This window comes from Paenibacillus contaminans, from assembly GCF_003285015.1.
GTDB classification, from domain to species: domain Bacteria; phylum Bacillota; class Bacilli; order Paenibacillales; family NBRC-103111; genus Paenibacillus_V; species Paenibacillus_V contaminans.
This window is the reverse complement of sequence record NZ_QMFB01000017.1, coordinates 1-115,343: the sequence shown is the minus strand read 5'-3', so window position 1 is coordinate 115,343 and position 115,343 is coordinate 1. Positions and strand designations below refer to the sequence as shown.

Annotated in this window: 70 protein-coding genes and 1 tRNA gene (1 of these 71 running past the window's edge); 10 read left to right on the top strand and 61 right to left on the bottom strand. The window is 47.5% G+C overall.

Annotated elements, in window-relative coordinates:
• Nucleotides 1–885, bottom strand: the 5' portion of a protein-coding gene (locus DQG23_RS43605; RefSeq protein ID WP_337589412.1) for a glucoamylase family protein. Its footprint begins 3,210 nt before the window's first position; the window shows 885 of its 4,095 coding nt (coding positions 1–885); the start codon lies at nucleotides 883–885; its stop codon lies off the left edge, out of view.
• A gap of 730 nt (nucleotides 886–1,615) precedes the next feature.
• Complete coding sequence (locus DQG23_RS25910; protein ID WP_113033941.1) at nucleotides 1,616–2,224, bottom strand: DUF5052 family protein; 609 nt, start codon at nucleotides 2,222–2,224, stop codon at nucleotides 1,616–1,618.
• Between the two features lie 301 nt (nucleotides 2,225–2,525).
• On the opposite strand from DQG23_RS25910, the gene htpG reads away from it, so the two are divergent.
• Nucleotides 2,526–4,406, top strand: coding sequence for a molecular chaperone HtpG (gene htpG, locus DQG23_RS25905; RefSeq protein WP_113033940.1), 1,881 nt, complete (start codon nucleotides 2,526–2,528; stop codon nucleotides 4,404–4,406).
• 198 nt (nucleotides 4,407–4,604) lie between these two features.
• The gene (locus DQG23_RS25900; RefSeq protein ID WP_113033939.1) at nucleotides 4,605–5,654 is read left to right on the top strand and encodes a DUF7309 domain-containing protein; all 1,050 of its coding nucleotides are present in this window, start codon (nucleotides 4,605–4,607) and stop codon (nucleotides 5,652–5,654) included.
• A gap of 883 nt (nucleotides 5,655–6,537) precedes the next feature.
• Here DQG23_RS25900 and DQG23_RS25890 read toward each other — a convergent pair.
• From DQG23_RS25890 to DQG23_RS25850, 8 genes are all read right to left on the bottom strand, one after another.
• Complete coding sequence (locus DQG23_RS25890) at nucleotides 6,538–6,855, bottom strand: hypothetical protein (protein WP_113033937.1); 318 nt, start codon at nucleotides 6,853–6,855, stop codon at nucleotides 6,538–6,540.
• Nucleotides 6,856–7,087: 232 nt separating this feature from the next.
• A complete protein-coding gene (locus DQG23_RS25885) occupies nucleotides 7,088–12,046 on the bottom strand; it encodes a sugar-binding protein (protein ID WP_158560688.1) in 4,959 nt (1,652 codons plus the stop codon).
• 759 nt (nucleotides 12,047–12,805) lie between these two features.
• Entirely contained in the window at nucleotides 12,806–13,984 is a 1,179-nt protein-coding gene (locus DQG23_RS25880) for a TolB family protein (protein WP_113033935.1), read from the bottom strand.
• Nucleotides 13,985–14,414: 430 nt separating this feature from the next.
• Entirely contained in the window at nucleotides 14,415–15,848 is a 1,434-nt protein-coding gene (locus tag DQG23_RS25870) for an ABC transporter substrate-binding protein (protein WP_238178029.1), read from the bottom strand.
• 111 nt (nucleotides 15,849–15,959) lie between these two features.
• Nucleotides 15,960–16,832 (bottom strand): carbohydrate ABC transporter permease, encoded by an 873-nt coding sequence (locus tag DQG23_RS25865; RefSeq protein ID WP_113033933.1) that lies wholly within the window; start codon nucleotides 16,830–16,832, stop codon nucleotides 15,960–15,962.
• Nucleotides 16,829–17,695: a carbohydrate ABC transporter permease gene (locus DQG23_RS25860; protein WP_113033999.1), complete on the bottom strand. Its 867-nt coding sequence runs from the start codon at nucleotides 17,693–17,695 to the stop codon at nucleotides 16,829–16,831. The genes DQG23_RS25865 and DQG23_RS25860 overlap by 4 nt, the downstream gene beginning before the upstream one ends.
• Before the next feature lie 328 nt (nucleotides 17,696–18,023).
• Nucleotides 18,024–19,799 carry a cache domain-containing sensor histidine kinase gene (locus DQG23_RS25855; RefSeq protein WP_113033932.1) on the bottom strand — a complete coding sequence of 592 codons (1,776 nt, stop codon included), beginning with the start codon at nucleotides 19,797–19,799 and terminating at the stop codon, nucleotides 18,024–18,026.
• A 48-nt stretch (nucleotides 19,800–19,847) separates the two neighbouring features.
• Nucleotides 19,848–21,479, bottom strand: a complete 1,632-nt coding sequence (locus DQG23_RS25850) for a response regulator (protein ID WP_113033931.1) — start codon at nucleotides 21,477–21,479, stop codon at nucleotides 19,848–19,850.
• A gap of 281 nt (nucleotides 21,480–21,760) precedes the next feature.
• Here DQG23_RS25850 and DQG23_RS25845 point away from each other — a divergent pair, with 281 nt between their 5' ends.
• Nucleotides 21,761–22,357 carry a TetR/AcrR family transcriptional regulator gene (locus tag DQG23_RS25845; RefSeq protein WP_113033930.1) on the top strand — a complete coding sequence of 199 codons (597 nt, stop codon included), beginning with the start codon at nucleotides 21,761–21,763 and terminating at the stop codon, nucleotides 22,355–22,357.
• 121 nt (nucleotides 22,358–22,478) lie between these two features.
• Here DQG23_RS25845 and DQG23_RS25840 read toward each other — a convergent pair whose 3' ends face one another.
• Together DQG23_RS25840 and DQG23_RS25835 are read right to left on the bottom strand one after the other, a co-directional pair.
• Nucleotides 22,479–22,889, bottom strand: a complete 411-nt coding sequence (locus DQG23_RS25840) for a response regulator (RefSeq protein WP_113033929.1) — start codon at nucleotides 22,887–22,889, stop codon at nucleotides 22,479–22,481.
• 1 nt (nucleotide 22,890) lies between these two features.
• Complete coding sequence (locus DQG23_RS25835; RefSeq protein ID WP_113033928.1) at nucleotides 22,891–26,604, bottom strand: MHYT domain-containing protein; 3,714 nt, start codon at nucleotides 26,602–26,604, stop codon at nucleotides 22,891–22,893.
• Between the two features lie 520 nt (nucleotides 26,605–27,124).
• Here DQG23_RS25835 and DQG23_RS41885 point away from each other — a divergent pair.
• The gene (locus DQG23_RS41885; protein ID WP_146762379.1) at nucleotides 27,125–27,481 is read left to right on the top strand and encodes a hypothetical protein; all 357 of its coding nucleotides are present in this window, start codon (nucleotides 27,125–27,127) and stop codon (nucleotides 27,479–27,481) included.
• A gap of 681 nt (nucleotides 27,482–28,162) precedes the next feature.
• On the opposite strand, the gene DQG23_RS25825 is transcribed toward DQG23_RS41885, so the two are convergent.
• From DQG23_RS25825 to DQG23_RS42265, 14 genes are all read right to left on the bottom strand, one after another.
• A complete protein-coding gene (locus tag DQG23_RS25825) occupies nucleotides 28,163–29,179 on the bottom strand; it encodes a type II TA system antitoxin MqsA family protein (RefSeq protein WP_113033926.1) in 1,017 nt (338 codons plus the stop codon).
• A 76-nt stretch (nucleotides 29,180–29,255) separates the two neighbouring features.
• Complete coding sequence (locus DQG23_RS25820) at nucleotides 29,256–29,579, bottom strand: type II toxin-antitoxin system MqsR family toxin (protein ID WP_113033925.1); 324 nt, start codon at nucleotides 29,577–29,579, stop codon at nucleotides 29,256–29,258.
• Nucleotides 29,580–29,708: 129 nt separating this feature from the next.
• A complete protein-coding gene (locus DQG23_RS25815; RefSeq protein WP_113033924.1) occupies nucleotides 29,709–31,796 on the bottom strand; it encodes a TerD family protein in 2,088 nt (695 codons plus the stop codon).
• Between the two features lie 435 nt (nucleotides 31,797–32,231).
• The gene (locus DQG23_RS25810; RefSeq protein ID WP_113033923.1) at nucleotides 32,232–32,456 is read right to left on the bottom strand and encodes a bacteriocin immunity protein; all 225 of its coding nucleotides are present in this window, start codon (nucleotides 32,454–32,456) and stop codon (nucleotides 32,232–32,234) included.
• Between the two features lie 624 nt (nucleotides 32,457–33,080).
• A complete protein-coding gene (locus DQG23_RS25805; protein WP_113033922.1) occupies nucleotides 33,081–35,402 on the bottom strand; it encodes a helix-turn-helix domain-containing protein in 2,322 nt (773 codons plus the stop codon).
• A 203-nt stretch (nucleotides 35,403–35,605) separates the two neighbouring features.
• Nucleotides 35,606–37,441 carry a hypothetical protein gene (locus DQG23_RS25800; RefSeq protein WP_113033921.1) on the bottom strand — a complete coding sequence of 612 codons (1,836 nt, stop codon included), beginning with the start codon at nucleotides 37,439–37,441 and terminating at the stop codon, nucleotides 35,606–35,608.
• A 112-nt stretch (nucleotides 37,442–37,553) separates the two neighbouring features.
• Entirely contained in the window at nucleotides 37,554–40,868 is a 3,315-nt protein-coding gene (locus DQG23_RS25795) for a carbohydrate binding domain-containing protein (protein WP_158560687.1), read from the bottom strand.
• A 153-nt stretch (nucleotides 40,869–41,021) separates the two neighbouring features.
• Nucleotides 41,022–43,223 (bottom strand): right-handed parallel beta-helix repeat-containing protein, encoded by a 2,202-nt coding sequence (locus DQG23_RS25790; protein ID WP_113033919.1) that lies wholly within the window; start codon nucleotides 43,221–43,223, stop codon nucleotides 41,022–41,024.
• 52 nt (nucleotides 43,224–43,275) lie between these two features.
• The gene (locus tag DQG23_RS25785) at nucleotides 43,276–44,886 is read right to left on the bottom strand and encodes an extracellular solute-binding protein (RefSeq protein WP_113033918.1); all 1,611 of its coding nucleotides are present in this window, start codon (nucleotides 44,884–44,886) and stop codon (nucleotides 43,276–43,278) included.
• 86 nt (nucleotides 44,887–44,972) lie between these two features.
• Nucleotides 44,973–45,851, bottom strand: coding sequence for a carbohydrate ABC transporter permease (locus tag DQG23_RS25780; protein WP_113033917.1), 879 nt, complete (start codon nucleotides 45,849–45,851; stop codon nucleotides 44,973–44,975).
• A 28-nt stretch (nucleotides 45,852–45,879) separates the two neighbouring features.
• Nucleotides 45,880–46,842, bottom strand: a complete 963-nt coding sequence (locus DQG23_RS25775) for an ABC transporter permease (RefSeq protein ID WP_113033916.1) — start codon at nucleotides 46,840–46,842, stop codon at nucleotides 45,880–45,882.
• A gap of 402 nt (nucleotides 46,843–47,244) precedes the next feature.
• On the bottom strand, nucleotides 47,245–47,502 hold the full coding sequence (locus DQG23_RS25770; protein ID WP_113033915.1) for a hypothetical protein: 258 nt from the start codon (nucleotides 47,500–47,502) through the stop codon (nucleotides 47,245–47,247).
• A 15-nt stretch (nucleotides 47,503–47,517) separates the two neighbouring features.
• Nucleotides 47,518–48,903, bottom strand: coding sequence for a polysaccharide deacetylase family protein (locus DQG23_RS25765; protein ID WP_113033914.1), 1,386 nt, complete (start codon nucleotides 48,901–48,903; stop codon nucleotides 47,518–47,520).
• Nucleotides 48,904–48,948: 45 nt separating this feature from the next.
• Nucleotides 48,949–49,113 carry a hypothetical protein gene (locus DQG23_RS42265; protein ID WP_158560686.1) on the bottom strand — a complete coding sequence of 55 codons (165 nt, stop codon included), beginning with the start codon at nucleotides 49,111–49,113 and terminating at the stop codon, nucleotides 48,949–48,951.
• 221 nt (nucleotides 49,114–49,334) lie between these two features.
• Between DQG23_RS42265 and DQG23_RS25755 the strand changes: the two genes are divergently transcribed.
• Complete coding sequence (locus tag DQG23_RS25755; RefSeq protein ID WP_113033912.1) at nucleotides 49,335–50,060, top strand: hypothetical protein; 726 nt, start codon at nucleotides 49,335–49,337, stop codon at nucleotides 50,058–50,060.
• A gap of 59 nt (nucleotides 50,061–50,119) precedes the next feature.
• Here DQG23_RS25755 and DQG23_RS25750 read toward each other — a convergent pair whose 3' ends face one another.
• A complete protein-coding gene (locus DQG23_RS25750) occupies nucleotides 50,120–50,386 on the bottom strand; it encodes a hypothetical protein (protein ID WP_113033911.1) in 267 nt (88 codons plus the stop codon).
• 293 nt (nucleotides 50,387–50,679) lie between these two features.
• On the opposite strand from DQG23_RS25750, the gene DQG23_RS25745 reads away from it, so the two are divergent.
• On the top strand, nucleotides 50,680–51,639 hold the full coding sequence (locus tag DQG23_RS25745) for a hypothetical protein (protein ID WP_113033910.1): 960 nt from the start codon (nucleotides 50,680–50,682) through the stop codon (nucleotides 51,637–51,639).
• A 108-nt stretch (nucleotides 51,640–51,747) separates the two neighbouring features.
• Here DQG23_RS25745 and DQG23_RS25740 read toward each other — a convergent pair whose 3' ends face one another.
• Complete coding sequence (locus DQG23_RS25740) at nucleotides 51,748–54,168, bottom strand: restriction endonuclease-like protein (RefSeq protein ID WP_337589411.1); 2,421 nt, start codon at nucleotides 54,166–54,168, stop codon at nucleotides 51,748–51,750.
• Nucleotides 54,137–54,421, bottom strand: a complete 285-nt coding sequence (locus tag DQG23_RS25735; RefSeq protein ID WP_113033909.1) for a hypothetical protein — start codon at nucleotides 54,419–54,421, stop codon at nucleotides 54,137–54,139. The genes DQG23_RS25740 and DQG23_RS25735 overlap by 32 nt, the downstream gene beginning before the upstream one ends.
• A gap of 449 nt (nucleotides 54,422–54,870) precedes the next feature.
• On the opposite strand from DQG23_RS25735, the gene DQG23_RS25725 reads away from it, so the two are divergent.
• Nucleotides 54,871–55,227, top strand: coding sequence for a helix-turn-helix domain-containing protein (locus tag DQG23_RS25725; RefSeq protein ID WP_158560685.1), 357 nt, complete (start codon nucleotides 54,871–54,873; stop codon nucleotides 55,225–55,227).
• A 306-nt stretch (nucleotides 55,228–55,533) separates the two neighbouring features.
• On the opposite strand, the gene DQG23_RS25720 is transcribed toward DQG23_RS25725, so the two are convergent.
• On the bottom strand, nucleotides 55,534–57,942 hold the full coding sequence (locus tag DQG23_RS25720) for an HD domain-containing protein (RefSeq protein ID WP_158560684.1): 2,409 nt from the start codon (nucleotides 57,940–57,942) through the stop codon (nucleotides 55,534–55,536).
• A gap of 108 nt (nucleotides 57,943–58,050) precedes the next feature.
• Here DQG23_RS25720 and DQG23_RS25715 point away from each other — a divergent pair, with 108 nt between their 5' ends.
• Entirely contained in the window at nucleotides 58,051–60,081 is a 2,031-nt protein-coding gene (locus tag DQG23_RS25715; protein WP_113033905.1) for a Z1 domain-containing protein, read from the top strand.
• Nucleotides 60,082–60,296: 215 nt separating this feature from the next.
• Here DQG23_RS25715 and DQG23_RS25710 read toward each other — a convergent pair whose 3' ends face one another.
• The 12 genes from DQG23_RS25710 to DQG23_RS25655 form a co-directional block, all read right to left on the bottom strand.
• Nucleotides 60,297–60,959 (bottom strand): HhH-GPD family protein, encoded by a 663-nt coding sequence (locus tag DQG23_RS25710; protein ID WP_158560683.1) that lies wholly within the window; start codon nucleotides 60,957–60,959, stop codon nucleotides 60,297–60,299.
• 164 nt (nucleotides 60,960–61,123) lie between these two features.
• A complete protein-coding gene (locus tag DQG23_RS25705) occupies nucleotides 61,124–62,965 on the bottom strand; it encodes an AIPR family protein (protein ID WP_113033903.1) in 1,842 nt (613 codons plus the stop codon).
• A 14-nt stretch (nucleotides 62,966–62,979) separates the two neighbouring features.
• The gene (locus DQG23_RS25700) at nucleotides 62,980–63,990 is read right to left on the bottom strand and encodes a PD-(D/E)XK motif protein (protein WP_113033902.1); all 1,011 of its coding nucleotides are present in this window, start codon (nucleotides 63,988–63,990) and stop codon (nucleotides 62,980–62,982) included.
• Nucleotides 63,991–64,014: 24 nt separating this feature from the next.
• Entirely contained in the window at nucleotides 64,015–66,660 is a 2,646-nt protein-coding gene (locus DQG23_RS25695; protein ID WP_113033901.1) for a Z1 domain-containing protein, read from the bottom strand.
• Entirely contained in the window at nucleotides 66,653–68,128 is a 1,476-nt protein-coding gene (locus DQG23_RS25690) for an ATP-binding protein (protein WP_113033900.1), read from the bottom strand. The genes DQG23_RS25695 and DQG23_RS25690 overlap by 8 nt, the downstream gene beginning before the upstream one ends.
• A 237-nt stretch (nucleotides 68,129–68,365) precedes the next feature.
• On the bottom strand, nucleotides 68,366–70,075 hold the full coding sequence (locus tag DQG23_RS25685; protein ID WP_113033899.1) for a DNA cytosine methyltransferase: 1,710 nt from the start codon (nucleotides 70,073–70,075) through the stop codon (nucleotides 68,366–68,368).
• 168 nt (nucleotides 70,076–70,243) lie between these two features.
• Complete coding sequence (locus DQG23_RS25680; RefSeq protein WP_113033898.1) at nucleotides 70,244–70,981, bottom strand: DUF6339 family protein; 738 nt, start codon at nucleotides 70,979–70,981, stop codon at nucleotides 70,244–70,246.
• Nucleotides 70,982–70,992: 11 nt separating this feature from the next.
• Nucleotides 70,993–71,856 (bottom strand): hypothetical protein, encoded by an 864-nt coding sequence (locus DQG23_RS25675; protein WP_113033897.1) that lies wholly within the window; start codon nucleotides 71,854–71,856, stop codon nucleotides 70,993–70,995.
• Nucleotides 71,846–73,786 (bottom strand): hypothetical protein, encoded by a 1,941-nt coding sequence (locus DQG23_RS25670; protein WP_113033896.1) that lies wholly within the window; start codon nucleotides 73,784–73,786, stop codon nucleotides 71,846–71,848. Before DQG23_RS25670 ends, DQG23_RS25675 begins: the two co-directional genes overlap by 11 nt.
• A gap of 10 nt (nucleotides 73,787–73,796) precedes the next feature.
• Nucleotides 73,797–74,849 (bottom strand): DNA cytosine methyltransferase, encoded by a 1,053-nt coding sequence (locus tag DQG23_RS25665; protein ID WP_158560682.1) that lies wholly within the window; start codon nucleotides 74,847–74,849, stop codon nucleotides 73,797–73,799.
• Between the two features lie 230 nt (nucleotides 74,850–75,079).
• Nucleotides 75,080–76,864: a P-loop NTPase fold protein gene (locus DQG23_RS25660; RefSeq protein ID WP_158560681.1), complete on the bottom strand. Its 1,785-nt coding sequence runs from the start codon at nucleotides 76,862–76,864 to the stop codon at nucleotides 75,080–75,082.
• A 37-nt stretch (nucleotides 76,865–76,901) separates the two neighbouring features.
• Nucleotides 76,902–77,228, bottom strand: coding sequence for a nucleoside triphosphate pyrophosphohydrolase (locus tag DQG23_RS25655; RefSeq protein WP_113033893.1), 327 nt, complete (start codon nucleotides 77,226–77,228; stop codon nucleotides 76,902–76,904).
• A gap of 279 nt (nucleotides 77,229–77,507) precedes the next feature.
• On the opposite strand from DQG23_RS25655, the gene DQG23_RS25650 reads away from it, so the two are divergent.
• Entirely contained in the window at nucleotides 77,508–77,795 is a 288-nt protein-coding gene (locus DQG23_RS25650; RefSeq protein ID WP_113033892.1) for a hypothetical protein, read from the top strand.
• Nucleotides 77,796–77,847: 52 nt separating this feature from the next.
• On the opposite strand, the gene DQG23_RS25645 is transcribed toward DQG23_RS25650, so the two are convergent.
• The 13 genes from DQG23_RS25645 to DQG23_RS25590 all read right to left on the bottom strand — a co-directional run bounded on the left by DQG23_RS25645 (nucleotide 77,848) and on the right by DQG23_RS25590 (nucleotide 98,924).
• Nucleotides 77,848–80,433 carry a metallophosphoesterase gene (locus tag DQG23_RS25645; protein WP_113033891.1) on the bottom strand — a complete coding sequence of 862 codons (2,586 nt, stop codon included), beginning with the start codon at nucleotides 80,431–80,433 and terminating at the stop codon, nucleotides 77,848–77,850.
• A 3-nt stretch (nucleotides 80,434–80,436) separates the two neighbouring features.
• Nucleotides 80,437–81,702 carry a class I SAM-dependent methyltransferase gene (locus tag DQG23_RS25640; protein WP_113033890.1) on the bottom strand — a complete coding sequence of 422 codons (1,266 nt, stop codon included), beginning with the start codon at nucleotides 81,700–81,702 and terminating at the stop codon, nucleotides 80,437–80,439.
• Between the two features lie 141 nt (nucleotides 81,703–81,843).
• A tRNA-Ser gene (locus tag DQG23_RS42260) sits at nucleotides 81,844–81,907 on the bottom strand.
• 299 nt (nucleotides 81,908–82,206) lie between these two features.
• Entirely contained in the window at nucleotides 82,207–82,584 is a 378-nt protein-coding gene (locus DQG23_RS25635; RefSeq protein ID WP_113033889.1) for a hypothetical protein, read from the bottom strand.
• Nucleotides 82,585–82,601: 17 nt separating this feature from the next.
• Nucleotides 82,602–82,922 carry a nucleoside triphosphate pyrophosphohydrolase gene (locus DQG23_RS25630; protein WP_113033888.1) on the bottom strand — a complete coding sequence of 107 codons (321 nt, stop codon included), beginning with the start codon at nucleotides 82,920–82,922 and terminating at the stop codon, nucleotides 82,602–82,604.
• Nucleotides 82,923–83,039: 117 nt separating this feature from the next.
• A complete protein-coding gene (locus DQG23_RS25625; RefSeq protein WP_113033887.1) occupies nucleotides 83,040–83,699 on the bottom strand; it encodes a hypothetical protein in 660 nt (219 codons plus the stop codon).
• A gap of 244 nt (nucleotides 83,700–83,943) precedes the next feature.
• Nucleotides 83,944–84,543: a carbohydrate ABC transporter permease gene (locus DQG23_RS25620; protein ID WP_158560680.1), complete on the bottom strand. Its 600-nt coding sequence runs from the start codon at nucleotides 84,541–84,543 to the stop codon at nucleotides 83,944–83,946.
• A gap of 290 nt (nucleotides 84,544–84,833) precedes the next feature.
• On the bottom strand, nucleotides 84,834–86,786 hold the full coding sequence (locus DQG23_RS25615) for an ABC transporter permease subunit (protein WP_113033885.1): 1,953 nt from the start codon (nucleotides 86,784–86,786) through the stop codon (nucleotides 84,834–84,836).
• Nucleotides 86,787–86,883: 97 nt separating this feature from the next.
• Nucleotides 86,884–88,503: an ABC transporter substrate-binding protein gene (locus tag DQG23_RS25610; RefSeq protein WP_113033884.1), complete on the bottom strand. Its 1,620-nt coding sequence runs from the start codon at nucleotides 88,501–88,503 to the stop codon at nucleotides 86,884–86,886.
• A gap of 29 nt (nucleotides 88,504–88,532) precedes the next feature.
• Complete coding sequence (locus DQG23_RS25605; protein ID WP_113033883.1) at nucleotides 88,533–89,954, bottom strand: N,N-dimethylformamidase beta subunit family domain-containing protein; 1,422 nt, start codon at nucleotides 89,952–89,954, stop codon at nucleotides 88,533–88,535.
• A gap of 38 nt (nucleotides 89,955–89,992) precedes the next feature.
• Nucleotides 89,993–91,216 carry a Gfo/Idh/MocA family protein gene (locus DQG23_RS25600; protein WP_113033882.1) on the bottom strand — a complete coding sequence of 408 codons (1,224 nt, stop codon included), beginning with the start codon at nucleotides 91,214–91,216 and terminating at the stop codon, nucleotides 89,993–89,995.
• Nucleotides 91,217–91,246: 30 nt separating this feature from the next.
• Nucleotides 91,247–93,205 (bottom strand): alpha-amylase family protein, encoded by a 1,959-nt coding sequence (locus DQG23_RS25595; protein ID WP_113033881.1) that lies wholly within the window; start codon nucleotides 93,203–93,205, stop codon nucleotides 91,247–91,249.
• Nucleotides 93,198–98,924 carry a DUF4838 domain-containing protein gene (locus tag DQG23_RS25590; protein WP_146762376.1) on the bottom strand — a complete coding sequence of 1,909 codons (5,727 nt, stop codon included), beginning with the start codon at nucleotides 98,922–98,924 and terminating at the stop codon, nucleotides 93,198–93,200. Before DQG23_RS25590 ends, DQG23_RS25595 begins: the two co-directional genes overlap by 8 nt.
• A 383-nt stretch (nucleotides 98,925–99,307) precedes the next feature.
• On the opposite strand from DQG23_RS25590, the gene DQG23_RS25585 reads away from it, so the two are divergent.
• Complete coding sequence (locus tag DQG23_RS25585; protein ID WP_113033879.1) at nucleotides 99,308–100,195, top strand: AraC family transcriptional regulator; 888 nt, start codon at nucleotides 99,308–99,310, stop codon at nucleotides 100,193–100,195.
• A 285-nt stretch (nucleotides 100,196–100,480) separates the two neighbouring features.
• Here DQG23_RS25585 and DQG23_RS25580 read toward each other — a convergent pair whose 3' ends face one another.
• The 6 genes from DQG23_RS25580 to DQG23_RS25550 all read right to left on the bottom strand — a co-directional run bounded on the left by DQG23_RS25580 (nucleotide 100,481) and on the right by DQG23_RS25550 (nucleotide 114,687).
• Nucleotides 100,481–101,005 carry a stalk domain-containing protein gene (locus DQG23_RS25580; RefSeq protein ID WP_158560678.1) on the bottom strand — a complete coding sequence of 175 codons (525 nt, stop codon included), beginning with the start codon at nucleotides 101,003–101,005 and terminating at the stop codon, nucleotides 100,481–100,483.
• A gap of 7 nt (nucleotides 101,006–101,012) precedes the next feature.
• On the bottom strand, nucleotides 101,013–101,924 hold the full coding sequence (locus DQG23_RS25575; RefSeq protein ID WP_113033877.1) for an ATP-grasp domain-containing protein: 912 nt from the start codon (nucleotides 101,922–101,924) through the stop codon (nucleotides 101,013–101,015).
• 725 nt (nucleotides 101,925–102,649) lie between these two features.
• Nucleotides 102,650–103,723 carry a Kelch repeat-containing protein gene (locus tag DQG23_RS25565; RefSeq protein ID WP_113033875.1) on the bottom strand — a complete coding sequence of 358 codons (1,074 nt, stop codon included), beginning with the start codon at nucleotides 103,721–103,723 and terminating at the stop codon, nucleotides 102,650–102,652.
• 294 nt (nucleotides 103,724–104,017) lie between these two features.
• The gene (locus DQG23_RS25560) at nucleotides 104,018–110,203 is read right to left on the bottom strand and encodes an Ig-like domain-containing protein (protein WP_146762374.1); all 6,186 of its coding nucleotides are present in this window, start codon (nucleotides 110,201–110,203) and stop codon (nucleotides 104,018–104,020) included.
• A 285-nt stretch (nucleotides 110,204–110,488) separates the two neighbouring features.
• Nucleotides 110,489–113,542: a sensor histidine kinase gene (locus tag DQG23_RS25555; protein WP_113033873.1), complete on the bottom strand. Its 3,054-nt coding sequence runs from the start codon at nucleotides 113,540–113,542 to the stop codon at nucleotides 110,489–110,491.
• Nucleotides 113,539–114,687 (bottom strand): response regulator, encoded by a 1,149-nt coding sequence (locus DQG23_RS25550; RefSeq protein ID WP_113033872.1) that lies wholly within the window; start codon nucleotides 114,685–114,687, stop codon nucleotides 113,539–113,541. The genes DQG23_RS25555 and DQG23_RS25550 overlap by 4 nt, the downstream gene beginning before the upstream one ends.
• Nucleotides 114,688–115,343: the final 656 nt, after the last annotated feature.

Below are 115,343 nucleotides of genomic sequence, written 5' to 3'. Positions count from 1 at the left end.
CAGCGGATAAAGCCCTTTGACTTCCTGACGGAGCGTGCGGTCCAGCAAGCTGATCCGCTCGAACAGCCCGTCCCAGTCCCACCGCTCGTTTGCGCGCAGGCTCGTTATCGCATTTCCGGCTTTCACTTGATAGGCAGCCTGAAGCTGATGCTCGTAGGCTACGATGCGATCGAGATCCTCCGTGCCGTTGGCGAACTTGCACGCCAGCCATTCCCGCACCGATGCCGAATCGTCGGCCCATTCCCGCAGCTGGCGGATCAAATGCACGATCCACGGCCCGGATAACGGAGCCGTCTGCCCCGCCGCCTCCAATTCCGCATCGATCGCTTCTTGGGTTAATCCCGACGGCTCCAGCCGTGAAAGCAGACGCTCCACTTCCAGGCAAACATCGCGGCGCTCTCGAACGAGAGCCATAGTTTCCGAGAAATGTCCGACCAGCACAACCCTCAGAACAAGCGGGAGAAACCAGGTCTCCGCAAGCGTTAAAGCCGACACTTCCTGATAAGCGTTCATATAGGAAACGAACGATTCCTCCTGCAGCACGCCGTCGGTCTGCACCAAGTAATCCTCGCATAACGCTTGAACGCGCAAAATACCGTTCTCCCGAAGCCGCGGCAAATGAGCAAACGAGCGGTCCGCCAGCTGCTCCCTCACCTCTAGCGCTTGCTCCTCAATAAATTCGGCATTATCCAGCAGCCATTCCTCGGCAGGCTGCAAGCACCCCGCCGAACGGTCCTGAAGCGAGCCGACAAACGCCCTTATGCTTTCCACATCTGCGCCGAATCGTTCATGTATGTATGCGGGCCGCTTCCGCGCCTTGGCGAGGGTATGCTGCAAGGCGAGCTCACGCGCTTTTTGACAAAGGTTTTCCGTATGATATGCCATTGGTCCCTCCGAAGAATCAGTTGTCGTATGCTCCAGCAATACTGTTCGTCCGGCCTAACCAAACAATTCCGGGACAATCAAATTATCACCACTTCTGTGCATTTTCATCCTTGTTTAGGGGAAATGAGGGAATTCGCGTGCGTTTTTCGGGATGGCAATCATCATGGCGACTCGCTTGTCGCTTGTCGAGCTGCAGTCCGATTTAGCCCAATTAAAATCGAGTTTCGTTCCTTTTTATTGCCTCCAGTCCGAAAATAACCGCTTGCAGCGGCTTTGGGGCGCGGCACACCGGTGAATCCCTTCTCCAAACGGGTAAATTCGGACTACAACGTAAGGGAAACCCGAATTCCTTGTTCCAAGCGGGCAAATTCGGACTGCAGCGTACACAGGGGTCTCTATCGCAGCCGGTTTCCGAATTTCCTCTACTGTCAGCTGAAATCCCTCATTTTCAGAAACACAAACAAGCCCTCACCGTTGACTTTAGGCTAATCCGTTTGCCGCAGAAAAAAAGAAGCTTTCAGCTCCACTTTGGCGGTGGATTTGAAAACTTCTTTTTGGATATTCGCAGACCGGTGCGCGCACCGATCTGAATTTCAGGATATTATGAGAATGCCGTATGTGGTTCAACCTGCACCAATTCTGGGCTACAGCGAAATCATCACGCCATCTTCTCCTTTTCTCGGCCAAAGTCCCTTGACCGCAGAGACGGCCCATCCCATCCCGCAATGCCTTATTTATCGAGCAGCGCCAAATCGTAAACCGTATAATCGCAGCGGTAGACGAACAAATATTTGCCGTCGATAATAAAACCCGTGCTTTTATCGATGTCGGTGGTGAAATACGAAACGTCCTTGCCGGCGAAAGTAGCGAGCGGTTTGCCGGTTTGAGAGCGGATGAGGATGAGCAGCTTCTGGCCGGTCGTCAGGTTTTTCACGCCGTTAACCATTCGGTTGACGAAAGGAACGGAGCGGTCATGACTCGTAATGTCGTTCGTTTTGGCGTATTCCTCGAACACGTTCGTAAGTCCTTTTTCCGCGAGAATGAGCGAGCTGCCTACGTGCATCATCGTTTTGCCGCCGACCGTCAGGCTCATGACACCCGATTTGGATACCGTTTCGCCCGAGCTGTCCTTGATCTCGAAGCTCTTATTGGCGCCGATATCGATCGATTTCCCCTCGATCCGGTCGATAATATTGCTGTCCTCGTCATAGGTCTGGATAATGGCCTCTCTGCCTTTCAGCGCGCTCTTGAATTTTCCGGCTTCGTTGGAAAACCAGTTGCAGCCCGAAAGCGTAAGAGCGACCGTAACGCATACAATCGCAATCATGATTTTCTTCATAAGAGCATTCCCCCTACTCTTCTTACGTGCGCTGCCAGATTCAAGTTGCAAATTTCGACAGTACACGTTCATTATACATCACGCCGCAGCCGGCAGACTGTGCATACGACCCCTTTTTGCATGGAAAAAGCTTACTCCCGTCCATCATATGAACGCCCCGCCCGGACGAATTCTCTCCCTACTATTGACATTAAAAATTAGGAATGGTATATAAAAAGTAAATTAGCACTCTAGCGTTTTGAGTGCCAACAGCATGAGCAAAGCCGCCCTCATCATTTTTTGAAATCGAAAGGAGCCCCACATGTCCAAGAAACAGTTCCAGGCCGAATCGAAACGACTGCTCGAAATGATGATCAACTCGATTTATACGCAGAGAGAAATATTTCTGAGAGAGCTCATATCGAATGCCAGCGATGCCATCGACAAAATCTACTACAGAGCGCTGTCCGACGACCAGCTGGTGTTTGACAAAGATAATTACTACGTGAAATTGACGGCCGACAAGGAAAGCCGCACGTTGACCATCTCCGATACGGGGATCGGGATGACCGAGGAGGATTTGGAAAATAACCTCGGCATCATTGCCAAAAGCGGCTCCCTCGCCTTCAAGAAAGAGAATGAAGCTCAAGACGGCCACAACATCATCGGCCAATTCGGAGTCGGGTTCTACTCCGCTTTCATGGTCGCGGATACCGTTACGGTTATAAGCAAGCCGCTAGGCAGCGATCAAGCTTTCAAATGGGTGTCCGAAGGCGCCGACGGCTACACGATCGTGCCATGCGAGAAGGCTGAAGTGGGTACCGATATTATTTTGCAAATTAAAGAGAACACCGAGGACGACCGCTACGACGAGTATTTGGAAGAGTATCGCTTGAAGGCGATCATCAAGAAATATTCCGATTTCATCCGCTACCCGATCAAGATGGATGTCAAAAGCCAACGGCCGAAGGAAGACAGCGAAGGCGAGTTCGAGGAATTCGTCGAAGAACAAACGATCAACAGCATGGTTCCGATCTGGCGCAAAAACAAGAACGAGCTTACGCAAGAAGACTACGAGAACTTCTATGCCGAGAAACGCTACGGCTTCGACAAGCCGCTGAAGCATATTCATATCAACGCAGAGGGCTCGATCGTTTACCGCGCTATTTTGTATATTCCGGAAAATACGCCGTTCGACTACTATACGAAGGAATACGAAAAAGGCCTGGAGCTTTACTCCAACGGCGTGCTGATCATGGACAAGTGCGCGGACTTGCTTCCGGACTATTTCAGCTTCGTCAAAGGGATGGTCGACTCGGAGGATTTGTCGCTCAACATTTCCAGAGAGCTGCTGCAGCATGACCGCCAGCTGAAGCTGATCGCCAAAAACATCAAAAACTCGATCAAAAACAATTTGCAAACCTTGCTCAAAAACGAAAGAGAGAAGTACGAAACGTTCTTCAAAGCGTTCGGCAGACAGCTGAAGTTCGGCGTATACAGCGACTACGGAACGAATAAAGAAACGCTGCAGGACCTCTTGCTGTTCACTTCCTCCAAAGAGAAGAAGCTTGTCACGCTGGAGGAATACGTTTCGAGAATGCCGGAAGACCAGAAGTACATCTACTACGCTTCCGGAGAATCGATCGAACGGATCGAGAAGCTTCCGCAGACGGAGATCGTAGCCGATAAAGGGTATGAAATCCTCTACTTCACCGACGATATCGACGAATTCGCGATCAAAATGATCATGGCGTACAAGGAGAAGGAATTCAAATCCGTCTCGAGCGGCGATCTCGGTATCGAACCGGATGCAGACGACAAGCAAGACTCCGCGGAAGAGAACGACAACAAGGATCTGTTCGAGTCGATGAAAGGCCTTTTGTCCGATAAAGTAACGGCGGTCAAAGCGTCCAAGCGGCTGAAATCCCATCCGGTCTGCTTGTCCACCGAAGGAGAAGTCACCATCGAGATGGAAAAAATCCTGAAAGCCATGCCGGGCAACCAAGACGTCAAAGCTTCCAAGGTGCTGGAAATCAACGTCAATCATGCGGTTTTCCAGTCCTTGAAGGATGCTCATGCCAACGACAAAGAGAAGCTCGCGCTTTACACGAGCCTGCTGTACAGCCAAGCTCTTCTGATCGAAGGCCTGCCGCTCCAGGATCCTGTCGAATTCACCAATGATTTGTGCAAAATCATGGTTTAACATTTAGGGGTGGTCACCCGACCACCCCTTTTGGTGAAGCACCGCGCCAGCATAATTGCGAGCGGTGCCAAGTCTCGCTTGCAGCAGCCCGACCCGGTATGTGCCAGGTCGGGTTTGTTTGCTGTCGGCGGCCTTGTTTTTTCGACATTTTTCCACCATAATTTCTATAAACCATTAGATCTGGAGGGCTGACATCAGATGGGCAATTTAGAAGGTGCATTGGAAGAATGGCGAAGGCTGTATGAAGCTGCAATTGCGTTTAAGCGGCTTAAAAGCTGGGAGTGGATGTCGAACGACGATTATTTTGCCATTACGAATCCCGAAACCGGTGAGATCGGCTATTGTGTGATAATGGGCTCGGGCGGAATCGAATTTGGTCTTAATGTTTATCTCGGACCGAAGGCAGCCTCTTATCTTAAGGAGATCGTAGACTTTCCGGCCGGTCAGTTGGGCGATGACAATGAAGAGCTTCTGTTTAGCGCGAAAGTCGTCTCGCTAACCTTCGAAGATCGTCAGGCGCTGGATAAAAAAGACCTAAGCATAATCCGCGAGCTTGGCTATAAATTTCGCGGTGCCGGCGAATGGCCGATGTTCCGCAGCTACGAACCGGGGCTTTCGACCTGGACCTTGAACGGTCCGCAGGTAAGGTTCCTGACCGTAGCGCTGGAGCAAACGATCCAGGTTGCGGAGCGTTTTCGCCAAAATCATAACCTTTATTTCGAGCACGACGAAGCCGATGATGAGACCGGAGCGAAACGTTTGCACCGCGTCCATCAAGTTGGGGAGAACGGGACAGGTTGGCATGATGAGTGGCTCCCCTGGCATGTGGAAGGAAACTTTATTGAGCCGTATACATACCCGGACGAGCTCCGGCTTAAGCAATTGAAGAAACGGTTGAAGCCGCTGCAAGACATTTGGGAATCCGACTTCGATTATGCCCCTTTGCCGATCGGCGAAAGAGGAGAACGCGCCGTTTTTCCGCGTCTTTGTCTGTGGGTAAGCGAGGAGACGTCCATGATTATGGATGTCAAGCTAACGGAAGAATCGGACTGCAGGGAACAATATGTAGCGCAATTGCTCGAATTTCTCGAGCAGACCGGCCGTAAGCCTGCACGGATTGCGGTGGGTTCGAAGAAGGCATACCTCGCCCTTAAAAATAGCGCCGATAAAATCGGTATTCCGGTTAGCGTCAATCCGCATCTGCCGGCTTTACTGGAGGCCAAAGAAGCCATTACAAGCAGTTTATAGGTCTTTCTTACATGCTGGTACCTTGACCGCGTTTGGTCTAAGGTTTGCTGCCCGCACTTTTCATGAGAGAATCCGCAGTGGAAAGGGACGGTTCGTATAAGGCCACGAGCACCCAAACCTTGCATTTGATGCGGTCAAGGTACTCGTACGGGTCAAGTTTAATCTAAGGGATTGATGTGTTACGCGGACGTGCGATTAGTGGAGAAAACCTTATTGTTCATGAGGCTGTCCTCACTATTTCGCAGGTAAAATGCTCGTTCTTGCCCACTAGTGAGGCAAACGCAACTATCAATTTCGTTTGCCTCACTAATAGTTACGTTTGCCTCACTAACTCGTCCGAACACGGGTTTTCGGTTAGAAATAGTGAGGCTAGCCCCACTAATAGTAACCTTTTCCTCATTATGCCTCCAGAACATGGGTTTTCGGCGAGCGTATAGCGAGGCTTGCCCCGTCAATAGTAACCTCTGCCTCATTATCCCCCAGTCCATGGGTGTTCTGTGGGAGATATCGCGGCTGGCCTTACTAGCAGCAGCCTTTTCCATACTAGTTTTCAAGGACGCAAGTCATCGGCGACATGAAGAAGCATCTATAGCTCTGAAGGATGAAGGACGAAGACTAACTCTTACACTATCATATGTATTATACAGCTGTTTAATTTTCTGCAAACATGATCAGCCCCTCTTAAAGACATCCAACTGCTGCAGAGGAACTACCGGATATAACCGCCGCTCTCTATGCCGCTGCTCTACTCTGTTCAACACCCTTTTCTCACCTTGTACCTGAAAATAGCCGCATGTTTTCCAGTTCGTTCGCTTCTCCACGTCCTCGTTCTTCCGCAGGGGAACGTCGGGAGATAACACGAACTTTGCTAGACTCCCATTTTTCATCTTCTCCCTGTGTTTACTTTCCTTCCGTCTCTCTTCAGATAGCTGTCGAACAACGTTTCCAGCAGCTCGTACTCCGGCGAGCTCTTATACTTGCCTACTAGCAATCCTTTCAAGCCCTCGTCGAGCAGATGCACCTGAAACTCAAGCTGCCCTCTGTCCCGCACTTGATTGGCGTTATGATTGTTAATCGTATTAACGAGGCTTTTTCTCCTCTCGGTCAATTCGAAAGTCAAACTGGCGATATCCTCTTGCGACCAGCTTGGAAATCTGGCAAAAATCTGTTTGATTTTCCGCTTGGTGACGATGGTAGTCATCCCCCTACTCTCTATTAAAATTCCCTTCCAAACATCTTGGAAGTAGGAATCGGCAATGTTCTAGGCCACTTTAAACACCCGTATTATACTATTGTTTAATGCAATATGCAAAATAAGCCCCCATCCCCGCTTACATAGCGGTTTTGGAGGCTTTTGCTCATCGTTTCGGAATTCTATCATCCTATTCGTTCAATCTCTATAGCCATTACATTCTGCTATTGCTAGAAGTCCATTACCTCTTCGTTACAACCACAACGATTTTCCCGCTGACCGTTGCTCCGGCATAATTGACGAGCTCACATTGATACTCATACGTACCTATCGGTTTGTTGGCGATAGCCGTTACTGCCGACTGCGCGCCCGGCGTTCGATCGCTAAGCGTTTGCGTATCGATCAGCATGCCGTTCTCGTACAAACGGTACGTCGTACCGTTCGTGCCCCACCACATATTCATGGAGACCTTGTAGTTTCCGTCGCCGTCCCAATTATCCTGGGAAAGAACGGGAACGGCCGGCGCCGCTTGCGTGACCGTTACCGTATGAACGTCGCTTCTCGTCGTGCCCGATGGGTTGACGAGCTCCGCATAGTAGCGGTACGTACCGTTCTTCCGATACGTTACGGACGTGACGGTTGATTGGGCATTCGGCGAATGAGCGGTAAGCGTTTGGGTATCGATCAGGACGTCATTTTCGTACAGCTTATAGGTGCTGCCGTTGTTCCCCCACCACATATTCATCTTCACCGAATAGCTCCCATCCATAATCCCCGTATCATGCCCGTTGTCATCCGACAAGTACGGTTTGCCGGGAGCTTCCGCCGGATTCGGCGGAGGCGTACGCTTGACCGTCAATTCTCCGCTAACCTCGCTGCCAAGCAAATACGCGTCATCGTTTCGGCCGAACGATGCTTGCAACGGGTAAACCGTATCCTGATCGGCGTTCGCCGCCAGTTGGATGGTATAGTCCAGCGTCGCCGCCCCGTTCGCGTCGGTTACCGCATTTCCGACGGCATTCCCGTTTACGGCAAAGGACACGCTTTCTCCCGCAATCGCTTGGCCGTTCTTATCCTGCAGCGACGCTCGCAGCGTTACCGTGTCATTAAGCTTCCCCTCTGCGTTCGACGCTGCCAACATCGTGCTGTGATAAAGCTTGAACGAAACCGTTTGCTCGGTTTTGTTTCCTGCCTGATCGGAAGCTTGCACGGACAAAATATGACTCCCCTTCCCGGTTACAGGCGTACCGGACGTCCAGCTTTCGCCGTTCAGCAAGATCCGGACGGTTTGCAGATCGCCGTCTTCATCTTCAGCCTTCACGACCGGAACAACCGCATCCGTGTAGCTCTCCCCGTTCAAAACCCCTTCGACGGTTATGACAGGGGCGGACAGGTTTTTGATCCACTGAATAGTTCTGTACTTTTTGGGATCCTTCGCCTCCCCGATTCCGGAACCCCATTCGATCCAGCCTTTCCTGCCGTTACCGTCGTTGTCGTTGACAAGCAGCGAGAAGCCGATGACTCCATCCTTGCCGGGTTTTATCGGCGCAAGCTCCGACCAGGGGAGCGCCAGCTCGTAAACCGTCACTTTCCGTTCTTCGTCCCGCGCGATTTGCAAGGATCCGTTCGCAACAAGTCCCTTGTTGGTAGAATCGGGCGTCATCCATCGATAAATTTGCGGCCCTTGCGGCGTTTGGGATATTCCGTATTCGTACCACCCTAGGTTCTCTCCGGGGATACCGGCTATCGCGGCAAATTGGATGCTGTCGTTTTTCCAAATTTCTTCTCCGCCGGCGGGAGCGAAATGGATATCGTCTTTGATGGCCGCTGTCAAATACAATTGATCCTGGTCCCAGTTCAACCAGACGCTGCCGTCCAAGTCTGAAGAACCCGTATAATTTTGCAGCTTTTTGGTTCCCTTGGATAGCTCGATGAGCGGCGGCGACGCTATGGTGACAGGATCAGCCGTTCCATCAACCTGCACGGTTCCTGGAAGAACCGGGTTGAAATCGAACTTCCCTTCATAAACGAAAGGCTCTTTTCCGTCAAAATGAACCGTCACATTGGTCTGGTAAGTGACGCCGTAATCAAAGCCCGCAAGCGGTATATCGAATGTCCGCTCTGCGCCCGGCGGAATGACCGCCGCCGTCAGCTCCTGGCTGCCGGTTATGGTCCCGAGCTGCCAATCGGCTTTCCTGACGGTTAACTCTTGTACGTTCGAATGGTTGCGTATCTGCACCTTCAGCGCTTCGCTCTTCGTATTTACATCGTTTATAACCGGAATGATGCGGACTCCGTATGATGGAAGCGTCTGGACAGCCTGCTTCAGCCTTCCGACTTTCCCCCCGTTTACAGTCAAATCTCCGGTTACATACCGGACACCTTCCCGATCCAAGCCCGGCAGGGCGAACGGCTGCAATGCCGTCTGACCGGCTTCCGCGTACAAGGAGAAGGACGCCCCTTCCACGTCGAACGAAACGGCGAGAGGCGCAGCTTCGGCATTGTTCATCTCCACCTTCAGCGCGACGGGTTCCCCCGTTACCGCCTCGTCCCCGGTAAGAGCAAACGTCGAATCGGCCGAAATGCCGTCAATGTCGCTTTTGATGTAGACCGGCTCTCCGGTAAGCGTTACATACACTTTGCCGTCTAGCGGCGTAAACGTTTCGGTATTCCCCATCATATCCGCTACTTGAATCGCCGAATCCGTATGAATCGCTGCCTGGACGGGGGCATTGGCCCAGACGATCCTTATGCTCCGGCCGTCTTTAGCGAATTTGTAGCTGGAAATACCGGCAGCGATGTTTTCCGTTTCTACGAATTGAGCGCCGATCAATTCTCTCGTCATCGCCGCATATGCCGCATAAGAAGGCTTCGGCGTAAACTGTCCTTGCGGGTCGTTCGCATTCCGAAGGAGACCGAAGTTTTCTTCGTGATAGTCGGCTTTCATGCCGTCGTTCATCAAGTCGTACCAGAATACTTTTTCGACGCCCTCTCCCAGCGCCTGGACATGCGTGCGTACCACATAATCGGCTTGCGTATTTTCGGTAATGCCTATGCCTCCGTTATACGTCGGCCAACCGATCTCCGTAAACCACAGCGGCTTGAGCTGCCCTTGATTGTATTGACGGATCAAGCTTTGCACATTACGCGCGGCGTCTACGATACCGTCCGGCGGTCTTTGGCTCTGGTAAGGATGGATCGATACGGCGTCCATATATTGAAGCCCGCCGAGCTTGAACACTTCCTCCATCCAGCCTAGCGGCGTTCCGGCCGTTGCCATCCCGACAACCGTAACATCCGGTCTGGCGGCTTTTATCGTCTCATAGGTTTTCTTCAGCAGCTTGTAATAATAATCGGGACGGGAGTCCGCGGGACCGTTGCCTCTGTCTCCGAAGCCGCCGTTGAATTCATTGTAAACTTCCACCCATTCGATCCGATTTCCGTACAGATCCAGCAAGGCCTTCCCGTAATCGGCGTATCCCTGACGTCCCGCATCCGTATAAGGCGTACTGTTCTGATCGTAGAACGGATTCGTATAGTCCAAAATGATGAACGGCTTCAAGCCGTCCTGCTGCGTCCGCTGCATATAGGCGTCGCGGTTCGCGGGCTTCCGGTATTGCCCTTTTTCGTACTCGACCGCTTCCCATGGAATTTCATCGCGAAAGTTTTTAGCCCCAGCCCTGCGCAGCAGCTCGCTTAACTCAGGAGTCCATCCTTGAGGGTTTTCCCATGCGAGATGCGTCGATATACCGAACGGGGAGCTCGCTGCCGCGGTCGGATCTGTATCGGTTAAACGGGCAAACGAAACGTCCGCGGTTTTGATCGTCCGGCCGTCTTTCTCCGCAGCAAGCGTTAGTTTAAAATAACCGAGCCGCTGCAGCGGAATCGTCAAATTCAGAAGCCCGCCTTGGACGCCGTCCCTTCCTTCCGCTACCTTATGATTCAAATGATCATATACGCTCCAGCTAACCGTATCCCCCTTGGTTGCGAGTTGGAAGGCCACGGGCTCGTTTTCCAAGAAAATATTGCCCATACGAACCTGCTGGACGGATAAATCAGGCAGGGAAGCCGTCATGACAACGTTATCCAGCCGGATTTCTCCGCTAGATTTGCCGCCGGTCAAACCGGACTTCTCTAGCAAAAATTCGATTTGCTGGGCGGGACCATGCCATTTGCCATCGTTTGCCCCGCTGAAATATAGATAGCCGGTGCCGCCGTCAAACTTATAGATCTCTATCTTCTGCCAGTTTGAAGTAGCCGCTAAAGATATTTTCTGCTGATGCACCTGTCCGGTCGCATCCTTCACGCGCAGTGAGATCGAGGCGGCATCCGCTGTCTGGAGCCAAAATTCAAGCTTCTGCATATCGATAGGCGCAAAGCTTCTGCCCAGCGTGATATATTTGCCGCCGCCGCTGAAATCGCCCCGCAGCTTGCCGGAATAGGCTCCCGCCTTGAACGTGGACGCATCCCGCACATATTCGCCTTTGGCTCCCGGGAAGTCGGTGCCGAGGCCTAGCTTCCATATATCAAAAGCATTCTCGAAGCTCCCGATCGGGGCTTCCCATAAGGGCGCCTGCTGCGGAACCGCCGCCGTTATATCGTCGAACTGCACATCGCCGCTTGATTTACCGCCGTTCAAGCCGGACTTTTCCAGCAAAAACTCCAGCTCCTGAGCGGGCCCGTGCCATTTGCCGTCATTCGCGCCGCTGAAATAGAGATAGCCTAACCCGCCGTTAAATTTGGTTATCTCGACCTTCTGCCAATTCGCGGTTGATGCCAAGGTAATCCTCTGCTGGTGCACCTGCCCGCTCGAATCCTTGATCCGCAGCGTGATCCAAGCGGCGTCCGCCGTTTTCACCCAAAACGTCAGCTTCTGCATGTCCAGGGGCAGAAATTTTTTACGGATCGTCACATATTTGCCGCCTGCGCTGAAATCGCCGTGAAGCTTCCCGGAAAACGTCCCGGAGCTCGAAACGGACGCATCCCGCACATACTCGCCTTTCGCTCCAGGTGCCTCAGTGCCCAGGCCTAAGCTCCAAACCTCGTCATCCGTCTCGAAGCCGCCGACGATTACGTTTTGCAGCGCTTCATCCGCCGCATAAACCGTCTCATTCCCTCTCGCCAGGAATCCGTTCACAGGCAAAATCGTCACAAGGAAAACAAGTACGCAGCTTACCATCCACTTTTTCAATATCAACATGTTCACTCCCTTATCTATCGTCTTCCAGCCTGTCGCTATTCGAAACGCACCGCGCGTTGCTCCCATTACTGCGATAAGGCGCTGCATGACGGCGATCGACCGTTTGTTCCGGCCTGCCGGAGAGCGGCGGCCATTCCTGCACATCAAAGTAAGCGCTTGCACGAAATCGTCTAGGATAAACGTTCCTGCCCCTTCATGTTCCCCCTTGCTGCTCCTGCGGCGCCATGATGAACCGGTACATCCTTTTCATCTCCCCGCCTTCGAATGAGCGAATCCCGCAAATCGATTTTGCCCCCTTGGAGCAGGGGCATCGCCCTTGTCTGCCTCTCCAGTCCGATAACACCCGCTTACAGAGCGGTTTTTACCATCTCGCTGCGAAAACCCTCTCTGCAATTGGGCAAAATCGGGCTCCAGCACGCCAATCCGCTTTTTCTCTCACGCCAATTGTGCAAAATCGGACTCCAACGCAATACCTCGCTTTCTCTTTCACGCCAATTGGGTAAAATCGGACTCCAGCACACCAATCCGCTTTCTCTCTCACCCCAATTGACAAAATCGGACTCCAGCACACTATTTCGCTTTCTCTCTCACGCCAATTGTGCAAAATCGGACTCCAGCGCAACACCTCGCTTTCTCCTTCTCTCCAAGTGGGTAAATGCCTACTCCAGCAGCTCCCCCGACTATTGGCACGTGGTTTCGAACGCTCAGTGGTGAGCCAAACGGAGGGGACTGCAGTTGCCTAACCTGACAACATTGAGCCTATCCCCCCTTTCCGCCAAGCTCTTTCCAATCGCCGATGTCCATCATACCGACCCAAAGCGTATCTTGCTCATCCGAGAAGGTAAAAGTGACCTTGCGGCTGTCGGGACTAAACGACGGATGCGGGTGACCGGGATGAACGCCGCGGCACGGCAGCTCGCAAAGCAGCTTAGACTGTTTCGTCGCCGTATCGATCAGCACGATTCGGGATCTTCCCGGCTCCTGCGTATCCGCAGCCGCGTAACGGCCGTCCGGGCTGACGCCGACATGCCAGTACCTGTAATCGCCGTTCAGGAATGCATGCCGCTCGCCCCGCTTATCCGTGAAATAAACGCCAGTCGGTTTATCCGGACTATGCGCATATTTCACGAAATAGAGCCCGCTTCCGTCGATCGCCCATATTTCGTGCCCTACATACTCCAAAAGCCGCCCGCTTTCATCCCTTTTCTGCGGAAAAACGCTGCTAGATTCGCCTGTTCGAATATCGGCCACCCATAGCCGATCCGCTACATGCTCCGTCGCGCCTTCATGGCAATAAAACACAAGCTCCGGGTCAACCGGATTGACCATCGCATGATTCGCCACCGGATAAGGCTCGTCGAACTTAGGGCGGGCCGCTTCGCGTACCTCACCGCTCACCGTATCGACGGTACCGATCACCCACTCGACCACCCTCGACTCCGCTGCCTCAGATAGCCAGCTTCCCGGCGACTCTTGCTCCTCATTCCGCTCGCTCCAACTTCCCTGCGATTCTCGCCCCTCATTGCGTTCGCTCCAATAAACGCCGAGCGTCCTGCCGTCGTTCGTGATCGAAAGCGGCCCGTCGAAGGAGCAATGCTCCGGCAGCCTGCAAACCGTGCGCCGTTCACCGCTCCACGCATCGATAACGTACAGCTCGTTCCGGTCGAACAAATAGAGCATGTCGTCACACGAAACGACACCGCGCCCCCATTCACCGCCCTCCTCAAGCACCTGCGACTCTCCCGTTTCCGTATCGAAGCGCACGACGCTTCCCGTCCGTGTTGCCCGCTCGATATTCGAGTGCACGATCAAGTGCCGGCTGTCCGACAGCCACGTCATTGCCGTCATATAATGATGCGCCGTATCGCTTCCTTCGCACCCGACCGCAAGTATCGGCAGCCCGGTGATCGTATCCGCAAACCGTCTTCGTGTCAGCATGCTGCCGCCTCCTGTTCCTGCCTTTTCTCTCCCCGCCACACCCTCCAGCCAGCGGAATACGGGTTTCAAGCCGCGCTTCTCAAGTACCCGCGGCTGCGCTGTATGGCGCGGTTGGGGCAGCATAAGGTACTTATTGGCGCTGTATGGCGCGTTTGCGCAGCGTACGACACTCATTGCCGCGCTACATAGCGCGATTGCCGCAGCATACGGCACCCGCCGCCGTGCTGCACACCGCGCGATTGCGGCTGCGTATGACGCCTATTTCGCATCGCGCGCAGCTCCCGTGCACGATGTTCCGCTGCAAGACAGCGATCGGTCGGCCACATGCTGCGCTGCATCGCCGCGGTCAAAACGCATGCGGAAAGAGGAGGATCCCTTAAGGAATCCTCTTTCAAACCGCGCATTGCCTGAAGAAAACCGGCCGTAAACTCTACTGTACCGTCACCTTGGAGAGCACTTCCTCGTCGAACTTCTTCGCCGCGGCGTCAAGCAGTGCTTTGACGTCCGCATTTTTATTGGTCAGCACCTCTTGCAGAACATTCGTCAAAGCCGCATACGTATCTTGGCCGTTATACGACGGCTCCGGAACGCCCTTCATCAGCTTGGCGACTTGCGGATCGAACCGGTAGACGTTATCCGGATATTGATCGACGAGCGCCGCGATTTTTTTGCCGTGCTCGGAATCCGCTTTGTAATAAGCCGGAGCCCCGTACAGGTACACCTGGCCTTTGGTTTTCCGTTCGTCCAGAACCCGTTTCAGCTCCGTGACCTCGCTGTCGTTAAACAAATCGAACGTCATATAATCGAATGCCGCTTGCTGCACGTCAGGCGTTTCCTGCGGATTGACGACGTCATAGTTGCCGCCCAGCACGCCCGTATGATCGCCGCCCTTCGCCATCGACGGTATCGGCAGGATCATCAGATCTTCTTTTTTCATGCCGCCGTTGTTGACCGAGTCCTCGATCTTCTCGCCCAATACCATTGCCGCCCGGCCCTGCTTGAACAAATTGTAGACATCGCCGTAGTTCAACGCCCAGTTCTGCGGGAGCGCATCGCCTTCCCATCTTAATTTCTTCACAAACTCCATCGCTTTGACGCCGGCATCGGAGTTGAAGGCGGACGTTACTTTGCCGCCGGCTACATTTTGCGCGGTACCGCCGGCCGCGTACAAGAAATTCGTCCAGTTCCAGCCGCCTTCATTGCCTTTGGCCATCATGGCGAACCCGGCTATCCCTTTGCCTGGATCGGCAGTCGCTTTAGCCGCCGCGTAGAAATCGTCCCATGTCCAGTCAGGCGTCGGCAGCGGAACGTTTTTGGCTTCGAACAGCTTTTTGTTGACCATGACGGACATGATATAGCCGTTGGCCGGTACCGCATACATTTTGCCGTCAATCTTGAACGGGCCTGTCAGTTTTTCGTTAAAATCATTGGCATGCGCATACTTCGCCAGGAACGGCGTCAAATCCGTCAGCCACTTGCGTTCGAGCAGCGTCTTGCCTTCGGTAGCCGGCGTACGGAACCAGGAAGGCGCTTGATGAGCGGCCATCTTGATGCCGATTTCATTCGGTGAATACTGCCAGTCGTTCTTCTTCAGGGTCACGTTCGGATATTTGTCTCCAAAACGCTTCATCTTGCTGTTCACCATATCGATTGCCGCAAGATTGTCGGACTTCGGAAACTGAACGGTCATCGTGACCTGCGGCGGTGCCTTGGTTGCCGCGCTAGGGCTAGGGCTCGATGCCGGTTCCTTCGTCGGCGCACTTCCATTGCTGCCGGAATTTCCGTTATTGCCGCCGCCTCCGCAGGCGGATACGACCATCGACAGCGCGAGGATCGACATGATGCCGATAGATTTCTTTTTCAATTTGTGGTTCCCCTTCCTATTTATGAGTAATGGATGACAAATTCATCATACTTGGGCGTAAAATCGAAATCGATGACGGATCCAAGGATTGTAATGACGAATCCACCTGGACTATCCTTTGATCCCGGAAAGGTTAAGCCCGTGCATAATGTTGCGCTGGAAGATCAGAAAGAATACGAGCGGCGGCGCCATGACGACGGTCAGCACGCTGAATTTGACGTTCCAGGACAAATTGAGCGACTGGACGATATTGCGGTACACGACGGAAGCGATCGGATACTTTTCAGGCGTCGTCAACACTAGAGACGGCCAATACCAGTCGTTCCAGGTCGAGGTGAACGAAAAAATAAGCAGCGTCGAAAAAACGGGTACCGACATCGGCACGGCAAGCTTGTAAAAACAGCGCAATTCCGACGCTCCATCGAGCCGCGCCGCTTCGAATAATTCCTTGTTGATGCCGTCGAAAAAGCTTTTGAGCAGCATGATATTGAAGGCATTGGCGCCTGCAGGCAGCCAGAACGCCCAGTAGGAATCGATCAGTCCGAGGCTCTGCAAATTCAGAAAGCTTGGAATCATATAGGTGGCGCTCGGGATCATAAGCGTGCTCATAAAAAATAGCGTAATGCCCTTACGTACCGGCAGCTTCATTTGGGATAGACTGAAGGCGGCAAGTCCTACAATAATCAAAGGAATAATCGCATTTCCCGCAAAAAGGACCAGCGTATTCCATGAGGCCCGAATCAAATCCACGTACAGAAAACCTTCCGAGTAATTGCTCCATTCCAGCTGCTTCGGGAAAAAGCTCGGCGGAAACGTGAAGATTTCCTGCTTCGTTTTGAATGATGAGAGGATCGTCGTTCCGAACGGATACAGCATCGTCACGGCAAGCGCGAGCAGGGCAAGCAGCATGACCGAGTAGCCGGCGCGAACCGAATTTTTTTTGAAATCATAAGAAGACATGATACTGCGTTCCCGGTTGCTCATGCTTGTTTGCTCCTTCCTTGGAGGTAATAAAGGACGATCGATAACGAAGTGAGTACCAGAAACATGAGAACGCCCATCGCGGAAGCTCTTCCGTAATTTAAGTTCGTAAAGGCCTCATTAATAATCTGATACATATACGTCAGCGTCGCATGGTTCGGCCCTCCGCCCGTCAGCGCCATATGGGTCATGAAGCCCTGCGAGGTGCTGATCAGCTGCAAAATGAACAGAAGCATATAGAGGTGGCGGATGCCGGGAATCGTAATGTAACGAATGCGCTGCAGAACGCCTGCACCGTCAATTTCGGCAGCCTCGTATAAATCCTTGGGAATGCCTACGATGCCCGCCAAATAGATGAGCGTCGCCCCGCCGAAGCCCTGCCACGTTTCGGCGAGAACGATCGAGAGCATGGCCATGCTTTTATCCGTCAGCCACATGAACGGATGAGCGCCGAACCAGGACAGGATCTGATTCGCCGGTCCGAGCGGATCGTACAGCCATTGCCACATCCCGTAAAGCACGACCGCCGGCACGATATGCGGCAGATACACGATTAAACGCATCGCTCCTTGAAACCACCGAAGCTCGGATATTGCAATCGACACGATACTGGGAACCCAGAAGCCGATCAGCACGCATAAAAGCATATAATTGATCGTGTTCCAGACGGAAGTACTCAGTACGCTGTTCGATAACACCTCGCGGTAATTGGTCAGCCCGATGAACGTGCTGCCGCTTACGAAATCGACGTTCATGAAGCTGTACACGACCCCTTTGGCGATCGGCGTCCAGAGAAACAAACAAAATACGATAATTGCCGGCATCAGGAAGAGAATGCCCCATAAGTAATCCCTGCATTTTTTCATGAACGGGTTACCCGTCTGTTTTTCCTGTATCCTTGCGGCCTGTGCGGACACCTCCCCACATCCTTTCTGCGATTGTATACGTCTTATTGTAAAGACAACCGCTCGGCGATCCCATGACGGCTCCTCCGCACTTTATGATCGATTCTCTGCAGATAAGGATAAACGCCTTCCGGCGTCGTTGACGCCGGCGTTTACCGTAGGTTTAGAGCTGCTTCCACGAATTGCTTCTGATAGACACAAATAAACCTACCGGAAAAATCGCCGCTAGGTCCTAATTGTGCGCGCGTGGGTGGGGGTCAACGTTTGCGCAGGGATAGAGGCCGGATTATTACCCCGTATATGCCGCTATTTCATCTTCCGCACGGTTGACGGGAAGTCGGATTATAACCTTCGTCCCGCCTTCGTCCCGTACCGAGTACGTCAGTCCATACGCGTCTCCGAACCGTAATTGGATCCGTTTATGCACATTCCGGATGCCAAAGCCCTTATCGGGATCGGCCGTTCCCGACAAGAGCGCGTGAATCTTCTCCAAATCCAGCGGCCTGAAGCCGTTGTCCTCCACGGTTATGAGGAGATTGCCGTCCGACACGCGAATGCCGATCCATAATTCGCCTTCCCCGTCCATTTTCCCGATACCGTGAAGAATGCTGTTCTCCACGAGGGGCTGAATGATAACCTTCGGCAGCAAGCAGCCTTCTATCCCCTCTTCGACATGAATGTGAAAGTGAAAGGAATGGTTATACCGTTTCTCCTGCAGATGCAGGTACGCTTCGACGTGATTCAATTCTTCGCGGATCGTAATGATTTCTTTGCCGCGGCTTAACCCGATCCGCAGCATCGTCGATAAATCCCGGACCATATCGGATACTTCCGGTACGCCTCCCCGGATTCCATACCAATATACCGAGTCTAGCGTGTTATAGAGCAAGTGCGGCGTGATTTGAGAGTGCATCAAAATCAGCTCGGATTCCTTCTGCTTGATTTCCATAACGTATTTCTCTTTGACCAACTGATTCAGCCGTTCCGTCATCATATAGAAATAGCGGTATGAAATGCCGATTTCATCTTTTCTGCCCTCTTCGGGAGCCCTAGCCATTTCTTTGCCCGGCACATAAGAACGGGTGAGGCTTGCCAGTTTCACCATCGGTCTCAAGACAGATTTGCTCAAATAAAACAAGAAGAATAAAATAACGACGAAATAGCAAATTGCGCTAATCTGGATAATTTCCTGAACGTCATTATAGGAGCCTAGCAAGGAACTGAGCGGAATCTCATAAACAAGCCGATTCTCGTACGAAGGGCTGTCATGATAAACATACATATGGCTGTTCGTGACCCACACGTTCGGCAGCAGTTCTTCGCCGCTCTCCGGCATGGAGAAGGATAATTCGCCCGGGTCGGATCCTACCAGCACCGCTCCTCCGGAATCGGTTAGAAATACTCTTGTCCGCTCCGGCAGCTCGATAGATTTCATTTCCGCAAGCAATAGATTTTCAATCTCCGTCGCGGCAAGTATGCTGATCGTTTCTCCCCTGTCGGACAGATTCGTGACGGCTCTTAAATAGGCGATCGTTTTCTGTGAATTCGGATTAAAGCCGAACTTCTCGATAAAGGCTACCAAGCCCCGCCCGTCTGCCTCCGCCGCTTGCTGCTGCCATGCCTTACCCTCCATATCTTGAACGAAAAAAACGCCCGAGCCCGATACATCGGTAGAAGGGGCAAAGTAATAATCAGCCGGCTGTTTCGTCAATACGAACAAGGAGTATTTCACGCTTGAGGAATAGTTGGCGAGCACCTTTTCCGTTGCGATATACTTTTGTACGCGCTGTTCCGTATTTATCGCGTTATCGTCTTTCCATTGCTGCATAAGCTCCGAGCTCATGATCGTCACAAGCTTCTGGTCTACGGCATCCATGACCCTGTCCATCGTCGCATGATTTTGCTTGTTTAATTCGGATAAAGCCTTCCCCACCTGCAACTTGATGGCAAGGGATGCCCGGCCGGAAGCAAACCAGAAAATAATCAGCATCGGAATGAGGATGAACACGATGACGAACAGCAAAGCCTTCTTGGTTAATCGCTGCGATTGCGCTCTTCTGAACAATAGCGTCCCCCCGTTACACGCATACTTCTAGGTGCCTTTTTAAGCCGGTTACGACCCTCGGACCGTATTGGGACTTTCCCCGTAATACCGTTTAAACACGCGGCTAAAATGCTCCGGCGATTCGTATCCGACCTCGTCCGCTATTTCATAACGCTTCTTGTACGTGTTCATAAGCAGCTGCCTGGACTCCTCCATCCGCAGCTTCGTGACGAACTCCCAGACCGTTTCGGCTGTTATTTGCTTAAATAAATAACTCAAATAGTTGGGGCTTAAATGCACATGGTCCGCCACATCCTGTATTTTCAGTCCTTTGTTCCGGAAATTGAGGCGAATATAAGCGATGGATTGCTGTATAACCGCTTGATCGTGATCGCTCATGGAGCTATGAACGAGTTCCGCCGCCTCCGATAAAAATACGGCCAGACGCTTCTTTAGTTCGTCCCCCGTAAGCGGAAATTGAAAAAAGAGGATCGGTTCGAGCGCCTTATGCCGATCCCCCACCGTCTCTTTCATCTCCAGCAAGCTCGCATATACCCGATAGGCGATACTCAGCGGAATGCCGGCAGTGGAATCGTCGCTCTCCAGGACGGGAGCTATATCTGCGATAAACCTGCGTACCGTTTCCCCCGCTTCCTCCGGCTTTTTCCCGGTCTTGACAGATTCGATGAACCGGTCGGTTTTTTCCTGCCAATTGACCTGTACCGACGCTTCCTTCAAAGAGAAGTCCTCGGCATAGAAGACATTGTGATTGGCGTAAAGCGCATGCCATTTAACTGCTTTGGCAGCATCGCGATAACCCTCGGGGAGTGCTTGCAGCCCCAGCCGCAAAGGACTGATCCCGACAACCGCCTCCATATGAAGGTAGCCTTGAATGTTTGCTGCGAGCGTTTTCCCGATCAAATTCAGCTTCGATATATGTTCCGCCCTGCCCGGAGCGTATTCGGACTCATGAAACTGGACAATCGTTGCAATTTGATTGCCTTGACCGTAGAAGGCTACCGCGTTCCATTCCGCCAGCGTCTCTTCAATAATATTGACGGCCGCATACTTCAGCAAATTCCGGTCGCGCAGCGATTGGATCGCACCGCCGCCAATCCCCGCACGTTCCCATGAAAGCTCAATAACAAGCGTCGCAAAATAAGGCCCTTCGAGCTTTAACCCGATCTGTTCGAATATAAACAAATAATCGTCCGTATCCTCCAGCGAACCCGTTACGATTTCGTTTAAAATGTAGGATCGCATGGACGATATGCCCGTCATCGAAAATTTAAGCTTGAGCGAGTCTTCCAAAAGCCGCTTATATTTCTCATGCCTTTCCGAAAGCTCCCGGCCGACGACCTGAACCAATTGAGGCAGCAAAACGGGTTTAATCAAGTAATCCCTTGCCCCCAGCCGAATGCATTTCTGCGCATATTCGAATTCATCGTGCGCGGATATGACCACGACCGGAATATCCGGCTTTTCGGACAAAATCGACTCCATCAGCTCGATGCCGTTCATGCCATCCATCTGGATGTCCGTCAGGACTAAATCGATGGTTTCCATACGCAAATAATCCAAGGCCTCATAACCGTTCCACGCCGTAAATACTTGCGAAATGTTTAGATCGGACATCTCCAGGAATTCCTTGATGCCTTGACATACAATCGCTTCATCGTCTACTACAAGCACTGTGTACATGGATGCACTCCCTCGTTCCGATGAAAACTGCTGATCGGCTTGATTCTAGCTGCAACAGACCGTTATTTTTCATTATGTAACCGGCCAACGGCCTTTGTCGATGACCGATCCTTCGACATTGATGACGTTTCCTTCGCGAACAAGCGATTTCCCGCTTATCGCGCTTGATCATTTGCGGCTTGTTTGACTATAATCAAAGTCATGACGATTTACTTGATAAAAGATAACTCTCATGAAACTTCCAGAGGTTGGGGGGACTATTAAGTATTGGGAGGATTCCGATGAATCAGAAGCAGGACGATTCGAAGCGCAGAATTTTGGATGCGGCCAAAGCTTGTTTTGCCAATAGCGGTTACGATCAAACGTCCATCCGCAAAATATGCGAAACGGCCGATGCGAACCTTGCGCTCGTTGCCTACTATTTCGGCTCCAAGGAGAAGTTGTATTATACCGTTATCGAGCAATTGCATATCGAAACGAACAAGCTGTTTGACGACAAAGCTCCCGAGCAAAATCCGCGGGAAGCGCTTCACCATTTTATCGACACCTTCACCCGCATGCGTACGAGCAACAAGCAGTTCCACATGCTGCTGAGACATGAGCTGTCTTCGCAAAATCCGCGAGGCGAGCATATTCGCCGCATTATTTCCCCTTACTTCGACCATCTCAAGAAGATCGTCATTGCCGGGAAAGAGCAGGGCGTTTTTGTCTATGAATCGCTGGAGCTGACTTTGACTTTCATCGCGTCGATTCTTGTGTACCCCGCGTACGATTCCTATCTTGTCGTTGCTCCACCGGCACCGGATGCATCGGCGAAAGCCGAAGCGGAGCAAACGGCCGCTTTTATTTTTGCGGGCTTGCATTGCAAAGCAATGTGAACGCCGGCTATCCGGGCATAATCTTGCCATACCCCCTCAAAAAAATGGAGAGCACCGGAATATATAGTAAAATAGCAAAACAGGAAAGCCTCAATTCGGGGCTCTCCTGTTGTATTACTTTTCATTGTTCTATGCGGTACTCCGCTTTGGTCAGCATATCTTTAAAAAGAATATGATTTCGAATCTTCGCCTTAATGCTCGTTACATTAAAAGGCTTGGCGATATAATCGATCGCGCCCGCTTCCAGCCCTTTCTCTTCATCCTCCTCATGATCCAGAACGGATATGAAGATGACGGGAATGGCTTTCGTCGACGGATGCTTTTTCAACCGCCTGCACACCTCGTAGCCGTCCAAATCCGGCATCATGACATCCAGAAGAATAAGATCAGGCAGATGGCGCAGGGCAGCTTCATAACCTTCCAGCCCTTTGGTAGCAAACAAAATCTCGTATTGGTCCCCGATAATGGCGTGAAAAAGCTCGATATTCGTGTACGTATCGTCGATTATCAAGATCGATTTTTTGCTTTCCATGCTAAGTCGCCTCCTCGGTGTCAAGTCGCCTGGTTATTTCGGCAAGAGCCAGTCTCGCCTCTTTATAATTCAACTTCGCCATGAGCCGTTCCATCCGGTCCAGCTCTTTCTTGAAAGCCGGCTTATGCCCGAGCATGCCCGAAATTTGCGCGAAAACGCCTAACGCCGACATCTTGTTGTCGCATAACAGATTGTCCAATTCATCAATCAGAGCCGGCAGATTCCCACTCGTTGAGCCGGTAAACGCCGTACTCGTTTGACGCCCGATCTTCTCCGCATCCATCGCGGCTTGCTGAAGCACCAGGTTCATCACGGCGGCCAGCTTGTCCATCGCTTGAGCGATCTCCGCCTGCTGTCCTTTCATTATAGAAGCTTCCGCCTGTTGCGCGCAACGGAATAGAGCGTCCATGGCAAGATTGGCGGCAACGCCTTTGACATTATGAATACGGCGCTTTACGCCTTGCTCGTTACCGGAGCTCAAATCGTCTCGAATTTGCGAAACGAAATCTTCATGCTCCCCGATAAAGGTACGAAGTACGCGGCAAACAAGGTCGCCGTTTCCGTTAAGACGATGATACAGCGCATCCAAATCGATGAAAGACGCCATATCCCCCGACCTCCTCCTGATTTGCTTGGCAATTGCGGCTATAAGCTCCCCCGGATCGATAGGCTTCGATATAAAATCGTTCATGCCCGCTTCCAATGCCTTCTCCTTCTCCGACATAAGCGCGAAGGCACTTATCGCAATAATCGGAGTATCCCGCTCAATCCGGCGTATATGACCGGTTGCTTCGTAGCCGTCCATTGGCGACATTTGCAGATCCATCAGAATCATATCGAAAAACTCGGACGGAGCATGAGCGATCGTATCCACCGCTTCTTTCCCGTCGCCTACCGTATACACGCTTGCATCATAAGCCTCTATCATCCCTCGAAGAATCAACCGATTGACCTCGTTGTCTTCGACGACAAGAATGCGCGCATCCTGAAGCCGCTTGAACTCGTCCTGCGAAAGGGTGGCCGGTGCCTGTTCTCCCGAGCTGTTCCGTTCCTCGCTGGAAGACTTCCGTTCTTCCGGTACCAGCGCCTTGAGAACCTCGGCCAGCAGCTTGACATGGTCGATCGGTTTTTCCAGCATGCCCAGAGGAGGATATGGCCTGGAGCTTGAAGCGGCTTCTTCATGCTGAAAATAATGATGCATCAAAATATAAGGGATTCCCGCCAGAGAAGGGACTTCGCTCATGTCCTGCAAGAGCTGCAGGCTGCCGGCTTGCTTCGCATCCCAGTCAAGCAAGATAAGGTCGCAATCCGACTTCCCCTCCGTCGCAGAAGCCTTCAACTCCATAACGGCCCCGGATATGTCTCCGGCTGCCGCCACCCTTAAGCCGGTTGCCGCCAGCGATTCCGCCATCAGCTCCCGCGAAGCCCGATGCCGCCCGACAACCAGCACCTTGAACCGGCCAAGCCCGTCGGGCCAGACGGGTGAATCCTGCTCCCCCTGCAATCCGAACACGGCCGTAAAGGTAAAGCTGCTGCCTTCTCCCGCTTTGCTCTCGACCTGAAAATGTCCGCCCATCAAACCGACAATTTCGCTGCTGATCGCCAAACCGAGGCCGGTTCCTCCGAACTTCCGGGTAGTAGAGCCGTCCGCCTGGGAGAAAGGCTGGAACAGCTTGGGCGCCAGCTCGCCGTCAAAGCCTATCCCTGTATCCTCGACCGAAAACTGCAGCGTCGCGCTCGTTTCACTTCGAGAAAGAAGTCCGACGCGAATGACGATCTCGCCGCGTTCCGTAAATTTCACCGCATTGTTCGCCAGATTCAGCAATACCTGCTTCAGCCTCAGCGAGTCCCCTATAAGCTGCCCCGGCACATCCCAGGCGGTGAAAAAAACAAGCTCCAAGCCCTTATCCGCAGCGCCTAACGAAATCACATCCGATACGTCAAGCAAAACGCGGTTCAGATCGAAAGGGGCTTCCTCCAGCTCCATCCTGCCGGCTTCAATCTTGGACAAATCGAGGATATCGTCGATCAGCCCGGATAAAGAGCGGGACGCCGTCTGAATGCGATTGACGTATTCCCTTTGCTTTTCCGGAAGCTCCGTCGTCAGCACCAGCCGGCTCAGCCCGACGATCGCGTTCATCGGCGTACGAATTTCGTGGCTCATATTCGCCAGAAATTCATTCTTCGCATAGGTCGCCTTGAGCAGCTGCATCTCCAGCTGTTTGCGCTCCGTAATGTCCTGCAGATAGCCGAACATACGAACCGGTTTGCCGCTACTATATTCGGAGCGGATGTCCCCGTAATAATAGCGGATCGTTCCGTCCTCGAGCAGCGTCCGGAATTCAAACGAATCCTCCCCCACCTGCGTGAAAACGTCGTCCAACCGCCGCTTGATCGACTGTTGTTCGTCGGGATGAACGCTTTGCACGGATAGTTCTAGCGCCGTCTTCAGATCCGGCGGATTCATGCCGAGAAACCGGCACATCTCCGCCGAAACAATCAGCGTATCCGATTCGATATCCCAATCCCAGCTGGCGATTCCGGCGATATGCTGCGCTTCCTCCAGATTGGCTTCGCTTTTGACAAGCGCTCGCTCCGCTTTTCGCTGCTCGGTCATATTTTTGGAAATCGTATAAATATCCGTTATGGCTCCTTGCACGATAAGCGGTACCATAGTCGTATTTAAATGTAAGAAACATCCTTTGCGATGGCGCAAGGAAAACTCCAGCATTTGCGATTTTCCCTCCGCTACAAGCCGGAAGCCGTCCTTCACCCTCTCTTGATCGCCGGGAGCGACAAGCTCGAGGATCGGCGTGCTGAGCAGCACCTCTTCCGGATAACCCGTTATTTCAACGGCCGCCGGATTGACCCGCAGCAGCCGTCCCTTCGTATCGAAGAGACAAACGATATCCGGATTGCGCTCGAAAATAAAATTATAGCGGCCCTCGTTCAATTCAGCCAAACCGACGGCAAACTTCCGCTCCAGATACAAGCTGAATATAATGAGCAGCAAAATGAATATAGCAGCAGCCCCGATTAAATAGGCCAAAGTAAAACTGTTAACCGCCGGCAGAGCGAACATTTCGCTTGGCTTGTTGTCGAGCATCTCGAACTTCGCCGCGTACATCCCCGTATAATGCATGCATGCTATCGCGATGCCGAATAAAAATCCTCCGGCTATTTTGACGCGATGAGGAGAAGCTGCCGATTTTTGGCGAAACCGGAACGTAAGCAATAACGCGAAGAACGATGCCGCCACAGCGATAAGCAGAGACAGCATAACCACATAAGGATTATAAATAATTCGCGCCGGAATAATCATAGCCGCCATTCCGGTATAATGCATGCCTGTGATGGCCGTCGCCATAAACAATCCGCTCGCAATAAACGCAGATGTCGTAATATTCTCCCTCGTACTTAGCCACAGCGCTGCGAAAGCGGCACAGATCGACAGCAGCATGGATACGACGACCAAGAAGGAATCGTATATCACGTTAAACGAAAGATGAAAAGCCAGCATGCCGATAAAGTGCATGGACCAAATGCCCATCCCCATTACGCATGACCCGACTATAATCCAAAGCGTCCGGGAACTTCCCCTGTGAAACACAACCCTTTCCGCAATGTTGAAGGCGGAGTAGGAAGTGAAGATGGAAACGACGATCGATATGGCAACAAGGGGAATATTATACGTTCCGTGGACGTGACTTTCCAAGCCGGGACCACCCCATATCGTGAATGAATATCGGTATAAAGTAGTAAAGTCGAATAACGAATAAGTCGGTACAAAGAAGTAAGTCGAATAACGAATAGATCGGTACAAAGTAGTAGCGTCGAAAATGGCAAGTCATTAATTGGCGATGCGGACCATGTAATGGAAATACGGCATTCTACTACCACTTTATCGCGTCCATCCTCTATGCGGAAGGGACTTAAAGCTCACTTCGGGCTTGCACGGAGAAGCAATGCTCCTCCTTTCCCAAGGTATACGGACCCACGCTTTTCGGGCGGATTCCATGAATGCGAGCACCGCCATTCTCTTTCATATAAAGGCATTCGCCAAAATGCGTCGTATTTTGGCGAGCGACAGACATGCCCCGCTTCCGCAGGCGCATAAGGGTATACGGACCCATAGTTGGGGGCGGGGGGAGAAAAACAATTCGTCAGGTTAAGCAGCTACTGTCCCCTTCGTTTGTTGCTAGACACCAATGCCAATAGACAGCGGGAGCCGACATTTGCCCATTTGGAGAGGAAGAACGCGGGGTGGTGTGCTGGAGTCCGATTTTACCCACTTGGAGAGATGGGGAACGCGGACTGGGACACTGGAATCCGATTTTGCCCACTTGCAGAGAGAGGGGACGCGGATTGGGACACTGGAATCGATTTTGACCACTTGCAGCGAGGGGAGACGCGGATTGGGACGCTGGAATCCGATTTTGCCCACTTGCAGTGAGGGGAGACGCGGATTGGGACGCTGGAATCCGATTTTGCCCACTTGCAGTGAGGGGGGACGCGGATTGGGGCGCTGGAGTCCGATTTTGCCCACTTGCAGTAAGGATTTTCGCAGGGAGATGGTAAAAACCGCTCTGTAAGTGGGTTTTATCGGATTGGAGGGGCAGATAAGGGCGATACCTCTGCTCCAATTGGGCAAAATCGAATTGCGAGGGCAGCTCGTTCAAGGATAGGGAGAAGAAAACGATGTCCCAGTGAATTAAAGCGGCACAGGAGCAGCAAGGGAAAACGTAGTGAAGGTTGATGTGAATTGAATCCATCCGATGGTGTATGCTGGGCCGAATCGTACATGTTCTGCAATTAAGTACGTGACCGGAAGCTTTGCTTTGATCAGTTCGACTGCTAACGCCTCCTTCTCCATAGCGAATATATGCCTATGAGGAGCGCATCTACAATAATCACCGACAAAACATAATGGAAACCATTCGTCCGGCTCAACGTCTCGTTTATCTTATATGTTGCTCTGTAAGGCAGAGGCGGCTCCCATGAACTTTGACACATCCTCCTGATCAGGGTTTCAACTCCACTCGCCCCAAGCGCCACTTTTTCAACCGTTCACGCAGCTGCTCGCTCGGCGATTTTCGAACGCATCCTAGAGTGACAGTTTTATTTTGACATTTATGCTAGCTTTTGATCATAGAAAACCCGCAAAGATTCCTTTGCGGGTTTTTAGAACATATTTATCCTTCACCGAGAATTTCATACTGGCGACATTATTTATCCTAATAAACATCACTTAAGTTTCGATTCTCTATATAGTTTTAATGAAGCTCTCGTAGTTCTTCGGCATAATTGTAACTAATTGGTTGTTTTTCATCTGTTTCTAACCATCCCTTTTCATTATGTGCATACTCACTAATTTTCCGAGAACCATAATCTCTAAAATACGCATCAATTTCTTGCATGGTCTCTAATTCATCTTCAGTAAAAATAGTTGAATCAAAGGGCTCGGAAGCTTTAATTATCATCATAGTCCAGCCTTCCTCATTCGTACGTTCATCAACTTCAATCACATTCATATGTTGTAAATGCGCTAAAGTCAGTTCATGATCTTTTGGTACCGGACCATATGGATATTTAACATAAGTTGCACTCGTTATTGATACCGTTTGTCTTTTAAAATATAGAAAATCACTATACCACAATAATTTCATAAGTTTTGTTTTCAAAACCCCATTTGTCGTGAAATATAAAATCATATTAATGAATTTTTCTAAGGAAAAATCACCATAACCAGACAAATCTGTTTCCTTATAAGGTTTATAAATAGACTCAATAATTTGTTCGTCTGTTTGAAATGAATGTTCTGATATTTTCCAAGCATTAAGTGCTGTATCGACCATTTTTAATTCTCTGCTGGATAGCGAACTTTTATTTCTGTCGTAAAATTCTAATATAACATGCGGATGTTGCTTGAGCCGCTTATAAAGTTCTAAATGGCTCGCTTGTGGCAAACTTCCCGATTCGTATCTAGTCACACTTGCAGGTCCAATGTTCAATAACTTAGCAAAGGGCCGCACACCCAATTTATATCGCTGTCTAATATTCTGAATTTCAAATGAAGTCATACCGTACTTTTCGGAATAAATTCGCGCTACATTAGATGTTGTTTCGTTTTCCAACTCTTCTACATCAATAAGTGAATGACAATTGTTACAATAAGCTACTCTTCGGTCAATCTCAATTTCCTGTCCTCTAAATCTAAATGCCTTACGTTCTTTTTTTATGGTATAAGTATGCTCTGAGCGACAAGTTTCACAATAATTTATTATGTTCATTATTATTTCCTCCTAATTAGGATCGGAATTTATTTAAAGTAGGGGACGAGGTATATAGCCCCGTCATCCCTATGTATTAATTTTGAGTGTATCCTTCTGGATGAAAAGAGATGCATATACACAGATTTTGATCGATGGTCAACTTAATGTAAGCGATTTGTCCGTTAAGTTCTTTCCTAAAGAACCAAACCAACTCCTCGGACCCTCTTCGATCCAGTTCAGGCGGCTTGTATTGGTCGGTAGGCTTCAACCTCATGATTTCTCGCCAAGCTCCTCTTCTGTCTTCAATACCTAAATCAAAAAGAGCTTGAATGGTATCATAGTCGTTTCGCTTGGAAAAATAAGTGCGTCCGCTTGAAATGAGCGCTTTTGCTTGTCGTAGAAATTCCGCCGTCGTCATTTATATTGTTCACCCCCTAGGATTAGAATATACCATTCGCGCCAAAAAAGTGCAATCAATTGATTGCACTTACGCCTTGGCAACTACTATCTAGAAAACGAAACCAATCCCCAGCCGCTGAAATCTCCCCTAAGCAATAAACTCAGACATGATTTTACCAATATCAAACGGCGTAACTCCTTCATTCACCGAAAACACCGTCTGAGCCGCGTCAGCACGTTCCACCAAATGCCCTCTGGCAGCGGCATGCAGCATGAACAAATCATAAAGGTTAGGCTTCGTTAACGAGGTCATCGCTTGGCCCATCAGCACCATACCTTTTTGATTTCCTTCTACATTGTTGTTGTAGTTCGGATGTCTTTGCAGCGCCAAGTCGCACCAAATCACCGTTCGTTCCGCCAAGTCCAAAATGACCGGAATCGCGATCTGGGTATCCGCAGCAAGATCTAATCTGTCCACCACCGTCGAGGGCTCGAAAACTTCCCCGGAAGCGGCATGCTTCCTCATCATCCAACCGGCAAAGCATTCAGGCAGATCACAATACGCTTGCCCGGTAAACGAATGCAGCGCAGCTACAATGTATCGCCCGCCGTAGCGTACGATGGAAGGAATATCGATGTCGATAAACTCGCAAGCCCCATGGGGCGCCGACGTGATATCCCCGCTGTGAGCGGATTTATATTTCGCTGAACGCAAATTCGTGTACGAAATATGCTCGACGTACCGCCAGTTCTTATCGTACATAACGGCTGACAGGTCTATATCGACTCTTCCCGTATGCTGGCCGTTTACAGTCCCTTCTTTCCACCATAAGAAAAAACGAATCGTCTCCCCTTCCGGCAACTCGAGCCTGCTGCCTCGGACGACCGTACGCAGCGCTTTGCTCGCAGACCTTTGTGAAAATGGCGTCACATACTGCCTTAATCGCTCGTCGATGTACACATCCCCCAGCGCAGGCAGCTCCGAGAATCGGTTAATCAATACACTCCGGCACGTTTGAACGATCGCTTCGCAAGCTTCGGCGTCAAGATCGGGCAGCGTATTTGCAATGGCGACCGCTTTCGCTACATTCCCTTTTGGAAAAAACGTCCGCAACGCCTGCTTCTCGTTTCGATGACGAAAATGAGTCATTACCTGCAGCAGCACTGGAGTCGATACCTGATCCGCAACCTCGCCGAACTTAGCAACAACTTGCGAGGAGTTTTCCTCCATTCGAAGCAAATGGTCCAACCGACGAGCAAACTCGCCTGCACGATTTTTCAATAGGTCCGCAGCAAGGCTCGCATCCTTATGGCGAAGCGCAGCTTCGACTTTTCCGCCGAACGTTTCATAAGGTTTATTGTTTCTGAGGATGTCAAACGCTTCCTTGCAGTTGTAAAAACGGTTCGGATACTCGGCAGGGTGCAAAATCTCCCCGAGACGAATCCAGCGATGCTTATAGCGAAGCATATCCTCGACGATGCTCCCGCATTGCTCAAGCAGCCTCAGAAGCAGCCGCCTTTCGGCGCGTTTGAACTTTCGGAACCTCGTGTTCGCAGCGAGACTTACATCCCCGTCCGACAACGCAACCGCCAAGCGCAGCACATCCGTCGCCGTTTTGATATATTTTTCGATGAGCTTTAGATTGGCCTTTTCATATTTGAGCAGCGTGCCGACTACAAAACCAACATTCTCCTTCAAAGGAATCTCGTCAGGCAGCACGGTCTCCGGATCGTCGCAAGTGGCGAGCATCCATTCGATATCTTCCTTGTCGGAGTCGGAAATCGACACTTTCGCTTGGATGAGGCTGCGAATGCTTTGATGAAAATCGTCCACACTGCCTAAATCGATGATTTTCAGATCGACCTGATCCAATAAGGGGAGTCTCTCCAGAGCCTCATACTCGGGCAGCTCCAACGTTATATAGTGAAGAATCGCGTTTATGTAGAGCTCCGCTTCGCTTGCCAGCATCACTTGTCGGGGGAAGCCCGGGTACATCGGCTTGAAGCTGACATTCGCTCCTACTAGCGATTTCAAATCCGCCACAAGCTGCTCATACAAAGCTGTAAACTGCTCAACGGATAACGTCTTTAAGACGCCCATTAGCGGTTCGGAAAAAGTAAATCCCAGGTACTCGATATTTTTCATAGCCGTAGCTATGTATTTGGGAGGAAGAAGATGCTGCCCGGGTTCCACAATGAGCTTCCTGCTTCTCCTTAGATATATAACATTTCTCATAAAAAGACTCTAGAGCGGGAATCACGTAGTGAAAAGATAGCGCCCCAGATGCCTCCTCTCTTGGCTAATGATACCGGGAAATTCGCATCTCTAGAGGAATAATGGACTTAGAAGGAAGAGATGCGATAGCCAGGTAGTTGGACACTTCAGGAAAGCTGCCACCCTAATCGCCAATTTGTTTAGAAGGAAGGATGGCAATAGCCTGAAGCGTTCGAGGAAAATCTTTTGGAGGATATCCGCTGTTGTCGATGCTAGCGGCCTCTTGAGTGCTATCATCCTATATTTTGGAGCGCGCGAACAGGGCGGAAGTATTACGAGGGGGGAAGTTTTAGCTTGATTATCATCATCGGGAGCGAGGCTATCGAGGCTAAGCCAATGAAAGCTCCAAAAAGAAAACCTTGAAAGGCATCGAGCCAATCAAGGTTAGTATGAACTTCAATGTGCCTTATCGGGTAATACAATTGGTTGGTAACTTAAAGCCTCGTCAACAACTTCTTCCGCTGATAACTCTTGATCATTCCAAAAAATCAAGTTGCTTACTTCCGGGTGGGGTACATTTTTCCCCAGTACATCCAGTAACTCATCCAGTTCTTCTTCCGTACCCTCGGCCTGCATGATTTTTTCAACGATGGATATAAGCTCTGACCTACTTAACGCCAATGTTCATCCTCCTTCCAGTGCGCTGCCGTTTTGGCGAGATGATTCGTTTTATAGCATATCATTGATCCATCCATTTTTTTGAACCAATTCTTCAAATAACCGACGGTCGCTTTCCTTCTTGAAATTTAGGTGCACCCTTTTCAATTTTTTCAGTTTTTCTAGCTTGGTTACTTCTTCAAAGGATATTTCGGCGCATTCGGTAATCGCCAAACTTTCCAGATTTTCAAATGGAAGCTTGCCTCCAATATCACTGAACCTAGGAGTATTGATCAAAGTAATGCTTTAATGCTTTGGGGATGCGCAACCTGCGGAAGATTTATCAATTTCGCTGTATAGCCGATTGAAAGCTCTTCTAAATGGTTTATCGTTGATATAGTTTATTTCATTCATCATTTATCGCAAGGATATTTTTTTAGCGAGGCCCGTCTGTCCGTCCGCAGGACCGCAAAATTTCGGGTTCCGCAGCCGATCGCTCATCAGCGCGGCGTCGACCGTATCTGCCATTTCGAGGTTGACGCCAAGCAATGTCGCGGGCAGGCGCAACCGGCCCGGCGTCCCCCATCAAGCGAATACACACAAATTCGTCATACTGAACACTCTCTGCTTGTATTAAACCTATACGTTTTAATCCAATTGCTGCGCGCCGTCAGCCCGGCTTAGTCCTTCGCGATATTCGCCGGGCGTGATCTCCTCGTATTTTTTGAAAATACGACGAAATGTGATGTCATGATCGTAGCCGACGGCAAATGCAATGTCTTTCACAAGCATGTCCGTGCTTAAAAGCAGCGCTTTCGCTTTCTCAATCCGCTTGAGATTGACGTATTCGACAAAGTTGCAGCCGGCATACTCCTTGATGAGCCGCGAGACATACACGCCGGAGCAGGAAAATCGTTCCGAAAGCAGCGTCAGCGATATGTCCTCGCTCGCAAAATGCTCGTCGATATAGCCGACAACCAGTTTGGCCTGCTTCTCATTGACATACCGTTTCTCTCCTTCGACGCATTGGCAGAGCGTCCTATAGACGGATTTGATATAGGCGACGGCTTCTTCGTAGCTGCGCTGACGATGCAGATCGGCGTAGCTAAGCGTATCCGTCCAAGGCATTCCAAGCTCTTCACTTGCTTGGACAGCCGCCGACAACAGCTTCGTCAATACATACATCGCCGTCTCGCGGTTCAGCGGCTGTCCGTCTGTATGAATACGCAGCAGCTCATCGATATAAACCTCGGTTTTGATAAAATCGCCTGTCTTCGCCGCCTGGACAAGCCGCAGCTCATGTTCCGCCGAAAATGCGACATTATGCTTCGACTGATCGGCAATGTCCTCATACATGGTGACATCCGCTTGCGTTTGCCGGAATTTGTATGCCAAAGCTTCAAGCGCTTCTTTGTAAGAGCGGTGAATATCGCCGGCATCATGCACGACTGAGCCGATTCCACAGGCGAAGCCAAGCTCCAGCCTGCTGCTCAGCCTGACTCGCATTTGCTCGATCCAATCGGTGACAGCTTTCTTCAAGATGCCTGTTCCTGCAAACCCGTCGTAGCAAATGGCTGCGTACGTCGAGGACTCGAACTCTACGACATCGCAGTAAATTCCAATATCCGCCAAATACGATTGCAGCCCCTTGACGATGGCGACATCCAACTCGTTTTCGGTGAACGGCTCCGTCGAACGCATATTGTCCATCGCTTCGGATTCGATCACGGCTACGCAGAACATACTGCTGTCCCACATGATGCCGAACTTCGTCAAGCCTTGCTCCAATTCGTCGCCATGCTCGATGCCTTTGACGATCCTCAGCAGCGTGTTATTTCTTACAATCGGCAGATGCTCCTCCAAATTGCGGTTCAGCATCTCCCGCTCGGAATCCAACTGACGGATGCCCTGCTCGATCCGGTCGAACTCGTTATGGTCGGAACCGGCCAGCCACGGAATTTTGATTCGTTCGGTCAGCCGTCTGATCGGACGGTAATTGCTTGCGGCGGCAGCGTATGACAGCGCAAAGCCGGCGAGAACGGAGCAGACGGCCAGCAGCGCCGTCGTCCGTTTGATCGCGTCGACCTGAACCATGACCGACTTCGTATCCGCAACGGCCGCATAGCGGAGCCCATTGTAAGCCGAGACCGTGAAATAATAATGGAACCGTTCGCTGCCGAGCGCCGCCTGGCCGCTTCCCGAATCACCATTCTGAATATGGAGTCCGGCGATCGGACTGGAGGCGACCGTATCCTCGGAGAAAAAATCGCTGCCGTCCGGCTTCATCGCGTACACCATCGTGTTCTCGCCGATGCTGTAATCGTCAAGCGCTTCTTTCATCTTGCTTTCATCCAGATGTACAAGAATCAGCGCGGCCGGCTCGCCGCCGGTTGCCCCGGTTGCGCTGACAGGCCGCGCGTACAGCATCGAATAATCAGTCGTATTGCCGTAGTAATGGATCGTCAGCTTGTTGATAAACGTCGCCGACAGGCTGCTCCAGTCAAGTTGCCTGCCGGAAAAGCGCGAATCGTCAAACGTATATTTTACATTCCAATAATGCGCTTTATCATAGGTCGTGTCGCAATCGATTACTAGATCGCCTTTACGCAGGACGACCGTAATATTACGGATATAGGGGCTGCTGAACTTGTGAACGCGCAGCTGCTTTACGATATTGGTCATATCGTTCACATCGATCCGGTCGAAATCGATCGAGGACATCTGCGTTATGCGCGTGAGCCAAGGCAAATCGCCGATCATCGTCGTCATGTCGTGCAAATCGCGAAACATGCGGTCATAAGAATCGCGCACCCTGTCGACCGTCGCCATATTCATTTTGAGCAGCTGCCCGTTTACGATTTGCGACGTGTTGTAATAATTGACGCCGCCCAGCACCACAACCGGGAAGACGAGAATCAGAACGCAGGAAATGAACATTTTGAGAAACACTCTGCTTTTGAAGATGGCCATGCTGTCAATCCCCCGTCTTCCCAATCTCTCGCCTCCGCTGTGATGGCTTACCGTTCATTGTACAACAAGATGGCCGTTTTCGCCGCCATGCAAACCGCTAGTGCATCGAAATGACCGTACTCCCTGCAGGCGCGCTCAGAGTGCCGGCAATCTGCAATGCGTTCGGCACGGTATCGTCGGAATAGCGCCTCGACTGCGCTGATTCAACCTGTTCCGCTCAACAGGCTGTAGCGGAGCCGAATGATCGTCAGCGGCGGCAAAGTTACGTGACCACGCACAGTAGGAGCCTCAGCGTGTCTTAAAGGGGACTTGTAATCGGCGGCGGTCATCATCAGAGCTTCATCCGGTATTTCCGGAAAACCGCCAAACGATACGACCGATTCCGCTTCCGGCGAACGGTTTGCCGCATACAGCCACAACGAATCGTCTGTGCGTAGAGCTATCGCATCAACCGAGGCGATGCCTTCCCCCATTTCCGGTGAACGCAGCTCGATCGGCACAACTTCGCCAGGGAATGCCGGACGATACAGGCGGTACAAGTCAGCCATTGACGTCTCCGACAAGCTCCCCCCATCATTGCGAATCATCCCCATCACGTTCAGAAGATGGTAGAAATTTGCTACCTCCATTGCAGGCGCCAGCCGCGCGAGCGCATGGATCATCCCTGAATAAAACAGGCCGTGCTGCACGTCGTCTGGCTCGGCAAATCTTCCGCCGTCCCAGTGCGAAGCTTGCATCCAATAATTCCACTCTGTAAGCGCTACGCCCGCGTTCGATCCGGACCGGCGGATATCCTCGACAAGCTCCGTCAAATCGCGGGCGATTTTGGCGACACTATCGACTACATTGCACATCTGATCGGCAGGTTCTGCGTACCACTGGCCTTTGTATCGATTTATCGAAAGCACATCGAATAACGCCTTCGCCTCCTCCAGCACCGTCTGGCGAAGCGGCGAGGCCGGGTAACCCGCCACCCCCGAGCAGAACGGCTCGCCGAGTGCGACAATTCGCGCCCTTGGATAGCCGCTTCTCACAGCAGGCACATATACCCGCAGCGCTTCCACGTACATGCTTGCATCCATATGCGACGATTCCCAGGAGCCATATTGCTCATTCCCCATATGGAAGTAAATCTCGGGCAACGGCAAATTCCGCTCACCGAACCATTCCGCGCAATATGCCGCCCATTCCCCCGCTTCCTGCGGCGTGCCGCTGCCGATATTGATCGTGATAAATGGCTGTATACTCTGTTCGTGACACATCGCCAAATATTCGTCCGTACCAAAATCATATTCAGCCCGTTTCCGATTGATCGGGTCCGGTAAAGACGGACGAAGATGTACGGGACCCGTCCCCAGCTTCCAGCGGTAATTGGTGGAAGCGCAGCCGCCTGGAAAACGCAACCCGGTCAGCTGCAGCGAACGAATGCTCGCCTGAACGTCCGGATGCACGATTGGCGCTCCGACCGGGCGGAGATGAATTTGATCCAACAGCAGAACACCAGCTCCGGTCAGTGTGATCGAGAATACAGCCGTATTGTCCTCGCATGGCGAATGGAGCCGAACGGTATACCGTTTCCAATACGACGCATCGATCACAACCGCCGCCCTGCTGTATTCCGGTTGGCGTACGGCCAGCGGCCCCAGCGCTATTTCGATCGGGACCGGATGGTGCCGCACTTTGGCCCACAACTCGACCTCGTAATGCTCATCTTGCTTGACAACACGTCCCGTTTGCAAAATCGTGTTATGAGCGCCCACATAATTATGCACCAACTGGGAGGCGTTGCCTGACAAGCTCATCCCTTCGATCAGCTCGCAGTGCATCGCTTGGTGATTGCCACGCATCAACCATCCATCGGCGAGACCGGTCCGGGGATCTGCAGGACCGCAAAATTTCGGGTTGTCCAGTCGGTCCGACAAAAGAGCTGTATGGGTTTCCGTAACGATCTCCAGATTCGTGCCAAGTATAGCCGCCGGCGCAACAGGACCGCTTCCTTCGAGGAGATCGACACTCGCCGTGTTAGTTAACTGACTCAAGTAAAGCAACTCCTTTCGTGACTCTCGCGAAACCAAGACCGAGCACCGCGCGCTTTCCGGCGCGCGGCGCTCGGTCTTGGATACCAGCGATAGTCCCTTTCCTTTATCGGGTTTAGTCGTTTTCTTTTACATACAGATCGTCGAGCCAGGCATTGCCGTTCGCCTGTTGGTCCATCCAGAAGTAGATCATCAATTGCCGCGTATTGGACTTAAGAGTGAGCGTCGTCGATTCAAGCGTCCAATCCGTTTGTTTCGGAATGACTTTCCACGTTTGCGCGACAAAGGCTCCATTTGCATCTTCCTCCCGCAGCATAATGCTGACCGTCCCGTTCGTAGAAGCGTTTTTGACCCAACCCGAAATGGTGTACGTCTTGGCGGGATCGACTTGAATTTTTTTGGAAGCATTCGTGCTGATCGTATTGAAATTGTTCGTCGGGTCCGGATTTAACCGAATGGAACGGGTACCGCTATGGTACACGGAATCATCCCAGCTCGCTTTGCGCAGATCCCATCCGTCAGATGTCTCCACAGTCGGGTGCTTCCGTTCAAAGCCCGGATTGTAGGCCAAGTTCCGGTCGACGTTCACGGTTAGCGATAGCGGGGCATAATGGCCACCTCCGACTTGCGGCTGCAGCACGATGTTATAGACACCATCCGTTACAGACGAAGCAGCGGTTAGCTGTCCTTGTACGATAATATGTTCGTTCGGTGCAAGCTGGATCGTCGACGGGAACGAGAGCGCGAATCCCGCAGGAACGACCGCATACACGTTAACGGTGACGCTTTCGGAAGCGTTGTTTTGCAGTTCGCCGCTAAACGAAACCGTTCCAGGTTTCTTGAACGTCAGTTGCTCCGGCACAAGACGAAAGTCGGTTTTTCTCAGCAGTGTCGCCGCTTTTTCGAGTTCGGTGGTATACGTCCGTCCCTTGTACTCGAAAGAGCCCTTCAGCACCGATTCGTAGCTGCCCGGCGTTATGTCGAACGGGACAATGAAGCTTGCATGGCTCTGAACGTTGTTTCCGCTGGCTAAATCACCCACAGAAGTTTCGACCGGAGCAATGCCAAACGACGTCGGAAATAATACTTGGAGATGAACATTTCGCAGCTTGACTTCACCGATATTGGCCGCTTGCATCGTCAAACCGGCATTCGTATCGGCGACGATTCGTTCATTGTCTATTTGCAGCTTGATCTGCAGAAGCGCTTGCACGATCGGCAGCAGCTTCAGCTTGACCTGCTCCAATGCAGCAAGATGATCGCTACGTTTGTAATCGAGCTGTGTATCGTTTTTTTTCTCGACCCATTTCTGCAGCGAGTCAACATCTTCCAGTAATTCGGCTGCACCGCCTGCGATTGCTTCCGTATCCGGAGCGAGGGCAAACACGCCGGCGTAGTCATCTAAATCGTCGGCAAGCTTATTAGCCTTCGTCCGCCAAGCGGCAACTCCCGTCTCTGCAGCGGCGCGAAGCACTGTACGTGCAGCGTCTACCCGCTCGGAGAACGGATTGATCCGATACACGAGCGCCTGCTTCGCATCAAGCGTGACGGTGAGCTCGCGGTTGTAACTGGCGAAGCTCGCCGGTTCTGCTCCGTAAAGCAGCTCGGCTTCATAACCGTTGCTTCCGAGTGGAACAGACACTTGCTGGGCGCTATCCGTCAAACTCACGATTACGGCGTATCGCTCCGCCCCCTGTTGCCACAGGCCCCACTGCACTTGCTCGTTTCTCGCGCTATCGATCTTCTGTCCGCTGTTTATCAGATCGGCCATCTGTCCGTATTCCTTGGAAAAATCGACCATCCCAGGCCATAAAACGGATGTTTTCAAGAGCCAGCCCGGATCTTTGAACGAATAGTATCCGATTCCTTGCGCTCCCGTGACGATCCCCTGATAAATCATGTTACGAAGCTCACCGATCGTCGGCAAATAAGGCCAATTCGGGTTGTTCAGCAATTGGAAAGCTTGTGCGATAAACCATACCGGTTTGGCCGGCTCAACGCTCGCGCGGGCCATCTCCATCTGCTCGCTAACCGCCGAGATCGGCTCCTTGTTCAAAGGGTAGATGTCTGCTGCCAAAATATCCGTTATTTTTCCGGTAGCGGAATAGGCTTCCTTCCTGTCCTCCACGATGTAAATCGGATGTGCAGGGTCGATCGAGTGAATGAGCTTATAAGCGTCGATAAGCTCCTGCGGGTAGATGCCGTTGCCTGTCGGCTCGTCCATGACATACCACGCAAGAACCGCAGGATGATTTTTGAATTGGGTGACCGCTTGCTGCATGTAGTCGAAGTTTTCTTTGACAAGCATTTCCGTGTAGAGCGGAACGAGCATCTTCAACCCGTTCGCCTGTGCTGTATCAAGCTGCTGCTGAAGTGTAGCAAGGGAATAGGCCCAGCTCCCTTGCACAGTGTTAACGCCGATTTGCTGCATGTCAGGGTAATCTTCCGTGTTCACATGGTACATCACAACCGGAAAAAACGGCTGACCGTTCACCAGCATCTTGCCATCAGGCGCAAGCATGGTCGGTCGCTCCCACCGATATACTTCTGACGTCTCCGTTTCGATAACAGTGCCGGAGGAATCTTTTAGAAGGGCCGAAACCGTGTACGTTTCGTGCATATCCATCAGGCCAGGATCGAACGTCGCAGTGATCGGGTCTGTCGAGCCGGCTATGTCCGAAATACGAAACAATTCGATGCCGGTAGACGCTTTATATACGCTGAAATCAACTGTTTTGTCCGCATAGGAGCCGCCGGGAATATCGAGCTTGGCCTGAATCGTTCCGCTTGTTGCCTCTGGATCGTAAAAAATGCGGTCCGTTTCCAGCCGGAGCATCGGCTTCGCCTTAATCGCCCGAACTTCTGCATCATCGAAATAAACCGTGCCGGTGCCATAGAAACGAAGATATACGACCATCGTCGTCGCTCCGGGCGGAGCGGTGATCCGATAAGTGGCCTGCTGCCAGCTGCCGGTCAGGCTAGTCGACTTCAATCTGTAGGCGCGGTCCCCTCCGACTGAAGTCGCACCCGAGATGACGTCTGAATTGTAAAATTCGATTTTGAAGCCAGGACTTCCAGTCGTGTTACCAACCTTTTTCACCCAAGTTGAAATTTCGTAGGTAACGCCTTCTTCCACATTACTTGTCATTTTTTGATGGATCCACGGGTTGTTGCTGGTCGTTGTCGTAATGGATACACCATATGTCCCGCTATGCGCAGCCGCTGTATCCCATTTGGCAATCGTCCCCCACGTCCCCCCGATCGGGTTCCAATTGGCTGGAGCGCCGCTCTGAACGGTTTCGAAGTCGCCATTCGACAAAAGATTGGTGCCAAGCGGGACGGCCTCCGCCGATTTGGCGGCAGCGAATAACGTGATCAAGCTGAACCACATCAAGAACATCATGCAAACCAATGGCCGATTTCTTCTCACTGTCATGCACCTCCGAAATTCAAGTTTCCAAGCTGCCTCGGCTTCGTCCTTCACGATATTCGCCGGGTGTGATCTCCTCGTTTTTTTTGAACATACGCCGAAACGTGATGTCATGATCGTAGCCGACGGCAAACTGCAATACTCTGCAAGTTGCTAGTGCATAGGAATGACCGTATCCCCCGCAGGCGCGCTCAGCGTGCCGGCAATCTGCAATGCGTTCGGCACGGTATCGTCGGAATAGCAACCGGAGAAATAAGGCGCGATCACGGTGCTATTGCTGCAATCGACATAAGCGGCCGTTGCGGCGGTCGTATTTACGGTGTTATAGAACAAACAATCGTGGAAAAAAAAGCGGGACTTCGCAGCGAGCGTCGAATCGATTTGCACAATCGCGCCTGCGGTCGTCATATTCTTCTCAAACCGGCAATCGGAAAACTGCGTGAATTCGACGCCTGAACGAACGAGGGACAATGCCTTGCCCGCCGCGACGCGGAACAAGGTATTGCGGAATGTCATCCGCCCTTTCGTCGTGATTCGGAGTCCGCCCTGCAATTCGCTATCGATTAACGTCACATTCCCCAGCGAAGCGGCATTCCCCAGCTCGTGATCGAGCGTTGTCAGCACGCAATTCGTCAGCCGCACTTCTTTAAAATCCTGGATAATAGGAATCGTGACATAGCTGTTGTTAATACGGAAAGTCGGGTCACCTTTGCGGCATTTGATGATAACGGAATTCGCCTGCTTTGCATTCACAAAATTGTCGATCGTGATGACCGCCTTCCCGCCGCCGCTCGATCTGTAGGGTACAGGCGACGTCAAGCAAGCGAAGTCGGCCATATCCGATGTTTGTGACTGCAGTTTTGTATAGTCCAACAAACCAAAATCCGAGACGCAATCGATGATATTGATTTTGGCCGTTACCGTTGATCCCGTCCCCATCTCGTAATTTTGCAACGCGTACGCGACGGAATCCACACCTGCAACATTAGGAATGTACGCGTAGCAATTTGTAAGCGTGATCACATCGCGATGGTCGAATATGGTCATCAGGAACCCTTTCTCCGAACGGAGCGAATAACACTCGTCACAGACGATGTTCACGGGATGGTTCGTCCAGGTGCCGAGAAGAAAGCCGGTTTCCTTGTTATCCAGCGAAACGCAGGCCTTCAGGTAAAAATTGGTTGTCGGAGCAAGACTAGGCGTGGACGGCCCAGTACACGCAATAAAGCCGCGATGCCGGTTATTTTCCGCTACGCATTGCGAGAACGTAACGTTCTGGCTGTTCTCCGCCCAGAAGCCTCCGGTATACTCTCCGCCGCCATACAGGATTGAGCCGTCATGCCCGTTGCGCGCCCAGCATTGGGAAAACGTAATGTTCGTACAGCCGTGCTCGGCGACAAAACCGATGCGCGTATAATCTTCGGCGAAGCATTTGACGATTTGTACGTTATGGCAATTGTCCATATACAAACCGTCGCCGAAGTTGCCCCGGCCTCTCCGCATGAGACAGTTGTCAACGGCTATGTCTGCGGATTCCTGGAGGCGCAAGGGTGACATGTAGCTATTCTGAAACACGCAGTTGCGGATCGTGATCCGGCTGGAATTTTGAACAGCGCAAGCGATGGAGCCCGTAAATGAATCATAATTGCCGCTACTCCATGATGCCGGGTCCGCCGCCACATTTCCGTCGAAGGTCAATCCATCCAGTACAATGTCTTTGGCGGAGGCAACATAAACAAAAAGCCAGCGATCCAGGGCAGTCGTGCAATCGTCCCGGCGATTGCGGATAACGGCATTGCCGTCCGCCAGCCACGAAGCGGTCGGCCGCAAATTGTACGCCTTGTACGTACCTACAGGAAAGTACACTTCGTATTTTCGCGCAGCGGCGTAATCGTTCGCCTGCTGGATCCCCGCCGAATCATCGGCAGCCCCGTCGCCCTTTGCCCCGAACCATTTGACATTAATCCGGCTACCCGTCAAGATGCGCTTGTATCTGGCGCCGGTTGCGGTAACGACCACCATAGCGGCGTCATCGGCAGCCGCCGTATCCGCCGGATCGTAGGCAAACATCCCTTCTTTCCCGGAATCGGTAACATAATAAAGGGTGGGCGGAGGCGTACAGGACATAACTTGAAGACCCGCGATGGTCGCCGACAATACGCCTTCCCCGCAAAAACCAGCTCCGCCGCTCTCATCATACACGGCGCTCGTCACGCTTTCTCCATCAATCCCGGCAAAGCCGATCGGCCCGCGACTAAGCAATCCTTCCGCCGCAAATGCGGCGCCCGCCATTCCGATTGAAGCAAGCAGCTTCCTTCTGCTGATTCCTTTATCCCCTTCGTTGTGTCCCGTCATCCGATTCGCCTCCCCTTAAGATGAAATCGATCTTTTATCCTGCCACACAAAGTTAATTGCCTTTCATAATCTTGCTATAACGCTCGTATTTGCCTTGCTCGATTTTAATCTTGCCTTCAATGCCGAGCTGCTTCATTTTGCTTACATACGTATCCCAGTCTTTGTCGAAATTCGCTTTACCCATAATAAATTTGGTGACCATCTCGCTCTTGTAGGTTTCCATATCCGCCCAGCCTTCGTTTAAGGACGCCTTCTCTTCCTTCGTCATCGGAATTTGGGAGGCCGGATACGCGTCAACCATTATCTTCTTTAATTCGTCGTTCAGCTTCGATACTTTTTCGCCGTTGAGGATTTTGGCCGTGTCCAGAGCTTGCACGCGCGGCAAGTTCCAGTTTCCGCCAAGCGCCCGCAGCGGGTCCGGAATTTCCTTGTTGTTCAACATGTAGTCGGTGAAGGAAAGCTTGCCGTTCTCGTTCTTGTAGCTCGTGCCTTCCATTCCCCAGTTGGCAAAACGCTTGCCGTCCTCGGTAGCCATGATGTAATCAATGAACTCGACAGCAAGCTGCGGGTTTTTGCTCTGCTTTGTAATGACCGCTCCGCCCGAAATCGGCGCTACACGCTCTGCGTACGCTTTGCCGCTTGGCCCTTTCGGAAAGACGAACCCTGTCCACTGGCCTTTGCTCGAGGTTTCGAACGGAACCAGATTGCCCATATATTGAATGGCTACGCCCGTTACGCTCCCGCTGATCATCGCGTTGAATTTGTCGTTCGTCGAGGTGGCGAAGGACGGGTCCATCAGTTTTTCCGTATAGAGCATATTGAGAAACTTGATGTATTCCTTGTACTTGTCGGTGATCGGAACATATTCGATGCGGCCGTTCGCGTCCGGATAGAAATTGCCCCGCGGATGCGTATCAAACGAGCTTGCAATGAAATCCATGAAGCCTGGAGGAAAAGCAAGCGGTATTTCATCCTTCTGCCCGTTGCCGTTCGGATCGTTGTCGCGGAACGCTTTAAGCACATCCACCAGCTCGTCGATCGTCGTCGGCACCTTCTTCCCGACCTTATCCAGCCAATCCTGGCGAATCAGATAAGTCGGCCTGAAGTCTTCGCTAAGGGCAACGATCGGGATGCTTAGAATGGCACCGTTCGGGTCCGTCGTCAGCGCGCGAACCATCGGCATTTCCTTGTACAGCTTCTGAATATTCGGCGCAAATTTCTCGATGAACGGCTTCAGGTCGTGAATTTGTCCGCCTTCGTTCAGCTTTGCGATGTCGTTGGCGCCGAACACGATGTCAGGCAAATTGCTGCCCGCCGCGAACATCGTATCAATCACGGTTTGCGCCTGCGCGGCCGGGAATACTTCCCATTTGATTTTTACGTTCGTCCGCTTCTCGATTTCCTGGAAAACCGGAAGGTTTTGCGCATAGCTCTTGGGCGTATAGAGGTTGTCATACGTAGCGATACGCAGCTCCGCCTGCTCATTCGTCAGCGGCAGATCTCCCGGCTTGCGGGCGGCCGACTGCGGGCTTGCAGATGTGGACGGCTGGGCGCTTTGCCCTCCCGACGGCTTCGGCGTTTCTCCTTCTTTCGTCGAACATCCTGCTGCGACAGTTGCAGCCGCCAGCATGGCCGTCATCGATGCAATTGCCATTTTCTTCATGTTTGATTTCCCCTTAGTCCCGATTTGAAATGACCTGCTTTTTGCCGGTTGCCAGCCTGCGCGCTTCAACCGTTGCTCCGTCTCCCTTATTCTTTGACAGAACCGAGCATCACTCCTTTCACGAAATATTTTTGCACGAACGGATAAACGAACAGGATCGGCAGCGTGGACACAATGATCAGCGCATATTTGATCTGGGCGGCCATCATCGCGCGTTTCGCAGCGTCCTCGACCGTCTGCATCGCCGACGAATCGTTATCCTGGATCAGCGTGTTCATCAAATAAATTTGCAGCGGATACAGCTTGCTGTCCCGCAAATACAGCAGCGCCGAGAAATAACTGTTCCACCGGTCGACCGCGTAAAACAGCGCCATCACCGCGACGATCGGCATCGAAACCGGCAGCACGATTCTCCATAAAATCCCGATGTCATTGCAGCCGTCCAGCTTCGCCGACTCGATGACACTCTCGTTCGTGCTTTCGAAAAACGTCTTGCACACGATCATATTAAACGCGCTGACAAGCGGCGGAATGACGATCGCCCAGCGGGTGTCGAGCAGCCCCAAATTTTTGACCAGCAGAAAGCCCGGGATCATCCCGCCGCTGAAATACATCGTCACGATAATCGCCAGCATAAACGGCTTTCGCCAAATCAACTCACGGCGGGACAACGGATAGGCGCCCAAAATTGTTACGGCGACGCTCAGCGCTGTGCCGACGACCGTATACCAAATCGTGTTGTAGTAGCTGCGCAGCAAGTCAGGGTTGCTGAACACGAGCTTATAGGAATCGAGCGAAAAACCAACCGGCAGCAGTTTCACTTTCTGGGCGGCCACCGCTTCCAGACTGCTCAGCGACATGCTGATTACATAAACGAACGGATACAGCGTCACAGCTACCGCAAGCGCCAATACGATCCAAACCAGAATCAGGAACGGCATATCGCTTGTCGCGTTTCTTCTCATTTCTCTCACTCCTTTCAGACACGCCCTACTACCAGATCGAATGCTTGGTCGCCTTGCGGCTGAGCCAGTTGCAAACAATGAGCAGCGTCATATTGATAACCGAATTGAATAAACCGATGGCCGTGCCGAAGCTGTAGTTTTTCTCCAAAATGCCTTTGCGGTACGTATACGTAGAAATAATGTCGGACACATCGTAAGTAGCCGGGCTGTACATCAGGATGACCTTCTCGAAGCCGACGCTCATCATATTGCCCAGCGAAAGAATGAGCAGCAGGAACGTTACGGGGTAGAGCGACGGCAGCGTGATATAGAACATCTTCTGCAATCGGCTCGCCCCGTCGATGTCCGCCGATTCGTACAGAGTCGGGTCGACTCCTGCAAGCGCCGCCAAATAAATGATCGAGCTCCAGCCGAACGACTGCCAAATGCCTGACGACACATACAGCGTGCGGAACCATTCCGACGATCCGAAAAAGTCGATTTTGTCGAAGCCGAGGGCGGCGATCATTCCGTTAATGACGCCGCTCATAGGGTCGAGAAACATTTTCATCATTCCGACTACGACGACCAGCGAAATAAAATGCGGCAAATAGCTGACGGTTTGAATGAATCGCTTAACCGCCCTGCCCTTCAGCTCGTTCAGGAATAACGCGAATACAAGCGGAATCCAGAACCCCCAAACGAGCGAGTAGACGCTAAGTAATATGGTGTTCATGAACGTGCGGGCAAAAAAGATCGATTTGAAAAAATCGCGAAAATGCTTCAAGCCTACCCACGGGCTTTCGAGCATGCCTTTGCCGAGCAAATAATCCTGAAAGGCAATGACAACCCCGTACATCGGCACATAGCTGAAAATAAGAAAATACAGCAGCACCGGAAGCAGCATCACAAGCAAATATTTGTTTGCCGTTATTCGTTTCCATGCGCCACGTTTGATCGATTGGCCGTTTCTCTGTCCGTTTATCGCGGCTCCGGCTCGACTCACATCCATCGGCTTTCTCCCTCCTCTATGGCATCATTGAACCAGAATGCGCTTTCATCCGTAAACAAACAAATTATCCGAGACGGCAAACAAAAACAAACTACTTGCTATAAACTGCATAACGGCGCGATTCTACGGTGTGTAAGCGCAAATAAAACAACTTGAATGTGCATCAATGGCCGGCCAATGATTTCGGCGACAGGACAGCCCTACTCCGACTACGTCCCTCCAGAAATTGGACATTGAAACCTTAATGACTAGATGAAATCGACAGTCTCTAATAATGAACATCATCCTCTACCTCATTTAATACCGGCATTTAATTGGACATAAAAAAGCGGAACACCTGCTTTCTAGGCAGATGCTCCACTTCACGATTAAAAAAGAGGAATCAATAATTTTCAAATCGACCTAATCCAGGGTCTGGCCGGTCAGCCGCGAGTGCTCGGCGGCGAAAGCGATCAGGTGGTTCCGCGCCGAGACGCGGCCCGACTTCCGGCCTACCGAATCTCCGGCTTCCAATTGCCGGACGAAATTTTGCATAATCATCGTATCCGCACCGGCATGTCCGCCTTCCACTGTCGGCAACCGGCAAATTTCATTCACTCGTTCGATGCAGGCGTCCGAAAGCCAATCGCTGCTTGCCTGACCAACCGCTTCTTTATTCAAGTCCGAGACTCAAGCTTACGCCGGTGCGAACAGCGCCGGCTTGATCGTCCACGTCTGAAGCTTGGACATCTCGATAATATTCGGCACTTGAAAATTTTCGGGGAAAATGACCCAGTACTTCGTCCACTCCGCCGTATCCGATGCATGCTCATCAGCCGTCAGCCTGCCCCGTACCAATGGAATGCGCTTCTCCGCATCGTTCGCGCCAGGGACCGCCCCGCTCCTAATTAACGCCGCCAGCGTACAAGTCAGATCCACCGGGTTCACCCAGGCATCGCCAACACGGAACCGATCCGGCAGCTGCGGGAACCCTTCAATCAGCGGCAGCGGCTCTTGTATGGCGGCCAGCAGATCCGCGACACACACGGAAGCAACCTCGTCGCTGGGCATTTCTCGTTCCGGTCCGTAGAGCAGCTCCGGCAGTGGTTCCTCTCCCAGCAGCCTACTGCGGAATACGGCAAACAGCTCGCCGGCCGATAAACACCTGCTCCCCTCGGATAAATAGCCGAGACGATCTCCCACCCGATCGGCAAACCGCAGCACCTCTTCCTCGCTCAGCGCTGCCGAATTCGAAATCTCCAAACGCACAAATTCCTCCGTGCCTATGTAGGCGACGTCTGAACGGCTCAGCGTGTAGTCGACAAAATCGCCCACCCTATCAATATACCGCTGCATATCTCCGGCCGGGCGCATGAAAGGCTTCACCCATTCCGAGCTCGGCGGATTGCTGCCTTTAGAGAAATTCACAGCGTCCCAGAACTCCAAGAAGACGAACTCAGTCGGATGGTAGTAAATGCTGATGATGCCGAACGGATCTTCCTGCTGAAGGTCGCAAAGCTCGTCGAAGCGCTGCTTGGCCCGTTCCAGAGCCCCGTCGACCAGCGGCATCTTCATCAAGCCGACTGGCGAGGTCAAATTAAGCAGACCGCCGTACCAGAACGGTTTCCCGCCGAACGTTATCTGATCGTGGTTATCGATATACGTCTGCACTCCCCACTTGCGCAGTGCGGGATACGCCTGCGGAGCCCACGCTGCGCCAGGCTGCCCGTAGCAGACTACCGGCTTGCCCGTGATACGGCCCAGATCGCGGTAGCCTTGCCCTTCTCGCCGGTCGAATTCGGCGGTGCCTTCGCGGAAGCCAAGCGGCTCGAGGTATTCGGTTACGACCGGGTGAATGCTGTGGAGATCGGTGTGGTAGCCGATCTCATGGCGGCTGAGCTTCTCCAGGATATCCGTGCGCCCGTTCTGCTCCAGCTTTCTCGCCTTTTCGCCGACGAGCTTGAAAATACCTTTCACACCCCTTGCATCCAGCGTGTTCAGCAGCGCGAGCAGCGCCTCCTCCGACTCGTCGTTGATGAAGTCCTCCACATCGAACCAAAACAATACTTTAACAGGAGCCATCCCGCTTCCCCCTCATGTTAGATTGCATTGCTTGTACGCCCGTCGTCATTCCATCACGCGCTTGCACCCGATCGGCGATCGCTCGATCCATCTGCCGCCGCTTATCCGGAAGCAGCTCGGCATCCGCGGATACAAGAAAGTTCCAGCAGCACCAGGCAGCCAGCGGATGAAGCATTTTTTCATCACCGCCTCTAGTATATGATCGCTCACCCGGAAATCTTCCATTCTGTATGTATTCCACTATAGCATCAGCTCGCCAGGCGACCTACACCGCACCCCAGACGCCGCTTCTCCCACTATTCCCACAGCTGCTCGTCCGTTTCCAACTAATAAAAACATCCATTTGAGAATCACCTATAATTTGGTATATTTTATAATATATTAATTACAACTTCAATAATCATTTTTAAATTATCAGGAGGTGTTTTTTCATGAAAAGAAAACTATTATATCTATTAGTATTACTAACTTTAATCAGTACTGTTTCAATCGCAAATGCTTCAGACATCATAAATGCCAACCTATTTAAAGGTTCGATGATTATTAATAACGCAGAATTCCGAAAAGCAAACGACCCTTTAAACGATCTAGTTTACTATAAAGAACGTACATATGTACCGGTCAGAGAGTTTGTAGAAAGAACGAACGGGAGAATTTCATACGATGGGGATAAGAATCAAATAAGTATTGAGCAAGGCAATGATTTTGAGTTCACTCCGGAAATAAGCAATGAAAATAAAGACAATGATTTTGCGCTGTCGATCCATTCTCAGAAAGAAACCTATCCTGCGCACGAGCCAATAAAAATCTTTGCAGCATTAAGATATCTAAACGATGAAAGTCTTCAGATACAGCACGGTCAACCAGTAATTAAATTTACGATTAAGGATGAAAGTGGATTCACGGTTTCTTCAAGTGTGCAAGACGTTTTGTCGACTACCAAAGTAAATCCGTTTTATCAAACGTTTCGCGCTTTACCTTACACGGATCTTGAAAACTATAATTACTTTCGTTTTGGGGAAGAAAACTATTTAAAGATGGAACAGCCTTGGCTATTGCCAAAAGGAACGTACACAATCGAAGCCGCTACCGAATATACTACCGGTGAAAGTGACCGTCATTCTATTAAAACTACTTTTGCTATTTTGGTCGATTGAAAGAAAATTGAACAGGCAAAAAGCGGGTTTTGAAATAGGTTCAAAATCCGCTTTTTTTTTCAATTTAGACAATCCACCCGTTTTAACCTGCAAATCCCCCGCACTCCCTCACGAGATCGGTTTACTTCATCGAGTAACTCTTTTCCTCTTTCAGGAGATAAAGTCCCCGCCGTTTCAAGGATATCATCAATGGAGTAATCCTCAACCTGCACTTCTACAGTCTGCATTTCGAAATCAATCAGCACACGTCCATAATGGATATTTTGTTTTTGAAGCAGCGATTTAATTGCACTTGCTGTTTGATGATCAATTCTTTTGGAGATCATGATATCCCTCCATCGTCCAAAGAGTATACTAGCTCCTTATTATACCATTGAAAAATCTCGCATATTGATAAGTCCACACACCTTGTCCACCTGACAGAATCGGCATCTCCTGCTTCTCCCACGCCTCAATCGTGAACCTCACGAACAGTCGGTGTTGAACTCTACTCCTTTTCCTCACTCCCTCTTTTGGAATATTCGGAATTTTAATGCAACTTATACATAAATTGCGTTAAAAATGCAGGTTAAAATGTCGATAAAGATATTAAAATTCAAAAGAGGTTGATTTTTAAACTATGACTGATCAGAATATTCAATGGGTTTTTAGTGGCATTGGTGCTACTGCGATTGCAATTGGCATCCCAATAATAACTGCGGCTATCAGCTTTATGCTCAAAAATCTTAGGTTTTTTATGTCAGAAGAAGAAAAATTACATACAAATGGTACAACAAGAGCATTTAGAATACTTACTCTCTCTATTTTCTCAGTGTTATTTACCGGGCTGTATTTTTGCATTCTTACAAACAATGATATTCAAAGTTTTTCATTATTCCCCTATATAGAAATCTTTTTTAAATCAAGTATTTCTCTACCATTTGGAGTAAGCATTTTTATCGTAGTATTAATCGTAGCGTTTGTTCCACGTATAAAAAACAGAATCGCAATAATTGATGAAAGATCAAGTTCAAAAAATCAATCCCTTTTGACTTCCTTATTTCTCCTGATGGTACTCTATATTTTATTTTTCTCATTAGCTTTTGGATATTTCATAAATGCAATACTATCTGATGCAAATCTAAGGTTTTCAATTAATCAGGAGAATTCTTTGTTAGTTTTATTACAATTATCTAAAATTCCAATTAGTTACAAATTCATTTTATTTTCACTATCTTTAATTTATTTAATGTTATTTCTCCCTTTGAGAAAGTTCTGGTATTTCTTAAGTCATTCAAAAGTACAAGTAAATATTCTTCTAATGGATGGGACACTATACTCTAGTAAGTATCTACTAAATTCTGATTTGGACAATTGTATATTAATTGGTGATAGTGACAATTTATTCACCCCAGACAAAATTCTTATTCCGAAAAACAACATAAAACAAACTTCTTTCAACTCTGTACATTACAGATTTGGAAGAAGAATTCCGATTTCTACAAATATCACTTTGCCAGAACAGTTTAATAGTGATGAGAAAAGAATTCTTAAAGCTATAAAAGAGAATAATAGAGTATTTCTCCTCTCGAAAAAGTAACTTCGAGAGGTTTTTCTATGAAATTAAATGTTGTTGTCCCCTTCACTTGAGCTTAATAAGACACTTCAAATAAACGTATTCTTAAACATTGAGGGACAAAGTTCCCCCCTACTCCACCCTCATCCCAATCACCCGCTTCGCCTCATCCACATGCTCATGATCTAACTCGACCTTCACGCGCCCTAGGCGCCGCTTCTCCCGCCATTCCCGCAGCTGCTCGTCCGTCTCCAGCTTCAGCTCGGCGATTTCGAGCGCCCGGTCGAACATATACTTCGTCGCATACAGACAAGTGTGCACGCCTTGCCCGCCCGACAGGATCGGCGTCTTCCGCGTTTCCCACGACTCGATCGTGAACTTCACGAACAGCCGATTCTCCGTCCCCGCCTTCGCCGGCCGCTCCGTAATTTGCCCACGCCGCAGCACCTGCCAATCCGCGATTCTGCCGTACAAGAACACGCCCTGCTGCCCGGCCTCGAATAAATTTTTCGACTGGTAGATCGCGATGTACTCCAGCTGCGTCAGCACCTTGTGATCTGTAATATTCTCCAGAGGCATATGGTAGAAAAGATGCCGCTTCGCCAGCTCCAACTGCGACCGCTCCCGGAGCGAGCCGATCAGCACATTTTTGCCGCCGAGCTTGTTCACGTAGTAATCGCCCGTCCCGCTAGGCCGCGTCGACCGCTCGAACGCCTTCTCCGGACTATCCAAAATCAGCTCATCCAAAAACTTCTCCATCAGCCCCGTCGCATTCGGCAAAAAAGGAAACGCCCCGATATTGATCAGCTCGATGCTCTTATAGAACCGATGCTGCTTATACCGCTCCTCATCCCCATACGGAAAAAGCACATACGCCCCGAACATGCTCCGCTCATACTCGTTCGTCTGCTCCGCCTGGTACACGATCGCGTCCCGATACCGGTGCATCGTGTTGATGTCGTCCTCCTCCGGTCCCGGCAGCCCGTCATACTTCTCGTGATACGCCGTCCCTTCATACGCAGGATTGAGCCGATACTTCGCGTCAAAAACATACTTATACACCCGCTGCTGCTGATTCGCATCCTGCTTGCGCAGCGTCAGCACATTGTCCGGCCGCTGGGACAGCGTGGGCGAATTCCTCAGAAGCGCGTTGTAGTAAAGCGTGAACCGCTCGCCGTTTTGCGGGTTTTCGTACACCATCTTCGCCTTCTGCGACGATTTATCCAACGTGACAAAAAGCCCGCCCCGATCCACCCGAATCACATCCTGCTTGACCAGCTTGTACTTCCGGCTCAGCAGATGATGGATCTTCAGGAAACACCAATACTCGTAGAGCTGCGCCAAATCCTTCATCGATAGCTGATACAGATCGCTTTGAATCGCCAGCCCCTTCAGCAGCATCAAATACGTCCGGTACACATCCCGATAGCCCGGCGCCATCTGCAAAACGAGCGATACCGACATCTGCCGCATCGCTCCCACCTCCCGCACAAAATCCATCTGCAGCAAACGGCGAAGCTGTGCCTGCATTTTTGTAATCTTCTCAACGAGCTGCGGGTCCAGCCTCCGTTCCTTTTTCGCCAGATGCGCCAGAACCTGCTTCAGCTTCCCGTCCACCCGTTCCAGCATCCAGCGGACAAAACGATTCTCCCCCGTGTCATAATCCAGCTTCCGCTTCGTCTCGATCAGCTTCGTCGGCCGGTAGCGCTCCTCCCCCACCTGCACGACCCCATGCTTCGCATCCCGAACCAAAACATGCGGATTCCGCGCCAGGAAAGCCACATTTTCCTTCCCCGCCCGCTTCACCTTGGCACTGTCCATCACGCGCTGCTCCTTATAGAGCCGATGATGCGGCGTTTGCTGAATCCGTTCGACCGCCCCAATCATCTGCCGAAACACATGCTGCAGGATCGCAAAAAACTCCGTCAAACTCTGATTCTGCGTCTCCTTGAGCCCGGTCAAATGATACGTTTTGCGCAGAAAATCGAACGACAAATTGTAAATCTGCTCATTCACATCCGCCAAAATCGCCTCATAATCCCGCTTATAATCCAGCTTCGACGGAAAAATCTCCAGCCGCACCCGCAGCCCGGTCTCTCCGTTCACCAGCACATCCAGGTCGGTATACCCGACCTCATTCTGAAAATTCAACATCCCCGACAAAATGCGCCCGCCTGCCAGCGGCTTAATCGCCTGACGCAAATAGACATTATCGTGATGAAACGCCAGCTTGCCGTCCTGCTTGCTATCAATGACCAACTGGTACGTCTGCGTTTCGTAAAAGCACGGCAGCACCTTTTCCGCCCGCGCGTCAATCATCTTCCCTTGCTCGGGCGAGTACACCTGCACCGATTCGATCGTCAACAGCGGCGAGTGCGAAACCACATCCAGCGTCGCTTCCACCCAGTCCTGCGCATCATTCCGATGCAGCTGCAGCGTCTCTACAGTCGGATGAAACGGCTTGCCTTGCACATACAGGTCAAAAAGATTCGTCTCCACACGCAGCAGCTCGACGCTCGAATTAAGAGATCCAGAACGAGGTGAATCCATCATCCTCCAACCTCCGAAGCATATAGGCTATTTTGCGGGCGCTTTGCGGGTAGACCGCCTGTGGCGCATCCGCGTACCGCCGCCATGGCTTGTACAGGTCCGACGCGTCGTTGACCAGCTCCTCGACATTTTTCTTCTGGCCCAAGCACATCAGCATCAACTCCACCAACACCCGCTTCACCGACTGGCTGCTCCCTTGGATGCGCGGCAAAATCTTTTGCAGCAGCTGCAGGTCAAACGCCCGCTCCTCCGGCATCAAACCGAACCGCTGGTTGTAGATGATGTAGAAACAAACCGCGTCCCGAACGCGGAAGCCGATGTGGGAGTGGGGGAGGAGGGAGGCAGGAAAAGCATACTACCGTGAAAACTGACCTGCTAGTTAACGTCTTGCCTCTCATTCTTCTGTTCTTCGTGTTTATTAGTCGATTTGGAGGCGGTTCGATTCTTGCCAAGAAGTTCTTTTTCGGCCCTATCTCTAGACCGTACCTCCAGAAAGCAAAACAATATAAATCCAAGAACCATGACTACTGCTATTATCCATGAATAATCCGGGTTCATTTCCAGCACTCCTTTATGTATAAGAAGGACTAAAATAGTCAATACTATTTCAATAACCACTTTAACATATATTTTAATATTAATAAACGTTATTGCGCCGTTCAACTATTGATTGGGTTTACTTACTCTGGAAATGGGGTGATTCCATTGTCGGAGTTCATAACTTTACTCGGGAACCGGATCAGACAACTTAGAAAAGAAAAAGGCCTAACTCAGGCCGAGTTAGGCGAGAAAATGCAAATTTCCCAAGGTTACATTGGAGAAATTGAACGAGGATTGGTTAATGTCTCTATGGAGACGTTAGATAAAATCGTGAAAGCTCTTGGGATCACGCTTTATGAGTTATTTGATTTCAGAGATATTGATATAGATGAGCAGCATTTGGAGAAGGAAACGATTATTGAAGTGCATAAGAAGATGTTGCTTGAACGAAGTCTTAGTGAAGTTAAAATGATTCATAATATTACGAAAGAAATAGTACACACAATTGATAATAACAAGTAAAGAGGTTCACTCTATCAGAACGATAAGATTTTAATTGGAGGCTATACATAAGAGTAAAGACTCTTATGTATAGCCCTTTTTTATATGTACTGTATGCGGGAACATGTGGGAGTTGTTTGGATTCTGTGTTAATTGGATAAAACCTTTAATATATAAGGGTTTTATCCATAGTGTATTGTTCGTTTTGTTTTTGTTTTTATGATTGTTGACGATATTCGTCAACAAGTCGTCAACAATAGATGGTCACGGTTTGTATCCACAAAATAACGGAAATATTAACTTTACAATGTATCTTTCAAGTTTATTTTAATTAAACAGCTTTCTAGCTTCGTCTATTACCTTTATCTCAAGTTGCTCTCTTATGTTGTTAATAATGCGCTCACTTTCAGCAACCCCCTTTAATGCCTCAACCAACATAATAATCTTTTCATTACTATCCAATCGTTCTACTAATCTTTTCGCCAAAACGTGTGATATTGACTCAATTAAATGGTACCATTTTTCATCTAAAATAATCTCGTTTCTTGAAGCAGTTAAATTTACAGTCATGTCTTTCGTTAATTCAATATCAAAATGTATCGGAAAAGGTAACTGTATTTTCGATAAAATATCTCCAGCTATACTAATGCCCTCCATTGTCAAGTAACCAAAGTTTTTTACAAGGGCCCTATTAGTATTTTCAATAAATTCCGTTTCTTGAATAATTGCTCCTGGTTGCAACACTAACTTACTCTTATATGTTAGATCGCTACCGTTAGAAGTAAATTGTTGTACTGGTTGCTCGACATAGTTAACTATATTTTCTCCATCGGATAGGAAAATGCATTTAACAAGTCCATTTAAACCATCAAACTCACCATTTAAATAAAAGTCAAATGTAAGAATGTTCTCAATTTGTCCTACACCAAATTCAACATCAAAATCAGTAGGTTGCAATTCAACTCTAAAATTATCCGTTTCTATTAGTATAGGAATATCAAGATGGCGAACGATACCTCTTATTGAGTTCAGTAGAGTGGAGCTTTCCTCAATATCATTTGTATTTCCTAAAGGATGATTTTCCTTAAGAATCATCTTCACATGTGTTCCCGGTTGATCTAACTCGATATTTTTTATATGAAAAAATCCAGTAGCCTCCTGTATGCTAATTAACATTCCATTATCAGCTGATTTATAGGCTTTATACAAGCGATTTGTTTTTATCTCTACAGAATCAGCTATCATAAATGACGATAGGAATCCAATTCCAAACTTTGATATTGGTGAAAATTCCTCGGATAGTTCCGCCATATCCTCCAAGAACTCAAATGAACGGTAATATGAGGTTCCAACTTGCGAGAAATATTTAATTAAGATATCCTTGTCCATTCCCATTCCGTTATCTTCTATTTCTAGAACATCAACACCATTTTCCTTATAAAACTTCACAGTAATCAGAGGAGAATATGGCACTTGCCAATGTCTTTGCTTAACTATCCTGAGTCTACAAGTGTCTACAGCATTTTGAATCAATTCCCTTAATGCATACATAGAGTTACCGTATAGATTGGTTCCCATAAGAAGCTCAATAATTTTGTACTGATTCAGACTGAATGTAATGTCTTCATAGTCATACAGAGGTTTACCATCTCTATAGGCGGGTCTGATCTGGGATGTATCTACGTTATTAGCCGCATTAACATGATATAACCTTTTTCGTTCCTCCATGCCAGAAAGATACGTGAGTTTTTCGAGCACTTTATTACAAGTATTTAATTCTTGCTCTATGTACGTGCAAAAGTCTCTTATTGATTTTTCAATTGCAGGATGGGTACAAGAAGCAGAGAATAGTATCTTATGCTTGTTAATCACCCATGCCTCAATTGCACGATGTTTCTTCCACTCTTGTAAGCTTATTGGATCTCTTACACCCAAATGCTCAAACAAGACTTTTGGTGCACGTTTAGCATCAAAATCGAGAACATCTGCCAACCGCAAAATAATAGCTATATAAGCACAATTGACAAATTCATCACTTCCAACAAGCAAGCAAGTATTTAGAACTTCTTGTTTTTGAAGAATATATATATTATTTTCATTATGGCTTTGACAGATTATTGCTAATACTTCTGCAAAATTAGTATCTTTGTACACAAGCTTGTCTGTCATAGCTCTAACAACTTGTGCTGCTCTCGTTGCGTGAGTGGTTCGTATCCATTCTGATAGGCGATAACCTTCCAAAACTTGTGATTGGGCATCTTTACCGATTGATTTCAAATAATTAATTTTTTGATGCAGACTTGGTTTCGCGGCACAAAATCTTACATAATCTTTTTTCAACTTTAACTGTTCCGGTTTTAATTCTTTTTCGTCAATCGCCCCAACCCATATCAACACATCATTTTCATCTGGAGCCATACCAATATCATGGTAAAAGGCACTTAAGATAAATAAAGCTAATTCAAGTGGGGTGAGCTTTAGAAACAACTCCTCAGGTACCAATATTTCCATTAGACGTAACACATTAAACAGATGATCCCCATCATGTAGAGTATACTCTTTCATGTATTTAATAATTGACTTTGTTCTTTGATATGCATCTAAGCAACTTTCCTCAACTAAAGAAAGAAGCTGAGTCACCGCGTGATTTTTAGAACTTATCTCTGACAATCTATTATAAAATTTTGATTCCGACAGAGCTAGTGAAAAACTATCTCTAGGTTCTACGACTACCATTATTAGCATCTCCATCTTGACTTTATATGTTATTAACTGGAATTTTAGCATATAATATATTATGTGGATACTATAAGATTAAAGAAAAATATGATTGGGGTTTAGAAAATGGTAATTAATTTAGATGGTGTAAACGTCAAGCATTGTTCTAAATTTATTGAAATAGATACAGGATCAGAAGATGCGGCAAAATCAGTATTAAAAACTGCAAAGGAAATTATGATAAAGGCCCCAGAGCCTAGTAATGAAGAGGGAAAAAGTTTTGGTCTTCTCTATGGATTGATTCAGAGTGGTAAAACAAATATTATTAATATGTGTATAGCAATAGCAGCTGATAACGGATACAAACTTTTCATTGTATTAACAGATAATAATACCGTACTACAAAATCAAACACTTGAGCGAGCTGACGATTCATATGAAGGTATATTAACTAAAGACATTTCTACAATTAATAATGAGAGTCCCTTATTTATAAAAGAGGTATTAAAAAACGAGGGTGTTCTTTTGGTCTGCAAAAAGCATCCTAGTGACTTGAATAAACTATTAGAGTTCATACAAGACTATGATGTACATAATTTACCAACCATAGTCGTAGACGATGAGGCTGATGCAATTGGATTAAACACCAATCAGCGGTTAGAAAATAGTCCTCCCAGCAGCATAAATAAACAATTGTTAGAACTTAGTAAAAAGTTGAGGCTCTATCTTTATTTACAGGTAACCGCTACTCCCCAAGCAATAATTTTACAGGATAGAGATAGTGGCCTTTCACCTGAATTTATTGTGATGCCAGAAGATAGTGATGGCTATATAGGGATCGATACTTTTTTTTCTACGCATCGGAAACAAATAGTTAGGCCTGTAAATATTACCGAGATTGAGCACCTAATTCATTCTGATGAAACGGAAAATGGGCTAATTATACCTAAAGGGATGCTCAAGTCACTTTGTTCTTTTATGGTGGCAGCAACAATAAAAATCATTGAAGACAACGAACTTAAGCAAGATCCTTCAAAAATGCATTACTCGTACCTTTATCATATAAGCCCATTTCAAAAAATACATGAGAAGATAAAAAAATTAGTTGATATATTCAAAACAGAACTGTATCTATCTATTCAAGAAGATAGCTCAAGAGATTCAAAAGCTTACCTTGATGTGTTATTTGAGTGCTACAAAGATATAAAAACTACGTACCCAAATAACTGTCCTAACTTTGATGTAGTTATAACAACCCTGCGTAGAAATATAACTAGCTTTAACGTTATGATAATTAATTCGTCTTCCCATAGTGAGATTAAATCCTCTAAAAAATATAATATACTAATAGGCGGAAACAAATTAGGACGAGGGCTCACCATCCCTAGATTATTGACCACTTATTATGGTAGAAACTCATCCTCACCGCAAGTGGACACGCTGCTTCAACACGCTAGAATGTGTGGTTACAGATCAAATGATTTAGATGTTACGAGGATTTTTATACCTGATGAGTTGGCTGAACTTTTTGAGGAAATTAGCATTCATGATCAAACACAAAGGGAAATAATCAATGCGAAACAGGAAAAAGACACTTTATATCTAGACTTAAATGTTATAAAACCTACACGCCCAAACGTAATACCTACTTCAGTAGGAGCATATAAAGCGGGATCTACTTATTTCCCTAAACAACCTGAATATCGTAAAAACCATATAGAAAATGTAACAAGGCACATTAACCAATTAATACTTAATAAATGTAAAGATCCCAAAAAAGTGTATACAGTGGAAACGTCATTCGCAACAGAATTAATTAACAACGTACCAATACTATCATCAGGAGGATGGCGCTCGAAGATAATCATTCAATATATTTCATGGTATGAAAGAAATTCGTCGGACAAAGTTCAATTTTTATATATTTTGGACAGCAATATTGGCAAGAGCAAACATAAAGAAGGAATCGGTGCAGTCTTATCAGGTAACAACAGTAATGTTTCTGAAATAATAGAAAATAATGTTGACAAGAACAAACCATTGTTGATAATGGTTCGAATTACAGGGGCCAAGTGGGAAAAAGAACCATTTTGGATTCCCTTATTTAAATTTCCTGATAACTCTAAAAATATCTTGTTTAATCTAGCTAACATCTAGTACGAGTATGTTAGCTAAAAATGAACTGACTGTAAGAAATGATTAATAATCCAAAGATAACAACTTATTATTCCTAAAAATGTGTTGGCCGAAATTTGCCAGCACTTTTTGTTTTATTGGTCAGAAAGCAAGGCCTATAGACAAAAGATATTTATATAATTCCCTCAATGTGTCATATACAAGAACCAATCGACATTGTTTTGTGAAGATAGTTGTTATACGTTCTCGCTTAGCGTAATAAAATCAAGACAGTACTTTGATAATGGGCATATTGTTAAATGTGGATTTTTAGCGGTACAAATCAATCCTGCAAAATCGAGCACTGCTAAATTAGCGTCTCTTGTACAATCCATCCCCTTAAAGTGAGCTCTAATTTGGGATGCTAACTCTTTGTCCATTCGAGGTCTAGGATTCTTTGATGTATAACCGAAATATCTCGTAAAGAGCCGAATAACATTCGTATCGATTGGAACAACCGGCTTGTCAAAAGCATAGCACAGTACAGCATTTGCAATATAATCACCGATTCCAGGTAACTTTCTTAGCTCGTTATACTCATTTGGTACGTTACCGTAATGCTGACTGCAGATTATCTCAGCTGTTTTTATTAGTCTTTCTGCACGATATCTTAGCCCAATAGGAGCAATGATTTCTTCCACTGTTTCAATATTAGCCCTTGCTAGTTCACTTATGTTAGGATATTTAAGTAGCAGCTGTTTATACACTTCCTCAACTTTACGTACGTGGGTTTGCTGAAGCAGAAACTCTGCTAATAATATTCGATAAGGATCTTTCGTATTTCGCCAAGGAAAGTGATGACGGCCATTCTCAGAATACCATGCCAGCAGCTCCTTCCAAAAGAAAGAATCTTCACTCATTTTTATCACCATTTTTTATGTTATCGTATTATGATCTATTCTTACCCATATTAGCGAGATACATAATTTTCGAATAAAAATTAAATCATTAAAAATCCTTAATAATTAACAAAACACTCAATACCAGATCATTGCCTGGTACTGAGTGTTTTATTGCTTCAGAATCAGATGATATTACTCAGCTGTTTCGTATACTCATCCTTGAACTGCACCCAGCATGCTTCCTGTTTAGCCCATTGGGTTACGTTTCTATCGCCCGCAGAGTCACGAAGGAAGTATAATGCCTTGTTAGCAATAATCCTAATCGCTTCATCCCATTTATCAGATAATGCTTGTCGATTCCATACATCAATTAAATCTATATTGTTTCCATATATATGATGAAGCATAGCCACTGTATAATATATTACATTTGCTCTATACCCCTGCAATCTCATGGATTCCACAATATTAGTCACATGGAAATTAATAATCGTCCTTGCTATAAGTTGTTGATAGACTTCAAGGGTGACTTCACTCAGTGGAATGACTTCATCATTATCATCCTTATCGTATTTCCAATACTGTTTGTTTTGCTCCATAAACCGCTTAAAGGCTTCTTCTCCACCTTTACTTGAAACGTGAGGAAAACCTTCACATGACATGAAATATTTAGCTAAGTCAACTTTGATGATGGCCTTTTCACTTGGGTAATGCTTTTTAAATTCATTCTGTTCCTTACCACGTTTTCGTCTATTTAAATCTACTGCATATTGACCTCTCGCACGTTCAAAATACCACTTACTCTCAGATTTTCTACCATCATTTGATGGAATCCATGTATTTCTCGACAACTTTTCTAGTTCGGACATAAATCTAGAATTGGCCAACAAGTCAGACTTGTTAATTTTATTCTGAGTATTGGCATACTCCGAAATACTTGATACCATTTCATCTTCAAGGAGCTGCTGGTCCTTTTCTTGGTTTGCTTCAACATGCAGAATAGTCAATTTAGCCTGAACATACACATCCGTTAGATCTACATCACTCTTATAGGCCTGGTGAATGGATGCAGTCGTCTGTCCACCATTCACGATTTGCCACCCAGTCAACCCTTTGATACGATAAAGGTTAACATTTCCATTTATTCTCTCGATGTCACCTGATCGGGCCACACTAGAGATTCCATTATTATAACTGACAAACATTCGCCGTTCTTTCGGGTCCTTTAGAGTTTTCAGTATCCCCTTATTAGTTCCACCTTTAGCTTGCAGAAAAGATCGTACATTTCGCTCGACGAGTTTGGAACCCCATTGGTCGTAAGCTTTTGCCAATAAGCCTGCAGGTATAAATCCTACATAACATGTAAAATAATTCTGTTCGCCTTCATTTTGAGAACCCGGGATAAACATCATCTCAAACGACTGTCCCAAATCTCGCTCAAAATCAATATGGATCGTTTGGACTCCTTGTTCAGCCAAAATGATTTGAAGTATGCGATCTATGTCCCACACCTGAACATTTACCGTTTCTACTCCAGGGATCGATAGCTCAATTGGTTTATTGGCATTATAGAACATATTGGTCAGTACAAATATATTCACTTCATCGATAGCATTGATATTTTCTGATATCAGTACGGCCAATTCTCTAGCTTGCAGAGATTGATCAATAGTGTGAGCTAATGTTTTAGCGTTCGTAATAAAACGTTTAGCTTGATTGGCTAATTCCGTCAGCATCGTCATATTTATTGAAAGTAAATCTCGCTCATTTTGTTCAAAGTTATAATCAGCTACATATAGATCAAGAACGTGCTGACTTTCGTCATATGAGTAGGCATTCAGAGCAATTTTTTTTGAGGTATCTATATATGGAGGAATTAATATATCAGGATCATCATCCCTTTCCATATACTGAAGCATCTTTTCAAGAAAAGGGACTCGATATACCCCTGTTTTTGCCGCTTTTTCTTCTACTTCTTCAAGAAACTCCTTCAGGAATTCACTTCTCTGTCTATTCTCTAACATTTAATGATCCCCCATTACAAATCAAATACCTCATCAACATCTCTTTCGAATTCCATACAATGTGTAAGATCTATGCTGTAACTAACATGAGAAATCCCTTTTGGCAAATCCTCCTGCAAAATCCTTGGGAAGTTTGTCGCGGCTTCGTATACCTCTACTTTATCTACAAAAAAGAAATCATCCGTATAATCTTCTTCTTTAAATCTTAAATCCTCTAACAGGTCATTAAACTTTAATAGCATTCGGTCGGAACGACTTGCAATTTGGTTTCGAACCTCGTTTACAAGTGCATGTAAAGAAACACCATGAGTCTTACTTGGTTCTATAAAGCATACATAGAGATAGATACTCGATACTGCATTTGTAAGCCTTAACTGATTTTCATTTGAAATTTTAATTGTTTTGGTTAACTTATTTATTGCCGTCTTAATCTCTACGCCGCGATTAGAATGCTTAAAATCAATTCGCCCACTGGTTGGTCCTTCCCACTGTTCTATAATAAGTGGGGGAGCCGTTGGAAAACGATTAAGCCAGTCTTGTATATACCACAATTCGCCGAAAAGTCCCCGTTGCTGTTCCTCAGTTAGTTTACGATAACCACCTTTTTGAAAAAATACGCGCCATCTGTCTAGTACCTTGTATACTACTGTAAATACTGATTCATTCTGATCCCTGGTGATCAAATGATCCACAACATTCTGCAGCACAACCTCAAAGATATCTGTACCATGTTCTGACTCTTGTCGTAAAACTAGATAGTGATGCCCTTTAAGTAATGCCAGTTTTTCATAATACTCAATTTTGATAGATAAACCTCGCCATTTTGGAAGTGCCTTAAGCTGGTCCGGCTCCCAAGGTTCAAATCCTAAATCGATATACAGCTGCCTATTCATATTTACAGTATCTATACCTGCAAAAAGTATGGGACTTTCCGCCGTAAGAACCCTCAGTTTATAAACTTCTTGCTGAGACTGGCTATTTAATTCTTTAATCATTTGCTCGAATTCTAATTTTAGATTCAACATATATTCCTCACTCTATTAGAACACTTATTTTATTGTTTTGTTCACTTCATAAATTTTGAAATCATCTAACTCTGAGTCAGGGAATGAGATCGCAATACCGATAGGGACCATCTTATCGCTAAAGGTAAAACTAAGGGATTCGAACACTTTTACTTTAGGATGAAGCGGATAGATTAGAAGCATGCCTTTTTTTTTTGGCCGCAGCTTTCGAATCTCCTGTTTGTCCTTTATATCCTTTATTTCAGATTGATTGAAATCAATAAATTCTTGTCGTGAAGCAACTATGGCGCGTATATCAATTTTATCCTGCCCTTGGTTGTTATAATCTTCTGCATTAACCCCACGTACCACTGCAGAGTCAATCTTAAATGTCCCAAATTGAACCGGGAACTTCTGAAGGCCACTTTTGTCTCTTGGATCTCCTTCTACCACAGCTACTGTCCAATACATGAGCTCATCTTTTTCATTAACCTGCCGAATATAATTCACAATTTTACTGCTATCAACCTTGTCAGCACCTTGGCTGGTCTTGTATTCAGAAAGATAATTCAATACTTTATCTACTTCTACTTCCCGAGCTATATAGTATCCAGTTTTACCCGATCCAATATGTGTTTTCTTAAATTGAGAGGATATTTTATTTATAAAATTCTCAGTCACTATCATGTTGTGAGAAAAAAAAGCTTCCTTATTCTCATATATGCGGGTTTGTTGAAGGGTTAACCGATACATAACATTTGTTATAGTAGAATTTTTCATTTTTAATGGACTTGTTAAGGTCATAGTTGGATGACTCAACATTTTCACTGCATATTCCAGTGGTGTTTTCTCCAATAGTGCAAGCCTGTCGAATTCTCTACGTAGTTCAATCATAGCGATAGCTAAATGTTCAAAGTTCGAAGCAATTTCTCCGGGTGTGTATATCCGGCATAAGTCCATATAGCCTTTCCGATAACCAAACCAGCGTCCCATCTGCATTAAAGTGTCGTACATCAACGTATTTCTAAAATAATAAGTTATACTAAGTCCCTCAAGTGTGAGTCCTCGTGACAACTTATCTCCACCTACTGCAATTACGTTTAGACCATCTTCTTTATATTGATGATAGTCTAATGCATCTTTACTATTTCCATTAATTTCAAAAACCTGAACCTTTCTAGAACTCTCTCTTAATTCCTGATAAACTTCTTCCCAGCTGAATTCCTGAATATCCCCAGGCCATGCTCTGCTGGTCGGAATAATATCTTCTTCATAAATCCCTTTAATCGCCTCTACAATTTCACTATTTTCGTTATATTGAATTTGCTTTGTAATTTCCTTAAATACTTTATCAACACCGTCTTTCACACTTGACTGAACATCTTTAAAACGAGAGGTATGGATAAGCATCGAATTATGTTTGTTCCTCTGGCCTCGAAGATTTCTTACAGCAATAGTTAAAAGAAATGCCAAGATTGACTCTTGCATCTGCGGGGGGACCTCTTCAAATTTATCCGCATCGCCTTTTGTTTTAATTCCAGTAAAGACTTGTATATCTGGATCTCTCAGAGGACGAATCAAACTTGGGCGTGGATCGTCCGCCTCCTCTTCAACATTAAAGAATTCTTCCGGACCACAATATTCTTTAGGCTTGGGAAGGCCGACAAGAAAATCTTTAGGGTACAGGTCTTTACCTTCCTCTTCCGTTTTAGCTTCTGTACTAATTAGTAAATTTGCAAATGGGGTTGCAGTATAGCCTACATAACATCTTCTATTAAATACCTCTAAAATTTGACGTATTAACTTATTAATTGTCTTTGGATCTTCATCCTTAGAGGTATCAACAGATGCCTGATCTGCTTCATCATCAACTATTAAAACGGGAATATCTAAATTAAATAAATTCTTCTGATACTCGAGTTGATTCTTCAGTGATTCCAAAACAATACTATTCTTTTTAACAACCATAAGAGTTCTTTGATTTAAGTTAAACATTCCGCTTGGTTCGGAAGAGATATCACGTTCCACTGTAGTCCAAGTTGAAATAATATGATTAGGTGTATTAGCATAGATTTGGGCGACACCAACTGGTTTACCCTCCCTATCCACTCTGCTTCCAATAACTTCTTCATCTAATCTAAGCTGTGTCTGCGCTCTCAGATCATTATGTACACCAGATAATACAATTACTAACTTATATCCAACATCGTAAGCTTTATTAATTAAACCTGTGAAGTTAGCAGTCTTCCCGGACTGCACATACCCTAATACAAGTCCTCGTTTGTCAAAAGGGTGTACTTCCTTTGGATTTCCCAAAGACCGCATAATTTCATTTGTTGAATCATCAATGGAGACAACAGCCTCTTGGTCCCAATGCTTAAGTCTTGTTAAATAGTCTCTGTATCGGGTCCAAAAAAACGCTCCCAAAAGTAATTTAGGACTGTACCAATCGCTCACTTCTTCTAGACGTAATACTGGAGTCTTTATAATGTCAAAATTAACATTATATTTCATATACATTTCTAACGACCACTGCTCGATCAAAATCGCTTCTACTTTCTGCCCCTGTATTACGAGCTTTGCTAGATCTAGTGCTTGTTCAGCTGCTTTTTCTTGGCTGGGCAAGAATGACTTTAAGTTCATATAATTAGTTGCAAATGTTTGTTCAAATAACCCTCTTGCCTCATTCATAGCTGATATTCGCCTCTTCCAAAATTGATTTCAACGTTATGCGATTTAGACCATCAAAGGCAGGTTGAGTAATAAGTGCATCTAGTAGCTGTTGTTGATTTTGAACAACATGAAGCTTAGTTAAGGTGGAAGAGAATTGGATAACTAACTCTCTCATAGTGTCAGTGACCATTTGAATGACTTCTTCCACCACTTTAGGCGAATCAATGATATTACTGGGTGATCCTAACTGAACAAACTTTAAATATATATTAAGCAGTTTTGAGGTCTCGTCATCTATTCTCTTCTGAATTTCTGATAAAACAGGATGATTTCTATTTAAAATAAATTGTTGCCCTTCATCACTACCCGACAACTCCCATGTATTGAGACTCCCTTTAAAGGTTTGGTTAGAATGGGATCCTTGAGTCCTAAAGTAAAAGATATCTCGGGAAATTTTGCGAACAAATTTTGATATTGATTCAAGCCTTGTTTTTGCGTTATCCGGTGGAATCACAGCTGATTTTTTTATATCTACCTGCCAATCATCATCTGCCGTATTTGGTAGGTCTATGCGAATTCTCGCCAACTGGGATGAAGTATCCTTTTGAAACATTCCCAACCAATCACCGTAGTGTAGCAGTCTGTTCTCACGATATATATAAAAACCTTGATGGTCTCGCCACCCTCTATGGCCTCCGGCTCTTTTATATTCTTGTTCATTTAAAAATGAGGCATGAGGCAGAACATAATATTTAACTTTTATTCTGTTTCCATTGATGTTTAAAACCTGTGTTTCTCCTTCCAGGGTAGAAGGATGTTTAATCATAAAAGGATCCCAAGGATCAAGAACATTTCCGTTTAAGTTAATCTGGACTTTACCAAATTCAATGATTGAGTGAAAAACAAACTCTAAATGATTATGTATCCGCCGAACTTTTGTGAAAAAACTGCTTTCATGTATTGTATTTGCAGTCCCTGCTCCCATAAAACGATCCAGTTTATCTATACAAATAACTGTACCACTCTCTCCCTCAATCTCGATCATTAACTCCCTAACTTCGTCTGGGATTTCCGTGAATAGCTGCCACTCATTACATTGGGACACATGATCTAGATCCCAGCACCGTTGGGCATAGACTCCCTTATGCTTAGTAAGAACACTTAACCGCTTACCAAGAGAAAATGAGGCAGTTTTGAGGCCCATTCCAAATCTACCAAGTTCCCTTGGTTGTCTATTTGCACGCGGGTCTTTCGAGCCTATATTCATAGCTATTTGAAGCATATCCTCATTCATGCCAGAACCATTATCAACAATTATTATTGTCCCATCGTTTCCTAAACACTTAAATTCAAGCGTAATTTTAGTTGCTTTAGCATCAATGCTATTATCTACTAAATCTGCGATTGCAGTTCCTGCGTTATATCCTAACGAACGAAGTGCTTGGATAACAGGTGTAGCCGAAGGCTGAGTTACAACTATATTCATAACAGGTACTCCTATTTTTGAAATATTATAAAGAATTTATTTTAAATAAATAAGCAGTTGCCTGTGACAACTACTTTGTTAGCACTAAAAAAAATTAATTGTATTAGGAAGCGGGACTTTCCATTTATTATATACTGCATTATTCGACACAGAAGACCTATATCCTCTATACAACAAGTTCATCCCTTTTTTCAAAATAAAAGAGCCTCCTACTCAAAAAGAGCAGAGACTCGTAACTTAAATTATTGTAACAGTTTCCTGTGGCACTACTATATTTTTCAATGTATCTTTTACAGGCATTCCTAGATATTTTAATACCTGTTCAGCCACTGCCCTACCTAAAAGAGGAGGTACCGCATTACCAATCTGCTGGTATTGTGAGTTTTTAGAACCCTCAAAAACAAAGTCATCAGGGAAAGTTTGAAGCCGTGCAGCCTCTCTAATACTTATTGCTCGATTTTTAAGGGGATGTATCCACATTGACTTTCTAACGTTCAAAACAGTTCCGGAAGGAGTATTGTAATTAAGCCTTAAGTATACAGTATTTTGAGTTCTCCCAGGATCTGAATATGTTCCTTTATATGACTCATCTAAATGATGAAAATTCTGACCTGGTTCTAGTACCTTGAATCTATCCAGAGCCGTCTGTGTTGTTTCGGTCATAACGTGATTTTCAACTTTTTCAACATTTCCACTAAGATACTGAAGAAGTGGGTTTTTGTTGTTCTTAGATAATGGTTTAGTAATTGGATGATCAGCTTCCATTAATGTGAATGGTTCAAGATCCTCAAGATCTTTGATAGCATGTTCTACTGTAAAAAACTGACTTGGATCTTTAAAGATCGATTCTGGTAGTACTACAGGGTTGTCCCCAACGAACTCTTTCTTTACTCCAATAAGAATGAGGCGTTCTCGAAGCTGAGGTGCACCAAAATGTGCTGCATTTAAGATATGCTCTTCATTAATGGTATAACCAAGTCTCTTAAATTTTGAAGTTAGGTAATCCAAAACACCATAAGTCTTTACTTCAATATACACATTCTTATGATCATGTCCAATATCAGTAATCTCAATGTTATTTGCTATGATTTCATTCATTCTCATTAAAACCTTTTGAATCTCAATAATTTCATTTAAACTTTTAAATAGAATTTCTTTTGATGATTCGGTATGATCCTTCATTTTTATCAGATCGCCGAACCTTATCCATTGCTCTTGATAACCTTTACCCCAATAAGCTTCATGCTGCTCCCTCCAAGTAGAAAGATATTTTTGCAGAGCTTTCTCAGCTTTTACAAGGTATACATGAGCTTCTTTTTCTTTTCTACTGATATGACTTATTTTCGAAAATAAGTTTTTATCATTTATTGTATATGTGGAAAGCCTAGCATATTGAAGTGATTCTCTTAGAAAACCAATTAATTCATCTGTTAGTCCAGTTGTTTTTCCAATTATGATTTTCTCAGGTAAAAGATTAAGTCCTAGTTCTTTGACCACTTCTTGATGATCCTTGAATGAATAGAAGAATTTATGTTTAGACGATTTCATAGCTTTGACATTTTCCATTACAAAAGCATTTGGATTTAATTCCTCAATTGCTCTTACATACTCTTTAACCAACTGGTTATTTGTTGAAATAAGTTCTGTCTTTTGCCGGTTTGCATTTGAAAAACCTTGACACGGCGGTCCTCCAAAAACTAGATCTATTTTCTGGAAGTCATTAAGTATTTGCTCCTTATAGTCAAGTTCTCTAATGTCATTAAAATATTTGATTTTATGAAAGCTATCTCTTTTATAAAGTTCATGATTCCTTCTATAGGTTCTTTGAGCAGACTCGTTATTTTCTACTGCGGCTGCAATTTCTACTTGCCCGGTTTGTAAAAATCCTAAACTTAATCCTCCAGCTCCGGAAAACAAATCCACTGCTAAAAGTTTTTTATTGCTCATTATTACCCACCTCTTCCACACGAACATTCGTTCCTTATATATGAACTTTAACATCCCTTAATATTATATTCAAGCACTAATTCGTAATTTATTATAATATTGCATATCATCAGTACATACTATAGAAAAATAATAATCCCACCCATTTTAGCATGAGCGGGATTATTATCAAGCAAACATTTCGATCTTTTCCCTAACAAGCCCTTCCAGATCTTCTCGATCCAAGGTATCTAATATCGTTACCCCTCCTAGCTGATTAATATACATCATTAGATTCCTGAAATTTTCACGATCTATTAAGGAAGAATCTTGTTCTTTTTGCTTTAATACTGAGAGGACTGCTTTCGTTATATCAGGATTTCTGGAAAAACTTCGTTCAAGAAGGCTCTGAGCGATGTCCAGTTTTGAAAGGAGAACCTTGGTAAGTTCAAAGGGATCTTCTCTATTTTCATCATAAGAAACGTAGCCGTACCACCATAACCGTGCTATACCGTTACGGATTAAAGCTCTATCCCGATTGGCCATAAAGAAATAACGTTCTTTTATTGCATCTACCGGTTTTTCTTTTTCTAAATACGACTCCACAGGCCACCTTTTTCGCATATAATTCCAGAAGGTAGTGTGAGTTAAGTAAGTCCACAATCTCTCATCCGTTGCTTGTATTATTGAAAGCCTCTTAAGGGAAGTATATATTTTTTTTGTGTTCTCGAAATCAAAATGAAGTGTACTACTCTGAGGCATATGTAAATCTATGTTCTCTATTCTTATTTTCGATGTAAAACTCCATGCTGTTCCTCTAAAATACTGATCAAGCCAAACCTCATCTGATTTATACTTTTCAAGATTGCTAAAAATATTAACTTTTAACTCATCAAGTGAACTATCACTAATATAATTTAGTTCCACAACCTTACACCTCAGTCTTCGTCTTCAAAATTTACAAGAGCTAAAAGCGAAATATTTAGTGGGTCCCCGATAAGTTTTTGAGCAAGTACTATAGTAGAGTCGGAAAATGTGTTTCTATTCTCAACATCAACTCCTAGCTCTTTTAATCTGCTTTTTATTACTTGGTACCATCTGCATTCTTCAGGATCAAAATCTTGATCTTCCGCAGTTTTGATCATTTCCAATATAGATACTAACGCAGGCATTATTATTAATGAAGATAATAAAGGCTGCAAATTTTGATTTAATGAAATCGTCTTATAGTGATCAAAATTTTCTTCGGAGAGCTTAATAATAATTTTATGACCTGATGAATCCATATCAAAGGGCAACGCATTCTCACTGCGGTTGGGCTGAACAGAAAAAATAGAAGGTATCCTTTTTAATGGATCAATCTCTTTTTCAGCAAAAAATGTTCTTTCCGCATCTATGGCCAGCACATCACCTTTTTTTATAATAAAAGAGTGCCCTTCATAGTCTGGGTGAAACTCAGGTAATGAGTAATTATATATATTTTCTGCAGCCAAAATAAAAGAGCATATCTGCACTTTTCCGTCTATAGAATCAGCAGGCAGCTGAAAAGTAAAATCAGTTTCAAAAGATGCAAAGACTTTACGAAAGCGAGTAGTCGAACATTCAAAATGAAAAGCGAAGTAGGCTTTTTTTTCTGCTATAAGCTGATTAACCCCGTCACAGCTAGTTACACAGTAGGCCTCAAAAATATAGGTATTTTGAGTTTTGCTGCTTCTAAGAGAGGCCTGGAAATCACTATCAATGACATCATCAGCAAAATAAGATAGTACTGGATGTGGATACTGACGATAGTTAATTTGCATGAATGGCCACCTCCAAAGCACATCGCAGCGAATCATTCAATGTAACTATTAAGTCACATTTTTTATCTTTATAAAAAGATATCGGTCCGATCTTTCCATTCTTTCCGAGACATACACTTTCCCCGGTTTGCTGAACAACAACGGACTGAACAGAAGCCGCTTCTCCACCTACTTCACCAATAATTTTAATCCCGATATATCCCTCACCATCAGCATCTGCTTGCACAGATACTTTGTAAGTTCCAGAAGTAGGATTAATACAAAATATTCGCGAGCGTATCATACGTAAGTTTTTGCTTGGTGTAGAAGTAGTATTTTTACCTTCAGACGAACTTCCTTCCCCAAAACTCTTTTGATCATTGTTATCATTTTTGCCTGGTGTTCCATTGCCTTCTCCGCCAGATCCTTTGTTGGTCCCTTCAGCCCCGCTGTCTTCGTTTACTTGTGAAAACTCCTCATCGTCTAATCCTGCAGCAGTTTCATAATAAGTGGCCGCCCCTTCATTGATTCCAACAAATGTCGTTTGCTTCCTTCTTCGATGATTAGTTTCTATCTCAACATCTTTAGGAGCTGTCATTTCTCCCTCGATACCATTTTGAGCAGGTGGTTTGGAGTCGACTTCTACCGAAGCATCAAAATTATCGGGTAAATATTGACTCAGTCCATCTACATCCAATTCCTCTACACTATCAGTAATTGAAATCGAACGAACTTGTTCATTAATCCAAGCATAGAGTTTTCTTATTGTTCCCTTAGCGTACTCGGGGTCCTCATGCCGATCCGGTTCCCACGCGCTATGCGTAGGAGGTTCAATTTTCCTTAAAAAATCGTTTAGCTTTTCACCCCTAGCTATCATTACGCCTGCAAATTTAAAAGGCGTACGGAAACTGCCCTTATCATAAATCTTCATGCCAGTTCCTCTCACCATAGCTATACGTTTCGGAAGGTCTTTTCCCGGAAGTACAAATAAGTCAACCTCCCCAAGATTCATGAAGTTATTTTGAAGAAAGTGGTGTCTACTAGAGAGGGTATAAGCTTCATAATAATGATACGATAGGCAATCTGGATCATTCTTTGTGTATTTCTCAATCAGACCTGATAACGAATTAGCATTAATTGTTGTTTCTCCTACTTTGACAACCAACTTTTCATTTAATATAGCAATAAAGAAATTTTCAAGAACAGATTTTATTACTTTTTCTTCCCAACCACTATTCTCATTAAAACCTGCAATAAAAATATCTGTTCCAACATCCGATCTTCTGAATACCTCATATACATCGTCAGATGTTATAATCGGTTTGTTCTTTTCAACTTCACCGAAATACCCAGTCCCCTGCGTGGGTTCCCCAAGTTCAGTAAGATGAGTTACCAGTTTAGCCACACCTTGAAATGCCTCTTCACTACTTCCCGCCTCTTTTGTTCCGTAAAATACTGTTCTTAGGTCAGAACATACAAAAGGGGCATGCTTACCGATTCCAAAGGACCCGCCAGATTGTGAATCCTTATCTGATGAACCAACTGATTTAATAAGATTATGCCACCCGCCTCTATGTCCATCGCTTGCACCCGTTAATCCAGTCGTATTATAATCGCTAATTTTTAAAAAGGGAATTTGATCTAATTCCATAATCGAAAGCGCATTATCAAAAAAACGAGCAGTTTTGATATTATCCTTCCAGTATTCTCGACAAGATTTAAGTATGCTTATAAACTCAGCTTTTTTCGGAAAATGGATTGAAGGAATATTAAGTAGACTAAAGTGGACCTCAACCGGTCCAGGATTATTATTATCCTTGGCATCGCATGAATTTTGGTTAATTTCTCTTGCCAATGAATCTAAAGGATTTCCACGAAAGGTTTCTATTCCCGCATCATTTAAGCCTGTTATTTGTCCATAATTATTAGATGGAAAATTCCAATTGATCATAATACTCTCCTCATTTTTTTAAGCTGTCTAATTTCCTCAGACATTCTGCTGCTAGCTTTTGTACAAGATCAACCGTAACTGCATTGCCAATCTGCTTATACTGTTTCGCTTTTGGCATCCCTTCAGGAAATGAAAATTGATGATCTTTAAACCCTTGGAGACGAACACATTCTCTAGGTGTTAGTTTTCTTATCCCCCAATCATCCTGTATGACAGGAACGTTGTGGCCACCTTCACCCATGTTTGCTGTAAGCGTAAAAGTACAATCACTTTTATTCTCTCTGACGTATGCCCTTCTTAATAAATATACAGAATCCTTATTTCCTTCTGCCATTTTATCTGCAAACATCTTACCGTACTTAGAATTTACATCGAAATAAAGATCTGGATCTGCTTCGAAATCCAAATCTAATAACTCCCTGACATCCTTTAATCCTAATTCAGTGTCTGGGAACTTAAAGTTATTTATTTTGAAAAAATCCTGTGAAAAGGCAACCATATACAGGCGTTCTCGGTTTTGAGGGATGTCCGTATGTTCCCTAGTATTAAGTATCACTGCATTGCTTTTATCTGATATCAGATTTCCTTTATTGTCCAAAGGGATCCTGAACCAATAACCAGCCCTCTTTATTTCCTCTTCAATTTTGTTAATCGTCTGCTTGTTATTGTGATAAATTAAGTTTTTTACATTTTCAAGAACAAGTATTTTAGGCCTATTTTTCCCGAACTCTTTTAGCAATCTTATTATTTCAAAAAAAAGTTTACCTCTCGGGTCTTCAAAACCCAGTTTATTTCCTGCAAGAGAAAAGGATTGGCAAGGAAACCCAGCAGTAAGAACATCTACTGGTTCTAACCTATCACTTTTAACCGATAATTCTTCAATAGATTTCTCATAAAGCTTCGTTTCAGGATAATTATGCTTATATGTCAGACATGCAAAAGGATCTAATTCATTTGCCCATTTCACATTAAAACCTTGGTTTTTAAAGGCTCTGCAAAATCCTCCAATACCCGCAAATAAACTTCCTACTGTATATATATGCCGATTAGCACCTACTGCCACGTTCTCCAACTCCATAAATAATTATATAAAAACATCATTAGAACTCGTACAAAAAACTAAAGACCCTTAGCAAAATTCGACGAAAACAGACTCATTTCCTTCACATCTCATTAAATTCGAGTTTACGTCAACTACCTTGAAGCTAAAATACAAAAAAAGCCCGAAAGCATCCTTCCCCTAAAATGGATGGATGCCTGTCTCGGCTTCTGAAACTAGATTTATATTATATTTCATCCTACACAATCATCATAAAACTTTTTTACAATTTCAGATATTTTCGTTTCAATCAAAGAATCATTAATAACCACGTGTTTACTTCTAATTCCAAATTCTTTTAAATTAATTGTTTCGAGATTTTTCTGAAATTCAACCCAGTAAGTATATCCTTCATATGACCATGCACAATCTTCAACATAATATGCAGTTGATCCTCCAGCCTCTTTGACTAGAATTATTGCGGAGTATGCACAATCCGTACTTGAGAATGCCTTTATTTCTTTTTCTAAAGTTATCACTCCAGCGACATCATTGAAAGAAGCTTTTAAAATATGTATGAGCTTTCTAAAGCCTTTTGTATTACGATATTCAAGCTTTCTAACAAATTCCACTTCCCTTGGAGGTATTTTCGTATTATAAACTGATCTTGTTAAAATATCTGGTTTAAGTACATCATCAATATGAGTTTTATTATGTAATATATCAATCGCTTTTTCCCATCTATCTGGGCTTTCTTCATATAAAAAATATTTTTTTTCTGATAAACCAGCATAGCCAAATGATATAAAATAAGTAGTCCCAGTACACTTTTCAGATAGGATAGATAGAAATATATTTATATAGACTTGGAATAATTGATTATTTTCATGTAACATAAAATGCTGTTTTGCATATTCAAAAGGAGCTTTTTTTAATACAACAATATGTTCAAAAAAGTTAGTACAACAATCTATAAGAAAATCTAAGAAGAGATTAGGTATCTCCTTTATTCTTTTATCTTCTAACAAATCAATTAGTAAATTAGCCTTTTCCAGCTCTAAAGAATCCTTATATGTATAAGAGTATTTATAGTGTCCTACTAATGCTAATCTATATAACCCCCTAGACTTTATATAAAGTATCTTTACATCTTCCAAGTACTTCATATCTAATTTACGATAACATAGAGATAAAAATGACAACCAGCTCATTGAGCCTAGATAATAGGATTCTAAAAAATATTGAGAATACCCTTCTATCGATCTACTTCCAGGTGAAAAAATATCAAAATAGGACATTGAACCCATAACAAAAATAAAAATAGCCCCACTATCTAAAAATAATTCTTTATATTTATTAAACAAAGAAATTATATATGATGTGTCCTTTTTATCGAGTTCGTCAATAATAAAAACAATTTTTTTCTTGGATATAGCTTCTAATAATTCTAAGAGTTTTGAAAGTAAAAATTCCTCATCATAGAATTTTTTTATATCAACTTGAGCTTTATCTTCCATAAGTTCAAGTTCCTTAGTATTTAATGTATTTTCTAATTTTTTATATGAAGAGAGCTTTAACAAAGATAAATTCAATTTTAAATCAAAATCACCGTTAAACTGATTTTTAAGGTTAGATTCCTCCGAAACGCTATCCTTTTTCATATATGAGTATGTTTCGTTAACTGTAACGTATGTTAATTCATTTAATTGATGTAACAGAGCAGTCTGATATTCATCAAGAATGTCAAATATTTTCGAGTTATTTAGGCTTCTTATAAGGACAGTAGATAAGCTTAAATCTGATTTTGAAATATTGATAAATATTGGAAAGTGAGAGTCTTTATAACTTCTTAAACAAAACCGTATAAATGTAGTTTTCCCAGATCCTCGCTGACCGCCGATGGCAATACAACCATGTAAATTTACTTCAATTAACTTTTTTAATGCTCTTACTTGATCATTCAGTTTATCATCGGTATGAAAAAGGTACATCTCCTCATCAGCAAGAGGTTTGATGGCTGATCGTCTATTTTTAAACACTTTGATCCCCCTATCATATTTCTGTGATATGTTTATATCAGGCATCTTCTACATCAATAAGGAAGATTCGTTCCTTAAACCCTCCTCGCTTCTCCGCTTTATTGGCCCGAATCGCTTCGAGTTGTTCGACGTTCGAGCCGTGCACGGCTGTCAATGCCTGAAGCAGTTCCAATATGTCTGCTAGTTCTTCCATTGCACCAGTATCGTTAGCCGCTTCCAAATATTCATGTAGCTCTTCGGCCAGCTTTTTCCGCAGCTCCGCTCTATATTCCGATTCATCAAGAATCCGGGTACTGCAAGTTTTGCCGTTACCTGCAATAATTTCCGGTATTCGATCACGGACTAATTTGTTATAGGTAGGCATAATGTCACAATCACCCTCCTTGATATGGTAAAAATAACGTGATTCTCCCGATTGGATAGCGTTTTCTGAACATTACATAGGAATAATATACCACAAAAAGTGACAATGGATGACAATTCTTATCGATATTAGGGGAGAACGACAATGATTTACGCTTTTACAAGAAACCTATTCTTATCGGCAGCGTCTATATATACAGAAACCAACAAACTTGAGATGAGGTGAAACATGAAGAAATTAGATGGCCTCTAGCTTCCCCCTAAGGAGGTTAGAGTGCCAATGAGCAGAAGTGTTAAAAAGTCCCCTGTTTGGACGGAACGCTATACCCCCGGTACCCGCTGGAACAAACGTCAAGCTAGCAAAGCAGTACGCCGCTTTACAGATGATGTTCAGAACGGCAAATGGTATCGGAAATTATTCTGTTCCTGGAATATTTGCGATTACCGTTTTTTCAAAACCAAACATCAAGCCATTCACGAATGGCAAACATCCCGATGGCTGCGCGATCGATTATTAACTCAGGCGGAAGTTATGGAAGACTGGGAAAAGTTCTATAGAAGAAAATAAACACAAGCACCGGCTAGGGAAGCCCGGTGCTTGTGCTTTTATATCCCGCCCACTACAACCGCGGATCAATCCCCTTCTCCTGCGCGACCTCGAACAACAGATTGGCCGCGATCTCTTTATAGGCCTCATGTTCGGGCGCGATCTCGTCAAACGGCACCGCCAGCATCCGCATCCCAAGCTGATATTCGCTTAACGAGGTGCGAAGCTTTTGGTTGACGTTTTTTTGCTTGAGCAGCTTGCGGTATTTATGCGGGAACTTGTAGTCATACCCATAGATGATGGATAAGTAGTCCGCGTTTCGCACCTTCATATACGGGACCGTTTTTCCGTTCCAGAGCTCCGGCTTGATCACGACGCCTTCCATATGGTTCTCCAGCGTAAGCTTCGAGAAGTAACGCTCGGCTTTCTCCAAGCAGTCCAGCTCGGACAGATCCAGCGTAAGCGCCTCGTCCTCCGAAAGAAAACCGTACATCTCGGAGGTTTTCCATTCCGGGATTTCTTCCTGCCCGTCCTCAAAAACAATTTTCAGCACGGCAAAAGGCTTATACGACATGGCCTCGTCTTCCGCATACAGCTCCAGCTGTCTTTTGTACGTTTGATAGGCTGCCATGTGTTCGGATAACGGGACATAGGTTTCCCGAATGTCATGGACATATTTATAGCTTTGGTACACGCTCGGGCCGTACTTGTCACTTAGAACGGACTTCGCAATATGATGCTGGTCTTTCTCGAACCCGCTCGCTTCGTATTCGGCGATTAGCTTGTTATACGCTTCTTCAAAACCGTTTTGCTGCAGGAACGCAAGCTCCGTCTCCAGCGCTTTCTCGATAGGCTTGAACTGCCGTTCGATTAGCCCTTCCCCCATCGCTTTCCATGGAAGAAGCTCGCCATCCAGAATCAGCATCGTAATCTTCCGCTCTTCCATATAGCCGCCGAACTTGAGCAGTAGCTCGCCGTAAATCTCCGACAGGTCCACATAATTGATTTTGTAGCCGTTGCGGCTGACAGCAAAGCATTGCTCCGGATCCTTATGCAAATAAATGTTGCATCGCGAACCCATATATTTCGGCTGCAGGACAACCTGCTGGACGCCGCGTTCCCTGAAATAATCGAGGCCGCGTTTTAAAGACTCGAGCTCATTCGTCTCGTCGTTTTTGTCCGCCGGGGACATGGTACCCGAGATGAAATTGATTTTGTTACGCGAGCAGTAGTGCAGTCTGCGAATGTCATCTTCCTCAAGCTCCCGCAGCGACACCTTTCGCTCTTCCTTGAAGAGCGTTTGCAGCTCCTCCGCAATCACCGCTTGCTGGGACTTCCGGGACTTCATAAACGGTTTAAATGTGATGCTGACGGATGTCAGCAGGTTGCCGTGTACGCTGCCCGTATCGATGTGGAGCTTGTTGCCGATCCGGAAGGAATTTTTGGCGGCGACGTGTCCGAACACGTGGTACGGATGATTTCGGACCGCTTCCTCCCGCAGGAAAGCAAGCTGCCCTTCCAGCGGCGCTTCCCGGTCGATCCGGAAATTTCGCTGGTGACGAACGGAGCTCGGATCGAGCTTACCGATGTATTTATTCCGGCATGGGGCATGCGTGACATAGAAGGACGGCCCCCTCGCCCCCGCATACCGATAAAACGGCTTCGAAATCGAGACCAAATGCTGAAATTTCTCCCGAAGCTCCGGATCGTTCAATAAAACCTGCGTGGAATCAAAATACGTATGAAGCAGCTCTTGATCGACGCCGTTAATTTCACCCTTCAAGTACTTGTCGACGAAGTTCTCATGGTTCCCAAGCACGAAGTAAACATGCTCCCGGTTATCATACATGAATTGAATGATTTCCTGTGTTTGTTTGCCTTTGTCGATCCAATCCCCGACCAAAATGATTTTGGTTTGCTTCAGCTTATCCGGCACAACCAGCTGGCCTGCATCGATTTTATACCCGTGGTCGAGCAGCAGCCCCTTCAAATCGTCCACACATTCGTGAACGTCGCCAACGATGATATACTGTTGATCCTGTGGGAGATGGACAGCCAAGTAAGCATCCAAATCTTCGATGACGACTTTGTACTCGGAGTTCGCCTTTCCTTCTTCGGGCACATAAAAATCCTTCGCCCGCACCTTATGGATCTTGCCGTATCCCTCACGGGCCAGCGAGCCGAGGACGTCCTTTTTCAGCCGGTTGATGTGGTTCGTGATCAGCTTCTTCGAACGCTCCGATGCATAGTAGTCGGCCCGCTTCCGGTAATCGAAAAGGATAACCTCAAGGTTGTAGTTGTTCCGAAACGCGATCTCCTTCACCTTGGCCCGAAAATCCTCGGACAACCCGGTCGTATCGACGACCACAAACTCCGCATTGATCGGAAAAGTCGTCGCCGCCTTCAGTCTTTCAAACAGGATATGAAAAGCTTGCTCGCTAGCCTCAAGCATCACTTGATCGTACTTATCGTACTCGTAGCCAAGAATCTCTTGACGGATCTGGTCGGAGGACAAATATTGAACGTTAGCCCTCACATTCCGCCCGGCATCCTCAAAACGCAGCCCCGGAATCAGCACTTCCTTGGCGAACGTCGTTTTGCCGCATTCCGTAGACCCGATCAGCATGAAAACCGTGTGAATCTTCGTTTGAATGTCCATGCGTCAGGCCCCCCTTTTCTTCAAAATAACGCCCTGCGTCGTCTTCATATTGTTAACGCCGTCTCCGACCGCTACGAATTCGGCGTGCAGCTTCGTTTCCCGGATCACATCGCGCATCCACTGCTGAAAAGCTTCCTCGCCCATCTCCCACTTGTGGTCGTCATGCCGGAAATCGTCTAGCTCGTAATAGCGGTTAAAATCGGCGTTGGGCGTCGTAATGATGAAGTTGTCGAAATCGACATGCGTGCAGATTTGATGGATCAGCAGCTTGGCCTCATCCTGGCTCATATGTTCAATGACCTCCGTCAAAATCACATCGACCTGCTCCCCGTTGTAGCTTTCCAGGAACTGATCGATCGAGCCGAACGTGACGAGGTTGTCGAGCTCTTTGGCCTCCGCTTTGCGTTTGACCTTCTCCAGCAGCTCCTCGTTGATATCGATCGCGTAGTAGCTGCCCTCAATTTTCCCGGCAAAAGGAATCGCATAAAACCCTTCCCCGCAGCCCACATCCAAAATCGACTTGTCAAAAGCGAGCGCACTTCCGATATAATTCCTCCGCTGCAGCCCCGTCCCCCCGTAGGCGAACTGGATGTTGTAGCGATCCGTTTTCTCCAGCTCCGCCTTGTACCTCTGAAACCGGTCCCTGGAGGACAGAAAGTTCCGCACAAACAGGCTGCGAATATAAAACGGCGCGTCGATGACATTCACACTTTTGATGTACTTATCCAGAATGCTGTCCGAAATATCGATATATTCTTTGCCGAACATGGAGAGAAATAAGCATAGCACGCTTGCGGCATGGAGGAGCTGATACAAGCTTTTGTTCGTCGTCACGGTTAGCGAGTAGCTTTTATGGGCTTGATGGGCAATCTCGAACGTAAAGTCCTTCAAATGCTTCTCAAAAAACTCGATATACCGGACATGCTCGATGTGAATCAAATTGACGAAAAACGTATGCTCGTAGCCCTCCGTGTCCCGTGTATCCTGAGCCTTAAGCGGCGCGGAGAAAAATTCGTTAATCGCATTAAGCGGAAAAATGGGTGTATTGTACCTCGATACGTTCAAATACTCGAAGTTGTCCTGCTCATTCTGCTTATAGGAAATTTCATTATCTGCATCTTTAAAATACACGTTGTACTTCTGCTCATCGGTGTACCAGCCGTACGCCATGCCTCTGCGAATTGAGCGGAGCATCATGCCGGAATTCGGATTTTTCTTGATCAGAAACGAAAACTGCGGATTCGTGGATCCGACTTGGACGATTGCCATTGCGATCTACTCCTAACTTGCTGAATGTGAACCGTGCGAAGTACCTTGGCGGCACCTCGCTATGTACTTAATGAGCAAAGACCACCGAAGAAAAAGGTCGGATAGGTACAGACTGCTCTACCGCTGAGCTATTCCGCTTTTTGCAGCGGAAGTTGGATTCGAACCAACGACATGTCGCTTAACAGGCGAAGTAACCCATCCATGCGCCTCGATGATCTTTGTAACTAATCGTATTTTCGCTTAGATATATGGAAATGAACAGGGTGGAAGTATTACGAGGTCGTTATGCTTGGTTACTTGAGTCTTGCAAATTTCGGCACAAGGTGCCTCAAAGGGCAAACCTGTAGCGTGAACAGTGAAGCAGCCGTTTAGGCTGGGGGCTGTGGTAACCAACAATTTCTCGATCCAATGGCGATGCCCTACTTCTGTCTGTTGTTTCGACGAAGCTTTTTCAATAGCTGCCTTTATCCACGATTTTCGACGGAGATATTTTTGCAAGACTATTTAAAGCCTTATTCCGTTCTTTATTACATGGATTGCTGCAGCTTTATTTATTGTTTTGTCATAAATCGAGAGTAGGTCAATTACTTGAGCCATTAGTTCTTTACTTCTTTCAGAATCTTTAGGTAGTTTTATAAACCAAGATTTCAAAAACTCCTCAGTATCTGTCCCTGTTTTTCTAGATCCCCTATCATATTTTTCGGTGTTCATCTCTTTATATCCAATATATTTGCTTGGCCCAAACAAATTAACGACCGGAATATAATACCAATGCTTGAACTGTGATAACTGTGAAACGATATCCGTCATATTTTGTAGATCTTCATTAAACTGTTTTACATTTTGGACAACTTCTTCAATTCTGGTTACCAATTCATCCACTTTTTATTCCCTCCACATTATTCTACATCAATAAGGAAGATTCGATCTTTAAATCCTCCGCGTTTCTCCGCTTTATTGGCCCGAATCGATTCGAGTTGTTCGACGGTCGAGCCGTGCACGGCTGTTAGAGCGTGAAGAAGCTCGAGTATATCCGCCAGTTCTTCCATTGCATCAGTATCGTTAGCCGCTTCCAAATATTCATTTAGCTCTTCGGCCAGCTTTGTCCGCAGCTCCGCTTTATATTCCGATTCATCAAGAATCCGGGTACTGCAAGCTTTGCCGTTACCTGCAATAATTTCCGGTATTCGATCGCGGACTAGCTTGTTGTATGTTGGCATGGTGTCATCTCCTTTTCCTGTTGAAACAAGTCGAATCTTCTGATAGGATCGCGATTTCATTTGGTTATATAGGCATAATATACCATAAAAGAACGACTTTGCCGCAGTGCATGCAATTCATCTTTGATCCTCCTTCGTCTGATCGTCTATTATCCTCGGCGAACGGCCGAGCAAAGTCAACCGCCATTCCAAGAACTGCTCATCACCGGCCTCTAATCGGTATTTTTCTTCTATAGCATGCATGGCTTCAACATAAGCGTCGCGAGAAACCCATAAGTCGGATGGCTGACGCGCCACAGAGCCGAACAGCAGAACCAGAAATTCTCTATAGGCCAGACTAATCCGTTCCGCCGTGGTGTCGCCCATCATAATCCGAATGATTTCTTGTACGGCTTGTTTTGCAGCTTTACGCTGCCCGATCGTCGAGTATGAGCCTTCGTAAGTATCCGCATGGACAGGTAGAAAGGTCATGATCTTTCGATAAAATTGTCCGATTACGGTGCCGCGATAACGGAACGTAATGATTCTCTCATAGTGATCTGCGATTATTTCAATATTCCTTTTGCAGTATCGATCCTCCATAATGGCAAGCAGCACTTGTTTAGAGCGCAGCTTCCGAAAGCGGTTAATGGGCAGCCGTTTCGCTCCAAACGAAGGCAAATCCCAAAATGTCATAACCTTCCCCCAACGCGGATCATTGACTGGAACGGATAGTAAGTACGCGTGAGGATTTGCCTCCGCTTCGATTTCCTGCTCTATCACTCGTTGTTCATCCATGTTCTTTTCTCCTCTCATTTTCGATATGCAGCTTCCATCATTATCAACATACACAGGCAACTCGCAGAAATCTTAAAACATCCTCGTTTCGGCACAACACAAAAAGAGCGCAAAAAAAGACATACGGATCCCGTATGGCTTATTGCGCTCCATTGGTCAAGCCTTTATTAATTACACTGTAAAACGACTCCTCCCCAATTGAAAATAATATCGTTCCTATCCGACTCCCTTTTTGTGACTTGGGTTAAGATTTGACAGCTCCTGATGTCAGCCCCTCGATGAAATACTTCATGCCAAACGTGTACAAGAGCAGTAACGGAATCGAAGCTACGGCATAGCCCGAGGTGATAATACCAAGATCGGGACGGGACATTTGACCGATCGCATTCCCCGCACTTGGAGCATAATTCGCTAGAGCCATAGAGATCGTCTGCAGCCCAGGGCTGCTGATTATTAACGTTGGCCATACCAAGTCATTATAAATGGAGAGAAAATTCATAATACCGATCGTAATCAGAATGGGCACGGCCAAAGGAATTGCAATCGACCGCACGCAACGGAATTCCGAAGCTCCCTCGATTCTGGCCGCTTCAAACATTTCCTCAGGCTGGGATTGGAAAAAGGCGCTCAGCAGAAAAATCGCGAACAATTGCCCGCTTCCGATATAAAAAAACGCTAATCCCTCCAGACTGTTTTTCATATGCAAAAAATCTGCCAAAATAAAGTTGGGCGTCAGCAGCATCATGCCTGGAATCGTCATCATCGTAATCACTAGGAAAAAGAGGAGCCTCCTCCCCAGAAAAGCGAGACGTGCAAATGCATAACCGCTTAACGTCGCGAACAATATAATCCCCGCTATAGAAATGATGCAAAGATACATAGTGCGTAAAATGGGAACGAAGAGATCCGTCAAGGCGAAAGTATAATTCCCCCATTTAGGCGGCCATGGCATTCCCCAGAAATCGCCATATATCGATAAACTGTCACGAAAAGACATCGAAATCATCATAAATATTGGTACAAAAGAAAGCAGCAACAATACAAAAAGAGTCAAATAACTGATAAGCGTTCTTGTTGCAACCTTAGGTCCCCGTCTTCTGCCCGAATTCTGACTTGAGCTCCCCACCAATGCTGTCACTCCCTTACCTGCTTCGAATATTGCGCATTAAAAATAGTGCCAACCAACACCAAAATCGCCAATACAACGCCAATAGCCGAAGCATACCCAAAGCTGGCGCTGGAAATTTGATTGTACATGTGCAAGCCGGGAACATAGGTTGAAGTCCCTGGACCTCCGCGCGTGAATATTAAAATGTTGGCAAAGCCCTGTATGCTGCCGATGAACGTAAAAAATAATACAACCCGGATCTGGGGGAGAATCATTGGAAGATCAATCTTCAAGAACCGGCTCCAAGGGCGAACGCCGTCAATTTCGGATGAATCATAAATCTCTCTGCTGATCCCGATTAATCCGCCAAAATAAATGAGAAAAGAGAACACGCCAATAAATGGAAATCCCGCTCCGATAACGCTCCATATTGCCAGCTTTTCATTCCCGAGCCATGCTTGCTGCAAGTTTTGCAGGCCTAGCACGCCAAAAAACTGGTTGATAAATCCGATTTCCGGCTCATACATCATTTTCCACAATAAAATAACTACGACACCCGGCACGATACTTGGAACAACGAAGGCCGTCCGGAAAAAGTACTTCCATCTGCTGTTCTTCAACCAGAAAATCAGCTCTGCCGCGAGTAAAGGCATGGTGAGTTCTTTAATAATGGAAGTAACAATAACGAGGATCATATTCCATATCCCGATCCAAAACAACGGATCCGATTTGATTTTTACAAAATTGGCCCAACCGATAAACTTCAAAGGCTCTTTAAGACTGAAGTTCGTAAAAGAATAGAACACGGCCATTATAGCGGGAACCACATTAAACACAATAATGAGTACAATAGAAGGAAGGATCAGCATATACGCTGTTTTCGATCGCTTTAGTTTCCGCCCCACTAGTAAGGCAGCCCTGCGCCATGACGGCACTGTTGCCATACTCCCGCCTATAATTCCCAACAATAAAACAACATCCAGGGCAATCAAGACCATCAATTTAGATTTACGTTTCGTATCACTTAACGCCGAATCGACATGAATAATGAATTCCTGCCCCGATTCCGTCAACACGACAAGTTCATTCTCGTTATAATGAATCAAACTATTAAGAGCACCTTGGTTCAAATTTTTGTTATAGAGCAATTCACCCCGCTGATTAAGAATGAATACATTTCCGTCTTTATCTCCAGCAATCGAATAATTAGCTGGTTGCATCTCAAGCATTGTAATCGGATACTCGGATAGATGAAGACTCCATATTTTCTCCCCTTTAACGGAAAGAAGGGTTACGTTCCCTCTTTCATCTCCGGCGAGCAATTGCTGATTAGCACTCAAGCTTAAACGTGTAATAGGCTGTATTAAGGTTGTTCGCCATAGTTCCTTTCCTTGAGCGGACAATAAGCCCACCTTAGAATCAGCCGTACCAAAATAGGTACCGTTCTGGGCTGCTAACGTCGAAGTCAAATCCATACCAATTCTAGTCTCGTACGCGCTATTCCCTTCATCATCGAATTGCCCGACCCAAAACTTGCTCGTATATTGACCAATCCCATAGGCAATTGCAACGCCTCCATTTGTCAGCGTATCTAATGCAATTACTTTCCCGTTAACCGGGAAGCTGGAGACTTCGTTTAATTCTGAATCCAGTACATAGACTCTCCGGTCATTCGTGCCAATATAAATGCTGGAGCGATCCTCTGTAAAAGCGAAGTCGGTAACAATTCCCTCTATTTCCTTTGCTGCCTCTATTTCCGTTCCATTAAGCAGTAGCAATTTACTGTCGGTCGTAATCGCAATCGACTTGTTATCCTTCCATTTCGCGGCTTTCATTATTTTCGCTCCGGTTATGGAACCACCCGGTTCATAAGAGCTATTCGTCGAGAAAATCAGGTAAAGATAAACCGAATTAATCAACAGGCCCAAAATCATCAATCCAAACCAAAACTGTCGGCGGCCTTTCCATAGAGTCGACATTTCTTCCCCCTCGCATCATTCCGATCCCAAGCTGCATGCTTGATAACCAGGCCATTCATCAAATGGCCCGGTTCATCAAGTAATGGCATACAATCGCTTATTTCCCTGGCGCTCTTGCCGGATTCTCGATATTGTCAGCGGTTAATCCGGCTTGATTAATAATTTTATTAAGGTTATCAGTCCATGTTTTCTGTAACTTTTTACCGAACTCTTCCGGTGTTATTTTTCCTTCTAACGCTTCTTTAAATAGATTGAAGTTCCCGGTATCCAAGTCGGCTACTCTTGTTAGCAACAGATTGTTCATGACAATTTCTGCATTGCCCAGCATTTTCACATTATCGAACTGTGCTTTAATATCTGCCGGAACCTTTACCCCTTTTACCATAATCGGGCCACCCGGAGTAAATTTATTGGCTTTAACCTGACCGTCTATCCAGGCTTGATAACCGGGTTTGGAGAGCCAGAACATGACAAAATCCAACACCATGTCCGATTGTTCCTGGTTCTTATCAATAATGCTGATATATTCCCCGGTAGCGGACTCGACGCTGCGCACAGGACCTTGCACAAGAGAACCTTCCATCGCCGGATTCTCGAATGTGCCCCATTCGAATGACTGCAACGAACCCGAAGCCTTAATTTGCAACTCTTCTAACCGCTTAGGATCATTAAGGTTTGCCATATCCTTCGTTAATGTCGGCAATGTCCATGTTCCATCAATAATCATGGCAGCTTTCTGTTGAAGGAACAATTGATACTCGTCGCTGGCGACGAAGAAGTCTTTCTGAGCATATTTGGGGAAGAGCATCGCCATATTTTTGACAAGTTCTGCAACCTCGGGTGTATCAAAACGAATCGTTCCATCTTTGATCCCTTTATAGAATCGAGCCTGATTAAAATTATATTTCGAGTTCAAGTATGGATCTTTAGGGTCGGCCACAAATTTACCGTCTATCTCATCGTCAAAGTTATAATCACCCGGTTGTGCTCTGACGATATCGTGCCATTTACGAGTAAATTGATCCATATAGATTTCATTCATCCACAGCGGGACTTTATAACCATAACTGGATGCGATCGGTATAATGCCTGCTTCGTTGATCTTTTTCGCTACCTGCACCATTTCGCTCCAAGTCGTCGGAGGTACGAGGCCCAGTTTATTAAAGATATCTTTGTTATAAAACCACATGATATGAACCGACTGAGTAGCGAGTACGCTCCTCGCCCCTCCCGCATTTTTGCCAACCCAGAAATTCCAATCCAGATCCTCGTCCCATGGGTTGCCCGTATACGGATTTGTCTGATAACGATATCTATCGAAATTAAGATATTTATTGTACGTAGGCATATAAGCTCCGGCTACGATATCTGGTCTAGGTGTACCAGAAGCTAGCATCGTGCCTAATATGCTCGTATAATCAACGCCTGGTCCCCCTTTCGGTTCCCAGATCAACTTCACATCCGGCTGAACCTTCTTGTAAGCTTCCTGCAGGGATTCAAAGCCTTCAATACTAGCGTTGTCCAGGGAAATGACGATTTCGCCTTTATATTGTTTGCTCGCAGGCGGCACATCCGGACTCGCCAACTCTTCCTTTACAGGAGTCTCTGAGGTTCCTGAAGAAGGCTGAGCGGAATCTGGCGTTTCTTTACTGCAAGCTCCCAGAATTACGCTGAATACGAGCAATAATGCAATTACAACTAAACTCATTTTTTTCATAGTTAAAGGCCCCTTCAATAATTTTTAAGTTACCTTTCTCCCAGACACTTTTGAAGTAAATTGCGGGTAATTTGCTGAACTCTCGGGTCAGGCCCTTGCGAACATCCGAGATCGCCTTTGGCGGGAATATGTCCAGGAGGATTGCTCAAGCCTTCCGCCCACCAAATGGTGCCAGCGTTAAAGACCCAGTTCTGACGTTTCCCCGGATACATGACGGCAGCATGTTTAATCCTGCGCTTCTCTACATGTTTGTTACCTTCACTAGCAGCATCGGCAGCAAATCCAAACAGATCGCTTTCAGCTACGATTTCCAACCCCTCTATATCAGGAAAAGGTGCTCCGTGATATTCCCAGCCGACTAGACCCGGAATGGAATCGCCTTTCTTCATTCCGGTTCCGGAAAATACCCAGTGATCCGGTTTGACTACCGTCCAGTCTCCGTATCCTGAACCGTATGAACTGGCTCCCATCAATTGATGTTCATCCTTTATCCGGTGTTTCCGGGCAAAGGAACGAAATGGATTACCGTTTACCTGATCATGATACGGGATAATCTCGTGATACATCGTATTGCCTGAAAGAAAGAGCAGACTGACTCCTGCCTCAAGGGCATCTGCGGTATTCCGATACATTTGGCTAGTCCAATATTCGTCATGTCCTGCCGAGATGAAGACCTTGCAGTTATGGATTAACTCCGGATCATTGTGCAAATCGAGGTTGGAACAATAGGCTACCTCGTACCCCTCGGACTCGAGCCAGTAGGACAGGGGGAATTCCCATAACAGGAATTCTCCGGAGCCGCATGAATGCGGCGAGTCCACAATCTGGCAGTACTTGCTGTACGGACGGTCAAAACTTACCCGCACATTAGGCCCCTCATACCAAAGATAAGGAGATCCGTCGTCATAGATCGAATTTACGCCTGGCCATTTGTTGTAAGCCTGCCAAGTTAGGTCGCTTACCTGGACAAGAATATCGCTCTTCTCTTTCTGTTTGACTACAAAAATAATATAACTTTGAAATGGAACGTCAGCTTCCAGGGAGAGCTTTGCTAAATAGACGCCGCTTACCCAGTCAAGTGGAATCTGCAAACTCACAGACGGTTGCCATTGGCATTCCCGCAGCCTTTCCATACTTTCCATAGGAACCGGCTGTGCCTTTCCGTCGAAAGGTCCCAGCCGCCTCATATGCCTTCCTCCGGTCCCCCCATAATGACCCAGCCGGTAAATGTCTGCCACAAACCCGCAGGCCGGGTCTGTACTAACCATCAGGTCTATCGTTTGACCCGGGTAAACGCTTGTACGGGAAGCATATCCCTCAATCACTTTGGAGCGAAGCCCTCGAATCAGCGGAGAACCCTGCTGGCTTTCCGGATACTCGAACTGAAACGCTTTGATTTGCCAATCTAATGTTCCTTGATGCATGTTTTCTTCTTTTGTCCTATTTCCCATATCCATCTGCCCTTTATACCGATAAATTATTTTTACTATTAATCCAATGAATACTTGCTAGGCGAGCTTGGAGAACGATGAACCCACTTTCCGCATGTAAAGTCCGGGAAATTGACGGGATGTCCTCCCAGCGCTATGGATTGTTCGGAAAGAACCGTCACGGCCATCCAGGCGGCCATATCATAAACATCGATTGGGGGCTCCGTTTGTAACTTTATACTTTCTACAAAAGCGCTTAAACAGAGGTAGTCCATGCCTCCATGCCCGCCTTGCACGCCATTAAGAATGAATTCCTTCCACAAAGGATGCTCGTATTTGCTCCGGTATTTATCGAAAGGTTCCCATGCATGGTCGACGCTTTCCCCTTCGATATAAATAGACTTGTTGTCCTCCATCCAGATTCCCTTTGTCCCTTGAACCCTTCCATTCCTGGAATAGGGACGTGGCAGCATCGTATCGTGTACGAGCAAAATGGTTTCGCCATTCGCGCATTTAATCATTGTCGTGACGATATCGCCTTGTGCAATTTCAGCCCCCCGCATAGGATGCTTTACATCCAAATGGTGTTGCGACCATTCACGGAGTCCGCGGGATTTCGATGCGATAGAGGCCAATGTAACGAAACGATTGCCTCTGTTTATTCCTAAATACTTGGCCACCGGGCCGAGTCCATGGGTCGGATACGTGTCTCCGTTTCGTTTCACGTAATGATCCAAGCAGCCGTTCCTGTTTTCCCGTCCGTAGGCTATCGCTTCTCGAATATCGTGTCCATAGCCGCCCTGGCAATGAATCAATTCCCCGAATATGCCTTGCTTAACCATATTGTGCAGAGCCATTTCCTCTCGTCCATAACAGCAATTCTCAAGCAGCATGCAGGGCACGCCCGATGACTCCGATGTTTGCACCAAGGCGAAACATTCCTCCAGAGCAGTCGCTCCGCTAACCTCCAAACCGACACGTTTACCTGCTCTCATCGCTGCGAGCGCAATATCCACGTGACTGCTCCAACTCGTGGCAATAATAACCCCATCTATATCATCTCTAGCCAATATCGCTTTATAGTCCCGATAAGCTTCCGGTCTCTCCTGTCCGGCTGCTTCCACGATCTCCACTGCCATTTGTAATCTGTCTTCATAAACATCGCTGACTGCCGCTATGATGACATCATCCATCATCATAAGGTTACTTAATAACCCCCGGCCTCGCTCGCCATTTCCGATAATCCCCAAGCGTACCTTACTATCAGTGCCTATTAAATCCATGTATGATCATCTTCCCTATCCATTTATTTATTACTCTTCACCGTTCATGGCTACTACGACCATCATATAACCGTCTATAGCGGGAAGAGGTATTCGAGTATATTCGCCAACCGTTTCATAGGCTAACGCTTCTCCAACAGGCGCGATATAAACCCGCTCCACATTCAAGCCCCTTAAAGATACGAATGCTCCCGTCACTATTTGGCTGTCCTCCACGACGTTATATTTACCTCGCGGTTCCGGGTGCGTGATCTTAATGTGTATCATCCGTTCTCTACCTTTTTTTGTTACCGTTATTCGTGCGGTAGAGGGCATATTTTCATACTTGATTAGCGGATCCGGCAGCAGCTCCTGCAAGCAATACTTGACCATATTCTTGTGAATGGCCATAGCAAACTGATTGTAAGCCGTGAAAATCTTGAAGCTGAATTGAAAAATATTGCCTGACCTAGCTAGTGCGGGACGACCGTTGCTTTTTTCGGGCGGTGTATAAAAATAACCGTGAAACCCGTCCCAATGACGATTAAAATACGGCTGAATATATTCGGCTGTCATATGCGCGCCTTCTTTTACCTGCATCAAAATCCCCGGTTTATACGCGGCGCATATCATATCCGGAATATCGCCATCTGTTGCTTCAAGCATTTTGAAGTAAGGGCTAGTCCACGGGTCCGGACCGTCATAATCCAAATTCCATGCTTGAACGGCAAATTGCGTTTTCTCCGGATTAAGACCTCCATATCCAGAGCTCACTATCCCTTTCCCCTCTTTCAAATGTTTCTCCAGCTTTGCTTGGAGTACCGATGAAACCGTCATCTCATCCGGCAGTATGAGGAGTTGATATGGTGTCAGGTCCATGCGCTCATCCACAAGATCGTACGTATATTTGAGTTCGCCCAATATTCTCACTGCGCCATAATGGCACTGTATAATCTCGCTGCTGGCAGGAATCAAGACCGCAATCTCCGCCACAGCTTTCGCATAATCCGTCCAAGGCTCGTATTGCTCGATCTCCGCGTACACTTCTCCAATCATTCGAAACACGGCAGGGTCTAACCCGTCTCGGGGATGCATGTGGTCTCCGACTGAAGTGGAAACCGCATTGCTAATCGCATCCCAACAATCGTTTCGCAATGAGGTTTTCGTTTTCAATCCGCCGAAATCGCCCCAGCTTGCTTGGAATCTTCCCGACATATACAGCGTTGGCTGGTTGAGATTCCGGGCATAAGCGGCATGAGATGGAAAGAAATCATATCCCCATAATCCCGGCAAGCATTCAATTTCCGAGTGAGTACTTAATCCCTCCGACTCGGCATACAGCAAACCGTTCAGATATAGCAGCTTGTCAGGCCCGACCAGTTCTTTGACTTTGCGACAATACTCCACCGTTTGCGCTCTTGAGAATGCATAAACCTGCTCATCGTTCAACACATCCATGCCTCGCCTGCGCATCTCTTCGCCGCACTCATTTCCGTAACAGGGATAAGGGTGCATATTGATACAATCAAGGAACACTCCCTCGACCGGATACCGGTCGAGGACTTCCTTCACCATGGCCAACATATAATCGCCATACCCCGTATTCAAGCACATATTTCTGAAAAAATGCTCTGTCCGGTCCCCATAGATGACCTGCCCATCCTTATTGACGATACACCACTCTCTATGTTTCCGGGCCATCTCATGATCCAGTCCCAAGTTAAAATAGGCGACTACGCCAATCCCCAGCTTGTGGCATTCCTCGACAATTTGACCGAACATATCAAAGTTCAAGTAAGGGTGCATCACACCGACTTCCGTTGGGTAATAAGCAAAACCTATGTTGCATTTGGCGAACATATTAATAAGTTCAACCTTAGCCTCTTTCAGTGTGCGCGCAAATTGTATCGCATCAAAATTAGCGCCTAAATCAGGTATATCGGGAAGTGTATGAAAGTCAATATGCACTGCTCTTTTGATTAATCTCACTGGTGAACTCCCTTCATCCATTCGATGGAGAATCGTTTAATTTGCGCAAGGAAACATCATCGATATACAGCTTCTCTCCGGCTTCGAAATCCCAAATATAGGCGCCGAAGTTAAACCAGGTCGCATTCTCTTCCGGCGTCACCTCAAAGGTGGTACGAAGCTCAGTCCAATCGCCATTGCTCGAAGCTGCCGCTACCTGTTCCGTATTCACCAGTGGCTTTATTAGTACAATATCTTTATCTCTCAAATCCGCCCACCAACTTATCTTGCCTTCTGTTACGGAATTGGCGGATGTTCTGAAATAAAGAACAGCTTCATAGGTGCCAGGTTCAAATGGAACCAACTGCATTAACCCGCCTTGAGGGGATATCCCCGTGAAGACCATACTATATTCGTCTGTCCGAGCGAACTCCTTCGTTCGGATGCCGGTCCCCACCGAAGATGTATAGGCCAGCCATGGGGGAATGACGCTCATATCTGCGGTGTTGCCATTTTCAAATGAAGCGTTCTTAATCAGATTCCACGCATCACTGCCGGCATGCACCGTAAAGGGCGCAGTCTCAATAGTCTCAATAGCCCCCGAGCCCTTGTAAGCGACGTTCACAACAACCGATTTATCGCTCGCTCCTGCTGAAATATAAGGAATTGTTAATGAAACCGTCCTGACATCTGCATCCCACGATAGGGAAGTTGGATTTACCAATATCGCAGCGCCTCCGTCTACTTTCATTTGTACGGCAAAATCTTCGATTGATAGGCTCTCAGTTGGCTCCTGGTTAAACACCGCTTCCAATCTGCCATTCGCTGCTTGCGCCGATATGATCTTCGTTGGATCCGTTAATTTTCGTAAGGAAACATCATCGACATACAGCTCCTCCCCGGCTTCGAAATCCCATATATTGAAGCCGAAGTTAAACCAGGTCGCATTCGCTTCCGGCGTCACCATGAAGGTGGTACGAAGCTCAGTCCAATCGCCATTGCTCGAAGCTGCCGATACCCTTTCCGTATCCAGTAGTGGTTTTATATAATTAAGGTCTTTATCTCTTAAATCCGTATACCAACTTATCGTGCCTTTTGTTAAGGAATTGGCGGGTGTTCTGAAATAAAGAACAGCTTCATAGGTGCCAGGTTCAAATGGAACCAACTGCAATAACGCGCCGCCGGCAGAGGATACCCCCGTGGAGACCAGACTATATTCGTCTGTCCGAGCGAACGCCTTCGTTCGGCTGACGGTCCCCTTATCATTTATAAGGGGCACCCATGAAGGAATGTCGCTCATGTTTGCGGTGCTGCCCTTTTCAAACGAAGGGTTTTGAAGCAAATTCAACGCATAGACGTTCGCCGCTACGATATAAGGTGCAGAATCTACAGCCTTCATCCCTTTATAGGAGACGCTGACCTCGACAGTCTTGTCGTGTGCCCCGGACGGAATACGAGGAACTTCAATCGTTGCCGTTCTCGTTGTCCGATCCCACGACAGGGAGGTCGGCGTTACGGATTGTTTCACCCACCCGTCAATGCTCACTTGAATGCTAAAATCCGTTATTGTTGGATTCGCCGCTGGCTCAGGTTCAATAACCGCCTGAATCTGTCCATTGTCCGCTGCGACCTTCGTAATTTTCGTCGGGTCGCTCAATTTGTATAACGAGATATCGTCAACATACAGTGTTTCTCCCGGCGAAAAACCTAACAGCTTAACGCCCATCTGCAAGTCTCCGGCTTTCTTCCCGAAAGCGGACTCCGTTACATCGAAAATATAAGTAGCTGCCACCCAGCGACCTTTTGTCGCATTCGGTGAATACATCGTGCCTTCCAGATTGGCAATCACGCCACCCTGTTCGCCGAGTATATTATGAAACCATGTGATCATACCTGTTGCCTCTGTGTCCGCGGGCATATAATAGTGATAAACGACCGCGTATTTGCCCAGCGAAAGTTTAATATCGTCCAGTACGACACCGCCAGGAGCGAGGCCTGTCATCTTGATGCTGTGGCTGCCGGTACGCGCAACCAAATCCGTCCGGTACGTCTCTCCTCCATTTTGCAATCCCCAATACCACCACGGCGTTGCGGCTTGCGGATCCCCAGCAACATCCGTTTCAAATGAAGAATTCGGAAACAAGTTGGTCTCACCGTTAGCGACTGCCAGAAGCAGGTTCGCATTGTCGCGGACGATTGACATCGGGCTGGATACTGCAAGCTGCGCAAGCTGCTCTCTCACGGCGCCCCCCTCCGGCTCATTGACGACCCAATCCAACAAGGCAGTTAAAACGCTATTACTTAACCCGGACCAATCCGCCCCTTTATATCCGACAGGAGGTGGCATCAACACAGGATCGGTTTTAAACGCTTCGAACAATTCGATTCTCCGCTGCGCCATTTCCATACTTGTAACGCTGTCAGCCAGCAGTGCAAGCGCCTGCTCGGAGTTTTGCAGAGCGGTTACGCCTTCCTCTCGAGGGAAGCTTAGCGCCGATGCTTCGTAATACTCGAAGGCATGCATCAGAATTTCAGCGCGAGCCTTCTGTTTATCCGTCTGAGCATTTGCAACAACCTGTTCCATCAAATACCGGCTGTCTGCGATTTCTTCCTTGGTCACGCTGGTTAAGAAACTGGAATCGTAAAAAGGAAGATAAGGAGGCATATCACTGGACGCCGTCCACTGTTTATACCAGTTTGTAGTAAACATGCGAGTCGTCCAGAACTCTTCCCAATGTTCATAATACTGCTGCAAATAAGGGGCGGACTCAGGCCCTACTGCTCGCACATACCATTCATTTAACAGCACATCAACATTTTGATCCGGATCCCATTGCAGCTTGGCCGAAAGCCATGTCTTTGGCCCTTCTCCGAAGTTAGGCGCGAGTTCCGCCACATGACCGATGACGCCATGATCTCTAGCATATTTGTAATTTTCCGCCATTTCGTGCGGATACACACGTGGAAGAGTGTAGGGCCATCCAAACAAATATTCATACCATCCCAGGCTGTTCGCAGCCGGTTGCCACATCGTCATATGCTGTTTGCCGTCATTGCCATAAATCGGATCGATCCAGGTCAAACGGTCATACGTGATATAAGGAGTGACACGAGGATGAAGCGGGAATGAAGGCGGATCGTACACATTCAAATACGCCAGCACCCCAAAGTAAATGTCCGGATGCTTCTCCAACACGCCTTCCACCACTTGATTCACCCAATTGTAGTAAATATCCGACATATCCAGCTTACCCATAGAGTTCAATTTACCGGGATAATTGGGATGATTCGGATTGCTTTCGCAATAATTTTCACTATCGTTTATCCCTAGCGGAAATGATACTTCGTTCGGATTCATATCGAAGTATTCATTAATTCTGGCAATGGCTGCTGTAACCGTATCCGGATTAGAGAAGCATGGCTGCCAGTCATAGGGATGCGTAGGTACAGTGTGATTCGGATAGAAATCAGGGTGATCTGCATAAATTGCCGGATCAAACAAAATGTCCATATTATGATGAAAACGAATGTTCGAACGCAGTCGGTTGTGCCTTGCCCAATCGATATATGAACTTTGTATTTCGGTTCCGAAAAATTGGCGGGATATCGCTGCCGGATTGTTTCGAACGATTTCCTGAGGAACGGCTATTTCAAGATGCTGCGGTACATCCTCTCCATCAGGACCAGGCATCAGCCAACTAATGCCTACGTAACGTTCAAGAAAATCATAAACACCATATTCCGTACCCCATGTTGAAGCTCCGATTATCGTAATCCGATCTTCTTGCGAATCGATGATAAACCCATCGCCGTCCATATCCTCTAACATAGCTTGATGATCCGCCATGTCATCATCGGGGCTAAAGCCGATATAAATCTTCACCGCTTCATTAGAGGTTGGCTCCAGTCCAGTCAACTCTGCTGCCGTTTTCGTTAACAGATCTGCTCCAGTAGATTTCTGCACGTATTTTTTCAATGTTTGGGCAGCTCCAACGATTTGCTGATCAGCGTCTGTCGGAATCACGAGTATTGCCCGTGCATCCCCATTTTCTGCAATGACAGTACCGCCAGCCACGATCATTTCCGTCGATTCCACAGGCTGCGCATTTTTATAACGCACTTCATATTTGACGGACTGCGCTATCCCGGTCGTCGTCACCGATGGAACGATTATTGAAGCTGTCTTAGCTGCAGCATCCCACTCCACCGCAATGGCTTTCACCGATAGCGGAACTGATTGATTAATAGATTGTTTAATTGAAAAATCGTTGACTGTCGGTTCAGAATCAGGCGCTCGGTTAAATACAACTCGTATTGCCCCGTTGCTTGCCGATACCGAGGTAATGCTTACAGGGACGTTAGGTACGCTTGAATCGCCGCCACTATTGCCATTTCCCGACTGAGCATCGGGATATTCCGTCTTTATTGGCTGTGTCTCAAATGTCGACCCTTTCGCATTTCCGCGCAGAGACGCTTTTTCAATCACGCCGGAACCGGTTACATTCGATAAAGTATTTAGTATTAATAAGATGATCTTGGCCTCTTTGCCCATATTCATCTTCGTATTTGCAGCTTGTTCGAAAACGGAGAATTGATTGATCAATCCTCGCAAAAAGTCGATAACAATTTCTTTGCCGGCAACTTCGACTTTGTCGAAGCGACCAATCATTGTTACGATGGATCCACTAGGGAGTGCATCTGTCAGCTTGACCAAGCTGAAAGGAGCATCGCTGCCGGAATCGGTCTGCTCTAAAATAACGGGAGACTTTACGATCACTTCCGATACTTTTGTTTGAGCATTTACAGCTACCCTCACGGATCCTGCTGCTTTATCCACGATTACTACAGCCAAAGTACTATTATCAATGTGAACGCTGCTCGTTCCCCCGCCTTGAATGGTTGTTGTTCCGGCGACTGTCACGTTCTTAAGCCACACATTGCCTTCCTTGACGCTCTCGGCAATTATTAGATCCCCGGAGATCTTCATGTTCTGCAAAATCACGTCCGATGAACGCACAACGACATTCTTTTGAATGAGCTGTTTTCCATCCGATGGCCCATATGTGCCCGGCCTGATGTATTCGGCAATTGATAATGTGCCTAGTGCACGTTCCAACATAACTACAAATTCTGAACGTGTAATAGAGGCTGTCGGCCGAAAAGTGCCATCATTGTAGCCCTGCATGATATTCGCTGCAGCCGCTGCCCCTATAGCTCCTTGGCTCCATAGCGGAATCAACGCAGCATCCGTAAAATTACTAATACTGCTAGTATTCTGACTTGTATCGGAATTAAGCAATCGGGTTATCATGATCGCTGCTTCTTGCCTGGAAAGCTCCTTCTGCACACCCACAGTACCATCCGAGAAACCTTGCAAGTATCCTGCCTTTACCGCTTTGGAAATATCCCCGTACGCCCAATTTGAATCAGTAAGGTCAGAAAAATGAATTTGCGCTTCTTCACTGAATCCGAAGGATCGATTGACAAGCGCTGCAGCTTCTCCGCGACTAATCGTGCGATCCGGTCTCAGGGTACCGTCTGAATACCCTTTAAGGAGCCCTTCTTTCGCCCACGCTGTCATTATTTCTTCTGCCCAGTGCCCCCCCAGATCAGAGAATGACGGTGGGTTAGCCGATGGCGGAACAACTGAATCGGATGCTGCACCGTATGCCGTATCTGTTAGATAACGGTAAGGTGAAAAGATAAAACAAACGATGAGAGAAAGCACAATAATGAGTTGGCTGTTATTTTTCGAAATCACGGGACACCTCCATCGCAGCGTGTACTATTTGTTCGCTAATATCTCGCCTTTCGTAAGTCCCTTGCACATTTTACTGATATACTCCTTTCATCCCTAGTCCTGAAAGCGCTTAAGCCGATTATATAGTGATATTAAGTTTAAAGATTTGCATCGTCAGCCGATTTATTTGCATTCATATTTCAGCCAAACCGTGTAATAAATAATCCTGAATAGGATGGCGGAGACTAAGCGAGAATAGAAATGTTCCGGGGAATTGGAAGCGTATACATAACGTGGGATATATATATCGAGATATCGACAACGCACTCTTGATTTGCTATACTATCACTAATTTTGCAGGCCTAAGAACGGAAACCACCTTTAATATAAAGGAGGAATGACTAGTGGCCTACCTTAAATCCCCCCTCCAGCAATCGGTAGTTATCTCGGATATTTACACTTTTTATTATCATGAACTATCCAAAACTTTTAGCTTTCCAGGAGAAAGCCACAACTTTTGGGAAATGTTGTATGTTGATGCGGGCCGGATTGAAATCTTTGCTTACGACACCAGCTTTATTATGAATCAGGGAGATTTTCTTTTACTTAAGCCAGACGTCTTCCATATGTCTAGAACTGCTGATCAGTTGGCACCTAACTCAGTCAACATTTCCTTTGAATGCGACTCTGAGGCGATTAAATTATTTGAAAACCGGGTTATTAGCTTGAATGACCAAGAGAGGAATCTTCTTGCAGAAATAGTTAAAGAGGGATTTTCCACCTTTCAACCACGGATAGACACGTGTCCCGAGAGCCAAAGCGGTGTACTTAGGAGAATCGATGCTCCGTTCGGATCAGAGCAAATGATTAAGACAGGTCTAGAACGGTTACTTATTCAGTTGGTCAGGAGAATCGCTAATCCTCAGAATAATAAGCTTTCATTCCCCTCTAAAGAACATAAGGAAAACGATCTGATCGAACAAATCAAAACCTTCATGAAAGAAAATATTAATCTTTCCTTCTCGCTAGATCAACTTTGCAGTTCCGTAAATATTGGAAAATCGCAAATAAAAGATATTTTTCTGCGGCGCACAGGCATCGGTCTCCAGCAATACTACCTCGAATTAAAGATCATTGAAGCAAAATCCTTAATTCGCGAAGAACAATATAACTTTACCGAGATTGCCGAGAAACTTGGCTATGGCAGTGTTCATTATTTTTCCCGCCGGTTCAAGCAAGAAACAGGCATGACACCTTCTGAATATGCAAAGTCCATAAAATCCAGATTTTAGGATATATTTATGCCATTTTCACTTTGAAGCCCCCCCTTCGTGAAGCATTGCGCTGCTTCTGCTTCCGCTATCGCGCCAGTGAAACTCGGTTTTCCATTATCCCTCTCTTTATTGGCGAGATTTGGAACGGAGTCGGGGGTCTTATCGAATGACACAAGCACTTGGTTAGTAGCGAAATTACCTCGTTTCGCCGATGAATACGAAGAGCGGGTTCGACGAACCCGCCCCGAAGTTTTCAAATTTATTGTGCCGATGCTTTTAACGGCTGCCCCTTCCCTCATGGCTTCATTTAATTATAATCGGTACTGTAAAAAAGTGAGTCTTATTGTTCGAGGATACAAATAACGTCACCTGCTCATCCTCTTGAGTAATTCCATCAATAACATAATAAACAGGAGTCAAGTGTTTAGCCTGTTCAGGCATAAGCTTCCTTTCTTCCTCGCTAAGTAACCTGTAAGCGACAGAGTTGATTTTTTTAAGCCCCGCGCTTTCATATCCTACTAATTTCGCTTGATCTTCATTAACGAGCGGAGCGCCAATAATCTTATCCATTTTATAGATTTCGATTACCTGTTTTTCATCATTGTATTGAACATGCGCATTAAGATTCTCTGCTACAAAGCGTACGGGCAGGTACGCATATCCTTTGTAATTTAACACCAGGTAATCGTCATCCAGCTTCTTTTCAACGCCTTCAAACGCTACCTTTACAGGAAATAAATAAACCTCCAGCTTATCGGAAGCATAGGCAATACTTGAAAATGCAAGTAATAGTCCAGCAGATAGACCTAATAATAGTTTCTTCTTCATGGCTGAATTACCTCCAATTCTGGCTCGCCGGAATCCCATATCGATTGATAAAAATGCTGTCCGCATGGCTTGGCAGTCCGGAGACCTGCCCATCTCCAATCTCAATAATCGCCCATTCTCCGCTTGCGGTTTTGGCAATGTCCATCGTAAAAAAATGGCTCGCTATACCCTTGGATAACTCCGTAAACGAATCAAGGTTAGGAATCCTTTGTTGATAGACCGCCTCATCCCAATACTCCGTACATTCAATCAGCTTGTGATGAAGAAAAAACAGGCGGTACTCATTCGATAAAGGCATACCGCTTTTCGGATGCTTGGTTAGCTGCTCGAGTTGAATGTATTCACGAATAACAATGCCGCCATTAAGCTCCGGGCCTTGACGATCAATGAAGTTTCGAATAACCGTTTGAACCCTTTGCTTATCGGACGCATCAGGGATATAGCAGGCTTCTTCCCACTCATGTTTTCTGGATTTTACGTAATCCTTGATCATGACCGGTTTGTTGCCGAATATGCGCATTTTTTCAAAAAGAACATCGAATCCATTTGAAAGTTCTTTTATGTCGAGCCAAATACTTTGTGGAGTTGCCTTCCTAATTGCCTCATAAGAATAAGGAAAATAGTGTCCATTTCTATATGCCGATGGAGAATTGATCAAGATGGCGTTTTTCTGCTTCAGTGCGTGATACAACTGTTCGTAATCGTGCGGTTTTAACATCCATCCCCTGTAGATGAATGTTTCGGGTGCTTCGAATGTCGGAATCCGCTTAACTGCCTTCGTTGCCTCCCCGTCCAAAACGGACTCCAGCGAGATCAAATGAGCTTCCATTCCCAGCTTCCTGGCACAGTTGTATTCTTGTTCGTAATCCTGATCTACTTCCTTGTTATTCAAAGGATCAGAGCAAAATAAGATTTTCATCCGGTATCCTCCACACAACATAATAACGATATCCAAATCGTACCATATTTTAATGATTGTAAGGGGTGAAAAAATTTCTTTACAAGAACTTTTCCATCTTAATTTTCCAATATAATGAAACCTATTTTTCATCGGCAGCGTCAATATATGCAGAAACTAACAAATATTTGAAGAGGTGAAATATGAAGAAATTAGATGGCCTCTAGCTTCCCGTAAGGAGGGTTAGAGGGCCAATGAGCAGAAGTGTTAAAAAAACTCCCGTATGGACAGACCACGATACTCCCAGTACCCGCTGGAGCAAGCGACAAGCCAGCAAAGCGGTGCGCCGCTTCACAGGCAACGTCCAAAACGGCAAATGGTACCGGAAGTTATTCTGTTCCTGGATGATTTGCGATATCCGTTTTTTCAAAACCAAACAACAAGCTATACACGAATGGCAGACATCGCGATGGCTGCGGTATCGATTCTTAACGCAGGCGGAAGTTATGAAACGCTGGGAAAAGTCCTACAGAAGAAAATAAGCTCACGCGTCGGCTAGGGAAGCCCGGCGCATGAGCTTAATATTTGGTTTAATCCTCTATCCGTACCAGCCTCACTAAATCAGACTTAGGCAAACCTAAATCCTTCGTCTTTACTCTGCAATAACAGCAGGAACAATGCACTTTACCTTTTGCAAACCTTCTACTTTGTTGTTCATACTAATTCCTCAAGATCAAGTGAAAGTATTACGAACCAGCCTCCCAAAGAGATCCCCCGACACGTTGACCATCCTCCGTTTTGCAAACCGCCAGTTTCCAAACATCAGGCGTCATATTGTTGCCCGCAATGACCCACAATGCCTGGTCATGGACGGCTACGCTCGCAGCATGGCGCGGCTTCCAAGGCGTGTTTGGCAGCTCATACCATTCGATCCCGTCGGCGGAATACCATACATCATTGCGATTGCCGTTTCGGTCACGTTGCCGAGCAAGTAGAGCTTCATTCGCTTCCTCCGAGTGCACGCCGTCGTAACCCTCCATGACCCACAGTTTGCCGTCGAAGGCGGCAATTTCATGATACTGACGGGCTGCCCACGGACAAAGCTCGGCATGACATTCCCAGTTCACGCCATCTGCAGTACTCCATACATCATTGAAGTACTTACGCTGCGGAAACTCCGGGGTGTCGTAGGTACCTCCCCCCATGATCCACAAACGGCCGTTCAAAACCGCCGAGCCGCCGATCATCCCGCGCGGTTCCCATGCCGCATGCTCAACTGCCCGTTCCCAATGGACGCCGTCCTCCGAACACCAAACGTCGTTATACACGATCGACCTTGGCTCAGACGGAGCGAATAGGGGCATCGTCTGCCCGCCCATTACCCAAATCTTCCCCGCGAAAGCCGCTGTATGATGAAGCGCCCGCTGCCCCCACGGTACATGATCGTGAACGAGCGTCCAGTTGATCCCGTCTTCCGAATTCCATACATCGGGCTGATAATGGCCTTGATTGCAATCTCCGCCGACGATCCACATTTTCCCGTCATGAACGACATACCCTGCGGTGTGCCTGCCCTCCCAGGGCGCCTGCTTCGTGACAAGCGTCCAGCCGATTCCATCAGCCGATGACCATACCTCGCTGTTACATGCATGAGGAAAATTGCGCTTATCGGCAGGGTTCCAACCTCCCAGCAGCCATAACCGCCCTTTATAGGAAAGCAGTCCTGCGCCGTCGCGCGCTGCAAATGGAGCGTTCAGATTAATCGCTTGCCAGCTCCTCCACTCCTCCGCCTGCGAATCTGCCGAACTCTTATTCACCATGATCCCCTCCCGGTATCTCCGTCCCCTCCATAAGCAACCGTCAATCGACAGAGGGCGGCACAGTTATTTTAACGTTATCCAAATCGTACCATATTTTGATGATTGTAAGGGGTGAAAAAATTTCTATACAAGAACGATTCCGTCTCATATTTCCAACTTAAAGGGTGGACAGTTCACCATCAAGGTCACTATCGACAAATGTTTCTGATACGCCAAAATCCCTTCCCGGCATCAAAAGATCATGCTAGGAAGGGATGATTAGTTTTACTTTTATTGCTTAGGGGATATTTCTGCTTAAATCAAGTCTGACCTTTGCAAAAGTCTTTGAACGATGGCCGCAACCTCAGCCCTGGTGATGGACGCCTTCGGCGCAAGCTCGGCGGCGGTTCGCCCGGAGACAAGGCCGGCTTGCACGTTGTCTGCAACGCTGCTGAGTGCCCAGCCGGATACGTCTGACGCATCTTCAAACGGAAGAAGTGCTGCATCCTCGGATTGAGCGGTCAGCTTTGCCTTCAGACCGGTAATCGTCATCGCTCTTGAGAGAATCATCATGGCCTGTTCTCTAGTAATCTTGTCGTTCGGGCGGAACGTGCCGTCCTCAAAACCTTTAATCAGTTGATACGCATATGCCGTGTCGATCGCGCTGCTGAACCAATCCGACGTTTTCACGTCAGAGAACGCCGTTGGCCCATTTTCCAATCTCAGTCCCAATCCGCGTACAAGAATGGCGGCAAACTCGGCTCGGGTGATATCGCGATCGGGACTAAACAGACTACCTCCCGTACCGTCAATGACCATACGCGATCCCATGTCGTTAACGGAGTCTTTCGCCCAATGATTCGCGGCATCAAGGAATTCGAGCGGATGCCAGACGACGGAATAAGTGCTGTTGGTTAAGCTGTTGATCTGAGCGTAATACTTGCCTTCGATGATAACGATCTTAGTCGGTACGTGGCGAACCGTTCCATCCGGCTCAACAACGACGCCTGTCGTAATCTTGTTCTGGTCAACTCCGTCCGGTATGGCGATCGTTCTTTCCACATAGGCGTGGAACTTCGATACGTCAACGGTTGTATCTCCGTATGTGGCTCTGATCGTAAAATCAAGCGGCGGAACCATAATCGTGAACGTACCGTTCTCTGCCGCGTCCTCTACAACCTTCACCGTGTCCTCTGTAGGCGCGGCGATTTCGATTTGCACCTTAATGTCTTGCAGGGCGATTGACTTGCCCAGTTTATCCGCTATATCGCCGATTTGGATTTGTTGTGCGGGGATCGTATACGTCGCTTGATCCGTCTTGATCGCAACAACCGCTTGCTTGCTTTCCATGCTTTTAACCATCTGACCGTTAAGCTCGCCAATCACGACATCCGACTTCCCGCTGACCGGAATCGTAACAACGGCTCCTTGCCCTTCAGCCGCGAGTTTATCCTCCAGCTTCTTCTGATCGACGAAAACCGTCCTGACGCTCTGGTCGTTCCGCTTGCTTGTTGTGGCCGTTCCCGCATTTTCCACTTTCCCGTTAACCAGTATGTCAACACTGCTATCGGCTTTCTCCGGTGTCGTGGTGGCAGGGGTCTCAGGAGTGCCGCTCTCTCCGCTCGATGACGATCTCGGCACGACGGAATTGGACTCAGCAGAGGATATGCTTATTCCGGCTGCATTAATCGCCTTTACCGTAAAGGTGTAGCTCGTCCCGTTACTTAAACCTGTAACGACAATCGGGCTTGACGATCCGGTTACGACCACATTTCCTGGAGCTACCGTCACCTCATATCCCGTAATCGGACTTCCGCCGTCGTCAGTTGAAGCTGTAAAGGTAACGGTAGCTTGTCCGTCCCCCGCAGTTGCCGTCAAATTCGTCGGCGCTGCCGGAACGGTTGCCGGAGTCGTGCCAGCCTCGTTCGACATTGCGCTCAAACCGCCTTCGTTGCCGGCCTTCACCACAAAATAATAGGTCGTACCGTTTATCAGGTTCTGAACGCTGTAGGTAGAAGAAGTGACAGTCACAACTCCATCCTCGGTAAATTGGCCTGGAGACGTCGCTATATAAATGTTGTAATACGTCGCTCCCGTTACCGTATTCCAATTTAGAGTAACCTGACGATCGCCTCCGACAGCGACCAGACCTTGCGGATTGGCAGGAGCATTCGGCAAGTTTACGGATTGCGTGACGGTAAAGGTTACAGCTGTCATCTGATCCGCCGATACTGTGACCGTTACCGTGTAGGTGCCTGCTGACAAGCCATCTTTCGCTTGAATCGTAAAGCTTGTCGATTCACTGCTGTTTAAATCGGAAGCCGGCTGCGTGATCACAAAATCGTTAGCATTTGCGCCGCTAATCGATACCGACAGGTTCGTCAAATCGCCAGTGCCAATATTCGTGACGGGAATCGTTTTGGCGTCTTGGGTGCCAGATACGTACCCCTGAATAAGTGCCGTTAACGTTTGGTTCGTTAAAGCAGCAATTGTGTAGGTAGGCGCTGCGGTAACCGTAATCGTCACCGTCACCGTCTTACTGCTATCCGCCGTTGAGGTAGCTGTAATTGTGTAAGTACCCGGCTCGGCGTCCGCTGCGACGGTCACGTTTCCTGTGCTGTCCACCGCCACTTTGTTGCTGGCGTCACTGCTCGTCCACGTGACCGTCGTCGCCGCGCCGCCCACTGCATCCACTGTGGCTGTGAGCTGACGGCTTTCTCCTTGCATGACGTTTGCGCTGTCCGGGGTGACCGTTACGCTGTTGACGGCAGGCGCATAGGTAACGGTGATGATCGCCGTCCCCGTCTTGCTATGATTCGCCGTCGAGGTGGCGGTAATCGTGTACGGACCCGGCGACGCATCCGCTGCGACCGTCACGTTCCCTGTGCTGCTTACCGCCACCTTGTTGCTGGCATCGCTGCTGCTCCATGTCACCGTCGTCGCCGCACCGCCCACTACGTCAACTGCCGCTGTGAGTTGGTGGCTTTCTCCTTGCATGACGTTTGCGCTGTCTGGGGTAACCGTTACGCCGTTAACAGCCGGCGCATAGGTAACGGTGATGATCGCCATCCCCGTCTTGTTATGATTCGCCGTCGAAGTCGCGGTAATCGTGTACGGCCCCGGCGACGCATCCGCTGCGACCGTCACGTTCCCTGTGTTGCTCACCGCCACCTTGTTGCTGGCGTCGCTGCTGCTCCACGTCACCGTCGTTGCCGCGCCGCCCACTGCGTCCACTGCCGCTGTGAGTTGGCGGCTTTCTCCTTGCATAATGCTTGCGCTGTCCGGAGTGACGGTTACGTCGTTGACCGCCGGCGCATAGGTGACCGTAATCGTCGATGTACCCGTCTTGTTGTTATCCGCCGTCGAGGTGGCGGTAATCGTGTAGGGGCCCGGCGACGCGTCCGCTGCGATCGTCACGTTCCCTGTGCTGCTCACCGCCACCTTGTTGCTGGCGTCGCTGCTGCTCCACGTCACCGTCGTTGCCGCGCCGCCCACTGCATCCACTGCCGCTGTGAGTTGGCGGCTTTCTCCTTGCATGACGTTTGCGCTGTCCGGGGTGACCGTTACGCTGTTGACGGCCGGCGCATAGGTAACGGTGATCGTTGCCGTACCCGTCTTGCTATGATTCGCCGTCGAGGTGGCGGTAATCGTGTACGGACCCGGCGACGCATCCGCTGCGACCGTCACGTTCCCTGTGCTGCTCACCGCCACCTTGTTGCTGGCATCGCTGCTGCTCCACGTCACCGTCGTCGCCGCACCGCCCACTACGTCCACTGCCGCTGTGAGTTGACGGCTTTCTCCTTGCATGACGTTTGCGCTTTCCGGGGTGACCGTTACGCTGTTGACGGCCGGCGCATAGGTGACCGTAATCGTCGACGTCCCCTTCTTGTTGTTATCCGCCGTCGAAGTCGCGGTAATCGTGTAGGGACCCGGCGACGCATCCGCTGCTACCGTCACGTTCCCTGTGCTGCTCACCGCCACCTTGTTGCTGGCGTCGCTGCTGCTCCATGTTACCGTCGTTGCTGCGCCGCCCACTGCATCCACTGAAGCTGTGAGCTGACGGCTTTCTCCTTGCATGACGTTTGCGCTGCCCGGGGTGACCGTTACGCCGTTGACGGCCGGCGCATAGGTGACCGTGATCGTCGATGTACCCGTCTTGTTGTTATCCGCCGTCGAAGTAGCGGTAATCGTGTACGGGCCCGGCGACGCGTCCGCTGCGACCGTCACGTTCCCTGTGCTGCTCACCGCCACCTTGTTGCTGGCGTCGCTGCTGCCCCACGTTACCGTCGTTGCTGCGCCGCCCACTGAGTCCACTGCCGCTGTGAGCTGGCGGCTTTCTCCTTGCATGACGCTTGCGCTACCCGGGGTGACCGTTACGCCGTTGACGGCCGGCGCGTAGGTAACGGTGATCGCTGCCGTACCCGTCTTGCTGCGATTCGCCGTCGAGGTGGCGGTAATCGTGTACGGACCCGGCGACGCGTCCGCTGCGACCGTCACGTTCCCCGTGCTGTCCACCGCTACCTTGTTGCTAGCGTCGCTGCTGCTCCATGTTACCGTCGTTGCTGCGCCGCCCACCGCATCCACTGCAGCTGTGAGCTGACGGCTTTCTCCTTGCATGACGTTTGCGCTGCCCGGGGTGACCGTTACGTTGTTGACTGCCGGCGCGTAGGTAACGGTGATCGTTGCCGTACCCGTCTTGCTGCGATTCGCCGTCGAGGTGGCGGTAATCGTGTAGGGGCCCGGTGACGCATCCGCTGCGACCGTCACTTTCCCTGTGCTGCTCACCGCCACCTTGTTGCTGGCGTCGCTGCTGCTCCATGTTACTGTCGTCGCTGCACCGCCCACCGCATCCACTGCAGCAGTGAGTTGTCGGCTTTCTCCTTGCATGACGTTTGCGCTGTCCGGAGTGACCGTTACGCCGTTTACGGCCGGCGCTTCGGTAACGGTGATCGTCGCCGTGCCCGACTTGCTGTTATCCGCCGTTGAGGTGGCCGTAATCGTGTAGGGGCCTAGCGCCGCGTCCGACGATACGGTAACTTTGCCCGTGCTGCTCACCGCCACCTTGTCGGCGTCGTTGCTGCTCCATGTCACCGTCGTTCCCGCGCCGCCAACCGCATCGACTGCAGCCGTAAGCTGCTTGCTGGCTCCCCGCGCGATGGTAGCGGTGCTCGGAATAACGCTGACACTGTTGACGGCAGGCGGAGGCGGAGGCAAATATCTGGCCACTCGCACTTGTTCCTCCACACTGTTCCACTCGCCCCACGCTACATATAAAGCGCCGTCCAGCTCAGTCGCCGCAGGATTAGTAGCCTGTCTGTCGCCGCTCACATTCAAGCCGTTTTTACCTTCTTCGGCGCTCGTCCACTTCTTACCGTCATATTTCTTCACGCGTATTTTAAAAACGTACTGACGGTTTACATAAACTCCCGTATTTTCAGACCATACCGCATACAACTCGTTATCGATTGCTGCCAGCCCAACCTCCCAGGCGCGAAAACCGGGATTCACGTTTATGCCCTGTTCACCGCCGCCATCAATGCTCGACCAGGTGCTGCCATCAAATTTTTTGACTCTTATTTGATCATCCGTGCTGTAGAGACCGCCAGTAGGTTCGCCCCACGCCACATACAAGGCATTGTTGATGACGGTTAAGGATGCGTTGTATGCGCTGCACCAGCTGCGAATATTCAAGCCGCTTCCGCCGTCAATCACTGTCCAGTCTTTGCCGTCATACTTTTTCACCCGGAGTTGAGAAGCAGTGTTGTACGGCGCTTCAGACCACACCGCATACAAGGCATCGCCCATGACCGCCATAGCGGGGGCTCCTGCGCCATTATTCGGGTTCACATTCAAACCGTTTGGACCGCCGCCGTCGATGCTTGTCCACTTGTCGCCGTCATACTTCTTGACTCGAATTTGAGTTGCTTCAGCCCAAATCGCATACAGCTCATCTTTGTATACAGTCAACGCGGCAAGCATGGCATTCTTGGAAGGATCCACATTGATTCCGACCGTGCTGTCGCCTTCGGCGCTCGTCCAGTTTAAGCCGTCATATTTCTTGACCCGAATTTGGCCAACGGACGACGTCGACATTTCCGTCCATGCGATATATAATGCATCGTCGTACACGGCCATAGTAGGCTGGGAAGCCACTTTGGAGGAATCCGCATTCAATCCGTACGGCCCGTTTCCGTCGACGCTCACCCATCCGGTTCCGTTATATTTCTTGACCCTGATTTGGTATTTGCTATTCGCATCCGCAGTGATTCTTTCTTGCCATGCCACGTAGACCTCGCCGTTCCATTCGGCTATGGCGGTATTTTGCGCTTTGTAATTCGGGTTAACGTTAATCCCGTCCGCTCGGTTGCCGTCTATATTCGACCAGCCGGACGCCGCCGCCGACGCCGTGCCGCCAACCAATAAGAGCGGAATGAAGAGAATAACGGCAAATAATAAACATACTATTTTTCGAACACTGTCGTATTTCTTGCTTGCTCTCATTGCCGGAACCACTATGCATCCTTCCTCTCCGTGTAATCGTTCAGTCGTTGTGTCCGCGCATTCCAGCCCAGCATAACCGACGGCACCTTAAAAAAACCTTAAAAACCGACATGTTTCGCCACAAGGATAAACGGCTTCGCGGTCCTAAACGCTTTCGAAGAAAGCGACTTCGTAAGCATAAGCTTGGGACGCGCGCGTTTACCGTTGAATATAAGCACTTGATACGTGAAACAAAAAGGCCTCATCGTCGAACGATAAGACCTTTCACGCATAGGGCGTGGTACTTCAGAGTCGGGAGACAGGAATGCGAATGGCGACTTCGGTTCCGCATCCCGGCTCGCTCGCAATCTCCAGCGACGTTCCGTATTCGTATTTCAGCCGTTTGTTGATATTCTGCAAGCCGACTCCTTGCTGCCCCTCTCCGTCGCTTCGTTCTAGCAACGTCTTCAAGCGTTCGGGCGAAATCCCGACGCCGTCGTCGGCCACGATGAAAACCCACCGCCCGTCCGACTTCTTCACCGTCATCCTCACCGTTCCGCCTTCGATACGATCGCCGACGCCGTGACGAATGGCGTTTTCGACCAGCGGCTGCAGCAGCAGCGGCGGGATTCGCAGGCTATAAGCTGCCTCTTCGATCTCATATTCGAAGCGAATGCGATCCCTGAATCGGGCCCGTTCGATCTCCACATACGTTTGAATAAGGCTGAATTCCTCGGCGAGCCCGATACGATCCTCCGCATTGCTGAAGCGGAAACTTCCCCGCAAGTAATCCGCGAGCGCTGCAATCATTTTCCGCGCGCGATCTGCGTCCGTATAGCTGGAGGCCACAATACTGTTCAGCACATTGTACAAAAAATGGGGTTTAATCTGCGATTGCAGAAACGCCACCTCCATATGAACCGCGCGGCCCAACGATTCCTTCATGGCGAGCAAGCTGCCGATTCTGGCCTTCAGTTCCTCCAGATCAAAAGGCTTCGGCAAGTAATCATTGGCGCCCGCCTGGAATGCCGCAACCTTATCCTGCGGTTGAATAGCCGCCGTCACCATCAAAACGGGCAGCTCCAGCAGCGAATAGCGCCTGCGAATCTCCTGGCACACTTCGTACCCCGACATACCCGGCATCATCAAATCCAGAATGACGAGGTCAATCCTGCCCGACTGGTCGATCTGCTCCAGCGCCTCATACCCGTTTTTGACCGCGATAACGCGATAATCCAACGTCTGTAGCGCATCCAATAAAACCTTCAGATTCACATACTGGTCGTCGACGATTAGTACCGTACGCTTGCCGTCGGCATTCGACACATATGGCGTTGCAAAGGAATATTCATTTTGGGGGGACGCAGAGTGAGAGACTGTCGAATAGGACAAGGACATGGACGCTTCTCTCCGTTCCTCGGCAACGGGAAGCATGAACGTAAAGCAGGTACCGGCACCGGGCGTGGAGCTTACCGATAGAGTGCCTCCTTGCAGCTCGACCAGCTGCTTCGCGATCGACAGCCCCAGTCCGAAGCTGTGCTGCGCCCCCTCCGTCGATTTGAACGGCTCAAAAATATGCGGCAAATCCTCCGGCTTTATTCCCGCACCTGTGTCCCGTACCTTAATCTCGAGTATGCCTCCGCGTTCTTTCCCGGCAATGGCAATTGTGCCGTTATCCGTATGTTTGATGGCGTTGTCCAGCAAATTCCCGATGATTTGACCCAGCCGAATTTCATCGGCATATGCATAAGGCAGTCCCGCAGGCACCTGATTAATCAGTTGAATATCTTTTTCCGTACAGAGGTAGGAATAGAAGCGCACCTGAATCTCCGCAACCGCACGAACGTCGATCGGCGCCGGCACGATTCTAAGCTCGCCTTGCTTCAGCTTGGACAAGTCCAGAATGTCGTAGACAAGCTGCGACAGCTTCCTCGTAATATCGGTCACGAGCCGCAGCTTCTCCCGTTGCCCGGCTGTCGGCGGATTCGCGGCATCGTCCAGCATGGATTGGGATATATTCATGACGCCATGCAGGGGCGTCTTGAATTCATGCGAGGTGCGGGCCAGAAAGTCATCCTTCAGCTTGTCCGCCTGCAGCAATTTTCCGGATAGCTCCTCGATTTTCTGGAATGCGTTCGAAAACCGCAGGGACATCAAAAGCGCCAGCATCAGCAGCACGAGAAAAGGCTCGATCGGCGCCAGCGAATAGATCGGCACGCCGAAATACACGTTCATATTCTGGTTCAGCACCAGCGCATTCAAAGCCAGAGCCGCCACGGCCAAATACCAGCTGCCCGCCACTTTGTGCAGTACCGCGTAGACAAACACATACGTAGCGTACAGCAATGCAAATGTCACGTATAGCGACGTCAAAAGACGAAACGGACCCGTCGTAATCTGGGAGGCGAAACCGAAATGCAGCGCGAGCAAAGCGGCACCCGCGATCAGACCGCCTTGCGTGAACCATTTGAAGGTATAGGGCCGGAAAGCGGTGTATACATACAGGAAAAACCCCGCGCCTACGCCGACCGTCAGCACCATCTGGATACGAAAATAAAGCCAGAACGGAAACTCGCCGACCGCATCGAACAGAACCCTTTCGCCGCTGACGCTTGTAAACGCTGCGATAAATACGCAGACAAGGCCGAAGACAACCAGGGAATGATCATTTCTGCGCTGGGAAAACAACCCGATAAAATACAGCCCCATAATCAGGAAGGCGGTTAGCGTGATCCAGTCATGGGCCGCCGCCCGGTCGCGCAGCTTGGCAATTTGCTCGGCCTTGCCGAAGTGAAGCGATTCGCCAATTCCGCTGTTAACCCGAAATTCATAGTTGGCCGCTTCGATGAGAATTTCGTTCCGGCCCGGCTTCAGCGTGAAGTAGCTGACATACGGCTTGTTAAGCGCTCGGTAATGCTCCTTCTCGTCCGGACTGCCGCTGGAGCCCACGACCTGGCCATTGACGATAAGCCGGTTGGAGATGAGAATCGCAGCCGTCTTCAGGCCATATACCGCACTTGCGTCGTCGATCAGGAGCTGCAGCCGGTAGGTCGCCATGCCCAGCGTCTCCATTTGTTTGGTCCATGACCCGGGAACCTGAATCATTTCGGGCGCTGCTTCCTCTGCGCCGTCGGATGCGGGAGAGGACTGCCGGGAGAGCAGCCGATGGGGATAAAACGCCCATTGCCCGTCCAGCCGAACGACACCTTCCTCTTGAAATGCCCATCCGGTCAAATCTATAACTCCGTTTTTGGCAACAGGCATGGGTTTCTTGTGATGGGAGAAGTAAGTCAGAAGCAACCCGTAGGTTGCGAACAACAAAGCTATAGTGATGAACAACGCCGCCAATTTCCGACTCATTGGGACGTCCGCTCCGACTTCTCCATCGTTTGCCGGAACAGTTGCTTCGTCTCTTCCTCCAGCTCCGCGCCCAATTGAACGCGCACCGCCTGCTCCAATTGCAGACAGACGCGATACGCCTCATTGCGATTGCCTAGCTCCAGGTGGAGACGGATCAACTCGCGACCGTCAAGCTCGGAATCGGGAGCCAGCGACAGCAGCTTCTGCAGGCTGTCGATTGCAAGCGCCGGCCTGCTCCGGCTTCGAAAATGCGCGTACCATCGGCGAAGCGCCCGGACATACGAAGCTTTCAGCTCCAGCTGCCTGGAGGTAGTCCAGCCGAAATCGCACGCTTCCATATACTCGCCTTTGTACAAGCCGTTCATCTTATCGTAAATATAGTCGTCCATCATGCCTTCAGCCAAAACATCGCCCAGCAGCCGCTCGAATTCGAATACATCAACGGCAAGCCCGTCCAATTCGGCGGCAAAGCCTTGATCCGTTTTCTGGATTCGGATCGGGACCCCTCCCTCTGCCAAGCTTTTTCGCAGATAGGACAGGCAGGTATACAAATACGTCTTGGCCTTGTTCAAATCGTAGCCCGGCCATAACGCCTCGATAATCGTTGCGGCATTTACCGGCCTGCCTTCGCAATGTATCAGGAGCGCGCAAAGCTCTCTTTCCTTTTTCGTTTTCCATGTCAGCGTCTTGCCCGTTTCGCCGGACAATTCAATATGGAAGCCTCCCAAACAAAGAACCTTCGGGGCAAGGCTTGCGCTCGGAGATGATGGGGCGGCGGGTTCAAGCAGCGATTTTTGGATGCGCGCCATCGTGTTCTGCAGCCGTTCCATCGTAAACGGTTTCAGCAGATAGTCGGTCGATTGAATTTCGAACGCTTCAACCGCATATTGCACATAAGCCGTTGTAAAGATGATCGGCAGTTGAGGAGAAATCGTTCTTATTTGCCGAGCCGCTTCCGTTCCCTTCAGTCCCGGCATCTCGATATCCAGGAACACGGCATCCGCCGCTGTACGGCTCAGCGCTTCTAACGCTTGAAACGGATTGATGTATCTTCCTGCTATCTGAACGTTCCCGATTTGACCAAGCAAAATCTCCAACAAATCCAGCGCATCTTCTTCATCGTCAATCAGCATGACACGAATCATCAGCTTTCGTCTCCTTTACGCTTCAAGCTGCCATCCCGTGGCAAAAGCGCGGGGCAAATATTTTGAGCAAATTACGAGTTATTGGGCAGCTAGCGAATTAGGGCGTGTCTGAAACCCCACACAGGGGCATCTATCACCGCCTTTTCGCCCCCTTCTTCGTTCCGTTTGCTTGACGTACCCCCGGTACGCCTTCACAAACGCGCCTTGCATGCAAGGATAAACGGCTTCCGCCCTCTCTTGGGCGGTACGTTTACCGTAGCGGAATCCGCACAAGGTTATGCGTAGCTTAACCTTTCGGATGGAGGAACGAAAAATCGGCAATATCTGCTCCCTTCGGAGTTCTCAGTCACGCCCTAGCCATTGATAGTCTTGTCTGCAAATCGACAATGCGCTCAACAAATACGGCCTCATCCCGAATTTGATACAGCGCCGAATAATAGCCTTATTATATCTGCTTCATGCTATGCTCACAATTTGTCTCAGCCTTATAGCCGACCTTATCTATCGAAGCTCTAGTAAAACGGATTCACCCGGCACCGGAGCCTACGGGCTCTTAGAGCAACAGAAGTAACTTCGGGCGCTACAAAGGCGAATTGTTGTACGCGGTACAACATATAATCCGTCTTCGGGCGCTGCGAAGGCGAATTGTTGTACGC

Bases quoted from the DNA above. Each gene is read 5' to 3' on its own strand.
- DQG23_RS25910 (WP_113033941.1), bottom strand. From the start codon at position 2,224: ATGAAGAAAATCATGATTGCGATTGTATGCGTTACGGTCGCTCTTACG.
- htpG (WP_113033940.1), top strand. From the start codon at position 2,526: ATGTCCAAGAAACAGTTCCAGGCCGAATCGAAACGACTGCTCGAAATG.
- DQG23_RS25900 (WP_113033939.1), top strand. From the start codon at position 4,605: ATGGGCAATTTAGAAGGTGCATTGGAAGAATGGCGAAGGCTGTATGAA.
- DQG23_RS25890 (WP_113033937.1), bottom strand. From the start codon at position 6,855: ATGACTACCATCGTCACCAAGCGGAAAATCAAACAGATTTTTGCCAGA.
- DQG23_RS25885 (WP_158560688.1), bottom strand. From the start codon at position 12,046: ATGTTGATATTGAAAAAGTGGATGGTAAGCTGCGTACTTGTTTTCCTT.
- DQG23_RS25880 (WP_113033935.1), bottom strand. From the start codon at position 13,984: ATGCTGACACGAAGACGGTTTGCGGATACGATCACCGGGCTGCCGATA.
- DQG23_RS25865 (WP_113033933.1), bottom strand. From the start codon at position 16,832: ATGAGCAACCGGGAACGCAGTATCATGTCTTCTTATGATTTCAAAAAA.
- DQG23_RS25860 (WP_113033999.1), bottom strand. From the start codon at position 17,695: ATGAAAAAATGCAGGGATTACTTATGGGGCATTCTCTTCCTGATGCCG.
- DQG23_RS25850 (WP_113033931.1), bottom strand. From the start codon at position 21,479: ATGTACACAGTGCTTGTAGTAGACGATGAAGCGATTGTATGTCAAGGC.
- DQG23_RS25845 (WP_113033930.1), top strand. From the start codon at position 21,761: ATGAATCAGAAGCAGGACGATTCGAAGCGCAGAATTTTGGATGCGGCC.
- DQG23_RS25840 (WP_113033929.1), bottom strand. From the start codon at position 22,889: ATGGAAAGCAAAAAATCGATCTTGATAATCGACGATACGTACACGAAT.
- DQG23_RS25825 (WP_113033926.1), bottom strand. From the start codon at position 29,179: ATGAACATAATAAATTATTGTGAAACTTGTCGCTCAGAGCATACTTAT.
- DQG23_RS25820 (WP_113033925.1), bottom strand. From the start codon at position 29,579: ATGACGACGGCGGAATTTCTACGACAAGCAAAAGCGCTCATTTCAAGC.
- DQG23_RS25815 (WP_113033924.1), bottom strand. From the start codon at position 31,796: ATGAGAAATGTTATATATCTAAGGAGAAGCAGGAAGCTCATTGTGGAA.
- DQG23_RS25805 (WP_113033922.1), bottom strand. From the start codon at position 35,402: ATGGCCATCTTCAAAAGCAGAGTGTTTCTCAAAATGTTCATTTCCTGC.
- DQG23_RS25790 (WP_113033919.1), bottom strand. From the start codon at position 43,223: ATGACGGGACACAACGAAGGGGATAAAGGAATCAGCAGAAGGAAGCTG.
- DQG23_RS25785 (WP_113033918.1), bottom strand. From the start codon at position 44,886: ATGAAGAAAATGGCAATTGCATCGATGACGGCCATGCTGGCGGCTGCA.
- DQG23_RS25780 (WP_113033917.1), bottom strand. From the start codon at position 45,851: ATGAGAAGAAACGCGACAAGCGATATGCCGTTCCTGATTCTGGTTTGG.
- DQG23_RS25775 (WP_113033916.1), bottom strand. From the start codon at position 46,842: ATGGATGTGAGTCGAGCCGGAGCCGCGATAAACGGACAGAGAAACGGC.
- DQG23_RS25765 (WP_113033914.1), bottom strand. From the start codon at position 48,903: ATGGCTCCTGTTAAAGTATTGTTTTGGTTCGATGTGGAGGACTTCATC.
- DQG23_RS25755 (WP_113033912.1), top strand. From the start codon at position 49,335: ATGAAAAGAAAACTATTATATCTATTAGTATTACTAACTTTAATCAGT.
- DQG23_RS25750 (WP_113033911.1), bottom strand. From the start codon at position 50,386: ATGATCTCCAAAAGAATTGATCATCAAACAGCAAGTGCAATTAAATCG.
- DQG23_RS25745 (WP_113033910.1), top strand. From the start codon at position 50,680: ATGACTGATCAGAATATTCAATGGGTTTTTAGTGGCATTGGTGCTACT.
- DQG23_RS25740 (WP_337589411.1), bottom strand. From the start codon at position 54,168: ATGATGGATTCACCTCGTTCTGGATCTCTTAATTCGAGCGTCGAGCTG.
- DQG23_RS25735 (WP_113033909.1), bottom strand. From the start codon at position 54,421: ATGCCGGAGGAGCGGGCGTTTGACCTGCAGCTGCTGCAAAAGATTTTG.
- DQG23_RS25720 (WP_158560684.1), bottom strand. From the start codon at position 57,942: ATGGTAGTCGTAGAACCTAGAGATAGTTTTTCACTAGCTCTGTCGGAA.
- DQG23_RS25715 (WP_113033905.1), top strand. From the start codon at position 58,051: ATGGTAATTAATTTAGATGGTGTAAACGTCAAGCATTGTTCTAAATTT.
- DQG23_RS25710 (WP_158560683.1), bottom strand. From the start codon at position 60,959: ATGAGTGAAGATTCTTTCTTTTGGAAGGAGCTGCTGGCATGGTATTCT.
- DQG23_RS25705 (WP_113033903.1), bottom strand. From the start codon at position 62,965: ATGTTAGAGAATAGACAGAGAAGTGAATTCCTGAAGGAGTTTCTTGAA.
- DQG23_RS25700 (WP_113033902.1), bottom strand. From the start codon at position 63,990: ATGTTGAATCTAAAATTAGAATTCGAGCAAATGATTAAAGAATTAAAT.
- DQG23_RS25695 (WP_113033901.1), bottom strand. From the start codon at position 66,660: ATGAATGAGGCAAGAGGGTTATTTGAACAAACATTTGCAACTAATTAT.
- DQG23_RS25690 (WP_113033900.1), bottom strand. From the start codon at position 68,128: ATGAATATAGTTGTAACTCAGCCTTCGGCTACACCTGTTATCCAAGCA.
- DQG23_RS25685 (WP_113033899.1), bottom strand. From the start codon at position 70,075: ATGAGCAATAAAAAACTTTTAGCAGTGGATTTGTTTTCCGGAGCTGGA.
- DQG23_RS25675 (WP_113033897.1), bottom strand. From the start codon at position 71,856: ATGCAAATTAACTATCGTCAGTATCCACATCCAGTACTATCTTATTTT.
- DQG23_RS25670 (WP_113033896.1), bottom strand. From the start codon at position 73,786: ATGATCAATTGGAATTTTCCATCTAATAATTATGGACAAATAACAGGC.
- DQG23_RS25655 (WP_113033893.1), bottom strand. From the start codon at position 77,228: ATGCCTACCTATAACAAATTAGTCCGTGATCGAATACCGGAAATTATT.
- DQG23_RS25650 (WP_113033892.1), top strand. From the start codon at position 77,508: ATGAGCAGAAGTGTTAAAAAGTCCCCTGTTTGGACGGAACGCTATACC.
- DQG23_RS25645 (WP_113033891.1), bottom strand. From the start codon at position 80,433: ATGGACATTCAAACGAAGATTCACACGGTTTTCATGCTGATCGGGTCT.
- DQG23_RS25640 (WP_113033890.1), bottom strand. From the start codon at position 81,702: ATGGCAATCGTCCAAGTCGGATCCACGAATCCGCAGTTTTCGTTTCTG.
- DQG23_RS25630 (WP_113033888.1), bottom strand. From the start codon at position 82,922: ATGCCAACATACAACAAGCTAGTCCGCGATCGAATACCGGAAATTATT.
- DQG23_RS25625 (WP_113033887.1), bottom strand. From the start codon at position 83,699: ATGGATGAACAACGAGTGATAGAGCAGGAAATCGAAGCGGAGGCAAAT.
- DQG23_RS25615 (WP_113033885.1), bottom strand. From the start codon at position 86,786: ATGTCGACTCTATGGAAAGGCCGCCGACAGTTTTGGTTTGGATTGATG.
- DQG23_RS25610 (WP_113033884.1), bottom strand. From the start codon at position 88,503: ATGAAAAAAATGAGTTTAGTTGTAATTGCATTATTGCTCGTATTCAGC.
- DQG23_RS25605 (WP_113033883.1), bottom strand. From the start codon at position 89,954: ATGGGAAATAGGACAAAAGAAGAAAACATGCATCAAGGAACATTAGAT.
- DQG23_RS25600 (WP_113033882.1), bottom strand. From the start codon at position 91,216: ATGGATTTAATAGGCACTGATAGTAAGGTACGCTTGGGGATTATCGGA.
- DQG23_RS25595 (WP_113033881.1), bottom strand. From the start codon at position 93,205: ATGGATGAAGGGAGTTCACCAGTGAGATTAATCAAAAGAGCAGTGCAT.
- DQG23_RS25580 (WP_158560678.1), bottom strand. From the start codon at position 101,005: ATGAAGAAGAAACTATTATTAGGTCTATCTGCTGGACTATTACTTGCA.
- DQG23_RS25575 (WP_113033877.1), bottom strand. From the start codon at position 101,924: ATGAAAATCTTATTTTGCTCTGATCCTTTGAATAACAAGGAAGTAGAT.
- DQG23_RS25565 (WP_113033875.1), bottom strand. From the start codon at position 103,723: ATGGTGAATAAGAGTTCGGCAGATTCGCAGGCGGAGGAGTGGAGGAGC.
- DQG23_RS25560 (WP_146762374.1), bottom strand. From the start codon at position 110,203: ATGAGAGCAAGCAAGAAATACGACAGTGTTCGAAAAATAGTATGTTTA.
- DQG23_RS25555 (WP_113033873.1), bottom strand. From the start codon at position 113,542: ATGAGTCGGAAATTGGCGGCGTTGTTCATCACTATAGCTTTGTTGTTC.
- DQG23_RS25550 (WP_113033872.1), bottom strand. From the start codon at position 114,687: ATGATTCGTGTCATGCTGATTGACGATGAAGAAGATGCGCTGGATTTG.